Here is a 113,749-nt window from a genome sequence, read left to right as displayed (position 1 = left end):
GATGAACTCCAGATCGACCAGCCCGCCCTTGCCGAGCTTGACGTCCCAGAAGCCGTGGCCGGGTTTCGCTGCATCGATATCGCCGCGCATCGCCAGCACGTCGGTGCGCAGCATGTCGCCGTCGCGCGGCGCCTGCAAAATCTCTGCAATCACCGCCTGCGCCGGCCCGGCATCGCCCAGCACGATGCGCGCGCGCGTCAGCGCCAGATGCTCCCACGTCCACGCCGCCTCGCGCTGGTAGCGCGCAAAACTGTCGAGGCTGACCGCGAGCAGCCCCTGCGACCCCGAAGGGCGCAGTCGCGTATCGACTTCATACAGCGCGCCTGCCGCGGTCGGCACCGACAGTGCCGCGGTCAGCCGCGTCGCCAGCCGGTTGAAATAGCTCGTCGCCGCCAGCGGCTTGGCGCCGTCGGACATCGACTCATGACTGCCGCCGAACAGGAAAATCAGATCGAGGTCGGAGGCATGCGTCAGTGCCCGCCCACCGTAGCGCCCCATCGCCAGCACGATCAGCCCGGCGCCGGCGATACGCCCGTGCGTCGCGGCAAACTCGGCCTCGACGGCATCGCCGAGCACCTGCAGTGCCGCATCCGCCAAGTCGCTGAGCCCGGTCGCGGCCACCAGCGGATCGACGCGCGCTTCGATGAGCTGCGCACCGACCTGGAAACGATGCTCGCCGGTCCAGTTACGAACACGGTCGAGCGTCACCTCGAGATGTTTCGAACCGCGCACAAAGCTGCGCAAATTGGCGAGCAGCGCCGCACCGTCGGGCAAAGGCGCAAACGCTTCCGGCCCAAGCAGCACGTCGAGCAACGCCGGATCGCGCGCCAGTGCATTCGCCAGCACCGGCGTCACCCCGAGCAGCCGGCCGAGCAGCGGCATCAGCTTGGGATTGGCGCTCAACAACGCGAAAAACTGCAACCCCGCCGGTAGTTGCTCGAGGAAACTGTCGAAGCGCGCCGCCGCCTGCGCTGGGTCACCTGCCGCCGCCAGCGTCGCCAGCAGTTCGGGCAGGATTTCCTCGAACTCGTGGCGGCTCGCCTCGGCGCGCAGCGCGCGGTACTTTCCCTGCCGCCAGCGCTCGATCAGCGGCACGAACGCTGCCGGCTTGAGCCCCGCATCGGTGAGCCAGCGCCGCAGCGCCTTGGCCTCGGTCGGCACCTCGACGCCGCCGGCCTGCGCGATCAGCAAATCATACGCCGCCGCCACACCCGCCGTCTCGTCCTTCAACCGGCGTTCGAGTCCGCGCCAGTCGCCAAAGCCGCACAGCTGCGCCACCGCCTCGCGCTGCGCGGCATTGGTTGGCACCGCATGCGTCTGTTCGTCGGCGCGCATCTGCAGCCGGTGTTCGATGGTGCGCAGGAAGCGATAGGCGTGCGCCAGTTGTGTTGCCGTCACCGCGTCGATGCGCCCGGCGTCGGCCAGCGCCCGCAAGGCCTCCAAGGTCGGTGCCACGCGCAATCGCGCATCGCGGCCACCCCAGATCATCTGGTGGATCTGCGCGAAGAATTCGACTTCGCGGATGCCGCCACGCCCGCGCTTCAAGTCGAAGCCCGGCCCGACCGCCTGCCCTGCGTCATAATGGTCGCGGATGCGCAAGCTGACTGACTGGATATCGCGGATCGCGGTATAGTCGAGGCTGCGGCGCCACAGGAACGGCGCGATAGTGTCGAGGAATTCGTGCCCGCGCTGCATGTCACCGGCGCAGACACGGCAGCGGATGAACGCCACGCGCTCCCAGGTCAGCGCCTCCGACTGATAGTAATGCTCGGCCGCCGCAAAGGTCAACGCGATCGGCGTCGCTTCGGGTGACGGCCGCAGCCGCAGGTCGGTGCGGAAGACATAGCCACTGGCTGTCGGCGCATCCATGATCTGGACGATGCGCCGGCCGATGCGCACCGCTGCCTCGGCATGGTCCTCGCGCGGCCGCACCGGAATGACGTCGGGGTCATACAAAAAGATCAGGTCGACATCGCTTGAATAGTTGAGCTCATAACTGCCGAGTTTGCCCAGCCCGAGCACCGCGAACCCCGCGTCGGGCGCTTCGCGTTCGGCCAGCGCCGCCGCCACCGCGCGTTGCAGCGCCAGGTCGGCAAAGCGCGACAGCGCCATCGTCACCGTTTCCAGCGGCCAGGCGCCGCTGAGGTCGGCGAGCGCCACCAGCAGTGCGACATCGGCCTTGGCGGCACGTAGCAACTCGTCGATGTCTCCGGTGGCGGCAGCGGCTTGCGCCATCAGCGCTTCGAAGGCAGCGTCAAAGCCCGCTTCGGCAATCAGCGGCAGCACCGCCTTGCGCGTCCGCAACAGCCGTTTGAGATACGGCGACTGGCTGAAGGCATGCGCGACGGCCGTCGCCAGCGCCGCATCGACCGCCATACCGTCAAGCAAGCGCGCGGCATCCGCGGGCAGTGCAAGTGGGGCGAGAGCCTCGGTCATGCAGCCGTTGTGACAGCCGCAAATTGGCCGCGCAAGCCGGCAAGCGCAGCAGTTGCGGCGCAGTGCGCGTCGATCACGCGCCCAATAATCGCCGTAGCGCAAAGCAGTTTTGACAGCCGAAATGCAAGTTTAAGAACTTAATAGTAACTTGCAGAAACAAGCCAGTTACTTGGTACGAATTTGCTTGCGACATAAAATTACCGAAGTCTGCATTCACCGCAGTATTTCCGGCAGTCACCGTGCAAACACATGAATACTGTCGTGAAAACCTGTCGATTTACCGCATCCGGTGCGACATTTTGCCACTTGGAACACAATCGGGGTGGCGCACGTCCGGGCAATTTGACACACTTTGCTTCGGGTCCTCAGGCTTGATCCCGCTCGCCGGGCCCGAATACGAACCCGGCCACGACCGCCCCCCGTGCGTGGCCGGGTTCAAATTTTTTCTGGCCGGTAGTAGCTGCAACCGAAAAACCGCTCCATCTTGATCCTCCCCTTGCAGAGGAGGATCAGGAAAGGCACGCGCGGACGTTGTGCTGCGGGTTCAGCCCGCGGCCTCCGCCTTGGCGCGTTTGCGCTCGGTAAACCAGATAATCGCGATCGACGCCTCGTAAAGCAGGATCAGCGGGATCGCCAACATGCACTGCGACAGGATATCGGGCGGCGTCAGCACTGCGGCGATGATGAACGCCACAACGATGGCATAACGTCGCCCGGCAATCAGTTGCGCGCGGCTGACGATGCCGGCGCGTTCGAGCAGCAGCAGCAGCACCGGCAACAGGAACGCCACGCCGAACGCGATGATGAAGTGCATCACCAGCGACAGATATTCATCCATCGACGGCAGCGCCTGTTGCGCGATGCCCGAGCTGCCGCCGGCGTTCTGGAAGGTCAGGAAGAAGGTGAACGCGGTGGGCATCACGACATAGTAAGCCAGCGCGGCGCCCATGGTGAACAACACCGGCGTCGCAATCAGGAACGGCAGGAACGCGCGCTTTTCGGACTTGTACAGCCCCGGCGCGACGAACGCCCATAGCTGGTTGGCAATGATCGGGAACGCCAGCACGAACGCCGTGAACGCCGCGACCTTCACCTCGACGAAAAAGGCTTCGTACAGCTTGGTATAAATGAGCTTGCCGCCGGCACCGGGACCGAAGGCGTGGACCAGCGGCTGCACCAGGAAGGCGAAGACGCGCTCGGCCTGCGTATAGGCGACGCCGAATGCGACAAGCATCGCGACGACGCAGATCAGCAGCCGTTTGCGCAGTTCGATCAAGTGATCCATCAGCGGCGCGCGACTTTCGTCGATTTCGTCGCGTATCGGCCCACCATCAATCGGACTTTGTTCGTTCATGCGTCCGCAGCCTTGGCGCGGCGCTTGGGCGCGGGCTTCTTTGCGGCAGTCTCGGTCTGGGTCTTGGGCTTGGCCTTGGCGCGCGGCTTGGCGGCGGGCTTTGCCGTCACGTCGACAGCGGCTTCGGTCGCAACGGCAGCACGCGCGCTTTCGTCGGTGACCGAGAAGCTTTCGGCAACTGTGGTTTCAGCCGTCGCGGCTATAGCGGTATGAGATTCAGGGGCCGGCGTATCCGTCACCCCCATCCAGTCGCTGGTCGCCAGCGACGGCGTCGCGCGCATGATCTCTTCGTTTTGCTTGGCCCAGGCTTTCTGCATTTCCTCAAGCTCGGCTTCGCGCATCATCGTGTCGAAACCAGCGCGGACATGCCGCGTCATTGCGCGGCCCTTGCCGACCCAGCCGCCGACCATGCGCATGACGCGCGGCAGGTCCTTGGGGCCGATCACCACCAGGGCCACCACCGCAATCAGCAGCAGTTCGGAATAACCGATATCAAACAAGGGCTTTGCCCGACTTTTGAAGGACTAGGACCGCGGCACTTCTTCGCGGGCTGCCGTCGGGGCCGGCTGCGACGTAATCTGCGACGGCGGTGCCGGCGTGCCGGCGGGCGGCGCGTCGCCGTCGGCGAGGCCCTTCTTGAAGCTGTTGATGCCCTTGGCCACGTCACCCATCAGGTCCGAAATCTTGCCGCGGCCGAACAGCAACATGACGACGATGATGACGATAATCCAGTGGAACAGGCTGAACGAACCCATGACAATCTCCAGATGGCCGACCAAGCGGCACGCCCGATATGGGGCGGTTATGCGTCAGCTTCTACCCCAGCATCGGGTTCCGCGCCAGAATCTTCGGACTCGGTTTCCGCAGCCATCATTTCGCCGAACAATTCGGTCGGCGCGGTGCGGTCGAGCAGCCCGGCTGCCTTGAGATCGGCGAGCCCCGGCAGGTCGCGGCGGCTCTCCAGCCCGAAATGCACCAGAAAGTGCGGCGTCGTCGCATATTGCAGCGGCCGGCCCGGACTTTCGCGACGCCCGGCGGGGCGAACCCAGCCTGCCTCCATCAGCACGTCGACGGTGCCCGCCGACACGCCGACGCCGCGGATTTCCTCGATTTCGGGGCGCGTCACCGGCTGGTGATAGGCGATGATTGCCAGCGTCTCGACCGCGGCGCGCGACAGCTTACGCGGCGAATCGCGCGTCGGGCGGATGATATGGCCGAGGTCGGGTGCCGTCTGGAACAGCCAGCGCCCGCCGCGCTCGACCAGCACGATACCGCGCGGGCCGTAGCTTTCGGCGAGTTCTTCAAGCAGCGCCGTAACGTCGTCCGGGCTGACTTCACGGTCGCCGACCAGTCGCATGATATCGGCTACCGACAGCGGCGTTTCAGCCGCAAACAGCATCGCCTCAAGCTCGCGCAGCAACGGGTTCATGGTTTCCCCCTTACCATCAGCGCGCCGAATGCCTCGGTCTGGCTGAGATCGGCACGGCCCTGGCGCGTCAGCTCGAGCGCTGCGACAAAGGTGCTCGCCAACGCCGAGCGGCGGTATTCGCTGTCCTCGGATTCGGGCAAAAAACGCGCGATTTCGGTCCAGTCGACCGCGACGCCAAGCAAACGCTCCAGCCGCTCGATCGCCTCGTCGAGCGCCAAGACCGCACGGCGCTTGACGGCATAGACGCTGTGCGTGGCGCGCGCGCGGATGGCGCCATATGCCGACAGCAGGTCGAACAGGCTGCAATCCCACACCGGCTTGCCGGTGATACGCACGCCTTCGGGCTCGATCCGGCGAAAGGTGTCGCGCCCGAGCTGGTCGCGCGCCAGCAGCCGCGCACCGACGTCGCGCATCGCATCGAGCCGTTGCAGCTGGAATTGCAGCTGCAGCGCCAGCAATTGCGGATCGGGGTCGGCTTCGGGATCGGGCGGCAGCAGGAGGCAGGATTTGAGGTAGGCGAGCCACGCCGCCATCACCAAATAGTCCGCCGCCAGCTCGAGCCGCAGCGAGCGCGCATCGGCGATGAACACCAGATACTGGTCGACCAGCGCCAGGATCGAGATCTTCGACAGGTCGACCTTCTGCGCCCGCGCCAGCGCCAGCAGCACGTCGAGCGGGCCTTCCCAGCCGTCGAGGCTCAGTGTCAGCTCGTTCGGCGCGCTGCGGATCGGCAGGTCGAACTGGTCGCTCACGCGCGCCTCACGCCGCCAGCAGCTGGTCGCGCTGCGCCGTCAGCGCCGCGACATCGCCGCCCGCCGCCGCATCGGCCCAGGCTAAAGCGCGGTCCAGTCGCGCCGCGCCGGTGTCCGACATTTCGCCCACGGCATCCGCCAGCGCCGCCATTTGAACAAAGTCGCCTGAACAGTGCAGCGCGATATCACAGCCCGCCGCGAGCACGCTTTGCGCGCGCGCGACCATCGTGCCGCCGAGCGCCGCCATGCCGATATCATCGGACAGCAGTAGCCCGTCGAAACCGATGTCGCCGCGGATGATATCAGCGATGATCGTCGGCGATGTCGAGGCGCAGTTTTCGGCATCAAGCGCCAGGTAAAGCACATGCGCGGTCATCGCCATCGGTGCCGCCCTGAGCGCGCTGAACGGCGCGAAATCGGTCTCAAGTTCGGCGCGCGTGGCGCTTACGACCGGCAGTTCGAGGTGGCTGTCGGCGGCGGCGCGGCCATGGCCGGGGATATGCTTGATGACGCCGCAAACGCCGCCGTCGCGCAGGCCGTCGAGCGCCGCCTTGCCGAGTGCGGCGACCTGCATCGGGCTGTCGCCGTAGCTGCGGTCGCCGATGATCGCGTGGGTTTCGGGCTGCCCGACATCGAGCAACGGCAGGCAATCGACGTTGATGCCGAGGTCGCGCAGCAGCACCGCCAGCGCCCGGGCATTGGCGCGCGCCGCGGTGATCGCGGTGATCGGCGCCACCTGATAGCGCTCGGCAAACACTCTAGCTGCCGGAAATACCGGCCAGTGCGGCGGGCCGAGTCGTGCGACACGGCCACCTTCCTGATCGATCAGAATCGCGACGTCCCTGCCCGCCAGATCGCGCAAGGATGCGGTCAGCGCACGCAGCTGGTCGGGGTCGGCGCAGTTGCGCGCGAACAGGATATAGCCCGCCGGATCGGCGGCGCGGAACAATGCGGTTTCCTGCGGCGACAGGGCGGTGCCTGCCAGCCCCAGCACCAATGGCGTCACTTGACGACCGCGCAGGGTTCGCCCGCCACCTTGAGCATCGCGCAGGTGTGCGCGGCGGCGGCTGCATCGGGACTGCCACTGGCGCGCAGCCGGTACAGCGTGCCGGTGTCGCGCTCGACCGGCTCGATGCGCTTGCTGAGCGGTGCCAGATAGGCGAACCGCGTCGACAGCGATTTCCACGCCTGTTCGGCCTTGGCGGCACTCGAAAACGCCCCGAGCTGCAGCGTCGTGCCACCGCTTGCCGGCGTTGCAATCGGCGCAGGTGCCGGTTGCGGCGGCGCAGCGACCGGGGCCTTGACCAACGGCACCGTCGTCGAAGCACCGGGCTTGGGGTGCGGCGGTACGGTCGCCACCGGCGGCACGGCAACCGCCGGCTTCGGCGCGCTCACCACCGGTGCAGCGGGGACAGCCGGACGCGCAACCGGCGCGGCGGGCGGAATCGCGGGCAGTTCGTCACCCGGCGGCAACAGCTCGACAGGTGCCTCGCCCGGACGCGGCCCGGGCTCTTCGGGGACATTGGTGGAGAGACCGCGGGTTTCCGGGCAATTGCCTTCGCTAACACAGTGCAAAGTGCCATCCTCGGGGATTTTGAGCCCGCCGGGATCCGCCGGGAGAACCTTGTACGGGCCCGGGTCGGCAGTAATCAGCGGCGCATCCTCGGCGCGCTCGACTGGCGTGCCGGTGGCGCCGTCCTGCTTGGTCTGCGTGATGAAATAGATGCCGATGACCACCAGCAGCAGCAGCAGCACGAACAGCGTCACCCCGCCGATGAAGCGCCCGCGCGGCACCAATGTCGATGTGCGGCCGTCGCTTTCGACTTCGGCCAACCACGGCGCTTCGTCATCATCACGGCGTGCCATGTCAGTGCATTTCCTCCACCGGCTCGACACCCATGACGCCAAGGCCGTTGCGGATAATCTGCCCGATTCCGCGCGCCAGCGCCAGCCGTGCCGATGTCAGCGCCGGATTGTCGGCCAGCACGAAACGCCGCGATGCATCGTCGTTGCCGCGGTTCCACAACGCGTGAAAATTCGCCGCCAGATCGCCGAGGTAGAATGCAATCCGGTGCGGCTCGCGCGCTTCGGCCGCCGCCTCGACCGTGCGCGGCCAGGTCGCGGCAAACTTCACCAGCGCCAGTTCCTCGTCGTCGAGCAGCGACAGGTCGGCTTCGGGCAACACGATCCCGGCCTCCGCCGCGCGGCGCTGCAGCGAATGGATGCGCGCGTGCGCGTACTGGACATAGAAGACCGGATTGTCGCGCGACTGCTCGACCACCTTGGCGAAATCGAAATCGAGCTGCGAATCCGACCGCTTGGTCAGCATGATGAAGCGCACGACGTCCTTGCCGACCTCGTTCACCACATCGGCCAGCGTCACGAACGACCCCGAACGCTTCGACATCTTCACCGGCTCGCCGGCGCGCAGCAGCTTGACCATCTGCACCAGCTTGATGTCGAGCGGCACCTTGTTGTCCGACAGTGCCCGCACCGCCGCCTGCATGCGCTTGACGTAACCGCCATGGTCGGCGCCGAACATGTCGACCAATTGCGTGAAACCGCGCGTCAGCTTGTCATAGTGATACGCCACGTCGCCGGCGAAATAGGTCCAGCTGCCGTCGGACTTCTTGAGCGCGCGGTCGCTGTCGTCGCCGAACTGGCTCGCCTTGAACAGCGTCTGCGGCCGCGGCTCCCAATCGTCCGCCGCCTCGCCCTTCGGCGCCTCCAGCACGCCTTCGTAGATCAGGCCCTTGGCGGCCAGCGTGTCGAGCGCACCCTGCACCGCGCCGCGCGCATCGAGGCTGGCTTCGGAAAAATACACGTCCTGGCGGATGCCGAGCAGCGCCAGATCCTCGCGGATGCGCTCCATCATCAACGCGACGGCACGCTCCTTGAACAGCGAGAGCCACTGGCTTTCGGGCTTGCCGACAAAGCGGTCACCGAACTCCTTGGCCAGCGCCTCGCCCACCGGCACCAGATAGTCGCCGGGATAAAAGCCCTCGGGGATTTCCACCGTCTCGCCGAGCGCCTCGCGGTAGCGCAGGTGCACCGACCGCGCCAGCGTATCGACCTGGCCGCCGGCGTCGTTGATGTAATACTCGCGCGTCACCTTGAAGCCGGCATAGTCCATCAGGCTGGCGAGCGCGTCGCCGACCACCGCGCCGCGGCAATGCCCCATGTGCATCGGCCCCGTCGGGTTGGCGCTGACATACTCGACATTGACCGGCGCGCCGGCGCCCATCGTCGAGCGGCCATAGGCCGCGCCGTCACGCAGCATCGTCGCCAGCTCGGCCTGCCAGACGCCGGGCTTCAGCCGGATGTTGAGGAACCCCGGCCCCGCGACCTCGGCGGTCTCCACGTCAGGCAGCTGCGCCAGCGCCCAGGCGATGCCGGTGGCAATGTCGCGCGGCTTCTTGCCGGCGGGTTTCGCCAGCACCATCGCCGCGTTGGTCGCGAGGTCGCCATGCGTCGGATCGCGCGGCGCCTCGACCGTCACGCCGCGCGTATCGAGCCCGGCCGGCAGTTCGCCGCTGGCAACAAGCCCGGCAATGGCATCGGCAACATGCGCCGCATAAGCATGGTAAAGCGTGGTCAAAGTGATTTCCGAACAAGGTCAGTCAAGCAAACCCCGTCTCTAGCGCGCCCGGCGCCCGCCGTCACGGGGCAAGGTGAAGGGTGGCACAGAGCCTCCGGCGGGCAGGCGTGACGCCTGCACCCGATTGTTTGGCGCCTGCGCTTACCTCGCTCATCCCGAGCGAAGTCGGGGGAGACGCCCTCTTCACACCACCTTAGCCGCTCTTGAAGGAAATCGATCGCCGCGCGCCGTTGCAGCCGGTGGCGCTGCCGTCGAGCACCGGCGGCAGGTAGCGCAAGCGCTTGACCACCTTAGTCGCCGCAGCGTCGAAAATGAACGGCGGATAGGCGACAACCGCACGGACACCCGTCGTCCGCCCGTCGGCGCCGATGTCATAGGCCAGAAGCACATAGCCATCGAAACCCCAGCTCAACGCCTCTTCGGGGAAGTCGCTCGTGCCGCCGCCGCCAGCGGTGGAAACCGGCTGCAAGTCGAACAATGCGCATTGTTCGGCGCTGAGCCCGGCGTCCGTCACCAGACGCATGGCCGCCACGGTGTCGCCGGCGCGCTTGTGCAGCGCCGCAAGATGCACGGTCGCGACGCTGCGGATCAGGCTGGCTTCGGGAAGGTAGGTGACCGGCGTCGCCAGCACCATTTCGAGCTGCGTTTGCGCCGCGTTGAAGTCGCCGGCACTTTCGAGCGCCCGCGCATACGACAGCCGCAACCACGGTGTCCCCTCGCTGTTGGGCCAGCGTGCGGCAAATCCCGGCAGCGCGGCGGCAAGCCGGCTCGCCGCCGCGCCCGCACTGCTGCGGGTGCCGATCTCATGTGCCTGGAGCACATTGAACAGGATCAGCGCGCGCACATTCGCCGGTGCATTGGTAGCGTCGAGCGCCTTGTCGAGTCGCGCCCGGTCCGCGGCATTGAGCTTGGTATCGTCATTGCGACCCATCAACGCCGCAATCGCCCGCGCGTCGGTGCCGGCAAGATTGGCATCGAGCGGCGAACTGTCGCCATTCCACAGCTTGTGGAATTCGGCCGTTGTCAGCCCCTGCTCGTCAAACCATTTTCGCGTCTCGCGCTGGAAGCCGTCGTAAATGCTTTCCGGCGCCGGGCGCGTGATGCAGCGCAATTGCATCCGCACCAGCGCCCGCCAGAATGGATTGAGCTTGGCGACAGCCGATGGCCGCCAGCTCCAGTCGCGTACGGCGCGCGCGAAGCCGATGCCCATCGGTCCGGGGCGGCTGGCAAAGATCGTCATCGCATTGGTAACTTCACCGTCGGGCCCGATCGAAAATTCGACAACCGCAGTATCGTCGGGCTGAATGGCATCGGGGCCATCGTCGGGCTGGCCGCAAACCGGCGGCTGCAGGTTGCCGCGCGAAATATTGTCCCAATTGACATGGCCGGCGCCCGAAAAGGCCAGATACTTGCGGGCCGACTCGTCGTAACCGAGCATCTGGCTGGCAATGGCGGCATCACCGCGCAATGCCACCTGCACCATCGACACCTTGTTCGACGTCAAGCTGCCGCTGTCACGCACCGCAGCATCGAAGAAGCGGTTGGCGGCCCTGAAATCACCGCGGTTAAGCTCGGCGCGGCCCTGCAGCGCCTCGACCTGTGCGCGCCGTTCGTTCGACCAGCCGGCCATCAGCTTCGGGTCGGCGACCAGTGTAGCCAGCGCCGCGGCGGCGGTGTCGGGGGCATAGACGCTGGCGGACTGTGCCAACCCGATCAGCGCGGCAGCGCGGGTCGCCGGCAGCGTGTTGCCGATTTTGGCCGCCTCACTGAATGCCGCGATGGCTTCGGGCATCATCAGGTCGAGCCGCGACGCATTGCCCAGCGTTATTAGCGCCTGCGCGCGTTCTTCGGGATTGTCCGCCAGTCCGGCGACCGCGCGTGTGGCATGGCCGCGCGCCGCCTCATACTGATCCTGCTTGAGCTCGGCCTCTGCGAGCCTCGCCGCGATGACCGCCGACGCGCCCTTGAGCGGTGCCGGTGGCGCGGGTAGCAATTGCGCGAAACCGGCGCTCGCCACAGGCCAGTCGAAACGGTCGAACGCCGTCTGCGCACGATCATAGATTTGCTGCTTGGTCTCGGCATGTATGCCGGTGGCCGCCAGCAGCAGCCCAAGACCGGCCAACCAGGCTCGCATCGCTTTCCCCCGTTGAATTCTGGCGCCAGACTAGCGACAGCCGATAAGCCTGCAAGCGCAGTCGGGTCCGGAATGGACGCATAGTCAAGGCGAGGATCAAATGATAATTGGATATTTCACTTGACATTATGAACCGAATCGGTTAGTAGGTCAATCAAGGCGGCGGGGAATGGGAGTTCCTCGTCCAACCTGTCCGGATCCATGATCGCCACTTGCTTGGCCGGACGTGACGTCTCACCGCCGCGCTTTTCAGCCCCGCGCTCTGTTAGATCGGGAACTTCAGCTCCAAGTGTTCCAAGGAGGGCACTTACGTCTGCACTAAATGCGTCCTCAATAACGCGTGAACTACAGCGTAATATACGCGTTCGGCCTTGGAAGCCGTCGCCCTCCGCTACCGGCTATCCCGATCAACGTCACAAAGCCTGCCTCTTCCCGATGACCAAGCAACCCTCCCAAGGACGCCTTCATCGGGAAGAGGATTACATCTCCACCGTGGCGGTGGGGGTCAGTACTAGGACGATGGACCGGGGCGGGGATATCCGCTGGCCGGAAATTCGTCGTGCCTATTGCGGCAGCGTATAGTCGAGCGTGTAGAAGTGCCCGCCATCCTTGATGATGATGTTCAGGCTGCCGGTTATGCCCGCTAGTGCGCCGGTCCCCGATTCGGGGACGATGGTGATGACCAGGCTCTGCGCGCCATTGTCCATCACGCCCTTGTGCGCCAATGCGAAGCTGCCGGATTTGCCCGCCAGCGCGCCGGTGACACGCTCGACCGCGACATAGACGCCGTTGCCCTGCCCGCTGCCCATCGCGGTCAGCATCGTGCCGGTGGCATGCGCTTCAAGGTCGCCGTGGTAGGTCTTGTCGATGTCCATCCGGCCCAAAGTCGAGTCTGTGGTCGGCGACTGCGGGATGATCTTGACCTCGAAGCTGCCCTTGGCGTGCTGCGTCATGACTGTCGCTCCCCCTGCTTGAGCGGCGAGCGACGCTGCCGCAATCAGCAACGCCGCCCGCCAGCGCATCAGCCCTGCACCTTCCAGATTTCCATCGCCAGCATGAAGGCGCGCAAATCGCCCACCGTCGTCGGCGCCATCTTGTTCATCACGAACGACATGGTGGTGCGGGCGTCATAGTCGATGACCGCGAGGCTGCCGCCATAGCCGCCCCAGAACGCCGTGTTGGGGTGCGGCCACGGCACCGTCGGCGTCGGCAGCCCGAAGCCCAGCCCGTAGCGGACCGGCATGTTGAGCACGAGATCGGTGCCTTCGATCTGCTGTTCGAGCGCGCGGCGGCTGCCGGCTTCGGACATGAAGCGCTTGCCCTTGGCGACGCCGCCATTGGCCAGCATCGCATGGATTTCGGCGACCGAGCGCGCATTGCCCTGGCCGTTGGCGGCGGGGATTTCGGCGGCGCGCCACGCCCGCGTCCGCGTATCGAGCGGGCTGATCGGCGGGTTCGCCATGACGCTGGTCGCCAGCGGATTGTCGGTCGGCATGCCGAGCGAACCGCCCGGCGGTGGCGGGATCAGATCGGCGACGCGGCTGTCTTCGCTGGCCGGCAACCCGATGTGGAAATCGGCACCCAAAGGCTCGGCGATCTCCTCGCGGAACACCGTGCCCAATGACTTGCCGGCAATGCGGCGCACGACTTCACCGACCAGATAGCCCTGCGTCAGCGCGTGATAGCCGGGCTGCGTGCCGGGTTCCCAGAACGGCGCCTGCGCCGCCAGCAGCGCGCAGGCCTTGTCCCAGTCATAGAGCATTTCCTTTTCGGCGGGCTCCTTCCAGCCCGACACGCCGGCCGAATGCGACATCAGGTGGCTGACCTTGACGCCTTCCTTGCCGTTGGCCGCGAACTCGGGCCAGTAGTGCGCGACGGGCTTGTCGAAATCGAGCTCGCCGCGGTCGGCGAGCAGCAGCGCGGTCAGCGCGCACATCGTCTTGGTCGTCGAATAGACGTTGATGATGGTGTCCTTTTCCCAGGGGCGGGTTTTCTCCGCATCGGCGTGGCCGCCCCAGATATCGACGACGGTCTTGCCGTCGATCGTCACCGCAAAGCTGCCGCCGACATCGTCACCGCGGTCGATGCTGCCCGCCAGCACGTCGCGGACGCCGGCGAAGCGGTCTTCGCAAAAGCCATGAATCTCGGTCATTCTTCTCTCCCCAGTTTAGATATTGATGTCGGTCGGCAGCGGCGACGGGCCGATCACTTCGCCGTAGCAGCGCAAGGCATAGCGGTCGGTCATCCCTGCCAGAAAGTCGGCAATGTGCCGCGCCCGCGCCGGCTCGGCAAGCGGCGCGGCCGCGGCCCATTCGGGTGGCAGCAAGGCGGTGTCGGCGTGGTAGGCGGCGAACAGCCGCGTCACCACCAACTGCGACGGATCGCGCAGCGCGCTGACCAGCGGGTGCGAATACATGCGGCTGCGCAGGAACGCCTTGAGCTGGCTCGACACCGCGGCCATTGCCGGTGAAAAGCCGACTAGGCTGCGCCCGGCAGCGCGCACATCATTGACCGATTGCGGTGCGGCTGCGGCGAGGCGCGCGCGGGTTTCGGTGAGCAGGTCATCGACCATCCGGCCGATCGCTTCGCGTACCAGCTCGGGCACCAGCCGGCGTCGCGCGCTGACGTTCGGGAAGCGCGCCTTGACCGTCGCCCAGCAGTCCGCCGTGAACGCCACGCTGCAGGCGTCTTCGATGGTGAACAGCCCGGCGCGCAGCCCGTCGTCAAGGTCGTGGTTGTCATAGGCGATGTCGTCGGCGAGTGCCGCGACCTGAGCTTCGAGGCTGGCCCAGGTGCCGAGTTCGAGATGGTGTTCGGCGTCAACCTCGGCGAGCGCCCAGCCCGGCGCAGTGACCGGACCGTTGTGTTTGGCGAGGCCTTCCAACGTCTCCCAGCACAGGTTGAGCCCGTCGAACCCCGGATAGCGATGTTCGAGTTTGGTTACGACGCGCAACGTCTGGGCGTTGTGGTCGAAGCCGCCATAGGGTGCCATGGCTTCCTCGAGCGCGTCCTCGCCCGAATGGCCGAACGGCGGGTGGCCGAGGTCGTGTGCCAGTGCCAATGCTTCGGCGAGATCCTCGTTGAGCCCGAGCGCCCGCGCCAAGGTCCGGGCGATCTGCGCGACCTCGAGGCTGTGCGTCAGCCGGACGCGGAAATGGTCGCCGTCGGGCGCGACGAAGACCTGGGTCTTGTAGCGCAGGCGGCGGAAGGCGCTGCAATGGATGATGCGGTCGCGGTCGCGCTGGAACGCGTCGCGGCTGGTGCTCGGCGCCTGCGCAAAGCGCCGGCCGCGCGAAGCGGCCGGGTCGCAGGCATAAGGTTTCAGATCAGGCAATCGCGATCAGGCAATCGCGCCGGCGGCACGCAGGCTGGCGACGGTCGCGGCATCGACGCCGAAGTCGGCGAGCACGGCATCGGTCGAGGTGGCGCGCGTCATCACCGGCGTGTCGGTCACCGTCGCCGAATAGCGCGGCGCCGGCGCCGGCTGGATGACGCCGTCGATATCGAGGAAGGTGCGGCGTTCGACGTTGTGCGGGTGCAGCGGTGCCTCGGCCATGCTCAGCACGGGGGCGAAGCAGACGTCGGTCATTTCCATCAGCGCACACCATTCATCGCGGGTCTTGGTCAGGAACAGCGCAGTCAGCTTGTCCTTCAGCGGCCCCCACGCCTTGCGGTCCATCTGCGCGTCGAAGTCCTTGTCGTCAGCCAGCCCGGCGCGTTGGCGCAGCTCGGCGTAGAATTGGGGCTCGATCGAACCGAGCGAGATCCACTTGCCGTCGCTGGTTTCATAGGTGTCATAAAAGTGCGTGCCGGTGTCGAGCATGTTGGTGCCGCGATCGTCCGACCAGATGCCATTAGCCCGGAAGCCCCAGATCATCGCGTTCAATGCGGCGGCGCCGTCGGTCATCGCGGCGTCGATGATCTGGCCCTGCCCGGTTTTCGCGGCATGCAGCAGCGCCGAAACCATGCCGAACGCCAGCATCATGCCGCCGCCGCCAAAGTCGCCGATCATGTTGATCGGCGGCGTCGGCTTCTCGCCGGCGCGGCCATAGGTGTGCAGCGCGCCCGACAGCGCGATGTAGTTGATGTCATGGCCGGCGGCCTGTGAATACGGCCCGAACTGACCCCAGCCGGTCATGCGGCCATAGACCAGCTTCGGGTTGGCGGCGCACAGCACCTCGGGCCCGAGGCCGAGGCGTTCGGTGACGCCGGGGCGATAGCCTTCGATCAGCCCGTCGGCGCCGGCGACCAGCTTGCGCACCAGTTCAATGCCTTCGGGGCTCTTGAGGTTGACGTTGATCAGGCGGCGCGAACGCGTCAGCGGGTCGCGCGGATCGATACGCGCGCCGGGGCGGTCGACGCGAATGACCTCGGCGCCATGGTCGGCGAGCATCATCGCGGCGAACGGCCCCGGGCCGATGCCGGCGAGTTCGACGATACGCAATCCTGCGAGCGGTCCGGCCATGTTTATCTCCCCAAAATGGTGCGGCGTCTAACTGCCACGTCCAGTTTGTGGGTCAAGCGCTATCGTGTCTGCCGAAGTGAATCTGGTCAGTCTTTACGGGTCCAGGGGGTTTAATGCGCTTGCTGCTCCCCTCCTGGATCGGGAGGGGTCGGGGGTGGGTATGTCGCCACCTTGTCTGCGCCTCCAACCTCGCCAAGTGTCCAGTCTTGACATATAGTTCGATATCGAACTATATAGTTTGATGTCAAACTAAAGGTGCAGACTCGATGGATCGCAGGACACTCATTCTCGGCGCCGGGGGCGCGGTGGCGCTGGTCGCGGTGGGCGGAATTTGGCGCGTCACGCGCATGCCGCAGACCGCGATGTCGCCGTGGGATCTGCCGCCGCCGCCGCCCGCCGATGTCCGGCTTGATGCGTTGCGCCATGCCATCCTTGCGCCCAACCCGCACAACCGCCAGCCTTGGCTGCTGCGGCTTGATGGGAACGACGGCGTGATGGTGACTTGCGACCTCGACAAGCGGCTGCCGATGACCGACCCTTATGACCGGCAGATCACCGTCGGCTTCGGCACGTTCATCGAACTGGCGCAGATTGCGGCGAGCGCGCGGGGCTATCGCATCGAGGTCACGCCCTTCCCCGCCGGCGCACCCGAAATGCCGGCGCGGCTCGATGCGCGGCCGGTCGCCTATCTGCGCTTTATCGCCGACCCGTCAGTAACGCGCGACCCGCTGCTCGGCGCCATTCAGACGCGTCGCACGACGCGCGAGATCTTCGACGCCGCGCCGACCGCAGCGCAAGTCGCGGCGCTGTCCGAACCGCTGCCCGGCGTGTTGCGCAGCGCGACCGCCGACCCTGCCAAGCTCGCCGCCATCCGCGGCGTCACCGTGGCGGCGACGATGGTCGAGAACACCACGCAGCGCACCTGGATGGAAAGCGTCGATTTGATGCGCATCGGTGCGGCCGAAATCGACGCGCAGCCCGACGGGCTGTTCCTTGCCGGGCCGATGGCGGAGGCCGGCAGCGCCGTAGGTGTGCTGACGCGCAGCGCGCTCGCCGACCAGAACAGCAGCATCTACAAGACCGGGCTCGACCAGCAGCGGGCACTGTCCGAATCGCTACCCGGTGCGGTGTGGATCATCACGCCCGCCAACACCCGCGCCGATCATCTGCGCGCCGGTTCGGCCTACATGCGCACGACGCTCGCGGCGCAGGCGCTGGGGCTCAAGATGCACCCGCAAAGCCAGGCACTGCAGGAGTATCCCGAAATGGCCGAGCACTATTCGGCGATCCAGGCATTGCTCGGCGCCGGTGGCGCGGCCAGGGTGCAGATGCTGGCACGGCTCGGCACCGGGCCGGTCGTCGGTCCTGCCCCGCGCTGGCCGCTCGCAAAACACCTCCTCAACGCGTGAGCCTCGCCATGTTGGACCCCCGCCCCGCCGCCGCCTTTGCGGTGTTCACCGAAATCGGCATCATCAACCAGCTGGCGACGCGCAGCTTCGAACAGCTGCTGCCGTCCGGCCTGAGCTTGCCGCAGTTCGCCGTGCTCGATCACCTGATGCGCCTCGACGGCGACTGGTCCCCCGCGCGGCTGGCGAACGCGTTCCAGGTGCCGCGCCCGACGATGACCAACACGCTGCAACGCCTCCACGCCGCCGGGCTGGTCGACTATGCCCCCGACCCGCGCGACCGCCGCGGCAAGCTGGTGGTCATCACCAAAAAGGGCCGCGTGGTGCGCGATCGCAGCCGTGCGGCGGTCGAACCCATGCTGAAGCAGATCGGCAAGGCGCTGCCGGCGAGCCTGTTCGGGACGTTGCTCAGCGAATTGATCAAGCTGCGCGAGTGGCTCGACGCAGCACGCGACTGATTTTTCCGGCCTTGAAGCCCCCGCCGGTCACCGCGTAGAATTCCATACGGAAACCGACAACGCGAGGCTTGGATGTCGATGCCGAATTCGCCCACACCGGCCATTCTGACGGAGCGCTTCGTCGCGTTTCCCTATGAAGTTGGCTACGTCCGCGGCGCCAACAAGGAGCGGTATTTCTATCTCGCGATCGCCAACCCGCATCCCGTCGACTTGCCGGTACTGGTGCGGCTGGTCAACTGGACGGGCGACGAGTTGGTCAGTCCAGCCTCCTACAATAACGCCTATGAATTTACCGGACCTTGGCCATTTCGCTATACGCTGCATCCGGGCCAGTCGGTGCTGCTCAAGCCCGTAGTCCCGAACACCGAGATGATGGGCTGGGTCGACATCTGGAGCAGCGCCAAGCCGCTGCTGCACGCGTGGACGACTATGGCCATGTTTGGTGCCACTTTGGATATTGCGGCGGTCGAACGTGATATTCCCATTCGCAACATGAACGTGTCTGCCATGGAACCGTCGCCGTCTATCCCGACCACACCCGGGTCACCACCGCCGGCGCGTTCTGGCCCTGCGCCAACGCCCGGGTCGCCGCCACCGGCCGGGACCAGCAGTGATCCCGCACAACCGGGTGGGCCGGGCAGCTTCCCGCCCTATTCGCCCAAGGCGGGCACTGACAAGCGCGCTAAATAGGCGCCTAGCCCCGCGATTTCCGCCGGGTTATCCCAGCAACGCCCCGAACGAGTCGATGTCGATGACCTGCGCACAGGCACCGCGTGCCATGGCGAGAAACATCGCGTCGCCTCGCTCGGTGCGGGCGGTGGCGGCCGAGGCGAAGATGGCAGTCGACACGCCCTGGAACGCGGTGACGCGGTAGTCGTGCCACAGCGCGTCCCAGCCATAATCGCGGACGCCGTAGCGGCGCAGTTCTTCGAGGTAGAGGCCGAGCAGGTCGCGTTCGTGCTGGCGGCGTTCGTCGCGGGTTATACCGGCGCCGAGGAAGTAGGAGATGTCGAGCATCCCCGCCGTCACCGAAACCGATTGCCAGTCGAGCACCGCCAGCGGCACGCTGCCGCCGCGCGCGTCGAACAGCATGTTGTCGAGCCGGAAATCGACATGGCCGAGCGTCAGCGGTGCATAGTCGCGCCCGAGGAACGCCAGCGCATTGGCGGCGTAGCGGTCGGCGACGGCCATGAACTCGGGCTCGAGGATGTCGTCGTAGCGCCGGTGGAACTCGGCGATAAATCCCGGCATGCCGTCGACGACGGCGCTTCCTGTGCCGGCGCGGCTGGCGATCCACGGGATGTCGCGCAACCCCGCCTCGCCCCAGCGCGGGCCGTGCAGCGCGGCGCCCTGGATCATCGCCTGCTCGGCATCGGCGAGCGAGCAGCCGGTCAGCTGGTTGCCCTGCCGTGCCGGGCCGAGGTCTTCGAGGATGACCGCGAAGTCGCCGGTCGCCGGGTTGATATCGGCGTAGTAGCAATGCGGCGCGCGTACCGCGACGGTCGCGGCGATTTCCTGATAGAAGCGCACTTCGGTCTGATAGAGGCCGAAATCGATGCCGGTGGCGCGGCTGACGGCATCGCGCGCCGGGAACTTGCCGACCACCGACGCCGGCGCGCCGTCTTCGTCGCGGTCATAGCGCAGGTCGAAACGGATGCTGTCGCCGAGCATGCCGGCGCCGACGTTCTTCCAGGTCAGGTCGGTGACGCGCGCCGATTGCAGCGCGCCCGACCGGCGCAGCACATCGGTCAGCCACGCCGGATCGACGGTTTCGGAGGTCGAGCGCAGGTCGCCGGATGCAATCAAGCGGCAGTCGCCGGCGCGACGAGTTCATGGACATAGACCTCATTGAGCGCGATTCTATCGCCGCGCAGGATGACGAGGTCGAAGCCGCGTAGGATGGGCACGTCGCTGGCGGCATCCACGGCGCAATACCAGCGGCCGCAATAGCCACCGGCCATCGGCCAGGTCTCGTCGGGTGTATAGGTCATCGGCGGCGTCGCGCCGAACAGCCCGGTCAGATAGGCGCGCAACGCGGCATGGCCGGTGATGCCGGCAGCGGTCTGCGGGTCGCGGTAGACGCAATCTTCGGTGTAAAAGGTCAGCAGGCGCTCGACATCCTTCGCCGACCATGCGGCGAGCCAATCGGCGTTGAAGGCTTCGATGTCCATCTCAGGCTCCCAGCACGCGGGCAACGTGCGCCGCGCCGAAAAATTCGGCCGGCACAGATTCAGGGCCCGCCATCACCGCGAAGCCATACATCCCGATCGTCGGATCGGCGGCGCTGGCTTCGTGATAGCGGCGGCGGCGTTCGCGGGGGCCTTCGCCGAACTCCATGTCGAGCCGGGCCTGCGTGTCGGCGACCATCTGCAGCCGCCGCATGCGCTCGACGCGCTCTTCGGCATAGGGCCGGAAATCGGGTGCCATGCCTGCTGCCGTGGTCTTGAGGATTTCGCTGACCAGCCGCACGTCGCGATGGGTGATCGACAGCCCGAGTCCGATGATCGGATCGTTCCAGCCCGCCGCGTCGCCGATCAGCACCGCGCCCTGGGCATGAGGCGTGGCGACGACGCTGCTGTTGTTGAAATAGGCGTAGAGCGGCCCCGCCGGCGTGCCATCGGCGAGCGCATCGTTGCGCGGTGCCGAGCGCATGCGGAAGGCATCGAGGAAGCGGCGCGCGCCATCGGCCCCGGCAAAGCGCGACTTCTGGTCGAGCGCCCAGCCGCCATAGACGCGCACCTGCGACCCGCTCTGCGGGAACGCCAGGAAGGCGAAATCATCCTCGGTGCCGATCGCCTGCACTGTCGAGTCCCAGCCCTGCACGTCGTCCACAAGCAGCCCGGCGAACCAGTGGTGCGGCTTGTCCTGCACGAGCTTGAGCCCGGCGCGTTCGCGGATTTCCGACTGGCGGCCTTCCGCACCGACAACCAGCGGCGCGCGCGCGACGTGTTCGACGCCGTCCTGCATGAACGTCACCGACGGTGCGGCGCCGAGCGTAACAGCGCGCACGGTGACACCGCGCCGCGCATCGGCACCTGCGACGACTGCCGCATCAAATAGCGCCTGGCTCTGCACCGGGTGACGGATGCACAGCGGCCCGGCAATGCCTTCGGCGAACATGCCGAGCGGCAACGGCGCGGCTTCGGCCGCCGCCGGGTCGCGGGTTTCGTCATAGGTGACATGGCTGGTCAGATGGTGGCCACCGGCAGCGACGAGCGTGTCATAGAGCCCGGTGCGTTTGGTTTCGACGACGCCCCAGGGCGCGATCCATTCGCCGCGCACGCGGTCTTCGAAGACGGTCGACTTTTCAAGCACCAGCACGCTCTTGCCGTCGCGGGCCATGACGGTGGCGAGCGCCGAACCGGCGATGCCGCCGCCGATGATGATCAGGTCGTAGGTCATGCTGCACCTGTCGCAAATTGCGCCCGCAACGCCTTTTTGTCGGGCTTGCCGACGGCAGTCTGCGGGATGGCGTCGATGAATTCAATGCGCTTGGGCGCCTGCACCGAGCCCTTGTGCGTCTTGACCAGCGCGGTGAGGTCAGCCGGGTCGGCCTTGGCGCCGGGACGCAACACGACCGCGGCGCACACCGCTTCGCCCCATTTTTCGTCGGCGATGCCGAACACCGCGACTTGGGCCACGGCGGGGTGCGTGGCGATGACGTTTTCGACTTCGCTGGGGAACACGTTGAAGCCGCCGGTAACGATCATGTCCTTCTTACGGTCGACGATGCGCAGGAAGCCATCGGGATCCTTGACCGCAACGTCGCCGGTGTGCAGCCAGCCCGCCGCCAGTGCCTCGGCATTTTGGTCGGCGCGGTCGAGATAGCCGTCCATGACCAGCGGCCCGCGTACGCAGATTTCGCCGGGCTCACCGTCGGGCACCGGCAGGTTGTCGTCGCCGAGCAGCGCGACATCGACATAGGGCACCGGCCGGCCGCACGAGGCGAGGCGGTTGGGGTTGTTCGCGTCATGCTCCGAACGGCGCATCACGCACACCGTCATCGGCGCTTCGGCCTGGCCGTAGAATTGGTAGAACACCGGCCCGATGCGTTCGAGGCCTTCCTTGAGCCGCACCGGCGACATCAGCGACGCGCCGTAGAAGATCGTCTCAAGGCTCGACAGGTCGTATTTGTCGAAATCGGGATGGTCGAGCAGCGCGTAGATCATTGTCGGCACCAGCATCGTGCAGGTGATCCGGTATTTCTCGATTGCGGCCAACACCGCGCCGGGGTCGAACGCCGGCAGCACGACCATCGTGCCATGCTTGAGCAGCATCGGGCCGAACAGCGAGCCGCCGGCATGGCTCAACGGCACGACCGCGAGGATGCGCGGCTCGATCGGCCATTCCCATTCGCTCATCATGATCTGCAGCGCCGCCGCACCGGTGCGCGGGTTGCCGGGAATCGCCTTGGGCTTGCCCGTCGTGCCGCCCGAGTACGACAGCCGCGTCACCGTGCCCGGATCGAGCACCGGCGCGGTCAACGGCGCGAGGTCGAAGGTATCGGCGAGCGCCAGCAGGTCATCGCCGACTTCACCGGCGCCAAGCGACAGCACGGTCTTGAGCCGGTTGGTGCGGGCGCGCAGTTCGCCGGCTCGCTTGGAAAACTTCGCCGGATCATACAGCAGCACTTCGACACCGGCGTCCTCGATGGCGAACAGATGGTCGTCGGCTGACCCCATTGGGTGCATCGCGACGAGGCAGCCGCCGGCAAAGGCGATGGCGTTGTGGAGCAGCAGCACCTCGACCGAGTTGCCGGCAAGCAGCGCGACGCGCGCGCCGTTGACCACGCCGCGCGCCTGCAGCGCCTGCGTCAAACGGCTGGTCGCGGCCAGCATTTCGCCGCCGGTCCACGCCTTGCCGCCGGCCACTTCGACGATCGGCCGGTCGCGGTCGCGGATCAGCGCGTTGATGATCGGCGACGGGACATAGGTCGAAGGGTGGCGTGCGGCAGTGTCGGTCATGGTGCAGGAACCCCTAATTGCTGTCGCTGCTGCTGAGCAGGCCGGTGAAGCCAAGCGCGGCTTGCGCGATCACCGCATGGTGGATTTCGGTCGAGCCTTCGGCGACCATCTTGGCGCGGGCATCGCGGAAGTAGCGGTTGACCCCGGTCGAATTCATGATGCCGCTGCCGCCCCACATCTGCAGCAATTGGCTGCAGCAATCGAACGCGGTGTCGCCGATATAGGCCTTGCACGCACTCCCCAGTGGCAGTGCCAAAGTGCCTTCGTCGATCTGGCGCGCGGCGTTGTAGAGCATGGCGCGGCAGGCTTCGATCTTCGTCCAGATCTGCGCCAGCCGGTCGGTGATCGGCGACAGCTTCCACATCGGCGCGCCGTAGAGCTGGCGCTCCTTGACCTGCGTGACGGTCAAGTCGAACAGCCCCTCGACGCAGCCGAGCGACGTCGCGGCATGGCCGAGGAAGCTCGCCTGATTGGCGGGCGCATGGTCGGCGTTGCCGGTCAGCAGATCGCCGAGCACGTCATCGGGCGCGATATGCACATTGTTGAAGGCAATCGGCCCGGTGTTGGTGCCGCGCCAGCCGAGCTTTTCCTCATACTTCTGGACCTGAAAGCCTTCGTCCTCGGCTTCGACGATGACGCAGCCATAGCCATCGACACCGTCGCGCTTGGTGCGCGGCATGACGAGGTAGGTCTTCGCCGCGCCCTGCGTGCAGAACAATTTGTGGCCGTCGAGCCGATAGCCGTTGCCGTCGGGGGTCAGCTTGGTCTGGTGATAGGCGATGTTGCCGACACCCGCGGGCTCGGTCTGCGAATAGGCCATCAGCCGCTCGCCGCTCGCCGACTTGGGCAGCAGCCGGGCCTTTTGCTCGGGCGTGCCGAGCACATTGACGGTTTCGGGGCACAGGATCATCTGCACCGACAGCAGCCCGGCAAACGCCGGACTCGCCTTGGCAATTTCCTCGAGCACCACGCACGCCGTCACCAGCCCGGCGCCGATGCCGCCATATTCCTCGGCGATATAGATGCCATAGAAACCCAGTTCGGCGCAGCGCTTGACGACCCAGTCGGGGGTGCTTTCGCTGGCGTCGATTTCGTTGGCGATCGGCATCAGCTCGTTGACCGCGAACTTTGCCGCGACGTCGCGGATCGCCTTCTGGTCGTCGTTGAGGAAGTGCGACATGCGGGTTTCCGTTTCAGCTGGAGGTCAAAGCGTGGAAAGCGTCTCGAGGAAGGCGTCGACGAACGGCGGATAGGCATTGGTGCCGCTGGCGCGGCCGGTGGCGACGGCGGTCGCGAACGTCCGGCTGCCCTCGTCGTCGAACGCCGGCAGCACGTACAAATCATCCGCCGCAATCGCCGCGAACACCTGGTCAGCGAGCGCTTCGGCCGACAGCCCGCCGGCGACGCCGGCCTGCATCAGCGTCTCGAGCGCCTTGAGCACCGGATTGCCGAGCCGTTCGCCGACTTCGCCCTTGAGCGCCGACGGCGTGGTCTTTTCGGGCGACATGATCCCCGATTGCGTCATGCCGGGCATGGCGATGGTGACGCCGATGTTGGGGACTTTCTGTGCGCGCAGGTCGAGCCACAGCGCCTCGGTCAGCGCCAGCACCGCGTGCTTGGTCATCGAATAGGTGGCGAACCCCGGATTGACCGTCAGCCCGGCACCCGATGAAATCGTCACGACATGGCAGGGATCGCCCTGCGCGATCATCCGCGGCACGAAGCTGCGGATGCCACTCGCCACCGAACGCTGGTTGACGCCAATGACCCAGTCATATTCGTCGGCGCTGGTTTCCCAGCTCAGGCTTGAAGCGAAGATGCCGGCGTTGTTGAATAGCAGATTGACCTTGCCGAACTTCGCGACTGCAGCGGCGGCAAGCGCCTCGACTTCGTCGGCTTGCGACACATCGGTCTTGACCGCCAGCACTTCGCCATTCGCGCCGAGCGCCTTGGCGGCCGCCGCCAGTGCGTCCTCGCGAATGTCGGCGATGACCAGCTTGCAGCCGCGTGCCTGTGCGGCTTTAGCGAGTGCCAGCCCGAGCCCGCTGGCGCCGCCGGTGATGACGGCAACGCTGCCCTTGAAGTCCTTCATGGCTCAGACCTTTTCGAGCACGTGGATCGCACACGCGGTGCCCATGCCGGGGCCGCCGCCGACGACATGCGTCAGCCCGATGCGCGCGCCTTCGACCTGGCGCTCGCCGGCCTTGCCGCGAAGGTGCGTCGAGACTTCGTAGATGTTGGCGATCCCGGTGGCGCCGAGCGGGTGGCCCTTCGACAGCAGCCCGCCCGAGACGTTGACCGGCACGCGGCCGCCGAGCGCAGTGGTGCCGTCATCGATCAGCTTCCCGGCGTCACCAAAGGCGCATAGCCCGAGGTTTTCGTAATGCACCAGTTCGGCGGTGGCGAAGCAGTCGTGGAGCTCGACGAGGTTGACCTCTTCGGGGCCGATGCCGGCCTGTTCGTAGGCGTTCGCCGCCGCCACGCGCGTCGCGCCGCTGAAATCGGGCATCGCCATCTGGCGGTCCTCGAACGGATTGCTGCTCATTTCGGACGCGCGGATACGCACCGCCCGGTCCATCAAGCCACGTTCGCGAACCTTCTTTTCGGACATCAGCACGGCCGCCGCCGAGCCGTCGACGTTGACCGAGCACATCAGCTTGGTCAGCGGCCAGGCGATCATTTCGGCGCCCATGACTTCCTTAAGCGGCGTCTCGACGCGGTACATCGACTTGGGGTTGAGCGTGCTGTGGTGATGGTTCTTGACCGACACCTGCGCGAATTGCGCGAACGTCGTGCCGTAGCGCTTGCTGTGCTCCATGCCGATATGCGCGAACATGGCCGGCATCGTGTAAGAGCCAACAAGACCTTCGGGCGACACGCCGCCACCGCCGCCGAGCAGGCCCTTGCCCATCTGTTCGACGCCGACCGCGAGCACGGTGTCATAGACGCCGGCCTTGATCGTCATCCAGGCGTCGCGGAACGCGGTGGCACCGGTGGCACAGGCATTGGCGACGTTGGTGACAGGAATGCCGGTCTGGCCGATTTCGGCAAGCATGCGCTGCCCGACCATGCCCGACGCCTGGCCGAGGTTGCCGCAGAACAGCGCCTGCATGTCGCGGATGGTCAGCCCCGCGTCATCGAGCGCCAGCAGCGCGGCTTCGGCGGCGAGGCCCGGCACGGTCTTTTCGGGATAGCGCCCGAAGCGGATCATATCGATCCCGACGATATAGACGTCGCTCATGACTTGGCTCCTTCTGCAGGGACGAAGACAAAGGTCAGATACGGGCGGTCGGCGCCCGCCGGCACCGCTTCCCGAAACTCGACCGTGACCGGCATGCCGAACTGAATCGTCGCGGGGTCGGGATCGACGCCCATCAACGTGCCCTTCAGATGCGCGCCGTCATCGAGATCGACGATGGCATCGATGAACGGCACTTTGACGCCGGGGAAGCTGCGATAGACGACGGTGAAGTCATACAGCTTGCCGGTCTGTGCGAGGTGCACCGGCGCCATTTGGTCGCGCGCGGTGCATTTGGCGCAAGTGGCGCGTGTCCCGACGAAGACTTCGCCGCACGCACCACAGCGCGAGCCGGCAAGATAGGGCGCGCCGTCGCCGGCCTTGACGAACGGCAGGATGGTGTCGGTCATGCGGGTTGCTCCGGGGTGACTTCGGCGACCGCGGCCGCCATCGCGACGTGCAGCGGCAGCACTGCTTCGGGGTTCCACGAAATGCGCTGGCCGACGGTGATGCCGCCATCGACGATCAGATGCGTGCCGGTGACGAACGCCGCATCGTTGCTGGCAAGGTAGAGCACCGCACCGGCAATGTCGTTCGGGTCACCGGCGCGGCGTAGCGGCTGCATTTGGCCCGATGCCTCGACAAGCGCTGCCGCCATCTGGTCGGCGGCGGGCCGGTCGAGCCCAGCGGCAATGCCGAAGATCGGCGTGACGATGACGCCGGGGCACACCGCGTTGACGCGGATGTTGTGCACCGCGAGTTCGGCCGCCGCGAGCTTCGACAGATGGATGACGCCGCCCTTGGCGACGCCGTAAGCGAGGCCCCAGCCGGCTTCGAGCCCGGCGATTGAGGCGATATTGACGACGGCCCCGCCACCGCGCGCGATCATCAGCGGCGCAGCATGCTTCATGCCGAGCATCGGGCCGCGCAGCAGCAGTGCGAAGGTCGAATCCCAGCCTTCGCAGGTCATGTCGAAGACGCCGAGCGGCGTGCCGCCGGTGCCGGCGTTGTTGACCAATATGTCGAGCCCACCGAAGCTGTCGGCAGCGGCCTGCACAGTGGCGGCGATATCGGCTTCCTGCGTGACGTCACAGTGGCGGTAGGCGACCTTGCCCGCAAAGCGGCGTTCAAGCATCGCGCCCTTTTCGTCCTGCATGTCGGCGACGACCACCCGCACGCCTTCGGCGACAAAGCGCTCGACCGTCGCCAGCCCGATCCCCGAACAACCGCCGGTGACCAGCGCGACCTTGCCGTCGAAGCGCCCGCTCACCGGACTTGCCGCGACAGATAGGCGGCTTCGTGGATGGCGTTGCCGTACGAGCGCGGGGTGCGCGCATCGCCGACGACGTGCACGGTGACCGATGCTGTAGCGAGCGCGGTTTCGAGTGCATTATCGGTGCGGCGGCCGGCGCAGATGATGACTGTGTCGGCCTCTGCAGTCTCGCTGCCGTCGGCGGTGCTGAATGTTGCGGTGCCGTTGCCGAGGCCGGTCAGCGTCTTGCCGGGTTCAGTGGCGAGGCCGAAGTGCGCCATCATCCCCATGATCGCCCAGACGCGCGACCCGATATAGTTCGCCGGCGCATAGGCCGGACCGGCATCGACGAGCCGCACGTCATGGCCGCGCAGCTTCAGGTCGAGCGCTAGTTCGGCACCTTCGGCGGCACCGTAAACGATGACGCGCTTGCCGACCGCAGCGGGCGCGTCGCGGCGCATGACTTCGTCGATGCGCACCGCCAGGCCTGCGGCGCGCGCGGCGTCGAGCCCGTCAACGGCGATTTCGACCGGCGCCGCGCCAACGGCGATGACGACGACGTCAGGCGCTTCGGCCATGATTTCGGCGACGCCGGCATTGACGCCGGTGCGCACATCGACACCGCTCTTGGAAATCATCTTGCGGTGATAGGCCGGCTGGTAGCGCAGCATTTCCATGTTGGGCAGCGCCGGATAGTTGCCGGCCCAGTCCATAGCGCCGCCGAGGCTGGCTTCGCGTTCGAACAGCACGACCTTGTGGCCGATTTCATCGGCCGTGAGCGCATATTCCATGCCGCCCGAGCCGCCGCCGACAACGACAATCTTGCGCGGGCGAATGGTCGGCACGATGCGGAATTCATCCTCACGCCCGAACACCGGGTTCTGCGCCGAACCGGCCCAGCCCTTGCCGAAGATGTTGCCCTGCAGCAGCGAAGCGCCGGTGTGCGTCGACAGGCGGATTTCATCCTCGCGGCCCTGGCGCATCTTTTCGGGGAAGTCAGGATCGTCGAGCGACAGGCGGCAGACGCCGGCAAAGTCGGCGCCGGCTTCATCGACCATCGTGCGCAGATGGTCGGGCGTGATGAGGTTCGCCGAGCCGATCAGCGGCATATCGATGCCGCGCTTCTGCAAGGCGGCACGCAGCGTCTGGATGTTCGACTTGTTGATGACCTTCGCCGAATAGAACGACGGGCCGATGAATTCGGTCGAATGCACATCGGCGCGGCGGCTCGGCGCACCGAGCATCGAGCCGAAGGTGCAGTCGAGCACCGCGATGCCGAGCGCGTGCAGGCGCGGCGCATAATGTTCGGCGAAATATTCGATGTCGTAGCCGCCTTCGAGGTTCTCATCGACACACAGCCGAGGCACGATCGGGAAATCCTTGCCGCAAAGTTCCTGCGTGCGCTTGATGATCGCCTCGCACATGTAGAAACGGTCAGCGTATTTGTCGGTGCGGCCCTGGTTCGACAGCAGCGACAGGTTGGTGTGCGGCAGCGAGCCGTGGCAGAAATGGAACGACAGGAAATCGAAGCCTGCTTCCTTGGCGCGACGGCCGGCCTGCGCGAAGCATTCGACGATATCGTCATATTCCTCGGTCGGCACGACGCCGCTCGATGCGTTGCCGATGACATAGGCGTTCGACGGGCCCCAGGCGACAGTACCGGGAATCCAGCCCTTGCCGGGTTCGAGCGGCACGGTGGTGCCGAGTCCCGGAATCAGCCCGCCGTAGAACAGCTGGATACCCGCCAGCGAGCCGTTGTTCTTGATTTCGGCAACGGTGTCGCGGAACTCGATGACATAGTCTTCGTCGTAAAGCCCGAGCATGCGTTCGTTGATCAGCCCGTCGCGGCGCACGCAGGTGGCGCCGACGATGACGGCGCCGTAGCCGCCCGCAGCCAGCGAGCCATAGGCCGCCGCCAGCCGCCGCGTCGCATAGCCTTGCGGGTCGGACATGTTGAGCGTCGTCGGCTCATGGATGATGCGGTTCTTGAAATGCAGGCCCTTGGCGTCGAAGGGCTCGAATAGCTTGCTCGTCATGCGCACTCCCCAATGTCGCCGTGGCACCTCTCCGGGCGCCGCGTGTCGACAGTTTTAAGTCATTTGACCTAATTCGACCTGAGTCGTACGGGTGAGTCAGATGCAAGTCAATCCGCAACCCGAACTGCCTGCTGCGAACGACAGCGACACACGCCGCCGGCTCAAGCGCGTCGCGCGCCAGCTGTTTGCCGAGCGCGGCATCCGAGACGTCACGGTGCGCGAAATCGCGCGCGAGGCCGGGCAGCGCAACCAGGGTGCCGTCGCCTATCATTTCGGCACCAAGGAAGCGCTGCTCACCGAGCTGCTGATCGACGGCGCCGAGCGCATCGAGGCACGGCGGCGGGTCTTCCTCGATGACATCGAAGCGCGCGGCACGCCGGTTTCGGTGCGCGATGCGGTGGCGGCGATCGTCATTCCGTCGGCGGAATTTTCAGACGAGGATGCCGAATATGGTGCGCACTTCAACCGCTTCCTGCTCCAGCTCAGCGCCGTCGATTCGCAGTTCGTCGACCGCACGCTCGAAGGCCGCTGGAACGAGGGCTACCAGCGCTGCCTGACGCACCTGCGCAAGGCGATGCCCGACTGCCCGCCGCGCGTGCAAAGCCGCCGCTTCCTGTTCCTCGGCAACTATATCTCGAGCCTGCTGGCGCAGCGCGAAGCCAAGATGGTCGACGGCCTGCGCCATCCAACCTGGCGCGCCCGCGAAACGCTCGATGATATTGTGTTGACCGCCGCCGCACTGATCGAGGCGCGCTGATACCAGATCGACCAGAGGCTCTTGAATCCCCTGCGATGAATCTTGTCACAACTTCACATGCCGCAGCCGCAGCGCGTTGGTGATGACGCTGAACGACGACAGCGCCATCGCCCCTGCGGCTATCGCCGGTGACAGCAAAGTGCCGGTCCACGGGTAGAGCACACCCGCGGCAATCGGAATGCCGGCGACGTTGTAAACGAACGCAAACAGCAGATTCTGGCGGATATTGCGCATGACGGCGCGCGACAGCGTGCGGGCGCGGACAATGCCCTGCAGATCGCCGCGCAGCAGCGTCACGCCGGCGCTTTCCTTGGCGACATCGGCGCCGGCGCCCATCGCGATGCCGACGTCGGCGGCGGCGAGTGCCGGCGCGTCGTTGACGCCGTCGCCCGCCATTGCAACGATGCGCCCTACGCCGCGCAGCCGGGCGACCACCGCGGCCTTGTCCCGCGGCAGCACATCGGCCTCGACGGTGTCGATGCCCAGCCGCCGCGCGACGGCCGTCGCCGTGACGCGGTTGTCGCCGGTCAGCATAACAACGTCGACGCCTTCGGCCTTGAGGCTGGCGATGGCTTCGACAGTGGTGGGTTTGACCGGGTCGGCGATGCCGATGATGCCGCCCAGTTCGCCGTCGATGCCGATCAGGATCGCAGTCGCCCCGTCAGCACGCAGGCTATCGGCTTGCGCGTCCATGCTAGCATCTTCGATGCCAAGTTCGCGCAGGAACTGACTGCTGCCGAGGGTGACCTTGCGCCCCTCGACCGTCCCCGTGACGCCCTTGCCGACCGGCGATTCAAAGTCGGCCGCTTCGACAATCGTCAGCTTGCGGTCGCCCGCGGCCCTCACGATGGCGTCGGCGAGCGGATGTTCGCTGCCGCGTTCAAGGCTGGCGGCGAGGCGCAACAGTTCGGTTTCGTCAAAGCCCGGCGCGGGCAGCACCGCAGTCACCGCGGGCTTGCCCTCGGTCAGCGTGCCGGTCTTGTCGACGATCAGCGTGTCGACTTTCTCGAAGGCTTCGAGCGCTTCGGCGTTCTTGATGAGCACACCGGCCTGCGCGCCGCGCCCGACTCCGACCATGATCGATATCGGCGTCGCCAGCCCCAGCGCGCACGGGCAGGCAATGATCAGCACCGACACCGCGACGATCAACGCATATGAAAAGCGCGGCTCGGGGCCGACTGCCCACCAGATGCCCCCAGCGATCAGCGCTGCAGCGATCACGGCTGGTACGAACCAGCCCGACACCTGATCTGCCAGCCGCTGGATAGGCGCGCGGCTGCGCTGCGCCGAAGCCACCATCGCGACGATTTGCGCAAGCAATGTATCGGCGCCGACTTTCTCTGCGCGCATCGTGAACGACGCGGTGGTGTTGATCGCGCCCGCGACCAGCTTGGCACCGACCTCCTTGGTCACCGGCATCGATTCGCCGGTGACCAGCGATTCGTCGACCATGCCGCGGCCTTCGGTCAGTTCGCCGTCGACCGGGATTTTCTCGCCGGGCCGGACACGCAGCCGGTCGCCGACAACAACCAGATCGAGCGTGACATCTTCGTCGCTGCCATCGGCGCGGATGCGCCGCGCCGTCTTGGGGGCGAGGTCGAGCAGCGCGCGGATGGCGCCCGATGTGCGTTCGCGCGCGCGCAGTTCAAGCACCTGCCCCATCAGCACGAGCACGGTAATCACCGCGGCCGCTTCGAAATAGACAGGTATGCCGCCATGCGCGTCGCGCACCGCTGGCGGGAAAAGCCCCGGCGCCAGCACCGCGAATACGCTGTAGGTCCATGCCACGCCGATACCCATCGCGATTAGCGTGAACATGTTGAGCTGACGGTTCCTCAGCGACGCCCAGCCGCGCACGAAGAACGGCCAGCCGGCCCACAGCACCACCGGCGTCGCCAGCGCGAACTGGATCCAGTTCGACATGGGGCGTGGCACCAATAACAGCCCGGTCAGATGCCCGCCCATTTCGAGGATGAACACCGGCAGCGCCAGCGCCAACCCGACCCGGAAGCGCCGCGTCATGTCGATCAGTTCATCATTGGGGCCGGCGTCGGCCAAGGGGGTTTCGGGCTCCAGCGCCATGCCGCAGATCGGGCAACTCCCCGGTCCCGGCTGGCGGATTTCCGGGTGCATCGGGCAGGTCCATATCGCGCCTTCGGCCGCGACCAGCGCGGCATCGGCTTCGGGTGCAAGATAGCGCGCCGGATCGGCGACGAATTTGGCGCGACAGCCGGCGCTGCAGAAATGATAGCTGTGGCCGGCGTGATCGGCATGATGTGCAGTCGTGTCGGGATCGACGCGCATGCCGCAGACCGGATCGGTAACTTGGCCCATTGCGCGGGAGTTGGGCGCATGCGCCGCATGGTCATGTGCGTTGACGGACGGGTGTCGGTTTTCGGCCATGGCTGCGGTCCTGCGGTGGCGCGACGACCAGTATAGTCCGCCAAAGCCCCGAACAGGTGAATCGTTTCCCGACCCGAATGGTTTCAATGCGGCACTAAAATTGGGCGCAGGGGTCACACCTGCCCGCCGGAGGCCCTTCGACTCAATTCCGGCGCACGATCAGCCCGGCCCCCCAGCCCGCCAGCAGCGCGGCAGCGACGGCGGCCAATCCGTAAGCCAGCGAATGGTTATGCGCGGCGACGAAGACCCAGCGTTCGAAGCCTGACTTGTCGATTTCGACGGGGCTGGTCGATTGCGCGATGACCTCGCCATTCTTGATCAGGAAGATTTGCGCGGTGTAGCTGCCGACCGGCACCGAGCTCGGGATGGCGATGCGCGCGCGGTAGAGGATGTTCTGGCTGATGCCAACAGCGCCTTCGTGCTCGGCGAACAGCCCGTTGCGGCGGCGCAGGTCGATCAGGCCGTGTTCGAATTCCTCGGTTTCGGCCGGCGTGGCGTTGCCGGTGGGCGAAAGCTGAAGGCTGTCGACACCGATTTCCCAGATTGTCGCAGTGCGCTGGTCGACGAGCTTGGCGATGGGCTTGGAAGTCGCCACCGCATAGAAACCCGGCGCACTTTCAAACCGCGCGCTGCGCGTATTGACCCAGATGCCGGCGACACGCGCTTTCTTGCGCACGGTGACCGGTTCGGCCGGGCCGCGCATCACCACCGCCAGCCCCGGCGGCTCGTCGGGGACCTGGCCATTGGCGTACTGGATGGCGCCGAAGACCAGCAACTCCGCACCCTTGAAGGTGTAGATGATGTCGATGCGGCTCTGGCTGATGTCGGTGATCAGCTTGACCGGTGCGGCGGCGGTGCACGCCAGCCAGATTGCGAACAAGGCGAGCAGCCGGCTCATCCGGCGTAGATCGTGAACAGTTCGGACGGCGCCACCGTCAGCCCGTAGGCGACGCGGAGTGCCACCGCGAGGACGATCAGCGCGAGGAACAGGCGCAGTCGCTCGGGTGGCAGTTTCTGCGCCGCCTGGACGCCGAACTGTGCGCCGATGACGCCGCCGGCCAGCAGCAGGATCGCCAGTACGATATCGACGGTCTGCGACTGCACCGAATGCAGCAGCGTGGTGACCGCGGTGACGAAGATGATCTGGAACAGGCTGGTGCCGACCACCATCTTCGCCGGCATGCCGAGCACGTAGATCAGCGCCGGCACGATTATGAAGCCGCCGCCGATGCCCATGATCGCGGTCAATATGCCCGTCGCAACGCCCAACAGCAGCGGCGCCAGCGGCGAGATGAATAGCCCCGAGTCGCTATAGCGCATCTTGAATGGCAGCGCGGTGACCAGCGGGTTGCGCGCGCGCATCCGCGTCGGCGCGACATGCCCGGCCTTTTGCGCGGCGAGCGCGGCCAGCGCCTCGCGCAGCATCAGTCCGCCGATGGTGCCGAGGAAGACGACGTAGATGATGTTGATCGACACATCGATCTGGCCAAGCGACTGCAGCAGCTTGAACAGCATCGACCCCAGTCCGGCCCCGACGATACCGCCCACGATGAGCACCGCGCCGATGCGGACATCGACGCCGCCGCGTTTCCAGTACGCCAGTGCGCCCGACACGCTCGAGCCGGTGATCTGCGTGGCGGCCGAGGCGACGGCGATGGCGGGCGGGATGCCGTAGAAAATCAGCAGCGGCGTCGTCAGGAAGCCGCCGCCGATGCCGAACATCCCCGACAGAAACCCGACAAGCGCGCCCAGCCCGATGATGACCAGGACGTTGACCGACATTTCGGCGATGGGCAGGTAGATGTTCATGATGCCTTGGTCAGCCTAGCCGCGCGCGCCGCCAAGCGCGAGGGGGTAAACCCCCTAGCTGCCCGGCTTTTCGATTTTGATCTTGTAGCCGTCGAGCAGCGCCTGATACGCCGCCGCCTCGGCACGGCGGCGATTATCGGCGCGCCAGTCATTTTCGACGCGCTGGCGCACCATCGCCAATGTCGGAGTCTGCCCGGGCGTGACCTTGCGCAGCCGCACCAGATGCCAGCCCAGCCCTGATTCGACCGGGCCCGACCATTGCCCGACCGGTAGCACCGCGACCGCATCGGCAAAGCCGTCGCCGAAGCTGCTGCCGATGGCTTCGGCATCTGCGCCGTCCATCGATGTCGGCAGTGTGCCATGCTCGCCGAGCATTGCCGGATCAGCACCGGCTCGCAATTTTGCGGTCAGCGCTGCCGCACCGTCACGTGCGCCACCAAGATAGACCTGGTCGAAGCTCAACAGCGCGGGCAGCCGGTAGCGCGCCGGGTCCTTGTCCATCCAGGCCTGGAGTTCGGCGTCGGTCGGCGCCCGCGCTTCGGCCTGCGAGGTGGCGATGAACTCCATGCTGTTGCGCATACGTTTGCGGACCACGTCATCGTCGCGCGCCAGCCCGAGCCGCACGGCTTCGCGGTAGTAGATTTCATCCTTGATATCGTCGCGGATCAGCGCGTCGATTTCGGCGGGCGTCGGCGGCCGCTGCCACGCCTCCGCCCAGTTCGCCGCGAGTGCCTCGACGCGCGGCGCGGTGACGGTGATTGTGCGGCTGTCATCATCGACCGGATTGCGCCAGCCATAGAGTGCAAAAATCGCCAGCCCGATCAGCGCGAAATGCAGCAAGGGTTCGCGCAACCAGCCGCGTGCACGATCGGCGATGGTCACGCGCGCTGCCGCTTATGCCTTGGGATCGTACCAGATCGGCGCCGAATAGGCGCGTTCCTGCGACTTCAGCTGCACCTCGGGGCCGACCTTGGCCTTGTAGCGCACGATGTCATAGGCGACCCAGCGCGGCGTCGGGATTTCGAGCACGCGGACGTAGTAGAATGCCTTTTGTGCTGGATCGAACGCCGGGTCGGTCCACACCGTCTGCAGCGTCGGCGCGCCGATGCTATTGGTGTAGGTCGCGGTCTTCAGATCGACAGTATCGCCGACCGGCGGCAGCTTGCCATTGGCCCCGGGCTTGCGCGTCGCCGGGGTGCTCCACACCACATCATAGACCTGCTCGTGCGTGGCGCCCTTGGCGTCGATCCAGCCCTTGACGATCTGGACGCGGTCGAGATTGGCGCCGATCGGATCCTTGAGCGCCGAGACGATGAATGTCGGCGCACCGGCCTTGCCGGCGGGTTTCAAGTCGCCGCCCATCGGCACGCCGCGCGCATAGCCCGCCTTCACCCAATCGCCCTGCAGATCGGCGGGAGCAAAATCCCACCCGCCGAACAAGCGCACCGTCATGCGCGGGCCGGTCGAAGCATAGACTTCGCGGCGCTTCATCGCGTCGAAGATTTCGGCACGGGTGTTGGCCTTCGCCCAGACCGCCGCATAGCCGCCCGCCAGATACTGCCAGCCGACGCGGCCGGCTTTGCCAAGCGACTGCGGCAACATTGCGCGCGTCGCGCTGGGTTCGACGCCGGCGTGCTTGCCGAAGAAGTTGTTCTCGTCCGCCGTCGACAGCGCGGTGTGTGAGTCGGTCGAGCCGATGACGCCGAACTTGTACGGGTTGACGCCGGTCTTGGCCTCGATCTCCAGCCCATGCTGGAGTGCGGCGCGGACATAGTTGCCGGTGTACATCGACGGCGTCGAGAGTTGCGTCATCGACAGGTTGCCGAGCTCCCAGCCGGCCTGGCCGAACCCGGCGAATTCGTCGTTGGGCGACAGGAACGGATGCGTTTCGCTGTCGCCCTTGATCTGGGTGATTTCGACGACCGGTTCATGCGCCGCGCGCCGCGCCGCATAGGCCGCAGTCATCGGCTTGCCGTCGGTCTGCGTCAGCTGGAACATCAGCCCGTTCGACACGTTGCTGTTGTGCGGAATCGCCAGAATCTGACCGCCGGTGGTCTTTTCATAGGTGTCCATATAGTCCCACAGCTGGTCGACCGAGGTGCCGACCGTCGAGGAGAATGGCACGACCTTGTCGGCTTGCGCCTTGCCGTCGCGCATGATGACGATGCGGTGCAGATTGTTGCCGTCGGGCATCAGCGTATATTCGAACCCGAAGAAGCTCGTGAACTTGCCGGGCTCGTTGTAGCGCTCGACAATGGCGTTCTGGTCGGTCCAGATCGTCTTGGTGCGCTCGGCGTTCTTGCTGGGATCCATCATCGATGCGGGCAGCGTCTTGTTGGCAAAGCCGGTGATCAGCTCGCCCGCCGCCTTTTGCATGCCGGCGGGGCCTTCGTGCATCATGTCGTGCCAGCGGCGTAGCGTCGGATCGCGCAGCATCAGTCGCGGCGCGTCATAGATCGCCTTGATTGCACCGAGCCCGTCAGAGTGGTCCGACACCACCAGGAAGTCGAGCGGCCGTTCGAGCTGCGCCTTGATGCCGGTGCTGGAGGTCACCGCCTCGCCGCGGGCAAAGCGCAGTGCATCCTCCGGCCCGAGCCGCGCGCCGAGCGCGAACGCATCGGACGAGTTGGCGGTGTGGAGGTGGGTGTCGCCCCAAAGGGGCTTGAGCGGATAGGGGCTGGCGGCTTCGGCCTTGGCGGTCACTTCGGCTTCGGCCTTGGCCTTGTCGGCGGCCTTGTCGCCGCAGCCCGCCAGCGTCAGCACCAGCGCCAGCAGCGGCAGCGCCGCGATTGCACCCTTGGTTGCCATGTCCGTTCTCCCCAAATATTGCCGGGGTGCGCCCCGCGCTCCGGCCCCGATTTATTGACACATTGATTGCCAGCAAGTCGGGCGGCTGACAACTGCGAAATGCGGCAGCTTGTCGCGGCTGGCGCGCACTCAGACCGTCGCGGCAATCAGTTCGAGGCGGTTGCCGAACGGATCATCGACATAGACATGGCCGGGGTCTTCGGCATCGATGGTGACCGCATGGCCAGTCGCGGCGAGCGCCGCGCACAGCGCGTCGAAATTGTCGACGAGTAGCCCAGGGTGCGCCTTGCGCGCCGGCCGGAAATCGGCATCGACCCCCAAGTGCACACGCAGCGGCGGCGCTTCGAACCAGCAGCCGCCGCGCGCCTGCAAATGGGACGGCTTTGGCACCTCGGGAATGCCGAGCAGCCCGGCATAGAAGCCGCATGCCGCCACCTCGCCGCCCGCTGGCATCGCCAGCTGGACATGATCGATCCCGACAACAGCCATAGCGTTCCAATCCCCGTGCAAAATCGCCGCGATTGCGGCATAGTCGCGTCATGCTGGAACTACGCCCCAATTGCGAAGAATGCGACTGCGACCTGCCACCCGACGCCGACGCGCGCATCTGCACGTTTGAATGCACCTTCTGCGCCACGTGTGCAGACAACGTCTTCGCCGGCACCTGCCCCAATTGTGGTGGCAACCTTGTAGTGCGCCCGGTGCGGCCGGCGGCGGCGCTGGCGAAGTATCCGCCATCAGCCGTGCGCGTGATCAAAGACCACCCACACCGAGCCTAGAATTCGGCGACAAAAAAGGGCGGCCCTTGCGGACCGCCCTTCGTTTGGTTTGTGTCGTTCGGGTTCAAGCAGCGACGGCGGCGCGGCGGCGCAGCGTTGCACCCACCATGCCGAAACCGACGATCATCAGCGCCCAGCTTGCCGGTTCGGGAACCGCGTTGCCGAGCTGGATGTCGGTGGCGCCGGTTGCCTCGGGGCCCGAATAGTTCACCGAGGTGAAATATTCGCCCGCACTCGCCTTGTAGCCCGCAAAAGTCAGCGTGCCGTTGTTGGCGTAGCTCAGCGTCGCGGGATTGAAGGAATAAGTGTTGAGGTTGGTCGTGATCGCGACCGTGGTGCCGCCAGCCGATAAAAAGTTGCCGAGATTGAACGCGAACAGGTCATAGGTTCCGGCGATGTTGATCGTCGTCCCCAGGATGTAGTTATCGGTGAACAGCGAACGCGCCATGCCGTAATCGGGGTTGCCGCCGATGAGGTTCTGACCGCCTTCGACAAACGTCAGCGCACCAACGGTGAAATTATTGCCGGGGGTGGTGAAGCCCGTGTAGCTGTCCCAATTCGTGTTCTGAGCGATTGGCCCCTCTGCCGAAAATGCCGCCTGCGACCCGATCACCGTGATCGATGCCTGCGCGGTCGTCGCAATCGACGTTGCGGCCAAAAGTGCCAGTGCAATCCGTGTTTTCATTTTCAAACCCCTGTTTTTCCGGAGGCGCTTTCCTCCGCGAAAACTATAAGCAATTGTCATGCCAAATGTTTAAGTGTTTGATAAATATCGTTTCGAGCTTTTCGACCATTTGAAAAGTGTAATATTTTGAGATGCGGCAGGGATCCCGAGCACGGCGTATCGTCACCTGCCGCTGTGCGAACCGGCCGTCTCGCGGCTATAGCTGGCGCAATGTCCGACCTGCCTCCACCCCTCGCCTGCTGGTTCGCGTCGCGCGGCTGGGCCTTGCGCGGGGCGCAGCGCGGCATGCTGGCCGCGTCGGCAGCCGGTGAACATGCGCTGCTGGTGGCGCCGACGGGGTCGGGGAAAACGCTCGCGGGGTTCCTGCCGACGCTGGCCGAACTCATCGACCATCCGACCGTAGGCCTGCACACGCTCTATGTGTCGCCGCTCAAGGCGCTGGCGGCGGACGTGGCGCGCAACCTGATCACGCCGATTGCCGAGATGGGGCTGAATATCCGCGTCGAAACGCGCACCGGCGACACCAGTTCGGAGCACAAGAAGCGCCAGCGTTATGACCCGCCGCAGATCTTGCTGACGACGCCCGAGTCGCTATCGCTGCTGCTGTCGTATCCCGATGCGGCGGCAATGCTGGCGGGGGTGCGCACCGTCATCGTCGACGAGATCCATGCCTTTGCCACCACCAAGCGCGGCGATTTGCTCAGCCTCGCGCTGGCGCGGATGCAAACATTGGCCCCCGCCATGCGCCGTGTCGGGCTGTCGGCGACGATTGCTGACCCCGAAGCCTATCAAGGCTGGCTGGCGCCCGACGCCGATGCTTCGGCAGTGCGATTGGTGCGCGGCGAGGCTGGTGCGCAGGCGCAGGTTCAAATCCTGCTGCCCGAAGACCGTGTACCCTGGGCCGGCCACACCGGACGCTATGCGGCAAAGCAGGTCTATCAGCTGATTGCCGCGCACCGGCTGACCATCGTTTTCGTCAACACCCGCGCGCAGGCCGAAATGACCTTCCGCGACCTGTGGAACGAGAATGAGGCGAGCCTGCCGATCGGCATCCACCACGGCAGTCTCGCCCCCGAAGCGCGCCACAAGGTCGAGGCCGCGATGGCGGAAGGCCGGTTGCGCGCTATCGTCGCGACCGCCAGCCTCGACCTCGGTATCGACTGGGGCGATGTCGATCTGGTCGTGCAGATGGGCGCGCCGAAGGGCGCGTCGCGGTTGCTGCAGCGCGTCGGCCGCGCCAACCACCGGCTCGATGAACCCTCGCAGGCCGTGATCGTGCCGGGCAATCGCTTCGAATATCTGGAGGCGCTCGCCGCACGCGATGCAGTGGCCGCGGGAGAGCTCGATTCCGACGATTTCCGCCCCGGCGGGCTCGATGTGCTGGCGCAGCATCTGATGGGGCTGGCGTGCGCGGCGCCATTCGACGCCGATGCCGTCTATGCCGAAGTCCGCGGCGCCGCGCCCTATGCCGGGCTGCCGCGCGCCGAGTTCGACCGTGTGCTCGGCTTCATCGGCGACGGTGGCTACAGCTTGCGCGCCTATGACCGCTTCCGGCGGCTGGTGCGCGACGAAAATGGCTACCGGCTGAGCCACCCGCGGCTGGCTGCAGCGCACCGGCTCAATGCCGGCACCATCGTGGAGTCACCGACGCTTGCCATCCGCTTCGGCCGGCGCGGGCGCGCGCTCGGCCGCATCGAGGAATGGTTCGGCGCGCAGCTGCGCGTCGGCGACAGCTTCCTGTTCGCCGGCCAGACGCTCGAAGTCATCGGTTTCGACGAATCCGACATCATCGTCACCACCGGACGCGGCAACCCGCGCGTGCCGAGCTATGCCGGCGGTAAATTGCCGCTGACCACCAACCTCGCGACGCGCGTGCGCGGGCTGCTCAACACCCCCGAGCGCTGGACCGAAATGCCCGCCGATGTGCGCGAATGGCTCGATTATCAGCGCCAGCGCTCGGTTCTGCCGGGCATCGACGACCTACTCATCGAAACCTTCCCCGAAGCCGGGCGCGAATTCATGGTGGCCTATGGATTCGAAGGCCGCAACGCCCACCAGACGCTCGGCATGCTGCTGACGCAGCGCATGGAGGTGGCGGGGCTGCAGCCGCTTGGGTTTGTCGCGAACGACTATATGGTCGCGGTGTGGAGCCTGGCGCGCGTGACCGACCCCGCCCCGCTGTTTTCGCCGGAAGTGCTTGAAGACGAGCTCGCGGTGTGGATGGCGAACTCGCCGTTCCTGCGCCGCGCGTTCCGCGAAGTCGCGGTGATTGCGGGGCTGATTGAACGCACCCAGCCGGGACGCCCGCGCACCGGCAAGTCGGTGACCTTCTCCGCCGACCTGATCTACGACGTGCTGCAGCGCCATGAGCCCGACCATTTGCTGCTCACCGCCGCCTGGGCCGATGCACGCGCCAAACTTACCGACATCGCGCGGCTGGTGGCGCTGCTCGAACGCGCGCAGGCGAAACTGGTGCTGCGCCAACTCGACCGCGTTTCGCCGCTGAGCATCCCGGTGCTGCTCGAACTCGGCCGCGAGGCGGTCTATGGCAGCGCCGACGAAGCGCTGCTGCTCGAAGCCGATGCGCTGGCGGCGGTGGCGATGTCATAGCGGCGTTTGCGTCACCGGCGCGATGCTGCCACGATGCCGCAGAGCGGGGGCCAAACATGACATCAGACAGCGGCGCAGCGGCGCCCAGCGACCTTGGCGCCGATGATCGCGCCTTCCTCGGCCACCCCCGCGGGCTGGCATTCCTGGCGTTCACGCAAGCCTGGGAGCGCTTCTCCTTCTACGGCATGCAGGCGCTGCTCGCGCTCTACATGATCCACCAGCTACTGCTGCCCGGCCATGTCGAGAATGTGCTCGGCTTCGGCGGCTTCCGCGCCGGTATCGAGGGCATCTTCGGGCCACTGACGACGCTGGCGCTCGCGTCGCAGATTTTCGGCATCTACACCGGCGTCGTCTATCTGACGCCGCTGCTCGGTGCGTGGCTCGGCGACCGCGTACTCGGCCAGCGCATGACCACGATCCTCGGGCTGGTGCTGATGGCGCTGGGGCATTTCCTGATGGCGTTCGAGGCCTCGTTCCTGTTCGCGCTGGCGTCGCTGACCACCGGCGCCGGTTTCATGAAGGGCAACATGTACGCGCAGGTCGGCAACCTCTACGGCGCCGGCGACAGCCGCCGCACGCGCGCTTACGGCATCTTCCTGATCGGCCTAAACGTCGGGGCGTTCGCGGCGCCACTGGTGTGTGGCACGCTCGGCGAAATCTATGGCTGGCACTGGGGCTTTGGCGCGGCGGGGTTCGGCATGTTGATCGGGCTCGGCACCTACCTCGCCGGCTGGCGCTACCTGCCGCCCGACCGCCGTCGCCGCGACGCACCCGTCGTCAAGCTGGGCCGCGCCGACTGGCGCTCGGTCGCTGCAGTCATGCTGATGCTGCTGCCGACGGTGCCGCTCTATACCGCGACCAACCAGGCGTATAACCTCGTGATCGTCTGGGCCGAAAAGCACATGGACCGCTCTGTCGCTGGGCTGACAATGCCGGTGACCTGGTTGCTGACCTTTGACGGGCTGATGACGATCACCGGCATCGGGCTGACCATCCCGATCTGGCGCTGGCTGTCGGCACGAAACCGCGAGCCCGACACGATGCACAAGTTCGCGATTGCCGGTGTGCTGGTGACGCTGGCCTATGCGGTGCTCGCCGCCGGTGGTGCGCTGGCGCCGTTGGCGCCGGCGGCGATTGTGCTGCTGTATTTCGTGCTGTTCGATATCAGCTTCGCGTGGATCGACCCGCCGACCAACGCGTTCGTGTCGCGCTTCGCGCCGGTGTCGGTGGTGACGATGCTGATGAGCATCAATTTGATGTTCACCGGCGGCGTGCCCAACCTGATGGTCGGCTGGATCGGCCGTTACTATGAACCGCTCGGCCCAACCAACTTCTGGTGGCTGCATGCTGCGATTGCCGCCGGCGGTGCCGCGCTGGCGCTGGCGCTGCGGCCGCTGATCAAGCGGCTGCTGGCGGGACATGCCGAGGGGAGGATCTAGGCCGCGCCCTTTTCCGGAAACTTGAAACCGAGATAGGTGCCGCTGCTGATGCCCATCAGCAGCAGCAGATTGGTATCGAAGTCGGGGAAGGCGAAGCTGGTCAGCACCGTCCAGACGAAGATCATACCGAGGATCAGCGTCCACGCCAGCATCTGCAGCCGGTGCACCGCAACGGTGCGTGTCGCGCCATAGCCTTCGGAAACGATGTCGCGCCAGAATCCCGCCGATTGCGCGGTGGCGGGTGTCGGGTTGGCGACATCGATCATCCGCGCCGCCAGCCCGCTCATCCCCGAAATGCCGAGCAGGGTCAGCAGCCCCGGCGTAATCAACCCGCTGCGCGCGCCGGTGATCAGCCAGATCGCCAGATAGCCGCCGACGCTGAGCACCAGCCACACCGCCATCTGCACGCGGCCGAGGCTGAACGGCGGCTTGTCAGCCGGATCGGGCAGCGGCGTGCGGTCGCGCAGCAGCCCGGTATCCCAGCACGCCATGACGATGCCGGTGGCAATCGCGATGATGCCGAACGCGCCAAGCGCGGTCAGCCACGGCGCGAACACTTCGAGCACCGGTTTGGTCGTGGCACGCACGCGCGGCAGCGGCGCATCGGCTTCAGCGGGCTTGTTGGCAACCCCGATGCTGACCGCACGCAGCGGCGCGATGCCGTCTTCGGTCAGTAGCGCGCGCCATTTCCTGCCTTCCGTCGAATCGGCGGTCGTCGCCGGGCGCAGCGGTACCAGCGTCCATTGCCAGCCGACCCAGGGCTTTGCGGCATTGCCCGCCGCGTCGATATCGAGCGTCAACGTCGCCGGCGTGGCGTGGCGGTCGAAGAAGATTTGCAGCGTCGCGGTGCGCGGAGCGGTGCCGGTGCGCGGTGCGGCGCGCTCGCTGGCGAAATAGGCTGGCAGATTTACGCCGATGCACAGCCCCTGCCCGAGCCTGAAATCCTTGTGCGCCACCGCCAGCACCGCGCCGTCTGCAGGCCCAGCGGCGGGCGGCGCGCAACCACGCGCGTCGGCGTTCGCGATCTGGCGCGCGGTCAGGCCCAGCGTGGCGCCGAGCGCCAGCACCCCGATGACCAGTATAGCCAGCCAGAGTTGCCCGCGCGATTTGCCGCCTTCCGGTGTTGCGTCAACCATGGCTTTGCTCCCCCAATGGCCGTGGGCCGATAACGTCTACAGCATACGCTGCAGCGGCACCGCTCAACAAGGCACGCAGTTGGTGAGTCTGGCCACCATCTTGCGGCGCAACCTGCGCGGTGGCATGGCACGCGGATGCCCGATGTTTCTCTTTCGTTCGCAGGCGCGACGCTGCGTCCGCACCCTAGCGGTGCGCTGCACTGGCCCGAGCACGACGCGCTGCTGGTCGCCGATCTGCACCTCGAAAAGGCCAGCTTTTTTGCGACGCACGGCCGGATGCTGCCACCGTACGACAGCCACGACACGCTGGCGGCGCTGATCGACGCGGTCGAGGCGACCGGGGCGCGGCGGGTGTTCGCGCTCGGTGACAGTTTCCATGACGGTGCTGGCGTCGCACGGCTGCCCGCCAACGCCCGCACTGCGCTGGCGGCGCTAACGCGCGACCTCGACTGGTGCTGGATCACCGGCAACCATGACGGCAGCGCGGCGGCGGCGATCGGCGGGCGTGTCGCGGGCGAGCTTGAACTCGGCGGCGTGTGGCTGCGCCATGAGGCCGAGCCGCACGACGCCGCGCCAGAAATCAGCGGGCATTTTCATCCGAAAGTCAGCGTCACCGTGCGTGGCCGGCGTATTGTCCGGCGCTGCTTCGCGCTGACGCCGTCGAAGCTGGTGCTGCCGGCGTTTGGCGCGCTGACCGGCGGGCTCGATATCGGCGACGCGGCGATGGCCAGGGTACTCGGCCGGCCGCTGACCGCGCTGGTCGCAACGCCCGAACGGCTGCTGCGCTTTCCGGTTGCGGGCTAGGCGGCGGCGTCCGATACTCGGGCCTCCAAGGGGGACCGCCATGACCGATTTCACCACCAGCCGCCGCGCCTTGCTTGCCGGTGCGGCCGCGCTTGCGGCGCTGCCGGCGCGTGCCGCCACGATTGCCGCGCCCGCCGTCTCCGCAACTGCGCGTGACACCTATGAGCGCACCATCGTAATCGATTCGCTTGGTGGTCCCGGCAGCCAGTCGGATCAACCCGACCATGGCTACTCGACGCGCTCGCTCAACGATGCGCATGCCAGCGGCATCACCGCGTGCAACGTCACCGTCAGCCTGGTCGGCAACGGCCCCGAAACGTTCGAGGGCACCATCGCCAACATCGCCGCCTACAACCTCGAAATCGCGCAACACCCCGATGTATTCATGGCGATCCGCAACGCCGCCGACCTTAAAACCGCCAAGGCGACCGGCCGCCTCGGATTGATTTTCGGGCTACAAGACAGTGCGCTGCTCGGCAACAGCTTCGACCGGCTCGACACGCTCGATGCGCTCGGCGTGCGGATCGCGCAGCCGACCTATAACCTGCGCAACCTCGCGGGCGACGGCGCCACTGAACCCGCCAACGGCGGCCTGAGCAAATTCGGCTACGCCTATCTCGCCGAACTCAACAAGCGGCGCATTGTCGTCGACCTGTCGCACGCCGGCCAGCGGACGATTGCCGAGGGCATCGCCGCATCGAAAGCCCCGCCGGCGATCACTCACACCGGATGCCGCGCACTGGTCGATCACCCGCGCAACACCGCCGACGCCGAATTGAAGGCGTTGGCAAACAAGGGCGGCGTCGCCGGCATCTATTTCATGCCGTACCTGCGCGTGAAGGGCCAGCAAATGGCCGCCGACGTCATCGCGCATATCGAACATGCGGTACAGGTGATGGGCGAAGACCATGTCGGGCTCGGCACCGACGGACAGATTTCGGCGATCGACCTGACAGCCGAATATCGCCAGAAATATGCCGCCGACAACGCGCTGCGCAAATCATCGGGCATCGCGGCGCCCAACGAGAACGACGACGTCTACACCTTCGCCCCCGACCTGAACGGCCCGCGCAAATTCGAAACGCTTGCCGACGAGTTGCTGCGCCGCGGCTGGTCAACGACGCGGGTCGAGAAGATCCTGGGCGGGAATTTTGCGCGACTGTTTGGGGAGGTTTGGGGCTAGAAGAGCCTCCGGCGGGCAGGGTCTAGGCCCTGCACCCAACTTAGTCACTGCTCTGCCAAGCGAACCACTTAAAACGAAAAGGCCGCAATCAATCGGGCGCAGGGCTCAGCCCTGCCCGCCGGAGGCTCTTCGCCTATTCTTCTCCGAATTTAGCTTCGATCAGCCCGACCAGCGCCGCGAGTGCTTCGTCGGCCTGCGTCCCCTCGGCGGAAACCTCGACGTGGTCGCCGGGTGCGGCGGCGAGCATCATCAGGCCCATAATCGATGTGCCGGTGACCGAATGACCGTCTTTGATCACCGTCACCACCGCGTCATAGCCGCTGGCCATAGTCACGAAGCGGGCGCTGGCGCGGGCGTGGAGGCCGCGGCGGTTGCGGATTTCGACGGTGACGGGGCCGGCCATCAAGCCGCCTCGCCCAGGATCTGCGATGCGACCGAGATGTATTTGCGCCCCGCGGCGGCGGCGGCCTCGACGGCGTTGGCGACGTTCATCGTCTTGCGGACGCTTGCCAGCCGGATCAGCATCGGCAGGTTGATGCCGGCGATGACTTCGACCTGGCCGCTGCCCATCAGCGAAATCGCCAGGTTCGACGGCGTACCGCCGAACATGTCGGTGAGCAGGATGACGCCCTGCCCCGACTCGACGCGGCCGACTGCCGCCTCGATATCGGCGCGGCGAGCTTCCATGTCATCTTCGGGGCCGATGCACACCGTTTCGAGCTGCGCCTGCGGCCCGACGATGTGTTCCATCGCGGCGGCAAATTCGGTCGCCAGCTTGCCGTGCGTTACCAGTACCAGTCCGATCATAAACCAGCTTTATCCTCTAAACGGCCTACGCCGCCGTCAAATCGAACCCGCGTTACACCTGAACTAGCGCGGCGTCACTATCGACATCGCCGTGGCGGTCGCGGTGCACCACGGTCGCGTCATAGCCCGCCGCCGCGAGCCGCGCCGCCATCGTCCGCGCCACATAGACCGACCGGTGCCGCCCGCCGGTGCAGCCGAATGCCACCGTCAAATAGGCCTTCCCTTCGCGCCCATAGCCCGGCAGCAAGGTCAGCAGCAGGTCGGCAATGCGTTCGAACGCCGGCTCGAACGCCGGGTCGGCGGCGACATAATCCCCCACCGCCTTGTCCTCGCCGGTCAGCGGTCGCAGCGCCGGTTCCCAATGCGGATTGGCCAGAAAACGCATGTCGAACACCAGGTCGGCATCGCGTGGCAGCCCTCGGGCAAAGCCGAACGACATGATCGTCAGCGTCAGTGCCTGCACACCGGGGCGGCCGAAGCGGTCGGCGAGCGCGCGACGCAGGCCCGGTGTTTCATAGTCGGTGGTATCGATGACGACATCGGCCCAGCGCCGCAGCGGTGCCAGCATCTCACGTTCGCGCGCGATGCCGTCGGCAGCCGGCCGGTCGAGCGCCAGCGGATGGCGGCGGCGGGTTTCGGAAAAGCGCTTGGTCAGCTCGCCGCCGGTGCAATCGAGGAACAGCATCTGCACATCGGTGCCGTCATGGCGCAGCGCGCGCAGCCGCTCGACGATGGTGTCGGCGTCAAAGCCGCGCGTACGTGAATCGATGCCGAAGGCCAGCGGCCGGTCGCTCTGCGCGCCCTCATGCGGTTCGAGCAGGCGGTCTAGCAGTCCGAGCGGCAGATTGTCGACCGCCTCATAGCCCATGTCTTCGAGCGCCTTGAGCGCCGTCGATTTGCCGGCGCCCGACATGCCGGTCACCAGCAGCACGCGGCCGGCGAGCGGCGAAGGGGGCGTTTCATCGGGCATGGCCGGCACTTCTACTGCCAATGCAGGGGCGATGCCAAGCGATGCACCGAGTGGCGGGCCAAAACGTCGCAGCGCCGCCTCGACCTTCAGCGGTGCCGACAGTTCGAACGGATCGAGCGCGAGCAACGGCAGCGTCACCCCGGCAACGCCATGCGCCACCGGATCCGGCAGGCGCTCGGGACGTGCGGCCAGATCGAACGCCATCGCCACCGGGGCCGCGCCATGCGCCACCGCGGCAATCCCAAGCCCGCGCACTTCGATCAGTCCGGCGATGGCCGCAGGCGCCGACGCGTGGAGCACACCATCGATTTCGGTCAGCGCGACCTGGTCATCAGCAATCAGCAACGCGCCGCGGTCGATCAGCCGCAACGCCAGATCGGACTTGCCGCTGCCAGGCGGGCCGATCAGCAGCACCGCCTGCCCGTCGATAGATACGGCGGTGGCGTGGAGAAGAGTCACAAGGGCCTCCGGCGGGCAGGGCCTTGGGCCCTGCACCCGAAAATTGCGCCAGTGCTGTGGAACGCGACCGTAGCGTTTGATGGGCCGCCAAAAATTCGGGTGCAGGGCCCAAGGCCCTGCCCGCCGGAGGCTCTTTCTACCCCCCTCATGCCGGCGGCAAAGTCACGGTAAACCGCGCGCCATCGACCTTGCTGTCGACGATGCGGTTTTCCACCGCGATGCCGCCGTCGTGCGCTTCGGCGATGGTGCGGGCGATGGCGAGGCCGAGGCCTGAGTGGCGGCCGAAGTCCTCGCCTTCGGGGCGTTCGGAATAGAAGCGGCGGAAGATGTCTTCCTGGTTTTCGGGCGGGACGCCGGGGCCGTGGTCATCGACGGTGAGGACGATATTGCGGTCGCGGGCGCGTGCTACGGATACAGTGACGACCCCGCCGGCGGGCGAGAAGGACACGGCGTTGTCGATGAGGTTGCGGACGACTTGCGCCAGCCGCGCCGGCTCGCCGTTGATCCAATAGGGCGCGCCTTCGACCGCAGCCGCAAGTTGCACGCCGCGCGGCAGGCCGGCGGTCTGGTGCAGGCGCACCAGCGTCGTCGCCAACGCGCCGAGATCGAGGCGTTCGAAGCGGCTGCGCGACAGTTCGGCGTCGAGCCGCGAGGCATCGGCGATGTCGGTGATCAGCCGGTCAATGCGGCCGACGTCGTCGCGCACGACTTCGAGCAGCTGGCGCTTCAGATCAGGGTTGTCGACGACTTCGAAGGTATCGACGGCGCTGCGCAGGCTGGCGAGCGGGTTTTTGAGTTCGTGTGCGACGTCCGCCGCAAAGGCTTCGGTGGCGTCGATGCGGTCGCGCAGCGCCAGCGTCATGTCCGACAACGCGCGCGCCAGCTGGCCGATTTCGTCGCGGCGCGTGGCAAAGCGCGGCACGGTGACATCGCGCGACCGGCCGAGCCGGACGCGCTGTGCCGCCACCGCGAGCCGGCGCAGCGGCCGGACGATGGTGCTGGCAAGGAAGCTCGACAGCATCAGACTGAGTGCCAGTACGCCGAGGAAAATCAGGAATGACGTCAGCCGTTCCTCGCGCACGCCGTCGGTGATGTCGCGGGTGTCGGCGGTCAGTTGCAGCGCCGCGAACGGTGCCGTTGTGGCATCGGTACGGATGGGCGCGGCGGTGCTGATGATGACGGTGCGGTCGGGGGCGCGGCGCAGCGCGTCGGCCGGTGTGCCCTGCGACGCCGTGATGACTTCTTTCCACGCCGCGCGGTCGTCGATTTTGGGCGGCACATAGGGCGGCATCGGTTTGGCCGAGCCGAACTTTTCGACTCCGCGGTCGAGGAAGCGCGCGATGTCGCGGCGGAATGGCTCGGTGGCCGGATCGCGCAGCTTGAAGCTCGGCGGGTTGTGCGTCCAACTGTCGGCAATAAGCTGCCCGCCGCGGTCATAGACTTTGAGCCGCGCGCTCCTCATTGCGCCGTAGCGCGTCACCAGTTCGGGTATGCGCGCAGGCTCGGTTTCGGCGAGAAAGCTGGCGACAAGTTGCGCCTGCAGCTGCAGCTCGCCGCGACGCTGGTCGATCAGCCGCTCGCGGAACGAATCGAGGTAAAGAATGCCGCCCGCCAGTACGAGCAGCGCGAAGACGTTGACCGCCAGAATGCGCGGCACCAGGCTATAGCGGGTGCTCCAGGCGCGCGGGTTGCTCATCGCTGGCGGTAATGATGGCGGAAAGGGATTGCGGAGCAAGTCACCGTCATTCCTCGTTGAAACGGTAGCCGACGCCGTAGAGCGTTTCGATGGCCTTGAACTCGGGGTCGACAACGCGGAACTTCTTGCGCAGCCGCTTGATGTGACTGTCGATGGTGCGGTCATCGACGTAGACATCGTCCTGATATGCCGTGTCCATCAGCTGATCGCGCGACTTGACGAAGCCGGGGCGCTGCGCCAGCGCCTCCAGAATCAGGAACTCGGTCACCGTCAACGCGACATCGTTGCTGCTGCCCGGCCCGCGCGCGCCGGGCTCGCCCCAGGTGACGCGGTGACGCGCGGTGTCCATCGTCAGCCGGCCGCGCGTGAAGGCCGCGGCCGCGACCGCCTCCTCGCCTGGCTCGGGATCGGGGGCGCGACGGTTGGCCGCACGGCGCAGCACAGCGCGGATGCGTTCGATCAGCAACCGCTGCGAAAATGGCTTGCCGATATAGTCATCGGCACCCATCGCGAGGCCCAACGCCTCGTCGATCTCGGTGTCTTTCGAGGTCAGAAAAATCACCGGCAGCTCGGTTTTTTCGCGCAAGCGGCGCAGCAGTTCGATGCCGTCCATGCGCGGCATCTTGATATCGAGCACCGCAAGGTCCGGCGGATTTTCTGTGAGCGCTTTCAGCGCGGTGGCGCCATCGGCATACATCCGCACGGTGAAGCCTTCATTTTGCAGCGCAATCGAAACCGACGTCAGAATATTGCGATCATCATCGACCAGTGCGATCGTAGCGGACATGCCCGGACCCTCGGTTGAAGTGCGGGGATTGACCTAGCCTATCGACCGGCCGCCTGCAAATCAGTCGACCAATTCGCGACAAACGCTTTACCTGACCCCCTTGCGCCGTGTATGCGGCGCCGGATTGGCGCGCAGCAATGCGTTGCCGGCGGCGCGAGGAACGGACGTGTCGTGCATACGTATTCACGATCAGGATTCAGGAGACCAGACGGTGACCAACGCTTCGACCAGCACACTTGTTCGTCAATCGCGCCACGGCCTTGACGTGCAGGGCTTCGCGACCAAGGCCGAACTGCACTGGAACCTTGGTACCGCACCGCTGATCGGACGCGCTGTCGAAGCCGGCGAAGGCCTGCTCAGCGAAGACGGCGCCTTTGTCGTCGAAACCGGCAAGCACACCGGTCGTTCGGCGAACGACAAGTTCATCGTCAAGGACGACGTCACCGCGCCCGCGATCTGGTGGGGCAAGACCAACAAGGCGATCACCCCGGCGCAGTTCGCCAATGTGAAGGCCGATTTTGCTGCAGCGCTGGCTGCAAAGAAGACGCTTTATGTGCAGGACCTGTTCGGCGGCTCGCAGCCCGAACATCGCGTCCAGGTCCGCGTCATTACCGAACTCGCCTGGCACTCGCTGTTCATCCGCACGCTGCTGGTGCGCCCCGAGGCTGAAGCGCTCGCTGACTTCCTGCCTGAGTTCACCATCGTCGATCTGCCGAGCTTCAAGGCCGATCCCGAACGTCATGGCTGCCGCAGCGAAACGATCGTCGCGGTCGATTTCGAAGGCAAGACGATCCTCATCGGCGGCACCAAGTACGCCGGCGAAATGAAGAAGTCGGTGTTCTCGATTTTGAACTACCTGCTGCCCTTGAAGGGCGTCATGCCGATGCATTGCTCGGCGAACATCGGCCCCAAGGGCGATACCGCGGTGTTCTTCGGCCTGTCGGGCACCGGCAAGACGACGCTGTCGGCGGACGCCTCGCGCACGCTGATCGGTGACGACGAACATGGCTGGTCGGATACCGCCGTGTTCAACTTCGAAGGCGGTTGCTACGCCAAGGTCATCCGCCTGTCGGAAGAAGCCGAGCCCGAAATTTTCGCGACCACCAAGCGCTTCGGCACAGTGCTCGAGAACGTCGTGATCGATCCGGTCACCCGCAAGATTGACCTCGATGATGCGAGCCTCGCCGAAAACAGCCGCGCGTCGTACCCGATCCACTTCATCCCCAACGCCAGCGATGACAACCTCGGCCCGGTTCCGAAGAACATCATCATGCTGACCGCCGACGCGTTCGGCATCCTGCCCCCGATCGCCAAGCTGACGCCCGACCAGGCGATGTACCACTTCCTCAGCGGCTACACCGCGCGCGTCGCCGGCACCGAAATCGGCGTCACCGAGCCCGATGCGACGTTCTCGACCTGCTTCGGCGCACCGTTCATGCCGCGCCACCCGTCGGTTTACGGCAACCTGCTCAAGGAGCGCATTGCCAAGGGCGGCGTCGATGTCTGGCTCGTCAACACCGGCTGGACCGGCGGCATCTACGGCGTCGGCAAGCGCATGCCGATCCGCGTGACGCGCGCGCTGCTGTCGGCCGCACTCGACGGGTCGCTCAACAATGCACCGTTCCGCACCGATCCGTTCTTCGGCTTCCAGGTGCCGATCACCGTGCCGAACGTCGACATGCAGATCCTCAACCCGCGCGACACCTGGGCCGACAAGGATGCCTATGACGCCAAGGCCAAGGCGCTGGTGAACCTGTTCATCGCCAACTTCGAGCAGTTCGCCGACCATGTCGATGCCGGCGTGCGCGACGCTGCCCCGAAGGCCGCATGATACCTGACACACTCGTGCCCCGCGACCGCTGGCAAGCCATTGGTCGCGGGCTGCAGTGCCGCTGCCCGGCGTGCGGGCAAGGTAAGTTGTTCGGCAAGTTCCTCAAGCCGGTAGCGCAGTGCGCTGCCTGCGGCGAGGATTTCACCGCGCAGCGCGCCGATGACTTCCCGCCGTATCTGGTCATCCTGATTCTGGGCCATGTGCTGGCGCCGATCGCCGTCGCGGTCGAAATCAATTACCACCCGCCGATGTGGGCGTTCGCGCTCACCGCGTCGCTGATCGTCATCGTGCTGGCCCTTCTGATGCTGCAACCGGTCAAGGGCGGCGTGATCGGCCTGCAATGGGCCGGCCGCATGGGCGACTTCGCGGCCTAAAGCCCCAGCGCCCGCACCACCGCGCCCTGGTCGAAATACGGGCGCTCGCAGATAATCTTGGCGGTGCCGGGTGCGAACTCGAAGCTCGCGGCCATGCGGACGCGGAAGCTTTTGCCGGTGGCCTCGACCGTGCGGCCCGGCAGCCGTAGCGGCCCGAGATGCGTGCCGGTCAGCCAGAATTCGACGAGAACTGAATCGCCGTCTGCGGCAATCGCGATGATGTCGTTGCCCTGGTCGGGAAACGGCGTGCGGGATGCGGCGAAATAGCCGCGCACTGCGGCTTCGCCGTCGAACACCGCGCCGCCACCGTGCATTTCGTAGCGCGGGTGCGCGAAGGTGGCGATGACGCCGTCCCAGTCGTGGACGACTTCGAGCGCCATGTGGTCACGCACGGTCTGGATGCGGGCGGCGGCGAGGTCGGGCATGTGGACTCCTCCGGATGGGCTGCGCGCGTCGTGGCAAAGCCACGCCGTCGGACGGGTTCGTCGGCTTGGCGCCTTCGCCCCGCCGGCCGGCCTTGCGCGAGTCCGCGCCGAAGGCAAAATTCGCTGCGCAAATTTCGACTTCGGCGCCGGCCGCGCTAGCGGCTAAAATACCGCGCATAAGCCGGCAACGTCAAAAACGGCGCCAGTTCATCCGCCAGTGTCAACGTCGTAAACACGTCGGCGGCTTCCTTGAACTTGCCAGCTTCGAAGAAGTTGCCGCCGACTTCGGCCTTGAGGACCTCCATCTGCTCGTCAACGACGCGTTCAATCAGCGCGTCATCGACGGTTTCGCCGGAGTCGAGCTTCGCGCCGACCTTGCGCCACTGCCACAGCTGCGTGCGGCTGATTTCGGCGGTGGCGGCGTCCTCCATCATGTTGTGCAGCGGCGCAGCGCCGACGCCGCGCAGCCAGCTGGCGATATAGGCGATGCCGACATTGACGTTCATCGACAGCCCGGCGAGCGTCTTGGGGCCTTCGGGGGCCGTCGTCAGTTCCTCGGCCGTAACGCTGCCGGCCGGAATCTTCGACAGCTGGTTCGGGCCGGGCATGACGCGGTCGAAAACTTCCATCGCGACGCCGACGAGGCCGGGGTGCGCGACCCAGGTGCCGTCGCAGCCGTCGGTGGCTTCGCGTTCCTTGTCGGCGCGGACCGCGGCATAGGCCTTTTCATTCGCGGCTTCGTCGTTCTTGACCGGGATGAACGCGCTCATCCCGCCCATCGCATGCGCGCCGCGCTTGTGGCAGGTGCGGATGACGTGCAGCGCATAGGCGCGCATGAACGGCACCGTCATGTTGACCGCGGCGCGGTCGGGCAGGACGTGGCTGGCGTCGTTGCGGAAGGTCTTGATGTAGCTGAAGATATAATCCCAGCGGCCGCAGTTGAGTGCGGCGATATGGTCGCGCAGTTCGAACAGGATTTCGTCCGCCATGAACGCGCCGGGCAGCGTTTCGATAAGCACCGTCGCCTTGATGCTGCCGAGCGGCAGGCCGAGCGCCGACTGCGCGAACACGAAGACGTTGTTCCACAGCCGCGCTTCGAGATAATGCTCGATCTTGGGCAGATAGAAATACGGGCCCGACCCCTTGGCGATCAGCGCCTTGGCGTTGTGGAAGAAATACAGCCCGAAATCGAACAACGAGCCCGATACCTGCTGGCCGTCGACGACCATATGCGCTTCGGGCAGGTGCCAGCCGCGCGGGCGGGCGATCAGCGTCGCGGTGGTGTCGTTGAGCTTGTAGGTCTTGCCCTTGTCTTCGAGGCTGATCGTGCCGGCGCAGGCATCGCGCAGGTTGATCTGACCTTCGACCATGATGTCCCACGCCGGGGTCGAAGCATCCTCGAAGCACGCCATATAGCATTTGGCGCCCGAATTGAGCGCGTTGATGACCATCTTGCGATCGACCGGTCCGGTGATTTCGACGCGGCGGTCCTGCAGGTCGGCAGGTGAACCCGCGACCTTCCAGTCGCCGAGCCGCACCGCCAGTGTTTCGGGGGCGAAATCGATCGGGTTGCCGGCATCGAACCACTTCTGGCGATTCTCGCGCGCGCCGAGCAGCGCCTGGCGCGTCGGCTCGTACATGCGGTGCAGGTTGGCGACGAACGTCAGTGCGTCGTCGGTCAGAATCGTTTCATAGCCCGGCTTCATCACGCCGGTAATCGTCACGCCTGCAACTGCCACAAGTGTCTCCTTCAACCTTCAAACCGAAACGGGGTCACCCCGCGCGAACGTTCATCGAACCGCAACCGCGTGCCCGCCGGGGCAATGCTGCGCTGCCGGCAACCGGTGCGCGCACACGCCGCGCACCCAAGACCGATCGGCACAGCCGGCGTGGTATCGAGTTCAAGCCCGTGCGCATAGACCAGCGCGCGCGCATGCGCCAGTTCACATCCGAGCGCGATGACAAATTCCGGCCGCGTCGACCCGAACGGCATCGCGAAAGTCCGCACGGTGCGGGCGATGGTCAGGAAACGGCCGCCGTCTTCGGTTTCGACAACCTGGCGAACGATGGCGCCGGGCCGGTCGAACGCCGTGTGCACCGCCCATAACGGGCAGCCGCCGCCGTGCTGCGCCAGCGGCGTGTTGAACGCCGACAGCCGCTTCGAGACATTGCCGGCGCGGTCGAGCCGCATCAGGAAGAACGGCACGCCGCGCGCGCCCGGGCGCTGCAACGTCGTCAGCCGGTGCGCGACCTGTTCGAACCCCGCGCCGAATCGCGCCTGCAGCAGCTCGACGTCATAGCCCAGCGCCTCGCAACTGCCGACGAAGCGGCCATACGGCATCATGATCGCTGCGGCGGCATAGTTCGCCAGCACCTGCACGCCGATGCGCGCGCCGGCGCGGTCTTCGGCACCGTCGCTAAGGTCGGCACCGACCAGCGCGGCATCGATGACAGGGCGCAATTCGCTCAGCGCCAGCTGGCAGGCGATGTGAAAGCGCCGCGACGACGCATCGAGGCCTTCAGACAGTTGCAGCTGCCGCGCATGCAGATCGAGCCGACGCAGATGGTCAGGCATGACGTCAACGGGCAGCACACGCACGGTCAGCCCGTGCCGGACGCGGAGCCGGTCGGTCATCGCGGCGCTGAGATCGGCCGACGCCAGCCGCAGGTCATCGGCAAGTGCCTCGCAGGCTGCGTCAAGTTCGGGGAAGTGATTGCGGCGGTCGCGAAGCAACTGTTCGACGCGTTCGACAGGGCCGGCCGTGGTTGGCGCCGCACTTTGCTGCTTGGTCACGCCACTGACGTGCAGGGCATGCAGCCGCAGCAACGCCGCCGCGACTCCCGGCGCCGAGGCGGCGACTTCAGCGAGTTCGGTGCGGCCGGCGCTGATGCCGGTGAGTGCCGGGTCGGCGAGCACGCGCGCCAGTTCGGCGGCCACCGCGTCGCTGTCATCGCCGGTCAGTTCGCGCAGGTCGAAATTATAGACGCTGGCGAGCTTGAGCAGGAACGCCGCGGTCAGCGGCCGCTGGTTTCGCTCGATGAGATTGAGGTAGCTGACCGATACGCCGAGATCTTCGGCCATGCGGGTTTGCGTCAGCGCCTGTTGCAGGCGTAAACGCCGCAGCCGCGCGCCGGCGAACAGCTTGCGATCCTGCGGACTCACGCTGCTGTCGCGCGGTTGCCCAGCGCCTTTTGTAAATATTTTGACAAAAAAACAACTCGGAGCGTTTGCGGTTGGACAAATCGACACGATTTCGACATCATCGTGATTGACCTCGCCGTAACGCATCGGCAAAGGACTGACAAGCGCAGCAAACGACGGCGCGGCAACGGGAATTTGTCCCGCCACCGTGACGGTTTTGTAAAGCGCTGGTAAAAGAATTCCGTGCCGCCGGTGAAATTATCCACCGATACGCACAACCGATCTACTCTGGGGAGGGTAGCCAACGCCCGCCGGATCGCAACAGCGAACGGCGGGCGTTTCCTTGTCTGCTATGTGGCTGTCGGGGCTACGGCCGCAGCGCGCGGTTTAGCGGCGCTTTTCCTGGACGCGCAGGCTGGCGCCGTCGGGCAGCCGCACCAGCACATGGTCGCTGAAACGATTAATGACGGGGGCCTCGACATCGCGGCTGGTCACGCAGCCGGTGCGATAGTCGGTTTCGCGAAACTTGACGACGCGGAAGTCGGCGGCACGCACATCGGGGGTATCGAGGTTGATTTCGGTTGCGCCGGAACCGTCGGCAGCACGCTGGCTCGAACTGGTCATCGGGCGAACTCCTGAATTTCAAAGTTGTTCCGGGGCTTTTGGGCCCCGGAACTTCTGTTCGTCAGCGACGGAAGAAGCGACGCTGGTTCATCGGCGGATTGACGGTCTTCTCGCGGAAGACGATGCGCCCCTTGTCGAGGTCATACGGCGTCATTTCGACGTGCACGCGGTCACCGACAATCGAGCGGATGCGGTTTTTGCGCATCTTGCCGGCCGTATAGGCGATGATCTCGTGTTCGTTTTCGAGGCGGACGCGGAACCGGCCATCAGGCAGGATTTCCGAGATGACACCTTCGATTTTAATCGCTTCTTCTTTTGCCATAAGGCTTAGACCAGCGCGAGGTTGACCGCCGAGCTGCGACCCTGACGGTCGTTCTCGACATCGAAGCTGACCTTCTGACCTTCGTTGAGGCCATTGAGGCCCGAGCGTTCGACCGCCGAAACGTGGACGAAAACGTCCTTCGATGCGCCGTCCGGAGCGATGAAGCCATAGCCCTTGGCGCTGTTGAAAAATTTGACGGTACCGATCGCCATGTAGAAACGTCCTTAGATAGTTTTAACGGCCCACACGCCAAATGCGCGCAGACACCGACTGCTGAGTAAACGAAAGAGGTGCGCGAACGCCGCCTGACGAAAGCCTGCAACTTCGGCTGCGGGCCATATGCGCCTTTCGGGGGCCAATTGCAAGCAAGCCCCCCGGATGGCGCGGCGTTACTGGCAATATTGCAGCTATTTTGCCGCCGTTCACGATTGGTTCGGCGAATATGTCGCATGTGATGGATACCAACCTGCTAGCGTGCGTTGGAGGGCTCAAGGACTCCATCATGGCAACTACGCGCAAGGCATCCATTCGCACGACCGTCGCTGCCCGAACCAAGGCGGCGGCGCTGGGCGGCGGTCTAGCCAATGCGCTCGACGGCGAGCATTTCAAGCAGTTCCTCGACCAGATGCCGTTTGCGGTCGCCGTTTCGCAGCTCAAGCCCGCCGAACGCATCATCTACGTAAACCACGAGTTCGAGCGGTTGACCGGCCACGGTCCGATCGACCTCGCCGGCAAGCCGTGGATTGCGCTTGCCGGTGAAGCCAGTGGCGAAGATGACAAGCGCAAGCTCGGCAAGGCCGTCACCGCCGAGCAGGATTATATCGGGACGTTCGATATCGCGGTCGAAGGCGCCAAATCCAGCGTCGATGTCTGGTCGAACATCATCGAGGATGACGGCGGCACCGCAACCTTCCGGCTGATTGCGCTCGCCGATGCCGGGCCGCGTGACGGTGCCGAGCGCGCCGCGCTCGAACAGGCCGTCCAGGACAAGGACCTGCTGCTCAACGAGCTCCAGCACCGCGTCAAAAACAACTTGCAGATGATCACCGCGCTGATCCGGCTCGAAGCCCGTAACATCCCGCAGGACGCCAGCGACACGCGCTTCGACCGGCTGGCGGGGCGCGTCGAAGCGCTCGGTCTGCTGTATCGCTCGCTATCGCAGGAAGACGCCGGCGACACCATCGACCTCGGCACCTACCTCAGCGAAATCGCTGCGGCGGTGATGCGCGCGCACGCAGTCGAGGGTATCCACCTCGAGCTCAAGGTGGACAGCTGGCCGGTCACCATCAACGTCGCGATGCCGACCGGGCTGGTCGTCAACGAGCTGTTGACCAACGCGCTCAAGCACGCATTTCCCGCCGGCCGTGAAGGCACGATCACGTTGCAGTGTCTTGTCGACAAGCGCGGTTGCGAAATCATCGTCGCCGATGACGGCATCGGACTGCCCGTCGACGCGGTATGGCCGAAACGCGGCAAACTCAGCGCGATGATCGTCCAGTCGTTGCGCCAGAACGCCAAAGCCCAGATCGACGTCGAATCGCACAAAGGCAAAGGCACGCGCGCCACCATTATGTTCACCCGCGCCGATGGCGAGGCGAAGGCTTAGCCGGTCGCCGACCAGCTTTGCTGGCGCAGGACGACATCGGTCTGCTTGCGCGCCGCGAGGCGCGGACCGAGGAAGCTGTAGAAGAACCAGTCCTTCAGCGCGAACGGCGTGGCGTGGTAGACGATGCGTTCGAACAGCGTCCAGCGCACGCCCTTGCGATCGGCGCGGCGCAGGCTCGGCACGCACCAATGGTCGGGCGCATAGGCGATCTTGCCCTGCCCCAGCACGCGGTGCGCGAGTTCATGGTCCTTGACGACATAGGGCCAGATCGCCGCGTCATAGCCGCCCGCAGCGTTCAGCGCGGCGGTGCGGTAGCAATGTGCGTAGCCGCCGGCATGCGCCTGGCCGCTGAGCAAATAGGGAATAATGTTCGAATAGAGCCAGCGCCGCGCCCGTGCCGGCAGCGTCGCTTCGGCGCCGGCGACTGCGTCATGCGCCAGCACTGCCACTGTTCCCGTTCCGCGCGCATCGAACAGCGCAGCCGCACGCGCCAGATAGGCGGGCGGATATTCGGTGTCGGCATCGCACACCGCGACGAGCTCGGACGTGACCGCCAGCAAGCCGGCGCGCAGCGCGCGGACCTGCCCAGGCCGCGGTTCGTCGAGCAATCGCACATCGATATGCGGGTGGGTATCGGCAAACGCACGCACCACCGCTGCCGAGCCATCGGTCGAGCCATTGTCGACGACGATCAGCGCAAAGCGTTCGGTCTGCGCTGCCAGCGAGGCCAGCGTCGCGCCGATGAACGCCTCCTCGTTGTAGCACGGGATCACCACCGTCCAGCGCGGGTGTGCGGCTGTTGCGTCCGCCATTACGTTCAACTGTCGCTGCCCCTTGTTCGATTTCTATTGACCCGGTCGCGCCACGCTCTGCATGGCAACGGCGCGTGTCATCGCCCTGCCCCGCCACTGTCCTGAAGGTGCCACCCGTGCGTCCTGTCGTCAAATTGCTACGTGCCGCCGAATGGGCAAGCTTCGAGGCCTCGGGCAACTTCGCCGGCTCCGCCGACGACGCGCGCGACGGCTTCATTCACCTGTCAACGCCCGAGCAGGCCGTTGTCACGCGCGAGAAGTATTTTGCCGGCGAGTCGGGTCTGGTCGAAGTGACCTGTAATGCCGATGCGCTTGGCGATGCGCTGCGCTGGGAGCCGTCACGCGGCGGCGCACTGTTCCCGCATTTGTACCGCCCACTGCTGCTCGACGACGTAACGGCCACACGCCACCTGTAACCGGGTGCAGGGGCAAGCCCCTGCCCGCCGGAGGCCCCTTCAAGCCGCCGGAATTGCTGACGCCCCACGCTGCGCCGCTTTGGCACCAACAAACCCGGGCGCGGACTTCAATCGCTGCCAATAGTCCTGCACCACCGGCGCGAGCTCATCGCCCAGGCCCAGCGTGTTCGCCAGCAGCAGCGCATAGCCGACCGAGATATCGGCGGCGGTGAAACGACCGGCGCAAAGCCAGTCTTTGCCGCCGGCCAGCGCGTTTTCGACTGCGACGGTGCGCTTGACGAACCAGCGCGCATAGTCGGCGGCGACCTTGGGCTGGCGGCGTTCTTCGGGTTCGAGGCGCGTATAGCGCAGCACCAATGTCTGTGGGAAGGTCAGCGTCGCTTCGCCGTAGTGAAGCCAGTTCAGCCAGGCGCCATAGTCAGGGCCGGCGACATCGACAGCGAGGTCGACTGAGCCCTGCCCGCGGTAACGCGTCGCCAGATATTCGACGATCGCCGCCGATTCGGTCATGTGCGTCGCGCCGTCCTCGAAGAACGGAATGGTGCCGAGCGGGTTGGTCTGCAGATAGTCGGGTTTGAGGAAGCGCGGCGGAAACGGCAGCAGCTCGAGCTCATAGGTCAGCCCCAGCGCCTCGAGCGCCCACAAGGGCCGGAACGACCGTGCATCGGCGCAGTGCCAAAGTTTCATGTGACGAATTCCCCGGATATGCTGCTATTCAGCCTCGCTTCAGCATTGCCGGTCAACAAACGGCACCGCAAGCGCATAAAGTTGAACGGGAACTGCCGCATGACCACTACACCCGCAAAACCGATGACTGCCACGCGTGCGCTGCTGCTCGGCGCGCTGGGCGCGACTGCCGCGGTGGCGTTGTTTGTCGGGCTCGACCTACACCCCGCCGCCACCGACGCCCAGACTGCGGCGCCGCTGACCGCGCGCATGGCGCCGGTCGATCCGACGCAAGTCCAGCTTTCATACGCCCCCGTCGTCAAGCGCGCCGCGCCCGCCGTGGTCAACATCTTCGCCGCCAAGCTTGTCGCCACCGGCCCACGGACGATGGAAGAATATCTGCGCCAGCAGTTTTCGGGCGTTGCGCCGCCGCCGCGTGTCGCGCGCTCGCTCGGGTCAGGCGTCATTGTCGATGCCGACGGGCTGATTGTCACCAACAGCCATGTCGTGGGTGACGCCACCGACATCCTGGTGTCGCTCGCCGACCGCCGCGAATATCCGGCGAAGATCGTGTTTTCGGACCCGCGCACCGATCTGGCGGTGCTGCGCATCGACACCAAGGGCGTACCGCTGCCCACCGTCGAACTCGCCGATTCGGACGCGGTTGAAGTCGGTGACATCGTGCTCGCCATCGGCGACCCGTTCGGCATCGGCCAGACTGTCACGCATGGCATTATCTCGGCGCTCGCGCGCAACGGCCTGGGCGCATCCGACCGGCAATTCTTCCTGCAGACCGACGCCGCGATCAACCCCGGCAACTCGGGCGGCGCGCTGCTCGACATGCGCGGCCGGCTGATTGGCATCAACACGATGATCGCAAGCCAGACCGGCAATTCGGTCGGCATCGGCTTTGCCATCCCCTCGAACATGGTGCGCGTGTTCCTCAAGGCCGCGCCGTCGGGCAAGCTCGTCACCGGCTGGATCGGCGCCGAAGGCGAAGGCGTGACCCCCGACACGGCGCGCGCGCTCGGCTTTGCAACACCGCGCGGCGTACTGCTGACCAATGTCGCGCCCGGTTCACCTGCGGCCGATGCCGGCCTGAAAGAAGGCGATGTGCTGGTGTCGGTCAACGGCAGCGACGTCGCCAATGCCGGCATGCTGCGCTACAAAATCGCCACCGAGGCCGTCGGCAGCACCGCCAGCATTGGCATCATCCGCAACGGCAAGCCGATGACCATACCGGTCAAGCTGGAGAAGCCGCCCGAAAGCCCGCCGCGCGACATCACCGTCATCACCGGCAACAACATTCTCAACGGCAGCAAGATCGCCAACCTGTCGCCGGCCTATGCGCAGGAACTCGGGCTCGGGTTCCCCGAAAAGGGCGTCGTCGTCATCGAGATTTCAACCTCGGCACCGGCACTGAGGCTTATCAACCTGCGCCCCGGCGACCTGATCGAAACGGTCAATGGCAAGGCCGTGCGCTCGGTCGCCGACGTCAAACTGGCGGTGCAGTCGGGCCCGCCGGCGCTGCGCTACCGCCGCGCCAGCCAAACGTTCGATTGCGCGCAGGCGGGCAACCGCTTCACCTGCGAGACGGGCGGCACGCCGCCATCGCCTCGTTAAGGGCCTCCGGCGGGCAGGGCCTTAGGCCCTGCACCCAAATGAATTCCGTGCGACATAACGCGACGTTGGGGGCTGCGGCGCTGACCCAATATCCGGGTGCAGGGGCAAGCCCCTGCCCGCCGGAGGCTCTTAGACTTCAAATTCCAGAATCACTGCATCCACCGCAAGGCTCTCGCCGACGCTGGCGCGAACTTCCTTGATCGTGCCCGACTTCTCGGCGCGCAGGATGTTTTCCATCTTCATGGCTTCGACGGTGGCGAGTGCCTGGCCGGCTTCGACCTTGTCGCCTGCCTTGACGCCGAGTGCCATGACGAGGCCGGGCATCGGGCATAGCAGGTAGCGCGACATGTCGGGGGCGATTTTGGGGATCATGTAGGCGGCGAGTGCGGCGCTGCGCGGCGTGAGCACGCGTGCGATGTGGCTGGCGCCGCGCGTCGTCAGCCGGAAGCCGGCGGCGAGGCGGTCGATGGCGATGACGACGGTGCGGCGGTTGCCGTCTTCGTCTTCGAGGCGCGCTTCGAACAGCGGCTCGCCGACGCGCCATTCGGTGGTCAGCCGCAGCGTCACGCCGCCGAGTGCGACATCGTAGGAGTCACCGGCGGCCAGCACCGAAACCGCGTGGTTTTCGCCGCCGAGTTGGACGACCCAGTCCTCGCCATATTGCGCGCCGTAGCCGTTCAATTGCCCGTCGATGAGCTGCGCGCGTTCAGTATCGACGGCGTTGATGACGGCAGCGGCGGCGACAAGGCCCTGGATGGTTTCCGGCGTCGCGGGGGCGCCGTGGAAGCCGTCGGGATATTCTTCGGCAATGAACGCGGTGGTGACCTGCTCGCCGGCCTGGAAGCGCGGGTGCTGCATGACCGCCGAGACGAAATCGATGTTGTTGCCGACGCCGCGGACGAGGTAGCGGTCGAGCGCGATCGTCTGCTTTTCGATGGCTTCGGCGCGGGTAGCGCCGTGGGTGATCAGCTTGGCGATCATCGGGTCGTAGAACATGCTGATTTCAGCGCCTTCGACGACACCGGTATCGACGCGGACGCCGTCACCTTCAGCCGGCGGCGCGCACCGCGACAGGCGGCCGATCGACGGCAGGAAACCGCGGTACGGGTCTTCGGCATAGACGCGCGTTTCGATCGCCCAGCCGTCGAGCTTGACGTCCTTCTGTGTAAAGCCGAGCGGTTCGCCGGCGGCGACGCGGATCATGCATTCGACCAAGTCGAGCCCGGTGATGCATTCGGTGACCGGGTGCTCGACCTGCAGCCGCGTGTTCATTTCGAGGAAGTAGAAGCTGCGGTCGGCGCCGGCGATGAACTCGACGGTACCGGCGCTGAAATAGCCGACGCCGTTCGCCAGCGCGACGGCCTGCTCGCCCATCGCCTTGCGCATTTCGGGTGTCACGAACGGGCTCGGGGCTTCCTCGACGACCTTCTGGTGGCGGCGCTGGATCGAGCAATCGCGCTCGTTCAAATAGACGGTATTGCCGTGCTGGTCGCCGATCAGCTGTATTTCGATGTGGCGCGGCTGTTCGACGAACTTTTCGATGAAGACGCGGTCGTCGCCGAAGCTCGCCTTGCCTTCGTTGCGCGTCGACTGGAAGCCATCGCGGACGTCGCGCTCGCTCCATGCCAGTCGCATGCCCTTGCCGCCGCCGCCGGCCGAAGCCTTCATCATCACGGGGTAGCCGATTTCGTTGGCGATGCGGACCGCATGCTCGGTGTCGTTGATTTCACCGATGAAGCCCGGGACGACCGACACGCCGGCGGCTTGTGCGAGCTTCTTCGATTCGATCTTGTCGCCCATCGCGGCAATGGCCTTGGGCGGCGGGCCGATGAACGCGATATTCTCCTTGGCGAGCGCGCTGGCGAACCATTCGCGTTCGGACAGGAACCCATAGCCCGGATGCACCGCCTGCGCGCCGGTCTTCAGGCAGGCCTGCACAATGGCATCACCCAGCAAGTACGATTCGGCAGCCGGCGGCGGTCCGAGGCGCACCGCTTCATCGGCCATTTCGACATGCAGCGCGGCGGCGTCGGCGTCGGAATAAACCGCGACGGTCTTGATGCCCATCTTGCGCGCGGTCTTGATGACGCGGCAGGCAATTTCACCACGGTTGGCGATGAGGATCTTGTCGAACACTGGGCAGGCTCCTTTTGCGCGCCCTTCAAAGCCGCTCATGACGTTCGCGTCAACCTGTGAGTGCGACGCGCTGCACGGCGCGCATGAAAAAGGCGCGGACGCTGTTACCGCGTCCGCGCCGATTTCAATCGATTGGCTTCAGGCGGCGACGCTAGCGCGTCGGCGGCTACGCAGCGTGCCGCCGACCATGCCGAAGCCGGCAATCATCAGCGCCCAGCTGGCGGGCTCGGGAACGGCACCACTGGTGCGGCCATCGAACGTCACTTCGCCGACGAATTCCCATTGGCGATAATACTGCTGCAGTTCGAGCGTGTGGCTGGTGCCCGTCAGGTTGAGGCCGGTGAAATTGATCCAGCCGATGCTGCCATAGCCTGGCTGGCTGAACGCGGTGTTGACGCCATCGATCAGGATCGCGGCCGGCGCATAGACGCCGCCATAGGTCGTGTTGTCGACGAAGACACTCAGGCCAGTCACCGTCGTCCCCGCCGCAAAATGGAAGGTAATGACCGGGTTGTTCTCGACCAAAGAAAGCCAGCCGACATAGGGACCGGTGCCCGCCAGGTTTTCATACGAATACCAAGGCAAAGCCGGCACGACGCCATCGGTCAGGTCGCCGCTGCCACCCGACAGATAGGCACCGTCGCAGCTGGTGCAACCGCTGCCGGTGTAGTTTACATCCCAATAGTTCAAGCCGCCACCTGACGCGGTACCGCCGCCGTTGACCATATCATAGCTGGTCGAAAAGACCTGCACCGCGCTTGCCGGCAGCGCCGTGAGCGCGATCGCGGCTGCCGTGATCGCCAATGAAAATTTCATGTTTTGCCACCCCGTACGTGTTGAACGTCCTAGACCGGTAACATGTGGTTAGGGCAATTCAAATGGTGAAAATTGATTAATGGTGACAAAATGCTAGGCGGTGCGGGCGTCGTGGCAAAGCCACGCCGTCGGACGGGTTCGAGCGGCAAATGCGCCGCCCGCCCCGCCGGCCGGGCACTGCGCCGAGTCCGCGGCTAACGCGGCAATTGGAAGGGCAATTGCCGCGTTAGCCGCGGCCGGCTTGGCCTAGAGCGGAATATTATCGTGCTTCTTCCACGGATTTTCGAGCTTCTTCGTCCGCAGCTTGCGCAGCCCCACCGCAATCCGGCGGCGCGTCGAATGCGGCATGATCACTTCATCGATGAAGCCCATCGACGCCGCCACAAACGGGTTGGCGAAGCGCGCTTCATATTCCTTGGTGCGTTCGGCAATGGCTTCCTTGTCGCCGATATCCGAGCGGAAGATGATCTCGACCGCACCCTTGGCGCCCATCACGGCGATTTCGGCGGTCGGCCAGGCGTAGTTCAAATCGCCGCGCAGATGCTTCGACGCCATGACGTCATAGGCGCCACCATACGCCTTGCGGGTAATGACGGTGATCTTCGGCACCGTCGCTTCGGCATAGGCGAACAGCAGCTTGGCGCCGTTCTTGATGATGCCGTTATGCTCCTGCGCGGTGCCGGGCAGGAAGCCGGGGACATCGACGAAGGTGACGATCGGAATGTTGAACGCGTCGCAGAAACGCACGAAGCGCCCGGCCTTTTTCGATGCGGCGATGTCGAGGCAGCCGGCCAGCACCGTCGGCTGGTTGGCGACGATGCCGACTGTCGAGCCTTCGACGCGCGCGAAACCGACGATGATGTTCGCCGCATGGGCCGGCTGGATTTCGAAGAACTCGCCCTCGTCCGCGACCTTGCGGATCAGTTCGTGCATATCATAGGGCTTCGCCGCCGACGCCGGCACGAGCGTATCGAGACTCATTTCGAGACGCTCGGGGTCGTCGCTGCTCGGCCGGTAAGGCACGCCGACACGGTTGTTCAAAGGCAGGAAATCGAAGAACGCGCGGGTGCGCAGCAGCGCATCGACATCATCCTCGCACGCCAGATCGGCAACGCCTGACTTGGTGGTGTGGGTGATGGCGCCGCCGAGTTCGTCCTGCGTCACGACTTCGTTGGTGACGGTCTTGACCACGTCGGGGCCGGTGACAAACATGTAGCTCGAATCCTTCACCATGAAGATGAAGTCGGTCATCGCGGGCGAGTAGACCGCACCACCGGCACAAGGCCCCATGATCAGCGAAATCTGCGGGATGACGCCTGACGCCAGCACGTTGCGCTGAAACACTTCGGCATAGCCGCCGAGCGATGCGACGCCTTCCTGGATGCGAGCGCCGCCGCTGTCGTTGAGCCCGATGACCGGCGCGCCGACCTTCATGGCATTGTCCATGATCTTGCAGATCTTCTGCGCGTGGCGTTCCGACAGCGACCCGCCGAACACGGTGAAATCCTGGCTGAACACATAGACGAGCCGGCCGTTGATCGTGCCCGATCCGGTGACGACGCCGTCGCCGGGGATCTTGGTCGCTTCCATGCCGAATTCGACGCAATTATGTTCGACATACATGTCGAGCTCTTCGAAACTGCCCGGATCGAGCAGGATATCGAGCCGCTCGCGTGCCGTCAGCCGGCCCTTCTTGTGCTGCGCGTCGATACGCACCTGTCCGCCACCCATGCGTGCCGCTTCGCGCCGGCGTTCGAGCTCGACCAGTGTCTGCAACATGTAACCCAAATCCCCATCACTGCGATTCGCCCATGCGACTAGCGCCTTGCGCAGGGCCTGTCACTTATCAATGCCAGCCTTGCGTGTTAGAATCACAGCATCGCCGACGCCAACGCCGGCGCAACACGGGGAGGATGGACCATGCTACGTGTCCTGACCGGCAGCCTGATTGCTGCCATCGTGATGTTCCTGATCGGCTTTCTGGCGTACGGCACCCCACTGATGCGGCTGGGCTACGGGCAGGCCACCGATGCGGTGCAGCTCGACGTGCAGACCGCGCTCAAGGCGCTGCCCGGCACCGGCACCTATGTCATCCCGTCAGGCGACAGTGCCGCGACGACAGCGGCATTCGCCAACGGCCCGGTCGCCACGATCAACTACAACGCCGGCGGTTTCGCGATGGTCGATCCGCAAGTCATGCTGACCGGCTTCATCCATATGTTCGTCACGGCGCTGCTGCTCGGCATGACGCTGTGGGGGGTGCGCGGCCGCGTCCCCGATTTCCCGTCGCGCGTGCGTCTGGTCATCGGCATCGCACTGGTCGCGGTGGTGTTCATCAACCTGTCCGAGCCGATCTGGTTCCACCATGACTGGCGCAACGCGCTGTATGTCGGTGCGATCAACTTCATCTCGCTGTGCGCGGCGGGGCACATATTGGCGCGCTGGTTCGTACCGGCGCGGTAGTCAAGGGCCTCCGGCGGACAGGCCTGAGGCCTGCACCCATTTGTATGGCCTCTTCAATTGGGTGCAGGCGTCACGCCTGCCCGCCGGAGGCTCTTATGCCAACAAACTCAATAGTCGTTCGGCCGCCGCCAATGACCGCTGCCGCGCTTCACGTGCCGGAATCGCCAGCGGATCGAGGCCCCATTGTTCGGCCTGCCAGATTTCTTCGAGTTCGCCGGCCTGCCACAGCGTATCGGCATCGATGGCGCGCGCACCGAACGCCAGCCCGAGGATTGCCGAGCCGGCAATGGTCACCGCCGCACTCAGCGCCGCCAGCGTGAAGGCATCGAAGCCGGCATAGGCGGCGGCGATGCGCGCGCAGGTCGCGGGCGGCTGCGGCGTGTGGATGATGCCCGCGGTGACGGTGAAGGCCACGTCATAGCGCGCCGTCGCCCAGGCCAGCCATGGGTTCCATTTTTCCGCCTGCAGCGCCACCAGCGCCGGCGGCGCTTCGGCGCGGTAACACAGCAAATCGGATTCGGCGTAGGCGGCGAGGCCCTGCGCATAGTCGGCGCGCGCCGGTTCGATGCGGTCGATCGCGGCATTCGCCAGCCCGGTCAGCACCATCGCTTCGGGTTTGATTTCCGTCTCTTGCGCGTCCCATTCGGCGGCAACTGCATCGGCGAGCGCGCGCGTCGGCAGCCGAAGTTCGACACGTGCGGGCGTGCGCACCGGCTTGCCGTCGAGCGTGATGCCCAGCGTATCAGTGACCGCGACAACCTTGTAGAAACGCTTCACAAACGCTCCTTGAGCCAGCGCAGCCGCAACCAGCGCGCTAGCACCAGCGACCCGACCAATCCGACCGCAATGACCAGCGCACCACCGACGGGTGACGGCGCCCCGAAACGGTCAGTCGCCGCCCAGACCAGTCCGGCGAACGCCACGGCGATGCCCGCCAGCCGCAGCAGCATCAGTTGATACAGTTTCGCCTTGAATGGATCGGGTTCGGTCACTCGGCCTCCAGTGCAGCAATCAGCGCGCTCACATCGGTCACGACGCTATGTGCGCCTGCCGCCAGCAACTCGTCGGGGTGGTGATAGCCCCAATCGACACCGATCGGCCGGACGCGGGCGTTGACCGCCATTTCGATGTCGAAGTGGGTGTCGCCGATCATCGCTGTAGATTCGGGCGCGGCACCGGCATCACGCATTGCGGTGTGGATCATCGACGGGTGCGGTTTTGACGGGTGGCGGTCGGCGGTCTGCAACGTGACGAAATGCCCCGCCAGCCCGTGATGGTCGAGGATTAGCGCGAGCCCGCGGTCGGACTTGCCCGTGGCGACACCCAGCAGCCAGCCGCGCGCTTCGAGTTCGAGCAGGCAGTCGGCAATGCCCGGGTACAGCGGCTCGGGCGCCAGCCCGCCCGACCCGCGCAGCCGGTGGAAGGCGTACTTGTAGTCGTTCGCCAGCGTCACATGGAACGCCGCGTCAGCGTCGGGCAGCAGCACCTGCATGCCCTCGATCAGGCTCAGCCCGACGATGCGTCGCGTATTGTGCGGGTCGGGCGGCACCAGGCCGTTGCGGTCAAAGGCATCGCCCATCGCCGCAATGATGTTGGCCTGGCTATCGACCAGCGTGCCGTCGCAATCGAAGATGGCGAGGCGGGGAAAAGCGTTTGCGGACATTGCCGCTGCTGTACCCCACCCCGCACGCCGGGGGAAGCGGCGCTCAGCCCGCCAAGGCGCGCCGGCGCGTCCGCAAGCTACCGCCGATCATGCCGAAGCCCGTAATCATCATCGCCCAACTTGCCGGTTCGGGAACCGATTGCAGCGCAATCCGGTAGCCGACGGGGTCGCTCCCATCGAACTGGTTGTCAAAATATCCGTTTACGTAACGGTACCATTCTTCAAAAGTTGTGACATTGCCCCAGCGATCAACCGACCTGCTGTAGGAATTTTTGCCGGTGGTGAACGTCCCGGAAACACTGTCAGTATTCAATGCCCCGACGTTGTAATAGAGGTCATAGTCATCACCGCCACACCAACCGGTTCGGTATTCGCAATATAGAAAACTCAGGTTTTCGATATAGCTGACATTGAAGAAAATCGCCGGTCGCGAAAATTGAATCGACACGCGATACTTCGTGCCCTGCGCCAGCCCGCCCGACGGCCACGGCAAAGGCAGATTGGCGCCACCCGAATAGGGGTCGATCATCGCCACACCGGTCTGCACGATCTTGAGCGCGTGCGCCGGAGCCGCCGTCAGCGCCATGGCAGCCGCCGCAATCGCCAGGACATTTTTCATGGAGTCGCACCCCTTCAAAATCAGCCCCTGCCAAGACAGCGATACAATCCATATCGATGTTAATCAATGTTTAGTATTTGTTAACGTCAGAGTGGGTTGCGCGTTGCCCGCACCACCGCCGCCACATCGTCGCGGCCCAACGCTTCAAGCGCCGACGTCAATCCTGCAACATCCGCGTCAGGCTTGTTCTGGCTGAGCTTGCGCGTCGCGCGCAGTGTATCAATCGTCAGTTCAAAGCCGGTGATGCCGCCGCACATCGCCTCGAACCGCGCCGGCGTCATCTTGGCGCGCGTCCAACCTTCACCGACACGCGGCTCGAACGTGGCGGCGCTGGCATCGAGAAGCGCCACCAACTCATCGGGGTCAAGGCGCCGCAACGGCCCCGCCAGTTCGACCGCAACATAGTTCCACGTCGGCACCTGATCGGCGGCGGCGTACCAGTTCGGGCTGACATAATGGTCGTGCGCGGCAAGGCTCGCGGTCGCGTGGCCGCCGCCGAGATGCGGCGTCAGCGCGTTGCCGTTCGACAGATGGAAGCGCGCACGCCCGTCAGCAATCAGCAACGGCGCATGCGCAACGCGCGGGCCGTCGGGCGTCAGTGCAAAGATGTGCGCGAACGCGACATCAGCCGCAAACGCCAGCGCCGCCGCACCATCCCAGCTGAACGCCGCTGCCGGGTGCAACGCTGCTCAGCCCCGGCCGCGGCCGCGCGGTGCGCCGCCGGAAGGGCGCGGCGCCTTGACGGGAGCGCGCGGCGCTTCTTCGGCGCCGCGGCCGCGGCGTTCGCCCTTGCGCGACTTTCGGCGTGCCTTGGCTTCGGCAGCTTCGGCCTTGCGCTTTCCTTCGGGGGTGTCGAGGTAATGCACCTCGTCGAGCGGCAGATCGCCGTTCGCGAGATCAAAGCCGAGCAGGTTGAAGCTTTCGCTCATGTGGTTGGGTAGGTCGGCAATGATGTCGAGGCTGCCGCCATCGGGATGGTCGATCAGCAGGCGGCGCGCGTGCAGGTGCAGCTTGCGCGACACGCCGCCGGTCAGGAACGCTTCCTTGCCGCCGTATTTGGCATCGCCGACAATCGGATGGCCCAGCGCCGCGGCATGCACGCGGATCTGGTGCGTGCGGCCCGTCAGCGGCTGGAACTCGACCCAGGCGGCTTGCAGCGCGGCATGGTCGAGCACGCGGTAGCGCGTCTTGGCGTTCAAGCCGACTTCGGTATCGACATGCATCTTCTCGCCGCCGGTGCCGGGCTGTTTCGCCAGAGGCGCATCTATCTCGCCGGCTTCGGGCTCAGGCATGCCGACCGTCAGCGCCCAATAGACCTTGCGCGCGGTTCGGCCCGAAAACGCCTTCGAAAAGAACGCCGCCGCGCGTGCCGTGCGCGCCAGCAGCAGCACCCCCGAGGTATCCTTGTCGAGCCGGTGCACCAGCTTCGGCCGGTTGGGCAGCGTGTACTGCAGCGCGTCGAGCAGCCCGTCGACATGCGTCGTTGTGCCGGTGCCGCCCTGCGTCGCCAGCCCTGCGGGCTTGTTGATGACGATCGCCTGCGCGTCCTTGTGGATGACCAGCGACTGCGCATAGTCGATTTCGGCCTGGCTCAACACGCGGCGCGTTTCAGTCGGCGCCATCGTCGCACCAGGTAACGCGGCATCGGCCGGCGGGACGCGCAGCACTTGGCCCGCCAAGATACGGTCGCCCGGCGTCGCCTTCTTGCCGTCGATGCGCAGTTGGCCGGTCCGCGCCCAGCGCGACACGGTGTTGAAGCTGACTTCGACCATATGGCGCTTGAACCAGCGGTCCAACCGGATGCCGTCATCGTCAGGTTCGACGGTGAAGCTCCGGAAATTGTCCGGCACCGGCTTGATTTCGTTACTCATGCTGCACCCAATCCGCGCACTATCCACAACCCGATGAACAGCGCCGCCATGCTGCCGATCACCGAGGCGGCGGCATAGGCGACCGCGAGGCCGGGTTGGTTGCGCGTTACCATATTGACCATTTCGAGGCTGAACGCCGAAAATGTCGTAAATCCGCCGAGCACGCCGACGCCGAGCAGCAACCGCAAATGCTCGCCGCCCTCATTGACGCGCGCCAGCATGCCGACCACCAGCCCCATCGCCAGCCCGCCGAGCAAATTGACCGCGAGCGTGCCGATCGGGAACCCCGGGCCGAACGCCGCAAGCGCCCAGCGCCCGACCAGATAGCGCAACATCGCACCGGTGCCACCACCGATGGCGACCAGCAGCAGCGGCGGCAAAGCAGAAATCATGTTCATTATCGCGTCTCTCTAGCGCGAAAGCCCAAATCAAGCCACCCCGCCAGAATCTTAGGCCACCCCAAACGTCCAGCCCTCGGTCTGCGCCACCACCGCAAGCCCGGCGGGTGCCCACCAGTGCGGCTGTGCATGGATGGCGCGCAGGCCGGCGGCCGTCACCAGCGCGTCGCCGACATGGTCGGGGAATGTCGCATCGAACCCCGCCGGCATCGCCGCGCTGCCATGCGCCGCGAGAACGCGGTCGAGCGTCGCGCTGTCGCGAATCTTGCCACGCACCCCGCCCATCCGCGCGAACGCCTGCGCGTAGATTTCAACCAGCAACGGCCCCGTGTCAGGCACCACATCGAACGGCCACACCGGATGCGGCAGCCGGTGCAGCAACCGCATCGCCGACAGCGTCGCCTTGCCGACCTGCGCCGCGCCGAGCAGCACGAAGTTCGACGTCGGTTGCCCGAGCTTCGACGCCGCATAGGCCGCTTCGGTGGCGCGCAGATGCGCGCGCAAATGGCGTGGGCCGTCAGCCGCCCCCAGCCAGAACGCATCGCGGCGGTGGTCGACATAGGCATGGCCACCTAGATCGGGTTCAGCCGCGCACACCGCATCGATGTCCGCCCACAACGCCCGTGCCGGCCCTTCGAACCCCGGCACCGCGGCGAAGCCAAACCCCGCGTCCATGCCGATCAGCACGTCGCCGTCCAAAGCGGCGAGCCAGTCAAGCACGCCTTGGCGCGACCAGACACCGCTCGCTGGCAGTACCAGACGCGGCGCGGTATCGCCGGATTCGGCGATGGCCACTTGCACCGACTTGTGCCGCGCGCCGCGCGCGCCTGACCAGTCGATGCCGACAAAGGCTTCGAAGGGCCTCCGGCGGGCAGGCGTGACGCCTGCACCCGATTGTTGGGTGCAGGGGTCACGCCTGCCCGCCGGAGGCCCTTTCACTTGGCTCTTTCGGCCCGACGCTCGGCCCACCACGCCATGCGTTCGGCGATGCGCTTTTCGTGGCCACGTTCGGTGGGCGTGTAGAAGCTTTGCGGCGCCATTTCGTCGGGCCAGTAGTTGGCGCCCGAAAAGCCGCCCTCGACGTCATGGTCATAGGCATAGCCTTTGCCGTAGCCGAGGTTCTTCATCAGCTTGGTCGGCGCGTTGAGGATGTTTTGCGGCGGCGTCAGCGAGCCGGTTTCCTTCGCGGCGCGCATTGCGGCTTTGGCGGCGGCATAGGCGCGGTTCGATTTGGGCGCGGTAGCGAGGTAGAGGCAGGCGTGGACGATCGCCAGCTCGCCTTCGGGGGAGCCCAGGAAATCATAGGCATCCTTGGCGGCGAGGCAGACCTGCAACGCGTTCGAATCGGCGAGCCCGATGTCCTCGCTGGCAAAGCGCACCAGCCGGCGCAGCAGGTAGAGCGGCTCCTCGCCCGCGACCAGCATCCGCGCCAGCCAATATAGCGCCGCATCGGGGTCCGAGCCGCGCAGCGATTTGTGCAGCGCCGAGATCAGATTGTAGTGGCCCTCGCGGTCCTTGTCATAGACCGGCATGCGGCGGTGGAGCAGCTCGCCCAGCGCCGCGGGTTCCAGAGGCGCTTCGAGCGCCAGCGAAAACAGCGTCTCGGCCTGGTTGAGCAGGAAGCGCCCGTCACCATCCGCCGACGCGATCAGCGCCTCGCGCGCCTCCACCGTCAGCGGCAGCGTCCGGCCTTCGAGCGTTTCGGCGCGCACCAGCAATGCATCGAGCGCCGCTGCATCGAGCCGGCGCACGATCAGCACCTGCGCGCGGCTGAGAATAGCGGCGTTGAGTTCAAAGCTCGGGTTCTCGGTCGTCGCGCCGACCAGCACCACCGTGCCGTCCTCGACAACGCTCAAGAATCCATCCTGCTGCGCGCGGTTGAAGCGGTGGATCTCATCCACGAACAGCAATGTCGGCACCGATGCCGCACGCGCCTCGGCAAACAGCTTCTTGAGGTCGGCCACCCCCGAAAACACCGCCGACACCCCGACAAACCGCATGCCCACTGCGTCAGCGAGCAGCCGCGCAATCGTCGTCTTGCCGGTGCCGGGCGGCCCCCACAGCACCATGCTGGCGAGCTTGCCCGCTGCCACCATGCGCCCGATCGCGCCGGCCGGCCCGGTAAGATGCTCCTGGCCGACAACCTCGGCGAGCGACGCCGGCCGCAAGCGCTCGGCAAGCGGCGCGACGGGCGGCGTGGAAGGGAACAGGTCGGACATGGCGCGTTGATAGCGCAGGTCTGGATAAGTTGCAGTTGAATTGAAGAGCCTCCGGCGGGCAGGCCTGAGGCTTGCACCCGATTGAAGAGCGCCAAACAAATGGGTGCAGGCCTCAGGCCTGCCCGCCGGAGGCTCTAGCCACTTGACCTAGCTTCAAATTCGTCTGATTCTTGCAGCCATTATATTCGGTCGGGGGACGGACTATATGGCGACACTGGCACCGCGTATCGGCGTGCGCAGCGATCAATGGTTTTATGTCGGCATGGCAGTGCTGTTCGCGGTGATCGCGTTCGGCGGCTTCATTCCGACTTATTGGGCCAAGCTGGCGACCGGCAGCTTTACCGGCAATCCGGTGATGCATGTCCATGGGTTGTTCTTCTTCAGCTGGACGATGCTGTATTTCACCCAGACGTTGCTGGTGGCGACGCGCCGCGTGCCGCTGCATCGCAGCCTGGGGCTGCTCGGCATCGCGCTGGTGTCGGGGATGGCATTCACCGTGGTGTTGGCATCAATCAACGAGATCAAGGTGGCTGACGCCATCGGCATGGGTGATGCGGCGCGGCGCTTTGTCGTGGTGCCGCTGCTGGCGCTGCCGCTTTTCACCGGCTTTTTCGCACTGGCGATTGCCAATGTCCGGCGCCCCGAAATGCACAAGCGGCTGATGATCCTGACGATGATTCCGCTGATGCACGCGGCAATCGCGCGGGTGTTCATGCTGCTGTTCGCACCGCCGGGCGCCGTCGGGCCGCCGCCGGTGATGGTGGCGGTGCCGCCGGGGTTTGCCGCGCTGGCGCTGCTGGCGATCCCGATGGTGCATGACTGGCGCCGGCTCGGGCATGTGCCGCGCGTCTATGTCATCGGCGCCGCGCTGATTCTAGCGTACACACTGCTGCTGGTGCCGGTCGGCAACAGCGCGCCATGGATGTCGTTTGCGCATTCGGTGGAGTCACTGGCCGGCTAGTCAGCCTGTGGTGATCTTTTCTGCGGTGGTTTGCAGTTCGCGCGCGAATTGACTGCACTGTTGCCGAAACGACACGCCATTCTTGCGCTGGATCAATGTTGCAATCGGGTTGCGGCAGTACTCGCTGTGTGTGTTCACACAGGAGGCTGACATGAAGACCAAATTGTTCATCACCGCGGCAATCGCAGCATTGGCGCTGACTGCTCCGGCGCACGCCGAAACCGGTATCGCAAAGGGCGACTGGCTCGTCCGTCTGCGCGGCATCCTGATCGCGCCGACCGGCTCGTCGGGCGGCATCAATCCGATGTTCCCGGCTTCGACGGTCGATATCAACACGAAGTTCGTGCCTGAACTCGACTTTACCTACATGTTCACCGACAACATCGGTGCCGAACTGATCCTCGCCACGTCGAAGCATTCGGCAACGGGCGCTTCGGGCGCGCTGGCCGGCCAGCCGCTGCTCAGCGCCTGGGTGCTGCCCCCGACGCTGACGCTGCAATATCACTTCATGCCGAAGTCGGCCGTGCGTCCGTATGTCGGTGCCGGCATCAACTACACGATCTACTATTCTGAAAGCGCCAGCTCGTTCGTCAATTCGGCGCTCGGTGCGACCGATGTCTCGATGAGCAGCAGCTTCGGCTGGGCAGCCCAGGCCGGCTTCGATGTCGATGTCAGCCCGAAGGTCTTCCTCAACTTCGACGTCAAGTACATCGATATGGGAACGACGGCGACACTGACGACCGGCGCTGTCGTCAACAAGGTTGATGTCAACATCAACCCGATCGTCGCGGGTGTCGGTCTGGGCATGCGCTTCTAAACCAGCTCCGCCAACTACGACAAAGCGGCCGCGCATCGCAAAATGCGCGGCCGTTTTCGATTCGAGTGCCTGTGGCGGGCAGGCCCTTCAACCACCTGCAAACTATAAAAAAATGCCGGTGCGGTCGAAACCGCACCGGCATTTTTCAATGCGTATGCCGCAAAGACTAGCCTTCGGCGGTGTCTTCTTCGACGATTTCGGCGGCGACGACTTCGTCGGTCGCGAGGCCGGGTTCGGCGTTCGGATCATAGTCTTCGGTGAAGCCAGCGTTGTCGCGTTCGAACATGTCGGCGGTGACATCGACACCCTTGGCCTGCAGTTCGGCCTCTTCGGGCGAACGTGCGATGTTGACCTTGATGGTCACCGACACTTCCGGGTGCAGCGCGACGCGGACTTCGTACAGCCCCAGTGCCTTGATCGGACGATCAAGGATGATCTGGTTGCGGCTGACCTTGGCGCCGTCTTCGGTCAGGGCTTCGGCGAGGTCGCGGGTGGCGACCGAACCGTAGAGCTGGCCGGTGTTCGATGCCTGGCGGATCAGAATGACCGACTTGCCTTCGACTGCCTTCGAATCTTCGATGGCGTGGTCGCGCTTCATCGCGTTTTCGGCCTCGATATGGGCACGATTGGCTTCAAAGCGCTTCTTGTTGGCTTCCGAAGCGCGCAACGCCTTGTTGCGCGGCAGCAGGAAGTTGCGTGCGAAGCCGGGCTTGACCGAAACGATCTCGCCGATGTTGCCGAGCTTTTCGACGCGTTCGAGCAGAATGACATCCATTGCTACTCTCCTTACTTGACGAGGAAGGGCAGCAGGCCGAGGTGGCGGGCGCGCTTGATCGCCTGTGCCAGCTCACGCTGCTTTTTGCCCGAAACGGCGGTGATGCGCGACGGGACGATCTTGCCGCGCTCGGAGACGAAGCCCTGAAGCAGGCGGACGTCCTTGTAATCGATCTTGGGCGCATCGGCACCCGAGAACGGGCAGCTCTTGCGACGACGGAAAAACGGGCGACCCATGTTTAAGGTCCTTTCTTAAGCGGCGCGCGGGCGGAAACCGCCACGCTCGCCGTCTGCACGGGGGGCACGTTCGGGACGATCGCCACGTTCGGGACGGTCACCGCCGAAGCCGCGACCTTCGCGTTCGCCGCCGAAGCCGCCGCGTTCGCCACGGTCACCGCCACGGGCGCCATCGCGCTCGCTGCGTTCCGAACGGCGCATCATCGCCGACGGGCCGGCTTCGAGTTCATCGACACGGACGGTCATGTAGCGCAGGACGTCTTCGCTGAGGCCGATCTGGCGCTCGAGTTCGGCGATTGCCGTTGCCGGCGCGTCGATGTCGAGCTGCACATAGTGCGCCTTGCGGTTCTTCTTGATGCGATAGGCGATCGAGCGCAGGCCCCAATATTCGTTCTTGGCGACGCGGCCATTGCCATCGGTAATGATTTTGCTGAAGCCTTCCGTCAACGCTTCGACCTGAGCAGTTGCCAAGTCCTGACGCGCAAGGAAGACATGCTCGTAAAACGGCATGAAATACTCTCCTTTGGCCGATCGCTGACGTCGGACAATCCGACGCCCCTCCGGCTTTCGAAATTTCGCAACCAGCTTGCACCGGAATGCGAAAAACAACGGCGGAGCCAAGGCCCCGCCGTCGTCGCGATGCTCTTTGTCAGAACCGCGCCCGAAACGCAAGTGGTCTCGGGCACGGGTTCGGCAGGCTTAGCCCTTGGTCGAAACGTACAGCGCCCAAAGGTCGGCGATATCCTTCATGTAGCTCTTGGGGTCGACCGCGGCGAACTGCGCCTTGGCAGCGCCCAGGTTGCCGGCCTTGACCAGCGCAATGCCGCCATAGACGCGGGCCTGGTCGGCTGTCGCGCCACCGGCCTTGACCGCCGTTGCATAAGCTGCGGCGGCCTGCGGATACTGGCCAGCACCGAGGAAGGCGTTGCCTGCCTGCAGCGCGGTAGCCGGGTTGGCGGCCTGCTTGGGCGCGGCGGCGAGTGCCGGCGCGGCGCGCGAGCTGGCGGCGGTCATCAGCTTGGCGCTCATCGGGTCGCCGCTGAGGTCGCCGGCCTTGGGCAGCACCGCAACTGCGGTGCCGGGCTGGTTGTTGACGATCGCCAGTTTGCCGAAATCGAGCCAGTCGACCGGACGGTCGATCGCGCCGGTCTGCTGCATCAGGTAGAAGCTCGCGAGGCGCGCTTCGGGGCGCATCGAGGTCTGCATGAAGTTGGTGAGCAGCGCCTTCCAGCGCTCGGGGCTCGAATCGACCTTGATGAGCTTGGTCGTCGTGGCGAGATAGCCCGCCTTGTCGCCGGCCTTGTACTGCGCCGACGCCAGGCTCGACAGATACGCCGGCTTGGGTCCATTGGCCTTGATCAGGTTCTGGTAGGCGACGACCGCATCCTTGGCGCGCCCGGTGTGCAGATACGACTGCGCGATGATGATCTGCATGCCTTCGCCGCCGCCGGCACGCTTGGCGGTGGCAATTGCCTTGTCGTACTGGCCGGCCTGGTAATAGAGCGGCGCCAGCTGCGTCGCGGGCGCGCCGATGCTTTCGAGCTCGGCGGCCGCCTTACCGTACTGGCCGGCGCGCGTGTAGACATAGCCCGCCATCTCGGCGACCTTCTTGCGTTCTTCATCGGTCTTGGCGGCAGCGCGGGCCTGATCGACGGCCTTGATCGCGGCGCCGGTGTTGCCGGCCTTGGCGGCAGCGGCGGCCGACTGCAACGGCTTGCCGACCGCCGACGAAACGGCAGCGGCACCCGGGGCGGCGACGACCAGCGCGGCGAGCACGCCGGCGAGCGAGGCCCGGGCAGCGATACGTTGCATGACTGACTTCATGATGTTCCTCTTGGGTTTGAAAAAGACAAATCGACTCTACCCGCCCGCGTGTGGCCGGTTGATGAACGGGGCGACATTATCGAATCATTCGTCGCGCGCAAACCCAAATGGCAGAAAGCCGGCGCGCGGGTTAAAGGAACAATGTTGCCGATAGCGGACGATTGTTGCCAGCGGCGGGCCGATTGCCTTATCGCCCGCAGCGTGAACCGAAGAGATGGCGCCGGCACAACCGGCCCCAAGGGGAGTGAGTGATGCGCAGGGCTTTTGTGTTTCCAGGGCAAGGCAGCCAGGTCGTCGGCATGGGCAAGGCGCTCGCCGCCGCCAGCCCGGTGGCGCGCGCGACGTTCGAGGAAGTCGATGACGCGCTGAACCAGAAGCTGTCGGCGTTGATGTTCGATGGCCCCGAGGATGCGCTGCAGCTGACCGCCAACGCCCAGCCCGCGATCATGGCGCTGAGCATCGCGGTGCTGCGCGTGCTCGAAAGCGACGGGTTCCGGCTCGCCGACAAGGCGGCTTATGTCGCCGGTCACAGCCTCGGCGAATATAGCGCGCTGTGCGCGGCGGGCGCGCTCAGCCTCGCCGACACGGCGCGGCTGCTCAAGCTGCGCGGCACCGCGATGCAGGCCGCCGTCCCCGTCGGTGTCGGCGCGATGGCGGCATTGCTCGGCGCCAGCCTCGAACAGGCCGAAGCCGCGTCGCGCGACGCCGCGCAGGGCGAAACCTGCACCGTCGCCAACGACAACGCCCCCGGCCAGGTTGTGATTTCGGGCCATAAGGCCGCCGTCGAACGCGCTATCGAGATCGCCAAGACCTTGGGCGTCAAGCGCGGCATGCTGCTGCCGGTTTCGGCGCCGTTCCATTGCGCGCTGATGCAGCCCGCCGCCGATGCGATGGCGACGGCGCTCGCCACCGCCGCCTTGAACGGCCCGTTCGTGCCGCTTGTCGCCAATGTCACCGCCGCACCGGTCAGCGACCCCGACACCATCCGCGGGCTGCTGGTCGAGCAGGTCACCGGCATGGTGCGCTGGCGCGAATCGGTGCTGGCGATGGCCGAACTCGGCACCGAATGCTTCGTCGAACTCGGCGGCAAGGTCGTCGGCCCGATGATCAAGCGCATCACCCCCGAGCTGCAAGTCGAACACGCCGGCGACATGGACAGCATCGAAGCTCTCGCGAAAGGACTATGACCATGTTCGATTTGACCGGCATGACCGCACTCGTCACCGGCGCCAGCGGCGGGCTGGGTTCCGCCATCGCGCGCGGCCTCGCCGCCCAGGGCGCGCGCGTCGCGCTGTCGGGGACGCGCGTCGCACCGCTCGAGGCGCTCGCCGCCGAGCTGCCGGGGTCGGTGGTGCTCGCCTGCGACCTGTCCGACGCGGCGGCGGTGGATGCGCTCGTCGGTCGCGCGGTCGAAGCGCTCGGGTCGCTTGACATTCTCGTCAACAATGCCGGCGTAACGCGCGACAACCTCGCGATGCGCATGAAGGACGAGGAATGGGACACCGTCATCCGCGTCAATCTTGAAGCCGCCTTCCGCCTTGCCCGCGCCGCGCTGCGCCCGATGATGAAGGCGCGCCACGGCCGCATCATCTCGGTGACTTCGGTCGTCGGAGTCACCGGCAATCCGGGGCAGGTCAATTATGCCGCGTCGAAGGCTGGCCTCATCGGCATGTCAAAGGCGCTGGCGCAGGAAGTCGCCAGCCGCAACGTCACCGTCAATTGCGTCGCGCCCGGCTTCATCACTTCGCCGATGACCGACGTGCTGCCCGAAGCGCAGAAGGAAGCCCTGACGACACGGATTCCCGCCGGCCGGCTCGGCGAAGGTGCCGATATCGCCGCTGCCGTGGTCTATCTGGCGTCGCGCGAGGCGGCGTATGTCACCGGCCAGACGCTACACGTCAACGGCGGGATGGCGATGATTTAGCAAGGGGTGAAAGCCCGCGCGCCGCGCCCAACCACTTGCCACGACGCGCTAGCGCGGCTATCGGCTAGGGGGACACAAAACAGGGGCACCGCGGCGCCAGCCAAGGTCAGCCAATTTCGGAAGGAACGAGCATGAGCGACATCGCAGACCGCGTTAAGAAGATTGTCGTCGAGCACCTCGGCGTCGAAGCCGACAAGGTCACGACCGAATCGAGCTTCATCGACGATCTCGGTGCCGACAGCCTCGACACTGTCGAGCTGGTGATGGCGTTCGAAGAAGAATTCGGCGTCGAAATCCCCGACGATGCAGCCGAGAAGATCCTGACCGTCAAGGACGCGATCGGCTTCATCGAGGCAAACGCCGCGGCCTGAGCCGCGCGCGCCGGGAAGATCAGCTTGATCATCGACCTGCCAAGACGGCTCTCCGCACACGCCGGGGAGCCGTTTTGTTTGGCACCGGCTCCGAAACGGTTTTCTTTGGCGCTTGTCCGCAAGCGCTGGCAGTATGAATTATGGGCCAGACAGCGCCCGCTGGCGGCAGGGTTTGCCGCCACCAACGAAAGGAAGCGCCAATGCGCCGCGTCGTCGTAACCGGACTGGGCATGGTCACACCGCTGGGGGCCAGCGTCGAGCGCACCTGGGCGAACATCCTCGCCTCCAAGTCCGGCGCGCGCCAGATCACCCGCTTCGACGCCAGCGACTATGCCTGCACGATTGCCTGCGAAGTGCTGCGCGGTGATGGGAGCGGCGAAACCTTCGACGCCGACCTCCGCGTCGATCACAAGGTCCAGCGCCAGGTCGATCCGTTCATCATCTACGGCATCGACGCCGCCAGCCAGGCGCTCGAAGATGCCGGGCTGACCGACATGAGCGAGGAAGAACGCTACCGCGCCGGTGTGCTGATGGGTTCGGGCATCGGCGGCCTGCCCGGTATCGAAAAGGAATCGATCGTGCTGTTCGAACGCGGCCCGCGCCGCGTTAGCCCACACTTCGTCCACGGCCGGCTGATCAACCTGATTTCGGGTCAGGTTTCGATCAAATATGGCCTGATGGGGCCCAACCATGCCGTCGTCACCGCCTGCTCGACCGGCGCGCATGCCATCGGCGATGCCGCACGGCTGATCGCCATGGATGACGCCGATGTCATGGTCGCCGGCGGCGCCGAAGGTGCGATCTGCCCGATCGGCATCGCCGGTTTCGCACAGGCACGCGCGCTGTCCACCGGCTTCAACGCCACCCCCGAAAAGGCCTCGCGCCCGTACGACAAGGACCGCGACGGCTTCGTCATGGGCGAAGGCGCCGGCATGGTGGTGCTCGAGGAATATGAACGCGCCAAGGCGCGCGGCGCCAAGATCTACGGCGAAGTCATCGGCTACGGCCTGACCGGCGACGCCTATCACGTCACCGCGCCGCACCCCGAAGGCTCGGGCGCATTCCGTTCGATGCAGATGGCGCTGCGCAAGGCCGGGCTCGACCCGTCGGACATCGACTATATCAACGCGCACGGCACCTCGACACCGATGGGCGACGAGCTCGAACTCGGCGCGGTGCGCCGGCTGTTCGGCTCGGCGATCGAAACCGTGTCGATGTCGTCGACCAAGTCCGCCATCGGCCATTTGCTTGGTGGCGCCGGCGCTGTCGAAAGCATCTTCTGCCTGCTGGCACTGCGCGACCAGGTCGCACCGCCGACGCTCAACCTCGACAATCCGTCGGACGGTTGCATTGGCGTCGACCTCGTCCCGCATGTCGCCAAGACGCGCAAGATCAAGGCCGTGCTCAACAACAGCTTCGGCTTCGGCGGCACCAACGCGACGCTGGTGATGCGCGCGGTCTAGGGATGGGGAAAGAGCCTCCGGCGGGCAGGGCCTTGGCCCTGCACCCATTAGTTTCGATGCGCTCGATACGCACCCACAGGGCTATGCCCAACATTCGGGTGCAGGGCTTGCGGCCCTGCCCGCCGGAGGCCCTTCGCTTCCCTCCGTCTTGCTGTAACTAGCAATGGTCGCGCCCGGAAAACCGAAGCGCTCGCCACTGGCATGGTGGGCGCTGATTGCGGCGCTGCTGCTGGTCATCGGTGCCGGTTTCGCCGCGCAACGCTGGTCAGCGCGCTCGCCAGCGGGGGCGCCGCTGGTGACAGTCGAGGTGCCGGCGGGCGCGAGTTTGCGGCAGGCCGCCGCACAGCTTGAGGACGCGGGACTGGTCGAGCAACCCGCGCTGTTCGTGGCGATGGCGCGGGCGGTCGGCGGCGGCCGCGGCGTGCAGGCCGGCAGCTACGCAATCCCCAAGGGGCTGGGCTATGGCGGCATTTTGTCGATGCTGCAGTCGGGGCGGGTGGCGACAACGCGCGTGACAATTCCCGAAGGCTGGCCGTCGGTGATGGTCGCCGAACGGCTGCGTGGTAACGAAGACCTGACCGGCGATATCGCGGTGCCAGCCGAAGGCTCGGTACTGCCTGACACCTATCATTTCGCCAACGGCAGTCCGCGCGCCGATGCGGTCACGACGATGCAGGCGGCAATGAAGCGCACGCTCGCTGAACTCTGGCCCAAGCGCACCGCATTGAGCGTCGTCAAGACGCCCGAGGAGGCGGTGATTCTGGCATCGATCGTCGAGAAGGAAACCGGCAAGGCGAGCGAGCGCCGGATGATCGCCGGCGTCTATTCGAACCGGCTGCGGATTGGCATGAAGCTGGATGCCGACCCGACGGTCATCTACCCGATCACCCAGGGCAAGCCGCTCGGCCGCCGCATCAAGCGCTCCGAGCTCGATGCCGATAATGGCTACAACACCTATGCGCGCGCCGGGCTGCCGAAGGGGCCAATTGCCAATCCGGGGCGTGCATCGATTGCCGCGGTGCTCGATCCCGAACCGACCAAGGCGCTGTATTTCGTCGCCGATGGCAGCGGCGGCCATGTGTTTGCGACCACGCTCGCCGAACACAATGCCAATGTCGCGAAATGGTATGTGCTGCGCCGGTCGCGGGGTGAAATGTGAGCACCACCGGACTGTTGGTGCGCGCCGGTGCCGTCGCGACGCTGGCGTGGCTGACGGGGTTCGTGTTGTTCACCGCGACGCTTCCCGAAGCAACGCCGCTGGCGGTCGCGACCGATGCCGTGGTCGTACTGACCGGCGGGCCGGGCCGTCTGGCACGCGGCGTCGCGGTCATGCAGGCCGGCTCGGCCAAGCGCATGCTGGTGTCGGGGGTAGGCGAGGCGGTGACGCGCGCCGAGCTCGCGGCGACGCTCGACTCCGATATCGATGGCCACAGCCTCGATGCGGCAGCGCGCATCGCCAACCGTCGGCTGCTCGCCAGCCACGTCGACCTTGGCTACAGCGCCGTCGACACGCGCTCGAACGCCGCGGAGACCACCGACTGGATCGCCGCGAACGATTTCCATTCGCTGCGGCTGGTGACCAGCGCCTGGCACATGCGCCGCGCCGAACTCGAACTGCGCGCGCAACTGCCCGCCAATATTGTCATCGTGACTGATGCTGTGCCCAATGAACCGGCTGCCGCCCGCGTCGCGCGCGAGTATAACAAGCTGCTGTTGCGCTGGGTCGTGCTCAAGCTGGGAATTGCCCGATGAACTGGTTACGGTCGCTGCTGTTCACCATCGTCTTCTACATCGGCTCGGTGCCGACGGTGCTGGCGGCTGCCGCCGGTGCGCTGATTTCGCCTGCGGCGCTGGTCTGGGGCTCGAAATTCTGGTCGCGCTGGTTCTACTGGTGCGCGACCAACCTGATGGGTATCAAGCTGATCGTCGAGGGCGAGGTGCCGCAGAACGGCGTCATCGTCGCGATGAAGCACCAGGCCGGGTTCGAGGCGATCCTGACGCTGTGGCTGTTCGACAACCCGGCCGTAGTGATGAAGGCCGAGCTCCACAAGATCCCGTTCTGGGGCTTTGTCGCGGCCAAGCACGGCACCATCCCGGTCGACCGCGCCGGGTCGGCATCCGCCTTGCGCGCGATGATGGCGGCGGCGCGCAGTGCGTTGGCGCAGGACCGGCCGATCGTGATTTTCCCCGAAGGCACGCGCACTGCTGTCGGTGACCAGCCCAAGCTCCAATCCGGGTTCGCCGGGCTCTACAAGATGCTCAAGGTGCCGGTGGTGCCGGTGGCGCTCGATTCGGGAAAGTGCTGGCCAAAGGGGTTGGTCAAGCACCCCGGCACGATCACCATCCGCTTCCTGCCGGCCATCGCGCCAGGCCTGAAGCGCGAGGATATCGAGGCGCAGATCCACGCCGCGATCAACCAGCTCAACTGATGAATACGCCTACTAAACGTCGTTTCCCGTTGTGGCTGACGCTGGTGCCGCTGGTGCTTGGCATTGGCGCCTATTGGTTGATGTGGAGCGGCTTCCGCGACCGTTTCGCCGATGACATTCGTGCGGTGATGCCCGATGCGACCACCGAGGTCAGCGGCTTTCCCTACCGCCTCGAAGACCAGATCAAGGCACCAGCGCTGCGCCACGACAGCCCCGGCTTGCGCGCCACTGCCAGTGCCGAGGTGGCGGTACTCAACCGCGGTCCATGGCAGCCCGATCTGACGGTGCTGGCGTTCAAGCAACCACGCTTTGCCGTCGCGGTGCCACCGCTCGCCGACGCCAGCATCGCGCTGTCGGCCCCGCTCGGCAGTGCCAGCCTGCGACTTGACGGCAAGCGGCTGGCACGGCTCTCGACGCACTTCGATAACGCAACGCTCACCATCGGCCTGCTGCCTGTACCGCTGACTGCCGACAGCTTCGAGCTCCACCTACGCGAGATGACCCCCGCCAAAACCGAGGGCGCCGCCCCCACCGCCGCCCCCGTCGCGCAATTCGTGCTCAAGGGCGCGGGCGCCAAACTCGGCGGCGGCGACCCGCTGACCTTGACCGCCGACTTCAATGCCACCGGCAGCGCGCTGGTCCGCAGCTATGCCGGCTGGGCGCAACGCGGCACGGTCGAACTGACCGCATTGACGCTGACCGACGCCACCGGAGAAGTGCTCAGCGCCAGCGGCAGCGCGGTGCCGCAGGGCGGCCGGCTGGCGATTGCCGGCACGGTGACGACGGTTTGCCCGCATATGCTGCGTGCCGCGTTCGCCGGCACCCCCGCCCCGCCCGAAAAGCGCCTGCGTGTCGCGGTGCGGATGCCGGTGACGGTGCAGGGCGGCGTGGTGACGCTGGGCGAACCGCCGGCGGGCTGGGAGACACGCCCTGTACGCGGCCAGCAACCGCCGTGCCCGGTGTTGCGGCGCTAGCGCGCCGCCTCAACTCCCGTGCGGGCGGCCGAAGTCGTCGGCGTCGGTGTCTTGCCCGGCATCGATGATGGTGCGGCGCACCGCACGGGTGCGCGTGAACAGCGCCTCCAGGAACTCACCGTCGCCCCAGCGGATGGCGCGTTGCAGTGCGGTCAAATCCTCGCTGAAGCGTTGCAGCACGTCGAGCACCGCGTCCTTGTTGGTCAGGAACACGTCGCGCCACATCACCGGGTCGCTCGCCGCGATGCGGGTGAAGTCGCGGAAGCCGCCCGCGGAATATTTGATGACTTCGGAGCTTGTCACGCCCTCCAGATCCGACGCGGTGCCGACGATCGAATAGGCGATCAGATGCGGCAAATGGCTGGTCACCGCGAGCACCATGTCATGGTGCGCCGGCGTCATTGTTTCGACATTGGCGCCGAGCCGCGTCCAGAACGCATCGACGCGCGCCACCGCCGCAGGATCGGCGTCGGGCCCCGGCGTCAGGATGCACCAGCGGTTGGCGAACAGCGTCGCAAAGCCTGCGTCAGGCCCCGATTTTTCGGTGCCCGCGACCGGATGCGCCGGCACCAGCGCGACACCCTTGGGCAGCACCGCGCCAAGGTCGGTCAGCACCTGGCCCTTGACCGAACCGACGTCGGACACCACCGCGCCGGGGCTCAAATCCGCAGCGAAGCTTTCGGCAATCGCCCGCATCGCGCGCACCGGCACGCATAGCACCACCAGGTCGGCATCGACCACTGCTGCCGCCGCTGTATCGGTAACATCGTCAGCCAGATCGAGCGCCAGCACGCGCGCGCGCACATCAGCATCGGCGTCATGCACCGTCAGGCGCACCGTCGGCATCAGCGCCCGCACCGCGCGCGCCAGCGACGAGCCGATCAGCCCCATGCCGATAATGGCGACGCGTTCGAAGGGCAGCACCTACGCGGCGCCCTCGACATAGGCGCGCAGCGCGGCGGCAACACCGCGCGTTTCGGCCTCGGTGCCGATCGAAATGCGCAGGCAGCGGCCCAACCCCTGCCCCGGCAACCAGCGCACCAGATAGCCCGCCGCCATCAACGCGGTGTTGGCGCCGTCGGCGGTCACCGGCCCTGATTCCGGGAATTCGATCATAATGAAATTGCCCGCCGACGGAATGGCGCGCAGCCCGGCGTTGCCCATGCTGGCAATTTCACCCGCCAGCCACGTCCGCCACTGCGCGTTGTGCGTGCGGCACTTGGCGATCCAGTCCTGGTCGGCAATCGCCGCCAGCGCGCCTGCACCACCGGCGCTGGGCACGTTGAACGGGCCACGGATGCGGTTGACCGCATCGATGATGCCCGGCGCGCCATAGCCCCAGCCGATGCGTTCGGCGGCCAGCCCGTAGATCTTCGAAAACGTCCGCGTGACGATGACATTGTCATGGTCGCGCGCCAGTTCGAACCCTGTCTCATACGCCGGATCGTCGATGTATTCGGCGTACGCCGCGTCATAGACAAACACGATATCGCTGCGCAGCCCGGCGTGCAGCCGCCGCACTTCGGCGCCCGAAATCAGCGTGCCGGTCGGGTTGTTGGGGTTGGCGAGATAGACAATGCGGGTGCGCGGCGTAACGGCAGCGAGCAGCGCATCGACGTCGGCCGCATAGTCATTGTCGGCCGCCTCGACCGGCGTTGCACCGGCGCGACGCGCGGCAATCGGATAGACCATGAAGCTGTTGCGCGCGAACAGCACTTCGTCGCCGACGCCGGCATAGGCGAGCGCCAGCAGTTGCAAAATCTCGTCCGACCCGGTGCCGCAGACAATACGGTCGGCCTCCAGCCCGTGCAGTCCGGCAATCGCCTCGCGCAGCGCCACCGAGGCGCCGTCGGGGTAGCGATGCGCCTGGCCGGCAATCGCGCCCATCGCGGCAATCGCCTTGGGACTCGGCCCAAGCGGGTTCTCGTTCGACGACAGTTTGACGGGCTCGGCGATACCGTCGAGCTTCGACTTGCCGGGTGTATAGGCGTGAATCGCATCGATCCACGGCTTCATCTTCGGGGTGCTGGTCATGGCCGCGGCTTTAGCCGCGTTGCGGCGCGCTGCGCAAGGGGCGCGGCGATGAGGTGACAGGGCCTCCGGCGGGCAGGGGCTTGCCCCTGCACCCGAAATTCAGGCCGGTGCCTCACCCGTAGCGCCAGCCGCAATGGCTCCGCCGCAATCTTATGGGTGCAGGGGCAAGCCCCTGCCCGCCGGAGGCTCTTCCCTGCCCTACTCGGCCGCCATCGCCAGTTCAGCCGACTGCGGCCCACGGATGACGCGGCCCGGGCGCGCCGCTTGCACCACGCCATCGCGGAAGGTGACTTCGCCCGACTTGACCGTCACGACATAGCCCTCGGCCTTTTGCAGCAGTCGCTTGCCGCCGGCGGGCAGGTCGAACGCCAGCCACGGCTTGCCGAGCTTGATACGGTCCATGTCGATGACGTTGACGTCGGCGAGATAGCCCGGTGCGAGCAGCCCGCGGTCTTCGAGGCCGTAGAGCAATGCGGTGTCGCGGCACTGGCGCTTGATGGCATTTTCCAGCGTGATGCGCCCCTGCTTGCGGTCGCGCACCCAATATTCGAGCATGAACGTCGGCGAGGCAGCGTCGCAGATCGTGCCGCAATGCGCGCCGCCGTCGGACAACGAGTTGACGCAATCGTCGCTGGTCTGGAGCGATTCGAGGAAGTTGAGATTGCCGTCGGCGTAGTTCAGGACCGGGAAATAGATGAACCCGGCGCCGTCGTTGCGCATCAGCAGGTCGTAGGCATATTCGGCGCCCGACACTCCCGCGGCAGCAGCGCGCGCCATGATCGATTCAGATTGCGTCGGCTCATAGTTGAAGCCTTCGTCCATTTCATACTGGGTGAACCAGCCGCCGGTGACGACCTGCAGCAGCGGCAGCACATCGGTTTCGGGATAGACCGATTCCTCGGCAATCATCCGCGCGCGGAACGCCGGGTCCTGCAGCTTGGCGTATTGCGCGGCCCACGGCAGTTCGGCGATTTCGGCCCAGGCGGGCTTCAGGCGGAACGGGTGTACGGTGCCGCGCCACGCCATGACGATGCCGTTACCGCGCAGCGCGATCTGCGCGACGATATTCGCGCCCTTCGCATTCTGCGCGCGCATTTCGGAAATCTGCTCGTCGAGCGGCAGTTCCTTGGCGATCGACTGCAGCGCCGCGAAGGTGACGGGCATGCCGGTTTCGCGGCTGAGGTCGCCCATCCATTCGAATTCGTTCCATTCGCGCTTGAGGTCGCTCGCCATTTCGAACACGCCGTGGCCGGCGCGGCCCATGGCGCGGCCGATGCCGAGCAGTTCTTCCTTGGTCGCGGTGGTGCCGGGCACCAGCACGCCGTCGACCGACTTGTGCAGGATGGTGCGCGACGTCGAGAACCCCAGCGCGCCGGCGCGCAGGCCTTCCTCGACGATCTTCGACATTTGCGCGATGTCGGTTTCGGTCGGCGCTTCGTTGTTGGCGCCGCGCTCACCCATGACATAGGCGCGCACCGCACCGTGCGGGACGTGGGTGCCGACATCGACAGTGCGCGGCAGCTTTTCGAGCGCGTCCATATACTGCGGGAAGGTCTCCCAGTCCCAGGTCATGCCTTCGGCGAGCGCAGTGCCGGGGATGTCCTCGACGCCTTCCATCAGCCCGATCAGCCATTCATGCTTGTCAGGCTTGGCGGGTGCGAAGCCGACGCCGCAATTGCCCATGACGACGGTGGTGACGCCGTGCCACGACGACGGGCCCATTTCGGAATCCCAGGTCGCCTGGCCGTCATAATGCGTGTGGATATCGACAAAGCCGGGGGTGACGATCTTGCCGGTGGCATCGATTTCCTCACGGCCCTTGGCGGTCACCGTGCCGACCAGGCTGATGCGGTTGCCGTCGATGGCGACATCGCCGGTGTACGGCTTGCCGCCGCTGCCATCGACAATCGTGCCGCCGCGAATGACCAGATCATGCATTTCGACTCTCCCCAGAGCTTGTCTCGTTTTCGCCAGCGTATCACAGATTGACGTTGACGGAAGCGCGTTGCGCGACGCTTGCACTCGTCGGTCGCAGCCCGTAACCGCTTGGGCGATGAACGCACATGACCAACGCTTCGGGCTCGACCGGCGGGTGACGCTGGCGCTGCCGCTCGCGCTCGATTCGGGCGCGGCGCTGGCCCATGTCGAAATCGCCTATGAAAGCTACGGCACCCTCAACGCCGATGCGTCGAACGCCATTCTGATCTGCCACGCATTGACTGGTGACCAGCATGTCGCGGCCAACCATCCGCGCACCGGCAAACCGGGCTGGTGGACCCGGCTGGTGGGCGAAGGCAAACCCATCGATCCGGCACGCCACTTCATCGTCTGCGCCAATGTCCTCGGCGGCTGCATGGGCAGCACCGGGCCGGGCAGCACAGATCCGGCAACAGGGAAGCCCTACGCGATGGCGTTCCCGGTCATCACCATCCGCGACATGGTGCGCGCACAGGCGGCATTGCTCGATCACCTCGGCGTCGGCACGTTGCTGGCGGTCGTCGGCGGCTCGATGGGCGGCATGCAGGCGCTCGAATGGGCCGCGACCTATCCGACGCGCGTGCGCTCGGTGGTCGGGATTGCCACCGCCGCACGTCATTCGGCTCAGAATATCGCGTTCCACGAAGTCGGGCGCCAGGCGATCATGGCCGACCCCAACTGGGCCGGGGGCAACTACTACGGCGTCGGTGCCCCGACGGCGGGTCTGGCGGTGGCACGCATGGCCGCGCACATCACCTATCTGTCGGAGGAAGGCCTGACCGCGAAGTTCGGCCGCCGGCTGCAGTCGCGCGACGCGCTCAGCTTCGGCTTCGACGCCGACTTCCAGGTCGAATCCTATCTGCGCCACCAGGGCCTGAGCTTCGTCGAACGCTTCGACGCCAACTCCTACCTCTACATCACCCGCGCCATGGACTATTTCGACATGGCCGAGGCGCACGGCGGCCGGCTGGCGAACGCCTTCACCAACACCGCGACACGCTTCGCGCTGGTGTCGTTCACCTCCGACTGGCTATATCCGACGAGCGAATCGCGCCGCATTGTCCGCGCGCTCAATGCCGCCAATGCGCATGTCAGCTTCGTCGAACTCGAAAGCCCGCACGGCCATGACGCGTTCCTGCTCGACGCGCCCGAAATGAACCGCGTCGTCGATGGCTTCCTGCGTGCGGTGGAAACCCTATGAGCCTGCGCCCCGACCTTGCGGCGATTGCCGCCGTCGTGCCGCAGGGCGCGCGTGTGCTCGATATCGGCTGCGGTGACGGGGCGCTGCTCGCCGAGCTGCGCGCCACCGCGGCAATCGACGGCCGCGGCATCGAACTCGACGCGGCGGATGTCGCGAGTGCGGTCGGGCGCGGCTTGTCGGTCGTGCAGGGCGACGCCGACACCGACCTTGTGGACTACCCCGCCGACGGCTTCGACGTGGTCATCCTGTCGAACACGCTGCAGGCGATGCGCGCACCCGCCGCGGTGCTCGGCGAAATGCTGCGCATCGGCCGGCGCGCGGTAGTCAGCTTCCCCAACTTCGGCCATTGGCGCGTGCGGCTGGCGCTGCTGTTCGGCGGCCGCATGCCGGTGACGCGGACGCTGCCGGTGTCGTGGCACGAAACCCCCAACATCCATTTGTGTACGATTGACGACTTCCGCGCGACGGTCGCCGCGCACGGCTTCGTCATCGAAAGCGCGGCATTCCTGTCGGGCGGCCAGCAGCGCGGCGGCGCGTTCGCCAATCTGCTCGCCGAGCAGGCTGTGTTCGTGCTGCGGCGCGCCTAACCGTTCGGCGTCACCACCGCGCGCCCGGCGATCTGGCCGTGGTGCAGCTTGTCATACGCCGCCACCGCCTGATCGAGGCTGAAGCGCTGCGTCGTCAGCTTGATCTTGCCGGCCTGCGCCAGCGCCACGACTTCGGCGAGCTCACCGGCGCTGCCCCAGTACGGCGAGCACACCGAACATTCGTGCGGCACCGTGTAGAAATTGACCGGCAGCGCCCCGCCCGCCAGCCCGACGATGGTAATATGGCCGAGCGTCCGGCCCATCGCGGCCGCCATCGCCAAGGTCGCATCGGCGCCAACGACATCGAGCACTAGCTGCGCGCCCTGCCCGTTGGTCGCGGCCTTGACGCGTGCAATCGCGGCGTCGCCGGGCTCAAGCGCTTCGTCGGCGCCCATCGCGAGCGCTGCGGCGCGCTTGTCGGCGGCGCTGTCGATGGCGATCACGCGGGTCTTCGGGCTCAGCGCCTTGACGCACTGCACCGCCATCTGCCCCAGCCCGCCGATGCCGATGACCACAGCGGTACTGTCATCGCCCAGCAAGTGCACCGAGCGCTTGACGGCGTGGTAGCTGGTCAGCGCCGCATCGGTCAGCGGCGCCGCGTCGCGCGGATCGAGCTTGCCCAGCGGCACCAGATGCCGCGTCGACGGCACCAGCAGATACGGCGCCATGCCACCGTTGCGCCCGAGCCCGCCACCCTGCGTCGCGCCGACGCTGTTCTCGCAATAATTGTCCATGCCAGCCTTGCAGTTGCGGCACGTGCCGCAGCCCCAGGGGCCATAGATGATGACCGCGTCGCCGACCGCAAAGCCTGTCGCGCCGGGGCCGAGCTTCTCGACCCAGCCGGCGTTTTCATGCCCCAGCGTGAACGGCAGCGCCCAGCCGATCGCCTCGCCCGGCGTTTCCATGATGTGCAGGTCCGAATGGCACAGGCCCGCACCGCCGACCTTGATCAGCACCTCGCCGGGGCCGGGCTCGGGAATGGGAATCGTCCGCAGCTCGGGCGGCTGCTGCCAGGCCACCATTTGCAAGGCCTGCATCGTCGCGGTCATCGTCATCTCCCCAGAATATTTTGGGGCAAGTTAGACGGCTGGAACTTTAAGGCAAGCTTGAAGGGCCGCCGGCGGGCAGGGCCTCAGGCCCTGCACCCAATTGTTATGCGCGCTTCAAATGGGTGCAGGCCTCAGGCCTGCCCGCCGGAGGCCCTTAGTCCTTCGGCAACCCGTTATTGCGGATCTCGACCGGAATCGAATCGAACAGCACCGGCGGCGTCAGCCCCAGCCGCGCGCGCAGCGGTTCGAGCTGTTCGCCCAGCATCGCTTCATAGTCCTCGGCGAGCAGCCATTTGGCCGACTTGCCGCGCTGATAGCCTTCCCAGATGGCGCGGGCGTAGGGCGCGCTGGGGTTGCGGACGCCGCGCAGTGCGGCGCCGGTGGCGATCACGGCCCAGCCCATTGCGCGGGTCTGTGCGTAGGAGAAGGCGACGAGGCAGGCTTCGCCGAGGCCGGTCAGGTCATAGCCGGTCAGGATATGCCAGAAGTCATGGACGTCGCGGGTGCGGCGGCCGAACCAGGCGTAGGGGTGTGCGAGATCGACGCCGCTGTCGCGTTCGACCTGGCGGCTGACATCGGCGAGGCCCTGCGCATCGATCTGGCCCTTTGCGGTGAACGCCAGATAGTGCGCGGCCAGGCTGCCGGCGGGGTATTTCGCCAGCGCTTCGCGGTCCATCAGGACGGCCGACAGCTCGCGGCGTTCATACGCCATGCGACCGCCACCGAGCGTGCCGAGCAGCTTGTCATAGCCGTCGCGGGTGGCGCGGCCGTTGAGCGCACGCATGATTTCGAAAACCTGGACGGTGTCGTCCTTGTCGCCGAGCAGCTTGCGCAGCGCCTTGAGTGCGGTCGGCCAGTCGCGCTTGAGCGGCTGGAGTTTGGTGTCGGGCTTAAAAGCCGCGGGAGGGGTCATGGCGTTCATGCGGAGTATTACTACGCACTTTTGCGCGAGTCGGCAAGAGCGCTTGTTGCAGCGAGCACGCCACTTTCCCTCCCCCCCCTTGCGGGGAGGGCGACTCGTGGCGCTTGCCACGAGCGGGGTGGGGGTAGGTCAATGCCGCTATGCCCAACAGCCCATGCGGGACGCGGCGGTTCTGCACTAACAACCGCAGCACCCCCACCCCGCTCGCCAACTGGCGAGTCGCCCTCCCCGCAAGGGGGAGGGAGGTCAGTGCGTCGCGGCGTCTTCGATGCTGAGCAGGCTGGCGTTACCGCCGGCGCTGGTGGTGTCGATCGACACGGTGCGTTCGGTGGCAAAGCGCAGCAGGTAATGCGGCCCGCCGGCCTTGAAGCCGGTGCCCGACAGCCCCTCGCCGCCGAACGGCTGCGAGCCGACAACAGCGCCGATCATCGAGCGGTTGATGTAGAGATTGCCGACGCGCGCCAGCGATTGTACGCGCTCCGAAGTCGAGGCGATGCGGCTGTGCAGGCCCATCGTCAGCCCGTAGCCGCTGGCGTTGATCGCGGCGATGGTGGCGTCGAGCGTCCCGGCCTTCCACGTCACCACATGCAACAACGGCCCGAACCATTCCGATGTCATGTCCGAAATCTTGTCGAGGCGGATTGCGGTCGGCGCGACGAAATTGCCTTCTGGGGGCACTGAAGTCGTGTGGATCCAGCGCGACTTCATCGACTGGCGATAGGCTTCCAACTTGTCATGCGCCGCCTTGTCGATCACCGGCCCGACATCGGTGCGCGGGTCGCCGGGTGCGCCGACGGTAAGCGTGTCCATCGCGCCGGCGAGCATTTCGAGTGTCTTGTCGGCAATGTCTTCCTGTAGCAGCAGCAAGCGCAGCGCCGAGCAGCGCTGCCCGGCCGAGCGGAACGCGCTGGTCACGACATCGACGACCACCTGTTCGGGCAGCGCGGTCGAATCGACAATCATCGCGTTGAGTCCGCCGGTTTCGGCAATCAACGGCACCAGCGGGCGGGTTTCATCGTCGAGCAGGCTGCGCGCAATCGCCCGTGCAGTACCGGTCGAGCCGGTGAACGCCACGCCCATGACGCGCGCATCACCGGTCAGCGCAGCGCCGGCTTCGGCACCGCCGATGACGAGTTGCAGCGCGCCGTCGGGAATGCCCGCCTGTTTCGCCAGCGCCACAGCATAGGCTGCCACGCGCGGCGTCTGCGGCGCCGGCTTGGCGACGACGGTGTTGCCCGCGACCAGCGCCGCAACGACCTGCCCGACGAAAATCGCCAGCGGGAAGTTCCACGGCGCGATGCACGCGAACACACCGCGGCCGGCCAGATGTAGTTCGTTGCGTTCGCCCGTCGGCCCGGGCAGCGCGATGGTCGCGAAATCGACCCGCGCCCGCGCCGCATAGTAGCGGCAGAAATCGACCGCCTCGCGCACCTCGGCAATCGAATCGGGGATGGTCTTCTTGGCCTCGTCGACACACAGCGCCATCAGCTCGTCGCGTTGCGCTTCCATGAGGTCGGCGAGCCGGTCGAGGCAGGCGGCGCGTTCGGCGACCGGCGTTGCGTCCCAGGCCGGGAAGGCGGCGTGCGCGACGCCGATGGCTTTGGCGACCGCTGCGGGATTGCTGGCCGGCGGCAGCTTGACGCTGGGAACCTTGGTCATGGCGTGGACGATTGCCTCCAGTTGCTGGGCGTCGGCGAGATCGAGGCCGGCGGAATTGATGCGTTCCTCACCATACAAATTGGCGGGCAGCGGGATCGACGGATGCGGGGTGACGCCGACCGACAAGATCTTCATCGCCGGGTCGGCGAGCAGGTCGGCGTCGGAGACATTAGCGTCGGCGAGCTGATGCACGAAGCTGCTGTTGGCGCCGTTTTCGAGCAGCCGGCGCACCAGATATGCCAGCAGGTCGCGGTGGCCGCCGACGGGGGCGTAGCTGCGGCAATGATAGCCCTGCTCGCGCACCATGCGCTCGTACAGCCCCTCGCCCATGCCGTGCAGCCGCTGGAACTCGAAGTCGCGGCGGTCACCCGCCCATTCGGCGAGCGTCGCCACCGTCAGCGCGTTATGCGTCGCAAACGCCGGATAGAGGTTCGGGCTGGCCAGCATCTTCTTCGCGCACGCCAGATAGCTGACATCGGTCGCCGATTTGCGCGTGAATAGCGGATAATCGGGCAGCCCCTCGACCTGCGTGCGCTTGATCTCGCTGTCCCAATAGGCGCCCTTGACCAGCCGGACGGTGAGTTTGCGTTTGGTGTCGGCACCAAGCGCCTGCGCCCAGTCGATGACCGCGCTGGCGCGCTTGCCATAGGCCTGCGCCGCCATGCCGAAGCCGTCCCAGCCCGCCAGTTCGGGGGCGCGTGCGGCGGCACCAATGATGTCGAGCGACATGTCGAGGCGTTCGGTTTCCTCGGCATCGACCGTCAGCCCGATGCCGAGCCCGGCGGCCTGGCGGGCCAGTGCCACGACCATCCCGGTCAGTTCGGGGACGCATTTGGCGGCGTGTGCGGTTTCATAGCGCGGGTGCAGCGCCGACAGCTTGACCGAAATCGAATGGCCGATGCGGTTGCTGTGCTTGCCGGTGGCGGCAATCGCGGCGACATAGCTGTCATAATAGCGTGCGCCATCGGCATAGGTCCGTGCCGCTTCGCCGAGCATATCGAAGCTCGCGGTGAAGCCGCGGTTTTCGGCGTCATCGGCGCGTGCGAGCGCTTCGTCGATGGTGCGGCCCATGACGAAAATCTGCCCCATCATCCGCATCGCGGCGCCAACCGCCTGCCGCACGAACGGTTCGCCCGAGCGGGCAATCAGGTTCTTGAGCACCGACGCGCGGCCACCAGCATTGTCACCGACCACCGCGCGCGTCAGCACCAGCCCCCACGTCGCCGAGTTGACCAGCAGCGAATCCGACTGGCCGGTGTGCGCGCCCCAGTCGGCGCCACCGATCTTGTCGCGGATCAACAGATCGGCGGTATCGGCATCGGGGACGCGCAGAAACGCCTCCGCCAATGACAGCAGCGCAATCCCCTCCTGCGTGTTGAGGCGATATTGCTGCAGGAAGCGGTTCACCCAGCCCGAGCCTTGCGCCGCACGCAGGTCGGCAATCAGCCCCAGCGCACGGGAATTGATGCGGTCACGGCTGGCGCTGTCGAGCCGCGCGGCAGGCAGCAGCGCGTTCAGCACCTGGGTTTCGGGGGCACGGTGAAGGGCACGCATCGCGGCGCGGGCAGCAGTCTGGCTCGTCATGACGCTGTCATACGACGGGCGCATGTCCAGAGCATAGTTGACGCTTACGTTACCTGCGCCGATAAGGCTGCGCTTCGGGCCGCAACGAGCCTGAGTCTTTTTTGGGGAAGATTATATGGCACGCAATGCACTCAGCCTGGCTGAATATCAGGCGCTCGTCGGCACCGAAGTCGGCGTTTCCGACTGGATTGAAGTCGATCAGGCGAAGATCAACGCCTTTGCCGATTCGACCGGCGACCACCAGTTCATCCACGTCGACCCCGAACGCGCCAAGGCGACACCGTTCGGCACCACCATCGCGCACGGCTATCTGACGCTGTCGCTGCTGCCGGTGATGTCCTACGGCGCGCTGCCCGGCCTCGCGGGCACCAAGATGGGGGTTAATTACGGCCATAACAAAGTGCGCTTCATGGCGCCGGTGAAATCAGGCAGCAAGGTCCGCGGCCGCTTCAAGCTCGCCAATGTCGAAGTTCGCAAGGACGGCTCGGTGCAGACGACGACCGAAGTCTCGGTTGAAATCGAAGGCAGCGACAAGCCCGCGCTCGTCGCCGAATGGCTGACGCTGGCGTACATCTAAGGAGAATTCACATGGCCCGCATCGAACTGCTCACCAAGCCCTATCCGCCTGAATTTGCCGCCGTTGCGGAGAAGATCACTGCCCCCGGCGCCGAGCCGCTGGCGCTGTTCACCTTGCTCGGCAAGTCGATGCGCGCGCTCGAAAAGTTCATGGGCGGCTCGATGGCCGGCCGTGGGCCGCTCGGCATGCGCGACAAGGAAATCGTTATCGATCGCACCGTCGCCAAATGCGGTAACAGCTACGAATGGGGCCTGCACATCAAGCATTTCGCCGCCAAGGCCGAACTGACCGATGCACAGGTCAAGTCGCTGGCATTGGGCCACGGTGATGACGGCAGCTGGAACACCGCCGAGGCGACACTGATCGCCACCGTCGATGCGCTGCTCGCCAACAAGAAGCTGTCGGACGCCGAATATGCGCGGCTGTCGGCGTCGTTCGACGAATCCCAGCGCTTCGAAATCGTCCAGCTGGTCGGCTTTTATCATTCGGTGTCGTTGCTGTGCGGTGCGTTCGCGCTGCCCAACGAAGCCGGCACCGCGACCATTCCGACCGCCTGAACCAAGATTTTTGAAGGATTATTTCCATGCGTGAAGCCGTCATCGTTTCCACCGCGCGTACCCCGATCGGCAAGGCCCATCGCGGCGCGTTCAACGCCACCCCGTCGCCGACGCTTGCCGGCCACTCGATCGCCCACGCCGTCAAGCGTGCCGGCATCGAAGGTGCCGAAGTCGATGACGTGGTCTTCGGTGCCGCGCTTCAGCAGGGCGTCCAGGGCGGCAACATCGCCCGCCTGGCGCTGCTTCGCGCCGGCCTGCCGGTTTCGGTGGCCGGCCAGTCGCTCGACCGCCAGTGCGCTTCGGGGCTGATGGCGATTGCCACGGCGGCCAAGCAGATCATCGTCGACGGCATGCAGATCTGCGTCGGCGGCGGCGTCGATTCGATCTCGATGATCATGAACGCCCGCATGAACAACGGCGCCGACCCCGAGCTGGTGGCGATGCACCCCGCCATCCACATGCCGATGCTGCAGACCGCCGAAATCGTCGCCAAGCGCTACAACGTCAGCCGCGACCGCCAGGATGAATACAGCTTCGAATCGCAGATGCGCACCGCTGCCGCGCAGCAGGCCGGCAAGTTCGACGATGAAATCGTGCCGCTGCCGAGCAAGATGGCGATGACCAACAAGGAGACCAAGGAAGTCACCTATCACGACGTCACGCTGACCAAGGACGAAGGCAACCGCCCCGAAACCACGCTGGCCGGCCTCAAGGGCCTGTCGCCGGTCATCGAAGGCGGCTGCATCACGGCCGGCAATGCCAGCCAGCTGTCGGACGCATCGAGCGCCTGCGTGCTGATGGAAGCCGGCGAAGCTGCCCGTCGCGGCCTGCAGCCGCTCGGCGCCTATCGCGGCATGGCGGTCGCCGGTCTCGAACCCGACGAAATGGGCATCGGCCCGGTCTATGCCATTCCGAAGCTTTTGAAGCAGTACGGCCTCAAGATCGATGACATCGGGCTTTGGGAGCTCAACGAAGCCTTCGCCGTGCAGGTCCTCTACTGCGCCGACAAGCTCGGCATCGACCACGCCAAGCTCAACGTCAACGGCGGCGGCATCTCGATCGGCCACCCGTTCGGCATGAGCGGCTCGCGCCTCACTGGCCATGCGCTGATCGAAGGCAAGCGCCGTGGGGTGAAGTATGTCGTCGTCACCATGTGTGTTGGTGGCGGTATGGGTGCGGCGGGACTCTTCGAGGTCTTGTAAGCGGCCAGCGCCTAATCGGGGATTGCCCTTCGCAATCGCAGATGAGGCGCGGACTCGCGTCAAGCCCGGCCGGCGGGGCGGCGGGTAAATCCCGCCGAACGCGTCCCACGGCGTGGCTTTGCCACGACGCCCTTACTTACTCCCCCTCCCCCTTGCGGGGAGGGCGACTCAGCGCAGCTGAGCGGGGTGGGGGTACCCAAGGTCAGCGCACCGCACGCCTTCACCATCCGCACCCCCACCCCGCTCGGCGAGGACGCCGAGTCGCCCTCCCCCCAAAGGGGAGGAATCTCCAACACATCTTGCGCCAAACGGTGCATCCCGCTAGGGCAATCCGCGTCCGGGGGCGGCACACAACCAGACCAGGCACCCTTGGGCCCGCAGCACCTCCGCTGCACGCCAATCCAAAGGGAAGCCCCTCGATGCAAATCAAGCTCATCGCCGCAGCACTGCTCGCCGCCACCACGTTGACCTTCGCCCCGGTCAGCGCCCAGACCGCCGCACCGACGACCACCGCTGCCGCCAGCGCCGACGCGCCGCTCACCGCCGCCGACCTCGAAGGCCTGCGCACCGAACTGCGTTCGACCCGCAAGCAAATGGTTGCCGAAACGCTCGTGCTGACCGACGCCGAAGCTACCAAGTTCTGGCCGATCTATGACAAGTATGTCGCCGAACTCACCGTCATCAACGACGAAAAGTACGCGCTGATCGCCGAATATGTGAACACCTTCGGCAAGTATGACGACAAGGGCGCCACCAGCTTCATCACGCGCTGGCTCGCTGTCGACGTCAAGGTGACGTCGCTGCGTGCCAAGTATGTGCCGATCGTCGGCAAGGTGCTGCCGGGCGTCAAGACCGCCACCTTCTTCCAGATCGACCGTCGCCTGCAGATGCTGATCGACCTCAAGCTCGCTTCGGGCCTGCCGATCCTGCAGCTCCAGTCGCAAGCTGCGGCGCTGGCGAAGTAAGCCTTAACCCCACAATTCGCGTTCGGGCGGCGACATCTCGCCGCCCGAAAACGCGATGCCCGCCGGCCGGTCCTCGATCAGCAGCGGCCCGTCGAGATCGACGAACTGGCTCTGCATCCCGACATAGAATGCCGGCGCGACGCCGAGCGACGTCGACAGCATGCACCCCGTCATGATGCCAATCCCGCGCAGTTTCGCGGCGTGCGCCAGCGCATGGCCCTCGGTCAGCCCGCCGGCCTTGTCGAGCTTGATGTTGATGAAGCGGTAGCGGCCGATAACGACGTCGAGACTGGCGCGGTCATGGACGCTTTCGTCGGCGCACAGCGGCACCGCCGACTTCACCCCGTCGAGCAAGGCATCCTGCCCATGCGGCACCGGCTGCTCGATCAGCTCGACGCGCAAGCCCGCCATCGTGTGCGACAGCGCCTCGATATCCTGATCGCCCCAGGCCTCATTGGCATCGACGACCAGCCGCGCATGCGGTGCGCCGCGCCGGACGGCAGCGACGCGCTCGACATCGCCCTCCCCCGACAGTTTCAGCTTGAGCAGTTCATAACCGCCCGCCGCCCGCGCCGCCGCCTCCATGACGCCGGGCTCGCCAAGGCTGATCGTGTAGGCGGTGAGCAGCGGCCGCGGCTGCGGCAACCCCAGCGTCTGCCACACCGGCAGCCCCGACGCCTTCGCCTCCAGATCCCACAGCGCCGCATCGACGGCGTTGCGCGCCGCGCCCGGCGGCATCAACGTCAGCAGGTCAGCCCGCGACGCACCGCCGGCCACCGCATCGGCCTGCGCCGCGACCGCCGCCGCCACGCTCTCGGCCGTCTCGCCGCGGTAATAGATCGCGGTGGCCTCGCCGCGCCCGCGCAACGCCCCGTCATCGATTTCCGCCACCACGACATCGACATGTGTCTTGGCACCGCGCGAAATGGTGAAAGCACCGCGCACCGGAAAGCGTTCGATGCGCACGGAAAGCTGTATGGTCATGGCAAACGTCTATCGGGCCGCCCGCGCCTGCGCTAGACTGCGCTCACCAAATCCGGAGGCAGCCATGGAAGAAGACGAAGAAATCCAGCTCGATCCGGTCGCCACCGTCGCGCGCATCACCGCGCTCGAAATCCTGGTGCGCCAGATGATGATCATCCAGCTGCGCATCCTCCACGAAATGAAGCAGATCGACCTGACCCCCGCCTATGTCGAAACGCTCGCCGGGCTCTACACCGAAAAGGTCGATGAATCGAAAATCATCGACTCGTCATCGCCGGAGGTGAACTACGAGTTCAAGGTCAACGTCATCCACAACCTCGAACGCTTCTTCGACGAAATCGCCGACCATCTGCGGGCGAATCCCTGAAGAGCCTCCGGCGGGCAGGCCTGAGGCCTGCACCCGATTGTTTTGGAATGACTGGAATGGGGTGGCTAGCTGACAGGCAGCTTTCAAAGCAAAAATGCTCGATGCAGACATTGAACGATTGCGCCCATCAAGGTAAATTCGTTTGTGCACTATTTGGATAGAAGGCCTGAAATTGAACCGCGAGATATGGTTTGAGAAAGTTCTATGGTCTTATATGCCATGCCACTGGAAAGGGTTCGCACTGATAGCGACCTTTGCTCTCGGTACAGTCGGCGCGATTATTTTTGGGCAGATGATCCTCAAATCTATGGGCATATCAGATGCTAACGAATGGCCACTTCTGATCATGTTGCCCGCAATTGCTTGGGTTTTGGCAATTGCAAAGCGCCATACCTAGACGGCAGCTTACACATTTGGTCAGTCATTTACGAATGACGACTACGGGGTGACCCGGCCTAACCAAGTGAACATTATGGTGGTATATCTGCAATATGGACCGTTCTGTAGTGCCTAATTGGGTAACGTTGGTCAGCCTCGGGCTATTTGCTATCGCGATACTGATCGGGTGGCATGCGGTCCAGTTTACATCCGGGCCGCATACTCTCAACCCACCTTGCCCGATAAACTTTGTTACCATCGAGGTGAAAGGTATCACCTACTGCGCGACAGCCACCCAAAAGCTGATGAACTACTGGGAGTCTCGGTTCAGTTGGGTGCTGCTGGCCCTCTCTCTGATACTCGAACCAGTCTTCAGAGCTTGGAGATGGCTGATCGGATATTTTCACGCACGTAAATAGGCTCATCATTGTACGCGATATGTCCGCAATGGGGTCGCTAGCTGACAGGCAGCTATGCAGCGACACCCCTAAAAAATCGGGTGCAGGGCCAAGGCCCTGCCCGCCGGAGGCCCTTGAAAAATCTAGTGAATCTCGGCGTGTAGCACCGGCCCGTGACCGGCGAACGCGATATCGAGGTCGGGGCCGCCGTGGCCGTGGGGTTTGATGACGACGCTGCTGTGGCGCGGGCGCGGGACGCCGTCGACGATCAGGTGATCGTCTTCGAGGGCGAACAGCAGTTGCGTCTTGTCGGTGCGGCCGAAGCGCGTTTCGGGCGAGCAGGTCTTGCGGCTGAGCGAATGCTTGACGCCGCGCCGGCTCATCAGATTGAAAACCAGCACCGGCTTGTCGGCGACGGCCATTTCGACGTCGTCCTCACCCGCGAAGGTGAACGGCGGCGAGTGCGGCGTCATCGCGACGCCGACGCGGTTGTGGACCATCGACACGCCGCCGTCACCGAGCAGCGCGAGGCTGCGGTCGACACCGGGGTATTCGGAAAACGGCATATCGACATCGACAACGGCGATGCTGGCGCGCCAGTCGAAATCATGATCGTCATGCGTGCTGGGTGCCGCATGGATTTCATGCGTCACGCCGCCGCCATTGCGCCAGGGCATGGGGCGATATTCATGGGGATGTAACAATTGCACCATCTTATTCAATCCATAATGGATGGAAGGTCAAGCCCCTGTGCCTTGGCACAATCGACCGCCTGTGCATAACCCGCGTCGGCGTGGCGCATGACGCCGGTGGCCGGGTCGTTCCACAGCACGCGGCCCAGTCGCCGCGCCGCGTCATCGCTGCCGTCGGCCACGATGACCATGCCCGAATGTTGCGAGAAGCCCATGCCGACGCCGCCGCCGTGGTGCAGCGACACCCAGGTTGCGCCGCTCGCGGTGTTGAGCAGCGCGTTTAGCAGCGGCCAGTCGCTGACTGCGTCGGAACCGTCGCGCATCGCTTCGGTTTCACGGTTGGGCGACGCGACCGAGCCCGAATCGAGGTGGTCGCGGCCGATGACGATCGGCGCTTTCAACTCCCCCGACTTGACCATTTCGTTGAACGCGAGGCCCAGCCGGTGGCGGTCGCCCAAGCCCACCCAGCAGATGCGCGCCGGCAGGCCCTGGAAGTGGATGCGCTCACGCGCCATGTCGAGCCAGCGGTGCAGGTCTGGCGCGTCGGGCATCAGTTCCTTGACCTTGGCATCGGTCTTGTAAATGTCCTGTGGGTCGCCCGACAGCGCCACCCAGCGGAACGGCCCGATGCCGCGGCAGAACAATGGGCGGATGTAGGCGGGCACGAAGCCGGGGAAATCGAAAGCGTTTTTGACGCCATGGTCGAACGCCACCTGGCGGATGTTGTTGCCATAATCGAATGTCGGGATGCCCATTTTGGCGAAGTCGAGCATCGCCTGCACGTGCACCGCCATCGACGCCGAGGCAGCGGCAATCACCGCCGCCGGATCGGCTTCGCGCGCGGCCGCCCATTGGTCGAGCGTCCAGCCGCGCGGCAGATAGCCGTTCAGCGGATCATGCGCCGAGGTCTGGTCGGTGACCGCGTCGGGGCGGATGCCGCGTTCGACCATTTCGGGGAACACGTCCGCGGCGTTGCCGAGCAGCCCGACCGATACCGCGCGGCCTTCGGCATGCGCCTTGGCAATGATGTCGAGCGCGTCGTCGAGGCTGTCGGCGCGCACGTCGAGATAGCCCGTCGCCAGCCGCATTTCGATGCGGCTCGGCTGGCACTCGACGGCGAGGCACGACGCGCCGGCCATCGTCGCCGCCAGCGGCTGCGCGCCACCCATGCCGCCAAGGCCGGCGGTCAAAATCCAGCGGCCCTTGAGGTTGCCGGCATAATGCTGGCGCCCCATTTCGACGAAGGTTTCGTAGGTGCCCTGCACGATGCCCTGCGAGCCGATGTAGATCCAGCTGCCCGCGGTCATCTGGCCGTACATCATCAACCCGGCCTTATCGAGTTCGTGGAAATGGTCCCAGGTCGCCCAGTGCGGGACGAGGTTCGAGTTGGCGATGAGCACGCGCGGCGCGTCCTTGTGCGTCTGGAACACGCCGACGGGCTTGCCCGACTGCACCAGCAAGGTCTGGCCATCCTCGAGCCGGCGCAGCGTCGCGACGATGCGGTCATAGCTTTCCCAGTCGCGCGCGGCGCGGCCGATGCCGCCGTAAACCACCAGCTCCTCGGGCCGTTCGGCGACCTGCGCATCGAGGTTATTCATCAGCATGCGCAGCGGCGCTTCGGTCAGCCAGCTCTTGGCGGTGAGCGTGGTGCCGTGCGCGGCCTTGATGTGGCGGCTGTTGTCGATACGGGTCATGACGGCTCCTTGGTAGCCCAGTCGAGGCAGGCGGTGAGAATGGTCTTGAGCGTCGCCACCATCGGCTCGGCGCGCGCCGCGTCGTAAGCGGGCGGCCAGTTGTCGGCGTCAGGCGTGGCGGGTTCATCGAGGTAGCCGCGCATCGCGAGTTCCATCTGCACGGCGTGGACGCCGGCGCCGGGATTGCCATGGTGGCGCGTCGTGTAGCCGCCCTTGAAGCGGCCGTTGATGATCGGGCTCGGGCCCGACGCGGCGGCAACCGCGGCGGTCAGGCCGGGGTCGCAGCTGGCGCCGCTGTTGGTGCCGATGTTGAATTGCGGCAGTTCGCCGTCGAACAGGCGCGGCACGCGCGAGCGGATCGAGTGCGCGTCATACAGCACGACGCGCGGGTGGCGGGCGCGCAGTCGTGCCAGTTCTTCGGTCAGCGCGGCGTGATATGGCGCGTGCCAGCGGATGCGCCGGCGCTCGATTTCAGCGGCGTCGGGGTCGAGGCCGGGGCGATAGAGCGCCTCGCCGTCAAAGGTTTCGGTCGGGCACAGGCCCGTCGTCACCTGCCCCGGGTACAGCGACACGCCCGACGGATCGCGGTTGGCATCGATGACGCTTCGCGAAATCGCGGTATGCACCACCGTCGCGCCCATCGCTGCGGCAAAACCGTAGAGCCGGTCGATCCACCAGTCGGCATCGCGGCGCGCCAGCCACGGCGACACGAACTGCGGCAGCAGGTCGGCGGCAATCGCGGTGCCGGTGTGCGGCAGCCCGATGACCAGCGGCGCGTCACCGCGCGTGACCGAAAGCCAAGCAGTCGTCATGCCAGTACCGGTGCAGAAATGCCGGCTGCAACGACCAGCTTGGTGACGCTGCCGTCAGCGATCAGCGCGCTCGCGGCAGCGATGTCGGGGTGGAAGTAGCGGTCTTCGCCGAGCGTCGGCACTTTTGCCCGCAACGTGCCGCGCAAAGCTTCGAGCACGCCGCTGCTCGTCATCGGCGCGTGGAAATCGCAGCCTTGCGTCGCTGCCAGCCATTCGATCGCCAGCACGCCGCGCAAATTGTCGGCCATCGCCAGCAAGCGCCGCGCCCCGTGCGCCGCCATCGAGACATGGTCTTCCTGGTTCGCCGAGGTCGGGATGGAGTCCACGCTCGCGGGATAGGCGCGCTGCTTGTTCTCGCTGACCAGCGCGGCCGCCGTCACCTGCGGAATCATGAACCCCGAATTGAGGCCGGGCTTGGGCGTCAGGAACGCCGGCAGCCCCGACAGCGCCGGATCGACGAGCATCGCGACACGGCGTTCGGCGAGCGAGCCGATTTCGCACAGCGCCAGCGCCAGCATATCGGCGGCAAACGCCACCGGCTCGGCGTGGAAATTGCCGCCCGACAGCACGCTGTCATCCTCGGCGAACACCAGCGGATTGTCCGACACGCTATTGGCTTCGATGCCCAAGGTCGCCGCCGCCTGCCGCAACAGATCGAGCACCGCGCCCATCACCTGCGGCTGGCAGCGCAGGCAGTAAGGGTCCTGCACGCGTTCGTCGCCTTCGGCATGGCTGGCGCGAATTGCCGAGCCCGCCATCAGCGCGCGCAACGTCGCGGCGGTTTCGATCTGGCCGGCGTGGCCGCGCAAGGCGTGGATGCGCGGGTCGAACGGCGTGTCCGAGCCCTTGGCCGCCTCGGTCGACAGCGCGCCGGTGGCGAGCGCGGCGGTGAACAGCGCCTCAGCCTCGAACAGCCCGGCGAGTGCATAGGCGGTGCTGAACTGCGTGCCATTGAGCAGTGCGAGGCCTTCCTTCGGCCCAAGCGTCAGCGGTGCGAGGCCGGCAGCGGCCAGCGCCTTGTCGGCGGGCATGCGAACACCGCGCGCGAACACCTCACCGACGCCGAGCATCGCGGCGGCCATGTGCGACAGCGGCGCGAGATCACCCGACGCCCCGACCGACCCCTGCGCCGGCACCAGCGGCAAAATGTCGTGCGCCAGCAGCGCCTCGAGCAGCGCCAAGGTCGCGGGTTGGACGCCCGAGGCGCCGCGCGCCAGACTCGCCATCTTGAGCGCCAGCATCAGCCGCACGACGTCAGCAGGCATTGGGTCACCGACGCCGGCGGCATGGCTGAGCACGATGTTGCGCTGGAGCGTCGCGAGGTCATCGGCCTCGATGCGCACCGACGCCAGTTTGCCGAAGCCGGTGTTGACGCCGTAGACCGGCTCGCCCTTCGCAACGATGCGCGCGATGGTCGCCGCCGATGCCGCGACGCCCGCCTGATAGCCATCGGCCAGTCGCGCGGTTTCGCCGCGATAGATACGCCGCCAATCGGCAAGCGAGACTTTGCCCGGAACGAGGTCGATCATGCCGGCACTCCCTTGACGATACGCGCGTGCAGCGGGTTGAAGCCGAGCCGGTAAACCAGCTCGGCGGGGCGCTCGATGTCCCAGATTGCGAGGTCGCATTGCTGACCCGGCGCGACGCTGCCGATGTCATCGCGCCCCAGCGCCCGCGCGGCGTTGGCGGTGACGCCCATCAGGCATTCATCGACGGTCAGCCGGAACAGTGTCGCCGCCATGTTCATCGTCGCCAGCAGCGAGGTCAGCGGCGCGGTGCCAGGGTTGCAATCGGTGGCGATCGCCAGCGGCACGCCGGCTGCGCGCAGCGCGTCGATCGGCGGCAGCTTGGTCTCGCGCATGAAGTAGTAGGCGCCGGGCAGCAGCACCGCGACAGTACCGGCCTTCGCCATTGCCGAGACGCCCTCGGCGCTGGTGTGTTCGAGGTGATCGGCCGATAGCGCGCCGAAATGCGCCGCGAGTGCCGCACCTTCGAGGTTCGACAGCTGGTCGGCATGCAGTTTGACGCGCAGCCCGTGCAGCCCGGCGGCGGTGAACACCCGCGCCACCTGCTTCGGCGTGAAGCCGATGCCCTCGCAGAACGCATCGACGGCAGTCGCCAGCCCGGCGGCGGCAACCAGCGGGATGATCGCCTCGCAAACCAGGTCGATATAGGCATCGGCGCTGCGCGCTTCGGGCGGCAGTGCGTGCGCGCCGAGCAGGGTCGGCACGATGTTGACCGCACGCTGCACGCCGAGCTCGCGCGCTGCGCGCAGCTGCTTGCATTCATTGGCGAGGTCGAGCCCGTAGCCCGATTTGATTTCGATGGTGGTGACGCCTTCCGCCAGCAGTGTGTCGAGCCGCGGCAACGCCTGCGCCACCAGCTCGGCCTCGGTCGCGGCGCGCGTTGCGGCGACGGTCGAGACGATGCCGCCCCCGGCACGGGCGATCTCCTCGTAGCTCGCACCCGCCAGCCGCAATTCGAATTCGTGCGCGCGGTCGCCGCCATGGACGAGGTGCGTGTGGCAATCGATCAGCCCCGGCGTGACCCAGCGGCCGTCGCAGTCATGGACATCGAGCGCGTCGAGCCCCGCCGGCGCATCGGCAATCGCGCCGGCATAGAAAATGCGGCCATCAAGGCTGGCGACCAAGGCGTCGTCGATGGCGTCCGCGCCGGTACACGGCAGCAGGCGGGCCTTGGTCCAGATGCGGTCGACGAGCATGGCGGAACCTGAAAATTGTGGCGGCGCGGTTTATTTGTCTATACATATTCGCGCGGCGCATGCAATGTCCAGCGTGCGGCAAAGGGACGTCAGATGCAGAATTTCTGGTTCAGCGCAGCGCTGCTGCCCGAAGGATGGGCGAAATCGGTGCGCGTCGCAGTCGATGGCGCGGGGCTGATCGCCGCCATAACCGCCGACGCACCAGCGCAGCCCGACGATTCGCGCCACGGCGTGCTGCTGCCCGGCATGGGCAACCTTCACAGCCACGCCTTCCAGCGCGGCATGGCGGGGCTCGCCGAAGTGCGCGGCGACAGCACCGACAGCTTCTGGACCTGGCGCGACACGATGTACCGCTTCGTCGACCGGCTCGACCCCGATGCGCTCGCCGCCATCGCAGCGCTCGCCTATATCGAAATGCTCGAGGCCGGCTTCACCCGCGTCGGCGAGTTCCACTATCTGCACCATGACCTGACCGGCGCGCCCTATGCCGCGCGCGGCGCGATGGCAGCAGCGCTCGCCGCCGCCGCAGACGAATCCGGCATTGCGCTGACCTTGCTGCCGGTGTTCTACGCCACCGCCGACTTCGGCGGCGTGCCCGCCAATCCGGCGCAACGCCGCTTCATCAACAGCCTCGACAGCTACGCGGCGCTCCACGATGCCAGCCGCACTGGCATCGCTGGACTCGATGACAGCCGCATCGGCATCGCGCCGCACTCGCTACGCGCCGTCACTCCGGAACAGTTGCGCGCGCTGCTGCCGCTCGCCGCGCCGGTGCATATCCACATCGCCGAGCAGCAACGCGAGGTCGACGCCTGCCTCGCGTGGAGCGGCGCGCGCCCGGTCGAGTGGTTGCTCGCCAACGCGCCGGTCGATGCCGACTGGTGCCTCGTCCACGCCACGCATATCACGCCCGCCGAACGCATCGGCCTCATCGCCAGCGGCGCCGTCGCCGGCCTGTGTCCGGTCACCGAAGCCAACCTCGGCGACGGCATCTTCCCGGCGCGCGATTTCGTTGCCGAAGGTGGCCGCTGGGGCATCGGCTCGGACTCGAACGTCGCCATCGACATGGCCGAGGAACTGCGCACGCTCGAATACGGCCAGCGCCTGCTCCACCAGTCGCGCAACCTGCTCGGCGGCGCCCATGCCTCGACCGGCGCCGGCCTGTTCGCGGGTGCATTGGCGGGTGGGCAACAGGCGCTGCACGGTACAGGCTTCACCGTCGGCGCACCCGCCGACTTCGTCACGCTCGCCGCCGACCATCCGGCGTTCGTCGGCCGTGACGGCGATTCCTTGTTTGATGCGCTGGTGTTCAGCGGTCGCCGCGACCTGATCGACGGCGTCTGGCGCCGTGGCCGGCAGGTCGTCGCCGCCGGCCGTCACGTCGCGCGTGACAGCGTCACCGCGCGCTATCTGGCGGTCATGCGCAAGGTGCTCGCGGGATGAGGGCCGCCCCCCTGCACGTCCGCATCGGTGCCGATATCGCGGCGCAGATCATGTCGGGCGCGTGGAAGCCCGGCCACCGCATCCCCGCCGAACATGAACTGATGGCGCAGTACGACTGCGCGCGCATGACGGTCAGCAAGGCGCTTTCGCGACTGGCGGCCAGCGGCCTGATCGAGCGTCGCCGCCGCGCCGGAAGCTTTGTCGCCGCGCCGCCGCTGCACCATGCGGCGCTCAGCATCCCCGACATTCGCGCCGACATTCAGGCGCATGGCCGGCGCTACCGGCTCGACCTGCTGGCGCGCAGCGAACGCACCGCCAGCGCCGCCGACCGCGCCGCGCTGCAGATCAGGTCCGGCAAGGTGCTGGCGCTGCGCTGCCTGCATTCTGCCGACGACGCGCCCTATGCGCTGGAAGAGCGGCTGATCAACCTCGGCGTCGTGCCCGATGCCGCAGCGGTCGATTTCAGCGCCGAACCACCCGGCAGCTGGCTGCTCGGCCATGTGCCGTGGACCGAGGCCGAGCATAGTATCGCCGCCGTCGGTGCCGATGCCGACACTGCCACCGCGCTGAAGCTGGAGCGCGGCACTGCCTGCCTGCGCCTCGAACGCTGGACCTGGTACGACGCCGGCGACACCGGCGCGCCCGAACGCATCACCTGGGTGCGCCAGACCTTCCCCGGCACCGCCTTCATCCTGTCGGCGCATTTTTCGGCGCGCGGCACCGGCTGAACCGGCGCCCGGCCGGTTGACATTGCGGCGCATTTCGCTGCCAATGCACTGCCTCGGGGACGCGGGCCGGGACACAGGGATCAATGACCAAATACCTCGACGTCAACGTCGTCATCTCGCCCGGCGGGGACGATGTCTATAATGTGCGTCTGCAGTCGGACGCGGGCATCGGCAACGGGACGCTCAAGCTGCCGTTCACGCTTGCCGAACTGTCGGAAGCGGTATTCGGCGTCGCCGAAACGGCGCGCGGCATCGGCAAGGTGACCGCGGATGGGCAGGCAGCCCCGTCGCGCACCGCCGCCGACTACGGTGCCGACATGTACGCCGCGCTGTTCCAGGATCAGGTGGGTGAACGGCTCGCCGCCATCATGGACCGCGCCGAAAACCTGCCCGATACCGGCGTCCGTATCCGGCTGTCGATGGACCTGCGGCAGACCGGCATGGCCGAAGTGGCCAGCCTGCCGTGGGAACTGATGTGCAAGCGCGGCGAGCGCGCGCTGGTCGTGTCGAACCGCAGCGCCGTGGTCCGCGTCTTCGATTCGCCAAAGCCGCTCAACCCGCAACCATTCACCGCGCCGCTGCGCATTCTGGTCATCATGTCGAACCCCAACGGCACCACCGGGCTGGGGCTCGACGACGAACTGGCGCGGATCAAGGCGAGCTGGGCCAAGCTGCCGAGCGTCAGCGTTGATTACGCGCCGCCGGTGCGCCAGCAAATCCTCGACAAGCTGCGCGAGGCCGATTTCCACGTCCTCCACTACATGGGCCACGGCGACTATGCCGGTGATACCGGCGGCTGCCTTGTGCTCGAAACTGCCGAGGCCCAGCCCGACTTCGTCAGCGCCGATGATTTCGCGATGATGCTCGCCGACGAACCGCTGCGGCTGGTGTTCCTGAATGCCTGCAAGACCGGCACCACGGCCACCAAATCGGGCGCGCACCCCTATGCCGGCGTCGCCGCCGCACTGGTGCGCGAACGAATTCCGGCGGTGCTGGCGATGCAGTTCCCGATTTCGGACCGGGCCGCCATCGCGTTTGCCGAAACTTTCTATAAATGCATCGCCGCCGCCAGCCCGGTCGACTACGCCGTCGCCGAAGCGCGCAAGGCAATCTATTCGGGGGCGCAACCCGAATGGGCAACGCCGGTGCTCTACATGCGCTCCGACAGCGGCGACCTGTTTACGCCGGCCGATGCCGCGCCGGCAACGACCATCACCACCCCTGCCCCTGCGGCAGCGGTCCGTGCAACTGAAGCGGCCTCGGCCTGGGGTGCCGCCGGCAGCGACCGCCTCAAGCTCTATCTCGCCACGCCCGACCAGGACTGGGAAAAGAAGCACGAGGCGCTCGCCGCCGAACTCGGCGCCCGCGATGATTGCGCCGTCGTCGCCGAGGTCCCGCTCGATGACACAAACTACAGCGCCGGCGTCGATGCGCTGCTGCGCGAGGCCGATCTGTGCATCCATCTGCTCGGCGCCAATGCCGGCCGGCGCATCGATGTCGATGACGGCCAGCCGCTGCGCACCTATCCGCTGCAGCAGCTCGAAGCCGGGCTCAAGCTCGCCAAATCGCAGATCGTGCTGGTCACCGAAGCCGACAAGGCCAACATGGGCAAGGCCTATGCCGACCGCATCGCCGAGATCGAAGCGATGCCGCGCGACAAGGCACGCTTCGAATTCGTCGTCACCGACAAGAACCAGATGCTCGCCGCTATCGTCGCCAAGCTCGACGAAATCAAGCGCGCCCGCGCCGCTGCTGCCGCGCCTGCTGCCAGTGCCGGCGCCGCCGGTCATCGCGCCTATATCGACGCGCACGAAAAGGACGCCGAGCGCGCCATCGACCTGTTCGATTATCTGGCGACCAACCACGTCGAGGCCAACATTAACACCAGCAGCAGCGAAACGATCGACAATCTGCCGGCGCTCGACGAGGCCGTGCGCAGCACCGGGCTGTATGTCATCGTCGCCGGCGAGGTCGATCCGGCCTGGGTCGCCAACCGGCAGGTAGCCATCATGCGCTCGGCGGTCAAATCGCGCGCCAAGCTGGTCGTCGCCAAATACGCCGCTGCCGCCAATGTCACGGCACCGCCGATTTCGGCCGCCCGGCTCGCCATCAGCACGCTGCGCGACGGTGATCGCAGCTGGGTCGATGCGCTGTTTCCGGCCGACAAGCCGACCGAATGATGACCTTCAGCCCGCAGGCAAAATGCGATGAGTGACGAGGCGGTGCGCCGCAACCCCTATGTCGGGCTGCGGCCGTTCTTCAAGGCCGACAGCCTGTACTTCTTCGGGCGCGATGCACAGGTCGAGGAGCTGCTGGCGATCCTCGGCAACAACCGCTTCCTCGGCGTCGTCGGCAGTTCGGGCAGCGGCAAATCCTCTCTGGTGCGTGCCGGGCTGGTACCGGCACTGCTGGGCGGCTTTCTGGTCCACGACCGTGACCGCTGGCGCCGCGTCAGCATCAAGCCCGGCGACGCGCCGATGGCCAACCTCGCCGCCGGGCTCGTCGCGGCGATGTCGGACGATCCGGACGCCGAGGCCCATTCGGGCAGCCCCGCAGCGCAGTCGCTCGAAGCCGCGCTACGCGCCGGGCATACGCCGGCGGCGCTCGACTACATCCGGCCGCGACTGGAACCCAACGCCAACCTTTTCGTGCTCGTCGACCAGTTCGAGGAGCTTTTCGCGTTTCGCGGCGATGACGACAGCGACGACCAGCCCGATGCCGACCCCGAACGCCGCAAGGAGCGCGCGCGCCGCAAGGCCGAAG

At 66.0% G+C, this 113,749-nt stretch carries 109 protein-coding genes and 2 pseudogenes (2 of these 111 only partly in view); 36 read left to right on the top strand and 75 right to left on the bottom strand.

Translation table 11 applies throughout. The features are described from left to right. From EUV02_RS10285 to EUV02_RS10220, 14 genes are all read right to left on the bottom strand, one after another. Nucleotides 1-2,436: the 5' portion of a bifunctional [glutamine synthetase] adenylyltransferase/[glutamine synthetase]-adenylyl-L-tyrosine phosphorylase gene (locus tag EUV02_RS10285; RefSeq protein ID WP_135246133.1), read on the bottom strand. Its footprint begins 324 nt before the window's first position; 2,436 of the gene's 2,760 nt are visible here — the first part of the coding sequence; the start codon lies at nt 2,434-2,436; the stop codon falls past the left edge of the window. A 544-nt stretch (nt 2,437-2,980) separates the two neighbouring features. Continuing rightward, nucleotides 2,981-3,790, bottom strand: a complete 810-nt coding sequence (gene tatC, locus EUV02_RS10280; protein ID WP_207790155.1) for a twin-arginine translocase subunit TatC — start codon at nt 3,788-3,790, stop codon at nt 2,981-2,983. Further along, entirely contained in the window at nt 3,787-4,290 is a 504-nt protein-coding gene (gene tatB / locus EUV02_RS16055; RefSeq protein WP_135246132.1) for a Sec-independent protein translocase protein TatB, read from the bottom strand. The genes tatC and tatB overlap by 4 nt, the downstream gene beginning before the upstream one ends. A 24-nt stretch (nt 4,291-4,314) precedes the next feature. Next, nucleotides 4,315-4,545, bottom strand: coding sequence for a twin-arginine translocase TatA/TatE family subunit (locus EUV02_RS10270; RefSeq protein WP_135246131.1), 231 nt, complete (start codon nt 4,543-4,545; stop codon nt 4,315-4,317). A 47-nt stretch (nt 4,546-4,592) separates the two neighbouring features. Further along, a complete protein-coding gene (scpB, locus tag EUV02_RS10265; protein WP_135246130.1) occupies nt 4,593-5,219 on the bottom strand; it encodes an SMC-Scp complex subunit ScpB in 627 nt (208 codons plus the stop codon). After that, nucleotides 5,216-5,971 (bottom strand): segregation and condensation protein A, encoded by a 756-nt coding sequence (locus EUV02_RS10260; RefSeq protein ID WP_135246129.1) that lies wholly within the window; start codon nt 5,969-5,971, stop codon nt 5,216-5,218. Before EUV02_RS10260 ends, scpB begins: the two co-directional genes overlap by 4 nt. Nucleotides 5,972-5,978: 7 nt before the next feature. Next, nucleotides 5,979-6,977: a beta-N-acetylhexosaminidase gene (gene nagZ, locus EUV02_RS10255; protein ID WP_135246128.1), complete on the bottom strand. Its 999-nt coding sequence runs from the start codon at nt 6,975-6,977 to the stop codon at nt 5,979-5,981. After that, nucleotides 6,974-7,837 (bottom strand): SPOR domain-containing protein, encoded by an 864-nt coding sequence (locus tag EUV02_RS10250; RefSeq protein ID WP_135246127.1) that lies wholly within the window; start codon nt 7,835-7,837, stop codon nt 6,974-6,976. Before EUV02_RS10250 ends, nagZ begins: the two co-directional genes overlap by 4 nt. Nucleotide 7,838: 1 nt before the next feature. After that, on the bottom strand, nt 7,839-9,569 hold the full coding sequence (argS, locus tag EUV02_RS10245) for an arginine--tRNA ligase (RefSeq protein ID WP_135246126.1): 1,731 nt from the start codon (nt 9,567-9,569) through the stop codon (nt 7,839-7,841). Between the two features lie 193 nt (nt 9,570-9,762). After that, nucleotides 9,763-11,703, bottom strand: a complete 1,941-nt coding sequence (locus EUV02_RS10240) for an energy transducer TonB (protein ID WP_135246125.1) — start codon at nt 11,701-11,703, stop codon at nt 9,763-9,765. Nucleotides 11,704-12,266: 563 nt separating this feature from the next. Next, entirely contained in the window at nt 12,267-12,656 is a 390-nt protein-coding gene (locus EUV02_RS10235) for a DUF3224 domain-containing protein (protein WP_135246124.1), read from the bottom strand. 68 nt (nt 12,657-12,724) lie between these two features. Continuing rightward, a complete protein-coding gene (locus EUV02_RS10230) occupies nt 12,725-13,855 on the bottom strand; it encodes a serine hydrolase domain-containing protein (RefSeq protein WP_135246123.1) in 1,131 nt (376 codons plus the stop codon). Between the two features lie 15 nt (nt 13,856-13,870). After that, nucleotides 13,871-15,037, bottom strand: a complete 1,167-nt coding sequence (locus EUV02_RS10225; protein WP_135246122.1) for a deoxyguanosinetriphosphate triphosphohydrolase — start codon at nt 15,035-15,037, stop codon at nt 13,871-13,873. A 6-nt stretch (nt 15,038-15,043) separates the two neighbouring features. Then, entirely contained in the window at nt 15,044-16,168 is a 1,125-nt protein-coding gene (locus EUV02_RS10220; protein WP_135246121.1) for a CaiB/BaiF CoA transferase family protein, read from the bottom strand. A gap of 266 nt (nt 16,169-16,434) precedes the next feature. Here EUV02_RS10220 and EUV02_RS10215 point away from each other — a divergent pair, with 266 nt between their 5' ends. The 3 genes from EUV02_RS10215 to EUV02_RS10205 all read left to right on the top strand — a co-directional run bounded on the left by EUV02_RS10215 (nt 16,435) and on the right by EUV02_RS10205 (nt 18,722). Continuing rightward, the gene (locus tag EUV02_RS10215; RefSeq protein WP_135246120.1) at nt 16,435-17,577 is read left to right on the top strand and encodes an Acg family FMN-binding oxidoreductase; all 1,143 of its coding nucleotides are present in this window, start codon (nt 16,435-16,437) and stop codon (nt 17,575-17,577) included. A gap of 8 nt (nt 17,578-17,585) precedes the next feature. Beyond that, nucleotides 17,586-18,032, top strand: a complete 447-nt coding sequence (locus EUV02_RS10210) for a MarR family winged helix-turn-helix transcriptional regulator (RefSeq protein WP_135246119.1) — start codon at nt 17,586-17,588, stop codon at nt 18,030-18,032. Between the two features lie 72 nt (nt 18,033-18,104). Then, nucleotides 18,105-18,722: a hypothetical protein gene (locus tag EUV02_RS10205; RefSeq protein ID WP_135246118.1), complete on the top strand. Its 618-nt coding sequence runs from the start codon at nt 18,105-18,107 to the stop codon at nt 18,720-18,722. Between the two features lie 27 nt (nt 18,723-18,749). Here the strand turns inward: EUV02_RS10205 and EUV02_RS10200 are convergent, their stop codons facing one another. The 10 genes from EUV02_RS10200 to EUV02_RS10155 are packed head-to-tail and all read right to left on the bottom strand — an operon-like array spanning nt 18,750 to nt 29,522. Beyond that, nucleotides 18,750-19,838: an oxidoreductase family protein gene (locus EUV02_RS10200; RefSeq protein ID WP_207790154.1), complete on the bottom strand. Its 1,089-nt coding sequence runs from the start codon at nt 19,836-19,838 to the stop codon at nt 18,750-18,752. Then, a complete protein-coding gene (locus EUV02_RS10195; protein ID WP_135246117.1) occupies nt 19,835-20,203 on the bottom strand; it encodes a YybH family protein in 369 nt (122 codons plus the stop codon). Before EUV02_RS10195 ends, EUV02_RS10200 begins: the two co-directional genes overlap by 4 nt. Nucleotide 20,204: 1 nt before the next feature. Beyond that, the gene (locus tag EUV02_RS10190; protein WP_135246116.1) at nt 20,205-21,434 is read right to left on the bottom strand and encodes an FAD-dependent oxidoreductase; all 1,230 of its coding nucleotides are present in this window, start codon (nt 21,432-21,434) and stop codon (nt 20,205-20,207) included. Further along, entirely contained in the window at nt 21,431-22,996 is a 1,566-nt protein-coding gene (locus EUV02_RS10185) for an AMP-binding protein (protein ID WP_135246115.1), read from the bottom strand. Before EUV02_RS10185 ends, EUV02_RS10190 begins: the two co-directional genes overlap by 4 nt. A 13-nt stretch (nt 22,997-23,009) precedes the next feature. Then, a complete protein-coding gene (locus tag EUV02_RS10180; protein ID WP_135246114.1) occupies nt 23,010-24,176 on the bottom strand; it encodes an acyl-CoA dehydrogenase family protein in 1,167 nt (388 codons plus the stop codon). Nucleotides 24,177-24,200: 24 nt separating this feature from the next. After that, nucleotides 24,201-25,088, bottom strand: coding sequence for an SDR family NAD(P)-dependent oxidoreductase (locus EUV02_RS10175; RefSeq protein ID WP_135246113.1), 888 nt, complete (start codon nt 25,086-25,088; stop codon nt 24,201-24,203). A gap of 3 nt (nt 25,089-25,091) precedes the next feature. Next, a complete protein-coding gene (locus tag EUV02_RS10170) occupies nt 25,092-26,237 on the bottom strand; it encodes a thiolase family protein (RefSeq protein WP_135246112.1) in 1,146 nt (381 codons plus the stop codon). Next, nucleotides 26,234-26,644 carry a Zn-ribbon domain-containing OB-fold protein gene (locus EUV02_RS10165; RefSeq protein WP_135246111.1) on the bottom strand — a complete coding sequence of 137 codons (411 nt, stop codon included), beginning with the start codon at nt 26,642-26,644 and terminating at the stop codon, nt 26,234-26,236. Before EUV02_RS10165 ends, EUV02_RS10170 begins: the two co-directional genes overlap by 4 nt. Then, entirely contained in the window at nt 26,641-27,504 is an 864-nt protein-coding gene (locus EUV02_RS10160) for an SDR family NAD(P)-dependent oxidoreductase (protein WP_135246110.1), read from the bottom strand. Before EUV02_RS10160 ends, EUV02_RS10165 begins: the two co-directional genes overlap by 4 nt. Continuing rightward, nucleotides 27,501-29,522, bottom strand: a complete 2,022-nt coding sequence (locus tag EUV02_RS10155; RefSeq protein ID WP_135246109.1) for an oxidoreductase — start codon at nt 29,520-29,522, stop codon at nt 27,501-27,503. Before EUV02_RS10155 ends, EUV02_RS10160 begins: the two co-directional genes overlap by 4 nt. Nucleotides 29,523-29,622: 100 nt before the next feature. On the opposite strand from EUV02_RS10155, the gene EUV02_RS10150 reads away from it, so the two are divergent. Then, nucleotides 29,623-30,279 (top strand): TetR/AcrR family transcriptional regulator, encoded by a 657-nt coding sequence (locus EUV02_RS10150; protein WP_135246108.1) that lies wholly within the window; start codon nt 29,623-29,625, stop codon nt 30,277-30,279. 45 nt (nt 30,280-30,324) lie between these two features. Here the strand turns inward: EUV02_RS10150 and EUV02_RS10145 are convergent, their stop codons facing one another. From EUV02_RS10145 to EUV02_RS10120, 6 genes are all read right to left on the bottom strand, one after another. Next, nucleotides 30,325-32,613 (bottom strand): heavy metal translocating P-type ATPase, encoded by a 2,289-nt coding sequence (locus EUV02_RS10145; protein ID WP_243445854.1) that lies wholly within the window; start codon nt 32,611-32,613, stop codon nt 30,325-30,327. A gap of 211 nt (nt 32,614-32,824) precedes the next feature. Next, nucleotides 32,825-33,580, bottom strand: coding sequence for a TIGR02186 family protein (locus EUV02_RS10140; RefSeq protein WP_135246106.1), 756 nt, complete (start codon nt 33,578-33,580; stop codon nt 32,825-32,827). Beyond that, nucleotides 33,577-34,491 (bottom strand): sulfite exporter TauE/SafE family protein, encoded by a 915-nt coding sequence (locus tag EUV02_RS10135; protein ID WP_135246105.1) that lies wholly within the window; start codon nt 34,489-34,491, stop codon nt 33,577-33,579. Before EUV02_RS10135 ends, EUV02_RS10140 begins: the two co-directional genes overlap by 4 nt. Nucleotides 34,492-34,545: 54 nt before the next feature. Continuing rightward, on the bottom strand, nt 34,546-35,373 hold the full coding sequence (locus tag EUV02_RS10130; protein WP_135246104.1) for a peptidyl-prolyl cis-trans isomerase: 828 nt from the start codon (nt 35,371-35,373) through the stop codon (nt 34,546-34,548). Between the two features lie 12 nt (nt 35,374-35,385). Next, on the bottom strand, nt 35,386-37,299 hold the full coding sequence (locus EUV02_RS10125; protein WP_135246103.1) for a DUF3604 domain-containing protein: 1,914 nt from the start codon (nt 37,297-37,299) through the stop codon (nt 35,386-35,388). A 129-nt stretch (nt 37,300-37,428) separates the two neighbouring features. Further along, nucleotides 37,429-37,788: a VOC family protein gene (locus EUV02_RS10120; RefSeq protein WP_135246102.1), complete on the bottom strand. Its 360-nt coding sequence runs from the start codon at nt 37,786-37,788 to the stop codon at nt 37,429-37,431. A 50-nt stretch (nt 37,789-37,838) separates the two neighbouring features. On the opposite strand from EUV02_RS10120, the gene EUV02_RS10115 reads away from it, so the two are divergent. Further along, nucleotides 37,839-38,078 (top strand): DUF1272 domain-containing protein, encoded by a 240-nt coding sequence (locus EUV02_RS10115; protein ID WP_135246101.1) that lies wholly within the window; start codon nt 37,839-37,841, stop codon nt 38,076-38,078. Between the two features lie 64 nt (nt 38,079-38,142). Here EUV02_RS10115 and EUV02_RS15930 read toward each other — a convergent pair whose 3' ends face one another. Beyond that, on the bottom strand, nt 38,143-38,763 hold the full coding sequence (locus tag EUV02_RS15930; protein ID WP_166430591.1) for a PEPxxWA-CTERM sorting domain-containing protein: 621 nt from the start codon (nt 38,761-38,763) through the stop codon (nt 38,143-38,145). Nucleotides 38,764-38,973: 210 nt separating this feature from the next. Between EUV02_RS15930 and EUV02_RS10105 the strand changes: the two genes are divergently transcribed. Both EUV02_RS10105 and EUV02_RS10100 read left to right on the top strand, forming a co-directional pair. Continuing rightward, nucleotides 38,974-41,373 carry a ligase-associated DNA damage response DEXH box helicase gene (locus EUV02_RS10105; protein ID WP_135246099.1) on the top strand — a complete coding sequence of 800 codons (2,400 nt, stop codon included), beginning with the start codon at nt 38,974-38,976 and terminating at the stop codon, nt 41,371-41,373. 56 nt (nt 41,374-41,429) lie between these two features. Further along, entirely contained in the window at nt 41,430-42,812 is a 1,383-nt protein-coding gene (locus EUV02_RS10100) for a peptide MFS transporter (protein ID WP_135246098.1), read from the top strand. On the opposite strand, the gene EUV02_RS10095 is transcribed toward EUV02_RS10100, so the two are convergent. Next, on the bottom strand, nt 42,809-43,948 hold the full coding sequence (locus tag EUV02_RS10095) for a hypothetical protein (protein WP_135246097.1): 1,140 nt from the start codon (nt 43,946-43,948) through the stop codon (nt 42,809-42,811). The genes EUV02_RS10100 and EUV02_RS10095 overlap by 4 nt on opposite strands. A 135-nt stretch (nt 43,949-44,083) precedes the next feature. Here EUV02_RS10095 and pdeM point away from each other — a divergent pair, with 135 nt between their 5' ends. Next, nucleotides 44,084-44,752, top strand: a complete 669-nt coding sequence (pdeM, locus tag EUV02_RS10090) for a ligase-associated DNA damage response endonuclease PdeM (RefSeq protein WP_135246096.1) — start codon at nt 44,084-44,086, stop codon at nt 44,750-44,752. A gap of 40 nt (nt 44,753-44,792) precedes the next feature. Continuing rightward, a complete protein-coding gene (locus EUV02_RS10085; protein WP_135246095.1) occupies nt 44,793-45,935 on the top strand; it encodes a dipeptidase in 1,143 nt (380 codons plus the stop codon). Nucleotides 45,936-46,068: 133 nt separating this feature from the next. On the opposite strand, the gene EUV02_RS10080 is transcribed toward EUV02_RS10085, so the two are convergent. The 6 genes and pseudogenes from EUV02_RS10080 to EUV02_RS10060 all read right to left on the bottom strand — a co-directional run bounded on the left by EUV02_RS10080 (nt 46,069) and on the right by EUV02_RS10060 (nt 50,654). Continuing rightward, the gene (locus tag EUV02_RS10080) at nt 46,069-46,338 is read right to left on the bottom strand and encodes an HPr family phosphocarrier protein (RefSeq protein ID WP_135246094.1); all 270 of its coding nucleotides are present in this window, start codon (nt 46,336-46,338) and stop codon (nt 46,069-46,071) included. Further along, on the bottom strand, nt 46,338-46,742 hold the full coding sequence (locus EUV02_RS10075) for a PTS sugar transporter subunit IIA (protein ID WP_135246093.1): 405 nt from the start codon (nt 46,740-46,742) through the stop codon (nt 46,338-46,340). The genes EUV02_RS10080 and EUV02_RS10075 overlap by 1 nt, the downstream gene beginning before the upstream one ends. A gap of 52 nt (nt 46,743-46,794) precedes the next feature. Continuing rightward, complete coding sequence (gene rapZ / locus EUV02_RS10070) at nt 46,795-47,712, bottom strand: RNase adapter RapZ (protein WP_166430615.1); 918 nt, start codon at nt 47,710-47,712, stop codon at nt 46,795-46,797. A 237-nt stretch (nt 47,713-47,949) separates the two neighbouring features. Continuing rightward, nucleotides 47,950-48,171, bottom strand: a pseudogene (locus EUV02_RS16050) (HPr kinase/phosphorylase); the annotation flags it as partial. Nucleotides 48,172-48,316: 145 nt separating this feature from the next. Next, nucleotides 48,317-49,867 carry an ATP-binding protein gene (locus tag EUV02_RS10065; protein WP_135246091.1) on the bottom strand — a complete coding sequence of 517 codons (1,551 nt, stop codon included), beginning with the start codon at nt 49,865-49,867 and terminating at the stop codon, nt 48,317-48,319. Between the two features lie 46 nt (nt 49,868-49,913). Next, on the bottom strand, nt 49,914-50,654 hold the full coding sequence (locus tag EUV02_RS10060) for a response regulator transcription factor (protein ID WP_135246090.1): 741 nt from the start codon (nt 50,652-50,654) through the stop codon (nt 49,914-49,916). Between the two features lie 211 nt (nt 50,655-50,865). Here EUV02_RS10060 and EUV02_RS10055 point away from each other — a divergent pair, with 211 nt between their 5' ends. Next, a complete protein-coding gene (locus EUV02_RS10055; protein ID WP_135246089.1) occupies nt 50,866-52,485 on the top strand; it encodes a phosphoenolpyruvate carboxykinase in 1,620 nt (539 codons plus the stop codon). Beyond that, entirely contained in the window at nt 52,482-52,859 is a 378-nt protein-coding gene (locus tag EUV02_RS10050; RefSeq protein ID WP_135246088.1) for a DUF983 domain-containing protein, read from the top strand. Before EUV02_RS10055 ends, EUV02_RS10050 begins: the two co-directional genes overlap by 4 nt. Here EUV02_RS10050 and EUV02_RS10045 read toward each other — a convergent pair. The 6 genes from EUV02_RS10045 to EUV02_RS10020 form a co-directional block, all read right to left on the bottom strand. Further along, on the bottom strand, nt 52,856-53,284 hold the full coding sequence (locus EUV02_RS10045; protein WP_135246087.1) for an ester cyclase: 429 nt from the start codon (nt 53,282-53,284) through the stop codon (nt 52,856-52,858). The two genes, EUV02_RS10050 and EUV02_RS10045, sit on opposite strands and share 4 nt — an antisense overlap. A 155-nt stretch (nt 53,285-53,439) precedes the next feature. Further along, the gene (gene aceB, locus EUV02_RS10040) at nt 53,440-55,023 is read right to left on the bottom strand and encodes a malate synthase A (protein WP_243445853.1); all 1,584 of its coding nucleotides are present in this window, start codon (nt 55,021-55,023) and stop codon (nt 53,440-53,442) included. Between the two features lie 11 nt (nt 55,024-55,034). After that, nucleotides 55,035-56,447 carry a helix-turn-helix domain-containing protein gene (locus tag EUV02_RS10035; RefSeq protein WP_243445852.1) on the bottom strand — a complete coding sequence of 471 codons (1,413 nt, stop codon included), beginning with the start codon at nt 56,445-56,447 and terminating at the stop codon, nt 55,035-55,037. A gap of 366 nt (nt 56,448-56,813) precedes the next feature. Next, the gene (locus EUV02_RS10030; protein ID WP_135246086.1) at nt 56,814-57,050 is read right to left on the bottom strand and encodes a hypothetical protein; all 237 of its coding nucleotides are present in this window, start codon (nt 57,048-57,050) and stop codon (nt 56,814-56,816) included. Between the two features lie 61 nt (nt 57,051-57,111). After that, entirely contained in the window at nt 57,112-57,372 is a 261-nt protein-coding gene (infA, locus tag EUV02_RS10025; protein WP_135246085.1) for a translation initiation factor IF-1, read from the bottom strand. 5 nt (nt 57,373-57,377) lie between these two features. After that, the gene (locus tag EUV02_RS10020; RefSeq protein WP_135246084.1) at nt 57,378-57,584 is read right to left on the bottom strand and encodes a cold-shock protein; all 207 of its coding nucleotides are present in this window, start codon (nt 57,582-57,584) and stop codon (nt 57,378-57,380) included. 290 nt (nt 57,585-57,874) lie between these two features. Between EUV02_RS10020 and EUV02_RS10015 the strand changes: the two genes are divergently transcribed. Next, nucleotides 57,875-58,978: a sensor histidine kinase gene (locus EUV02_RS10015; protein ID WP_135246083.1), complete on the top strand. Its 1,104-nt coding sequence runs from the start codon at nt 57,875-57,877 to the stop codon at nt 58,976-58,978. Here the strand turns inward: EUV02_RS10015 and EUV02_RS10010 are convergent. After that, complete coding sequence (locus EUV02_RS10010) at nt 58,975-59,790, bottom strand: glycosyltransferase family 2 protein (protein ID WP_135246082.1); 816 nt, start codon at nt 59,788-59,790, stop codon at nt 58,975-58,977. The two genes, EUV02_RS10015 and EUV02_RS10010, sit on opposite strands and share 4 nt — an antisense overlap. 116 nt (nt 59,791-59,906) lie before the next feature. Between EUV02_RS10010 and EUV02_RS10005 the strand changes: the two genes are divergently transcribed. Next, a complete protein-coding gene (locus EUV02_RS10005; RefSeq protein ID WP_135246081.1) occupies nt 59,907-60,206 on the top strand; it encodes a DUF952 domain-containing protein in 300 nt (99 codons plus the stop codon). 39 nt (nt 60,207-60,245) lie between these two features. Here the strand turns inward: EUV02_RS10005 and EUV02_RS10000 are convergent, their stop codons facing one another. Next, complete coding sequence (locus EUV02_RS10000) at nt 60,246-60,893, bottom strand: glutathione S-transferase family protein (RefSeq protein WP_135246080.1); 648 nt, start codon at nt 60,891-60,893, stop codon at nt 60,246-60,248. 99 nt (nt 60,894-60,992) lie between these two features. Here EUV02_RS10000 and EUV02_RS09995 point away from each other — a divergent pair, with 99 nt between their 5' ends. Next, nucleotides 60,993-62,495 (top strand): Do family serine endopeptidase, encoded by a 1,503-nt coding sequence (locus tag EUV02_RS09995; protein WP_135246079.1) that lies wholly within the window; start codon nt 60,993-60,995, stop codon nt 62,493-62,495. 129 nt (nt 62,496-62,624) lie between these two features. Here the strand turns inward: EUV02_RS09995 and EUV02_RS09990 are convergent, their stop codons facing one another. The 3 genes from EUV02_RS09990 to EUV02_RS09980 form a co-directional block, all read right to left on the bottom strand. After that, entirely contained in the window at nt 62,625-64,631 is a 2,007-nt protein-coding gene (locus tag EUV02_RS09990) for an acetyl-CoA carboxylase biotin carboxylase subunit (RefSeq protein WP_135246078.1), read from the bottom strand. 138 nt (nt 64,632-64,769) lie between these two features. After that, nucleotides 64,770-65,447: a PEPxxWA-CTERM sorting domain-containing protein gene (locus tag EUV02_RS09985; RefSeq protein ID WP_243445851.1), complete on the bottom strand. Its 678-nt coding sequence runs from the start codon at nt 65,445-65,447 to the stop codon at nt 64,770-64,772. 246 nt (nt 65,448-65,693) lie between these two features. Next, complete coding sequence (locus EUV02_RS09980) at nt 65,694-67,226, bottom strand: acyl-CoA carboxylase subunit beta (protein WP_135246077.1); 1,533 nt, start codon at nt 67,224-67,226, stop codon at nt 65,694-65,696. 141 nt (nt 67,227-67,367) lie between these two features. Between EUV02_RS09980 and EUV02_RS09975 the strand changes: the two genes are divergently transcribed. Beyond that, nucleotides 67,368-67,910, top strand: coding sequence for a hypothetical protein (locus EUV02_RS09975; protein ID WP_135246076.1), 543 nt, complete (start codon nt 67,368-67,370; stop codon nt 67,908-67,910). A 93-nt stretch (nt 67,911-68,003) separates the two neighbouring features. Here EUV02_RS09975 and EUV02_RS09970 read toward each other — a convergent pair whose 3' ends face one another. From EUV02_RS09970 to EUV02_RS09930, 9 genes and pseudogenes are all read right to left on the bottom strand, one after another. Beyond that, the gene (locus EUV02_RS09970; protein WP_135246075.1) at nt 68,004-68,687 is read right to left on the bottom strand and encodes an ATP12 family chaperone protein; all 684 of its coding nucleotides are present in this window, start codon (nt 68,685-68,687) and stop codon (nt 68,004-68,006) included. Next, nucleotides 68,684-68,902, bottom strand: coding sequence for a hypothetical protein (locus EUV02_RS09965; RefSeq protein WP_135246074.1), 219 nt, complete (start codon nt 68,900-68,902; stop codon nt 68,684-68,686). Before EUV02_RS09965 ends, EUV02_RS09970 begins: the two co-directional genes overlap by 4 nt. Then, nucleotides 68,899-69,573: an HAD-IA family hydrolase gene (locus tag EUV02_RS09960; RefSeq protein ID WP_135246073.1), complete on the bottom strand. Its 675-nt coding sequence runs from the start codon at nt 69,571-69,573 to the stop codon at nt 68,899-68,901. The genes EUV02_RS09965 and EUV02_RS09960 overlap by 4 nt, the downstream gene beginning before the upstream one ends. 43 nt (nt 69,574-69,616) lie before the next feature. Then, nucleotides 69,617-69,712: pseudogene (locus tag EUV02_RS16115) on the bottom strand (PEPxxWA-CTERM sorting domain-containing protein); the annotation flags it as partial. A gap of 566 nt (nt 69,713-70,278) precedes the next feature. Further along, nucleotides 70,279-70,875, bottom strand: a complete 597-nt coding sequence (locus EUV02_RS09950; protein WP_135246072.1) for an FMN-binding negative transcriptional regulator — start codon at nt 70,873-70,875, stop codon at nt 70,279-70,281. 6 nt (nt 70,876-70,881) lie between these two features. Further along, a complete protein-coding gene (locus tag EUV02_RS09945; RefSeq protein ID WP_135246071.1) occupies nt 70,882-72,063 on the bottom strand; it encodes an RluA family pseudouridine synthase in 1,182 nt (393 codons plus the stop codon). Next, the gene (gene crcB / locus EUV02_RS09940; protein ID WP_135246070.1) at nt 72,060-72,461 is read right to left on the bottom strand and encodes a fluoride efflux transporter CrcB; all 402 of its coding nucleotides are present in this window, start codon (nt 72,459-72,461) and stop codon (nt 72,060-72,062) included. Before crcB ends, EUV02_RS09945 begins: the two co-directional genes overlap by 4 nt. A 51-nt stretch (nt 72,462-72,512) precedes the next feature. Continuing rightward, the gene (locus EUV02_RS09935) at nt 72,513-73,256 is read right to left on the bottom strand and encodes a hypothetical protein (protein WP_243445849.1); all 744 of its coding nucleotides are present in this window, start codon (nt 73,254-73,256) and stop codon (nt 72,513-72,515) included. A gap of 140 nt (nt 73,257-73,396) precedes the next feature. Then, the gene (locus tag EUV02_RS09930) at nt 73,397-74,680 is read right to left on the bottom strand and encodes a replication-associated recombination protein A (RefSeq protein ID WP_135246069.1); all 1,284 of its coding nucleotides are present in this window, start codon (nt 74,678-74,680) and stop codon (nt 73,397-73,399) included. A gap of 205 nt (nt 74,681-74,885) precedes the next feature. Here EUV02_RS09930 and EUV02_RS09925 point away from each other — a divergent pair, with 205 nt between their 5' ends. Further along, complete coding sequence (locus EUV02_RS09925) at nt 74,886-75,641, top strand: hypothetical protein (protein WP_135246068.1); 756 nt, start codon at nt 74,886-74,888, stop codon at nt 75,639-75,641. Here the strand turns inward: EUV02_RS09925 and EUV02_RS15660 are convergent, their stop codons facing one another. Then, the gene (locus tag EUV02_RS15660; RefSeq protein WP_166430590.1) at nt 75,642-75,812 is read right to left on the bottom strand and encodes a hypothetical protein; all 171 of its coding nucleotides are present in this window, start codon (nt 75,810-75,812) and stop codon (nt 75,642-75,644) included. Between EUV02_RS15660 and EUV02_RS09920 the strand changes: the two genes are divergently transcribed. Beyond that, entirely contained in the window at nt 75,793-76,458 is a 666-nt protein-coding gene (locus tag EUV02_RS09920; protein WP_135246067.1) for an OmpW/AlkL family protein, read from the top strand. The two genes, EUV02_RS15660 and EUV02_RS09920, sit on opposite strands and share 20 nt — an antisense overlap. 166 nt (nt 76,459-76,624) lie before the next feature. On the opposite strand, the gene rplI is transcribed toward EUV02_RS09920, so the two are convergent. The 4 genes from rplI to EUV02_RS09900 form a co-directional block, all read right to left on the bottom strand. Then, nucleotides 76,625-77,233: a 50S ribosomal protein L9 gene (gene rplI / locus EUV02_RS09915; protein ID WP_135246066.1), complete on the bottom strand. Its 609-nt coding sequence runs from the start codon at nt 77,231-77,233 to the stop codon at nt 76,625-76,627. Nucleotides 77,234-77,244: 11 nt separating this feature from the next. Further along, nucleotides 77,245-77,469 (bottom strand): 30S ribosomal protein S18, encoded by a 225-nt coding sequence (gene rpsR / locus EUV02_RS09910; protein WP_135246065.1) that lies wholly within the window; start codon nt 77,467-77,469, stop codon nt 77,245-77,247. 15 nt (nt 77,470-77,484) lie between these two features. Then, nucleotides 77,485-77,979, bottom strand: coding sequence for a 30S ribosomal protein S6 (rpsF, locus tag EUV02_RS09905; protein ID WP_135246064.1), 495 nt, complete (start codon nt 77,977-77,979; stop codon nt 77,485-77,487). A gap of 189 nt (nt 77,980-78,168) precedes the next feature. Further along, nucleotides 78,169-79,293, bottom strand: coding sequence for a tetratricopeptide repeat protein (locus tag EUV02_RS09900; RefSeq protein WP_135246063.1), 1,125 nt, complete (start codon nt 79,291-79,293; stop codon nt 78,169-78,171). Between the two features lie 251 nt (nt 79,294-79,544). Here EUV02_RS09900 and fabD point away from each other — a divergent pair, with 251 nt between their 5' ends. From fabD to EUV02_RS09860, 8 genes are all read left to right on the top strand, one after another. Beyond that, complete coding sequence (gene fabD, locus EUV02_RS09895) at nt 79,545-80,480, top strand: ACP S-malonyltransferase (RefSeq protein ID WP_135246062.1); 936 nt, start codon at nt 79,545-79,547, stop codon at nt 80,478-80,480. A gap of 2 nt (nt 80,481-80,482) precedes the next feature. Next, nucleotides 80,483-81,217 carry a 3-oxoacyl-[acyl-carrier-protein] reductase gene (gene fabG / locus EUV02_RS09890; protein WP_135246061.1) on the top strand — a complete coding sequence of 245 codons (735 nt, stop codon included), beginning with the start codon at nt 80,483-80,485 and terminating at the stop codon, nt 81,215-81,217. 131 nt (nt 81,218-81,348) lie between these two features. Beyond that, a complete protein-coding gene (locus tag EUV02_RS09885; RefSeq protein ID WP_135246060.1) occupies nt 81,349-81,588 on the top strand; it encodes an acyl carrier protein in 240 nt (79 codons plus the stop codon). 200 nt (nt 81,589-81,788) lie between these two features. Then, nucleotides 81,789-83,051: a beta-ketoacyl-ACP synthase II gene (gene fabF, locus EUV02_RS09880; RefSeq protein WP_135246059.1), complete on the top strand. Its 1,263-nt coding sequence runs from the start codon at nt 81,789-81,791 to the stop codon at nt 83,049-83,051. Between the two features lie 163 nt (nt 83,052-83,214). Beyond that, the gene (mltG, locus tag EUV02_RS09875) at nt 83,215-84,210 is read left to right on the top strand and encodes an endolytic transglycosylase MltG (RefSeq protein WP_135246058.1); all 996 of its coding nucleotides are present in this window, start codon (nt 83,215-83,217) and stop codon (nt 84,208-84,210) included. Next, nucleotides 84,207-84,803, top strand: a complete 597-nt coding sequence (locus EUV02_RS09870; protein ID WP_341533709.1) for a YdcF family protein — start codon at nt 84,207-84,209, stop codon at nt 84,801-84,803. The genes mltG and EUV02_RS09870 overlap by 4 nt, the downstream gene beginning before the upstream one ends. Further along, nucleotides 84,800-85,480: a lysophospholipid acyltransferase family protein gene (locus EUV02_RS09865; RefSeq protein ID WP_135246057.1), complete on the top strand. Its 681-nt coding sequence runs from the start codon at nt 84,800-84,802 to the stop codon at nt 85,478-85,480. Before EUV02_RS09870 ends, EUV02_RS09865 begins: the two co-directional genes overlap by 4 nt. After that, nucleotides 85,480-86,454: a DUF2125 domain-containing protein gene (locus tag EUV02_RS09860; protein WP_135246056.1), complete on the top strand. Its 975-nt coding sequence runs from the start codon at nt 85,480-85,482 to the stop codon at nt 86,452-86,454. Before EUV02_RS09865 ends, EUV02_RS09860 begins: the two co-directional genes overlap by 1 nt. Before the next feature lie 9 nt (nt 86,455-86,463). Here the strand turns inward: EUV02_RS09860 and EUV02_RS09855 are convergent, their stop codons facing one another. The 3 genes from EUV02_RS09855 to EUV02_RS09845 all read right to left on the bottom strand — a co-directional run bounded on the left by EUV02_RS09855 (nt 86,464) and on the right by EUV02_RS09845 (nt 90,426). Then, nucleotides 86,464-87,378 (bottom strand): prephenate/arogenate dehydrogenase family protein, encoded by a 915-nt coding sequence (locus EUV02_RS09855; RefSeq protein WP_135246055.1) that lies wholly within the window; start codon nt 87,376-87,378, stop codon nt 86,464-86,466. Beyond that, nucleotides 87,379-88,488: a histidinol-phosphate transaminase gene (gene hisC / locus EUV02_RS09850; RefSeq protein ID WP_135246054.1), complete on the bottom strand. Its 1,110-nt coding sequence runs from the start codon at nt 88,486-88,488 to the stop codon at nt 87,379-87,381. It abuts the gene before it with no gap. A 198-nt stretch (nt 88,489-88,686) separates the two neighbouring features. Then, complete coding sequence (locus tag EUV02_RS09845; protein ID WP_135246053.1) at nt 88,687-90,426, bottom strand: N-acyl-D-amino-acid deacylase family protein; 1,740 nt, start codon at nt 90,424-90,426, stop codon at nt 88,687-88,689. A 115-nt stretch (nt 90,427-90,541) separates the two neighbouring features. Between EUV02_RS09845 and metX the strand changes: the two genes are divergently transcribed. After that, nucleotides 90,542-91,666: a homoserine O-acetyltransferase MetX gene (gene metX, locus EUV02_RS09840; RefSeq protein ID WP_135246052.1), complete on the top strand. Its 1,125-nt coding sequence runs from the start codon at nt 90,542-90,544 to the stop codon at nt 91,664-91,666. Continuing rightward, nucleotides 91,663-92,253: a methionine biosynthesis protein MetW gene (metW, locus tag EUV02_RS09835; protein WP_135246051.1), complete on the top strand. Its 591-nt coding sequence runs from the start codon at nt 91,663-91,665 to the stop codon at nt 92,251-92,253. The genes metX and metW overlap by 4 nt, the downstream gene beginning before the upstream one ends. On the opposite strand, the gene EUV02_RS09830 is transcribed toward metW, so the two are convergent. The 3 genes from EUV02_RS09830 to EUV02_RS09820 form a co-directional block, all read right to left on the bottom strand. Continuing rightward, a complete protein-coding gene (locus EUV02_RS09830; protein WP_207790153.1) occupies nt 92,250-93,302 on the bottom strand; it encodes an NAD(P)-dependent alcohol dehydrogenase in 1,053 nt (350 codons plus the stop codon). The genes metW and EUV02_RS09830 overlap by 4 nt on opposite strands. Before the next feature lie 154 nt (nt 93,303-93,456). Then, nucleotides 93,457-94,224 carry a Coq4 family protein gene (locus EUV02_RS09825; protein ID WP_135246050.1) on the bottom strand — a complete coding sequence of 256 codons (768 nt, stop codon included), beginning with the start codon at nt 94,222-94,224 and terminating at the stop codon, nt 93,457-93,459. Between the two features lie 246 nt (nt 94,225-94,470). Beyond that, on the bottom strand, nt 94,471-97,467 hold the full coding sequence (locus EUV02_RS09820) for an L-glutamate gamma-semialdehyde dehydrogenase (RefSeq protein ID WP_166430589.1): 2,997 nt from the start codon (nt 97,465-97,467) through the stop codon (nt 94,471-94,473). A 115-nt stretch (nt 97,468-97,582) separates the two neighbouring features. On the opposite strand from EUV02_RS09820, the gene EUV02_RS09815 reads away from it, so the two are divergent. The 4 genes from EUV02_RS09815 to EUV02_RS09800 all read left to right on the top strand — a co-directional run bounded on the left by EUV02_RS09815 (nt 97,583) and on the right by EUV02_RS09800 (nt 100,768). Further along, nucleotides 97,583-98,044 carry a MaoC family dehydratase gene (locus tag EUV02_RS09815; RefSeq protein WP_135246049.1) on the top strand — a complete coding sequence of 154 codons (462 nt, stop codon included), beginning with the start codon at nt 97,583-97,585 and terminating at the stop codon, nt 98,042-98,044. 11 nt (nt 98,045-98,055) lie between these two features. After that, on the top strand, nt 98,056-98,601 hold the full coding sequence (locus EUV02_RS09810; RefSeq protein ID WP_166430588.1) for a carboxymuconolactone decarboxylase family protein: 546 nt from the start codon (nt 98,056-98,058) through the stop codon (nt 98,599-98,601). Nucleotides 98,602-98,627: 26 nt separating this feature from the next. Then, entirely contained in the window at nt 98,628-99,803 is a 1,176-nt protein-coding gene (locus tag EUV02_RS09805; protein ID WP_135246047.1) for an acetyl-CoA C-acyltransferase, read from the top strand. A gap of 419 nt (nt 99,804-100,222) precedes the next feature. After that, nucleotides 100,223-100,768 (top strand): hypothetical protein, encoded by a 546-nt coding sequence (locus EUV02_RS09800; protein WP_135246046.1) that lies wholly within the window; start codon nt 100,223-100,225, stop codon nt 100,766-100,768. 3 nt (nt 100,769-100,771) lie between these two features. On the opposite strand, the gene dgcA is transcribed toward EUV02_RS09800, so the two are convergent. After that, nucleotides 100,772-101,752: an N-acetyl-D-Glu racemase DgcA gene (gene dgcA, locus EUV02_RS09795; RefSeq protein WP_135246045.1), complete on the bottom strand. Its 981-nt coding sequence runs from the start codon at nt 101,750-101,752 to the stop codon at nt 100,772-100,774. Between the two features lie 64 nt (nt 101,753-101,816). Between dgcA and EUV02_RS09790 the strand changes: the two genes are divergently transcribed. Next, complete coding sequence (locus tag EUV02_RS09790; RefSeq protein ID WP_135246044.1) at nt 101,817-102,119, top strand: hypothetical protein; 303 nt, start codon at nt 101,817-101,819, stop codon at nt 102,117-102,119. Nucleotides 102,120-103,038: 919 nt separating this feature from the next. Here EUV02_RS09790 and EUV02_RS09780 read toward each other — a convergent pair. From EUV02_RS09780 to hutI, 5 genes are read right to left on the bottom strand one after another with little or no spacing between them, the layout of a single operon-like run. Beyond that, nucleotides 103,039-103,608 (bottom strand): HutD/Ves family protein, encoded by a 570-nt coding sequence (locus tag EUV02_RS09780; protein WP_135246042.1) that lies wholly within the window; start codon nt 103,606-103,608, stop codon nt 103,039-103,041. A gap of 5 nt (nt 103,609-103,613) precedes the next feature. Continuing rightward, nucleotides 103,614-105,281, bottom strand: a complete 1,668-nt coding sequence (gene hutU / locus EUV02_RS09775) for a urocanate hydratase (RefSeq protein WP_135246041.1) — start codon at nt 105,279-105,281, stop codon at nt 103,614-103,616. Then, nucleotides 105,278-106,093 (bottom strand): N-formylglutamate deformylase, encoded by an 816-nt coding sequence (hutG, locus tag EUV02_RS09770; protein WP_135246040.1) that lies wholly within the window; start codon nt 106,091-106,093, stop codon nt 105,278-105,280. The genes hutU and hutG overlap by 4 nt, the downstream gene beginning before the upstream one ends. Beyond that, a complete protein-coding gene (gene hutH, locus EUV02_RS09765) occupies nt 106,090-107,622 on the bottom strand; it encodes a histidine ammonia-lyase (RefSeq protein WP_135246039.1) in 1,533 nt (510 codons plus the stop codon). Before hutH ends, hutG begins: the two co-directional genes overlap by 4 nt. Next, nucleotides 107,619-108,815: an imidazolonepropionase gene (gene hutI / locus EUV02_RS09760; protein WP_135246038.1), complete on the bottom strand. Its 1,197-nt coding sequence runs from the start codon at nt 108,813-108,815 to the stop codon at nt 107,619-107,621. The genes hutH and hutI overlap by 4 nt, the downstream gene beginning before the upstream one ends. A 93-nt stretch (nt 108,816-108,908) precedes the next feature. Between hutI and EUV02_RS09755 the strand changes: the two genes are divergently transcribed. From EUV02_RS09755 to EUV02_RS09740, 4 genes are all read left to right on the top strand, one after another. Further along, entirely contained in the window at nt 108,909-110,258 is a 1,350-nt protein-coding gene (locus tag EUV02_RS09755) for a formimidoylglutamate deiminase (protein ID WP_135246037.1), read from the top strand. Beyond that, a complete protein-coding gene (locus EUV02_RS09750) occupies nt 110,255-110,986 on the top strand; it encodes a UTRA domain-containing protein (protein WP_135246036.1) in 732 nt (243 codons plus the stop codon). The genes EUV02_RS09755 and EUV02_RS09750 overlap by 4 nt, the downstream gene beginning before the upstream one ends. An 83-nt stretch (nt 110,987-111,069) precedes the next feature. Next, the gene (locus tag EUV02_RS09745) at nt 111,070-113,166 is read left to right on the top strand and encodes a CHAT domain-containing protein (RefSeq protein WP_135246035.1); all 2,097 of its coding nucleotides are present in this window, start codon (nt 111,070-111,072) and stop codon (nt 113,164-113,166) included. A 27-nt stretch (nt 113,167-113,193) separates the two neighbouring features. After that, nucleotides 113,194-113,749, top strand: the 5' end (the start) of a protein-coding gene (locus EUV02_RS09740) for an nSTAND1 domain-containing NTPase (protein ID WP_135246034.1). It continues 1,925 nt past the right edge of the window; only the first 556 of its 2,481 coding nucleotides appear in the window; it begins with the start codon at nt 113,194-113,196; its stop codon lies off the right edge, out of view.

It is taken from the genome of Glacieibacterium arshaanense, assembly GCF_004681125.1.
GTDB classification, from domain to species: domain Bacteria; phylum Pseudomonadota; class Alphaproteobacteria; order Sphingomonadales; family Sphingomonadaceae; genus Polymorphobacter_A; species Polymorphobacter_A arshaanense.
Note: the sequence above shows the minus strand (reverse complement) of the source record. Positions and strands in the feature narration are given on the sequence as shown.

Coding starts and splice junctions, on each gene's coding strand:
- tatC (WP_207790155.1), bottom strand. CDS start 3,790: ATGAACGAACAAAGTCCGATTGATGGTGGGCCGATACGCGACGAAATC.
- EUV02_RS10270 (WP_135246131.1), bottom strand. CDS start 4,545: ATGGGTTCGTTCAGCCTGTTCCACTGGATTATCGTCATCATCGTCGTC.
- scpB (WP_135246130.1), bottom strand. CDS start 5,219: ATGAACCCGTTGCTGCGCGAGCTTGAGGCGATGCTGTTTGCGGCTGAA.
- EUV02_RS10250 (WP_135246127.1), bottom strand. CDS start 7,837: ATGGCACGCCGTGATGATGACGAAGCGCCGTGGTTGGCCGAAGTCGAA.
- EUV02_RS10240 (WP_135246125.1), bottom strand. CDS start 11,703: ATGCGAGCCTGGTTGGCCGGTCTTGGGCTGCTGCTGGCGGCCACCGGC.
- EUV02_RS10235 (WP_135246124.1), bottom strand. CDS start 12,656: ATGACGCAGCACGCCAAGGGCAGCTTCGAGGTCAAGATCATCCCGCAG.
- EUV02_RS10230 (WP_135246123.1), bottom strand. CDS start 13,855: ATGACCGAGATTCATGGCTTTTGCGAAGACCGCTTCGCCGGCGTCCGC.
- EUV02_RS10220 (WP_135246121.1), bottom strand. CDS start 16,168: ATGGCCGGACCGCTCGCAGGATTGCGTATCGTCGAACTCGCCGGCATC.
- EUV02_RS10215 (WP_135246120.1), top strand. CDS start 16,435: ATGGATCGCAGGACACTCATTCTCGGCGCCGGGGGCGCGGTGGCGCTG.
- EUV02_RS10210 (WP_135246119.1), top strand. CDS start 17,586: ATGTTGGACCCCCGCCCCGCCGCCGCCTTTGCGGTGTTCACCGAAATC.
- EUV02_RS10205 (WP_135246118.1), top strand. CDS start 18,105: ATGTCGATGCCGAATTCGCCCACACCGGCCATTCTGACGGAGCGCTTC.
- EUV02_RS10195 (WP_135246117.1), bottom strand. CDS start 20,203: ATGGACATCGAAGCCTTCAACGCCGATTGGCTCGCCGCATGGTCGGCG.
- EUV02_RS10190 (WP_135246116.1), bottom strand. CDS start 21,434: ATGACCTACGACCTGATCATCATCGGCGGCGGCATCGCCGGTTCGGCG.
- EUV02_RS10185 (WP_135246115.1), bottom strand. CDS start 22,996: ATGACCGACACTGCCGCACGCCACCCTTCGACCTATGTCCCGTCGCCG.
- EUV02_RS10180 (WP_135246114.1), bottom strand. CDS start 24,176: ATGTCGCACTTCCTCAACGACGACCAGAAGGCGATCCGCGACGTCGCG.
- EUV02_RS10175 (WP_135246113.1), bottom strand. CDS start 25,088: ATGAAGGACTTCAAGGGCAGCGTTGCCGTCATCACCGGCGGCGCCAGC.
- EUV02_RS10170 (WP_135246112.1), bottom strand. CDS start 26,237: ATGAGCGACGTCTATATCGTCGGGATCGATATGATCCGCTTCGGGCGC.
- EUV02_RS10165 (WP_135246111.1), bottom strand. CDS start 26,644: ATGACCGACACCATCCTGCCGTTCGTCAAGGCCGGCGACGGCGCGCCC.
- EUV02_RS10155 (WP_135246109.1), bottom strand. CDS start 29,522: ATGACGAGCAAGCTATTCGAGCCCTTCGACGCCAAGGGCCTGCATTTC.
- EUV02_RS10150 (WP_135246108.1), top strand. CDS start 29,623: ATGCAAGTCAATCCGCAACCCGAACTGCCTGCTGCGAACGACAGCGAC.
- EUV02_RS10145 (WP_243445854.1), bottom strand. CDS start 32,613: ATGGGCCAAGTTACCGATCCGGTCTGCGGCATGCGCGTCGATCCCGAC.
- EUV02_RS10140 (WP_135246106.1), bottom strand. CDS start 33,580: ATGAGCCGGCTGCTCGCCTTGTTCGCAATCTGGCTGGCGTGCACCGCC.
- EUV02_RS10135 (WP_135246105.1), bottom strand. CDS start 34,491: ATGAACATCTACCTGCCCATCGCCGAAATGTCGGTCAACGTCCTGGTC.
- EUV02_RS10125 (WP_135246103.1), bottom strand. CDS start 37,299: ATGGCAACCAAGGGTGCAATCGCGGCGCTGCCGCTGCTGGCGCTGGTG.
- EUV02_RS10120 (WP_135246102.1), bottom strand. CDS start 37,788: ATGGCTGTTGTCGGGATCGATCATGTCCAGCTGGCGATGCCAGCGGGC.
- EUV02_RS10115 (WP_135246101.1), top strand. CDS start 37,839: ATGCTGGAACTACGCCCCAATTGCGAAGAATGCGACTGCGACCTGCCA.
- EUV02_RS15930 (WP_166430591.1), bottom strand. CDS start 38,763: ATGAAAACACGGATTGCACTGGCACTTTTGGCCGCAACGTCGATTGCG.
- EUV02_RS10105 (WP_135246099.1), top strand. CDS start 38,974: ATGTCCGACCTGCCTCCACCCCTCGCCTGCTGGTTCGCGTCGCGCGGC.
- EUV02_RS10100 (WP_135246098.1), top strand. CDS start 41,430: ATGACATCAGACAGCGGCGCAGCGGCGCCCAGCGACCTTGGCGCCGAT.
- EUV02_RS10095 (WP_135246097.1), bottom strand. CDS start 43,948: ATGGTTGACGCAACACCGGAAGGCGGCAAATCGCGCGGGCAACTCTGG.
- pdeM (WP_135246096.1), top strand. CDS start 44,084: ATGCCCGATGTTTCTCTTTCGTTCGCAGGCGCGACGCTGCGTCCGCAC.
- EUV02_RS10085 (WP_135246095.1), top strand. CDS start 44,793: ATGACCGATTTCACCACCAGCCGCCGCGCCTTGCTTGCCGGTGCGGCC.
- EUV02_RS10080 (WP_135246094.1), bottom strand. CDS start 46,338: ATGGCCGGCCCCGTCACCGTCGAAATCCGCAACCGCCGCGGCCTCCAC.
- EUV02_RS10075 (WP_135246093.1), bottom strand. CDS start 46,742: ATGATCGGACTGGTACTGGTAACGCACGGCAAGCTGGCGACCGAATTT.
- rapZ (WP_166430615.1), bottom strand. CDS start 47,712: ATGCCCGATGAAACGCCCCCTTCGCCGCTCGCCGGCCGCGTGCTGCTG.
- EUV02_RS10065 (WP_135246091.1), bottom strand. CDS start 49,867: ATGAGCAACCCGCGCGCCTGGAGCACCCGCTATAGCCTGGTGCCGCGC.
- EUV02_RS10060 (WP_135246090.1), bottom strand. CDS start 50,654: ATGTCCGCTACGATCGCACTGGTCGATGATGATCGCAATATTCTGACG.
- EUV02_RS10050 (WP_135246088.1), top strand. CDS start 52,482: ATGATACCTGACACACTCGTGCCCCGCGACCGCTGGCAAGCCATTGGT.
- EUV02_RS10045 (WP_135246087.1), bottom strand. CDS start 53,284: ATGCCCGACCTCGCCGCCGCCCGCATCCAGACCGTGCGTGACCACATG.
- EUV02_RS10030 (WP_135246086.1), bottom strand. CDS start 57,050: ATGACCAGTTCGAGCCAGCGTGCTGCCGACGGTTCCGGCGCAACCGAA.
- infA (WP_135246085.1), bottom strand. CDS start 57,372: ATGGCAAAAGAAGAAGCGATTAAAATCGAAGGTGTCATCTCGGAAATC.
- EUV02_RS10020 (WP_135246084.1), bottom strand. CDS start 57,584: ATGGCGATCGGTACCGTCAAATTTTTCAACAGCGCCAAGGGCTATGGC.
- EUV02_RS10015 (WP_135246083.1), top strand. CDS start 57,875: ATGGCAACTACGCGCAAGGCATCCATTCGCACGACCGTCGCTGCCCGA.
- EUV02_RS10010 (WP_135246082.1), bottom strand. CDS start 59,790: ATGGCGGACGCAACAGCCGCACACCCGCGCTGGACGGTGGTGATCCCG.
- EUV02_RS10000 (WP_135246080.1), bottom strand. CDS start 60,893: ATGAAACTTTGGCACTGCGCCGATGCACGGTCGTTCCGGCCCTTGTGG.
- EUV02_RS09995 (WP_135246079.1), top strand. CDS start 60,993: ATGACCACTACACCCGCAAAACCGATGACTGCCACGCGTGCGCTGCTG.
- EUV02_RS09985 (WP_243445851.1), bottom strand. CDS start 65,447: ATGAAATTTTCATTGGCGATCACGGCAGCCGCGATCGCGCTCACGGCG.
- EUV02_RS09980 (WP_135246077.1), bottom strand. CDS start 67,226: ATGTTGCAGACACTGGTCGAGCTCGAACGCCGGCGCGAAGCGGCACGC.
- EUV02_RS09975 (WP_135246076.1), top strand. CDS start 67,368: ATGCTACGTGTCCTGACCGGCAGCCTGATTGCTGCCATCGTGATGTTC.
- EUV02_RS09960 (WP_135246073.1), bottom strand. CDS start 69,573: ATGTCCGCAAACGCTTTTCCCCGCCTCGCCATCTTCGATTGCGACGGC.
- EUV02_RS09945 (WP_135246071.1), bottom strand. CDS start 72,063: ATGAGTAACGAAATCAAGCCGGTGCCGGACAATTTCCGGAGCTTCACC.
- crcB (WP_135246070.1), bottom strand. CDS start 72,461: ATGAACATGATTTCTGCTTTGCCGCCGCTGCTGCTGGTCGCCATCGGT.
- EUV02_RS09930 (WP_135246069.1), bottom strand. CDS start 74,680: ATGTCCGACCTGTTCCCTTCCACGCCGCCCGTCGCGCCGCTTGCCGAG.
- EUV02_RS09925 (WP_135246068.1), top strand. CDS start 74,886: ATGGCGACACTGGCACCGCGTATCGGCGTGCGCAGCGATCAATGGTTT.
- EUV02_RS09920 (WP_135246067.1), top strand. CDS start 75,793: ATGAAGACCAAATTGTTCATCACCGCGGCAATCGCAGCATTGGCGCTG.
- EUV02_RS15660 (WP_166430590.1), bottom strand. CDS start 75,812: ATGAACAATTTGGTCTTCATGTCAGCCTCCTGTGTGAACACACACAGC.
- rplI (WP_135246066.1), bottom strand. CDS start 77,233: ATGGATGTCATTCTGCTCGAACGCGTCGAAAAGCTCGGCAACATCGGC.
- rpsR (WP_135246065.1), bottom strand. CDS start 77,469: ATGGGTCGCCCGTTTTTCCGTCGTCGCAAGAGCTGCCCGTTCTCGGGT.
- rpsF (WP_135246064.1), bottom strand. CDS start 77,979: ATGCCGTTTTACGAGCATGTCTTCCTTGCGCGTCAGGACTTGGCAACT.
- EUV02_RS09900 (WP_135246063.1), bottom strand. CDS start 79,293: ATGAAGTCAGTCATGCAACGTATCGCTGCCCGGGCCTCGCTCGCCGGC.
- fabD (WP_135246062.1), top strand. CDS start 79,545: ATGCGCAGGGCTTTTGTGTTTCCAGGGCAAGGCAGCCAGGTCGTCGGC.
- fabG (WP_135246061.1), top strand. CDS start 80,483: ATGTTCGATTTGACCGGCATGACCGCACTCGTCACCGGCGCCAGCGGC.
- EUV02_RS09885 (WP_135246060.1), top strand. CDS start 81,349: ATGAGCGACATCGCAGACCGCGTTAAGAAGATTGTCGTCGAGCACCTC.
- fabF (WP_135246059.1), top strand. CDS start 81,789: ATGCGCCGCGTCGTCGTAACCGGACTGGGCATGGTCACACCGCTGGGG.
- mltG (WP_135246058.1), top strand. CDS start 83,215: ATGGTCGCGCCCGGAAAACCGAAGCGCTCGCCACTGGCATGGTGGGCG.
- EUV02_RS09865 (WP_135246057.1), top strand. CDS start 84,800: ATGAACTGGTTACGGTCGCTGCTGTTCACCATCGTCTTCTACATCGGC.
- EUV02_RS09860 (WP_135246056.1), top strand. CDS start 85,480: ATGAATACGCCTACTAAACGTCGTTTCCCGTTGTGGCTGACGCTGGTG.
- hisC (WP_135246054.1), bottom strand. CDS start 88,488: ATGACCAGCACCCCGAAGATGAAGCCGTGGATCGATGCGATTCACGCC.
- EUV02_RS09845 (WP_135246053.1), bottom strand. CDS start 90,426: ATGCATGATCTGGTCATTCGCGGCGGCACGATTGTCGATGGCAGCGGC.
- metX (WP_135246052.1), top strand. CDS start 90,542: ATGAACGCACATGACCAACGCTTCGGGCTCGACCGGCGGGTGACGCTG.
- metW (WP_135246051.1), top strand. CDS start 91,663: ATGAGCCTGCGCCCCGACCTTGCGGCGATTGCCGCCGTCGTGCCGCAG.
- EUV02_RS09830 (WP_207790153.1), bottom strand. CDS start 93,302: ATGACCGCGACGATGCAGGCCTTGCAAATGGTGGCCTGGCAGCAGCCG.
- EUV02_RS09825 (WP_135246050.1), bottom strand. CDS start 94,224: ATGAACGCCATGACCCCTCCCGCGGCTTTTAAGCCCGACACCAAACTC.
- EUV02_RS09820 (WP_166430589.1), bottom strand. CDS start 97,467: ATGACGAGCCAGACTGCTGCCCGCGCCGCGATGCGTGCCCTTCACCGT.
- EUV02_RS09815 (WP_135246049.1), top strand. CDS start 97,583: ATGGCACGCAATGCACTCAGCCTGGCTGAATATCAGGCGCTCGTCGGC.
- EUV02_RS09810 (WP_166430588.1), top strand. CDS start 98,056: ATGGCCCGCATCGAACTGCTCACCAAGCCCTATCCGCCTGAATTTGCC.
- EUV02_RS09805 (WP_135246047.1), top strand. CDS start 98,628: ATGCGTGAAGCCGTCATCGTTTCCACCGCGCGTACCCCGATCGGCAAG.
- EUV02_RS09800 (WP_135246046.1), top strand. CDS start 100,223: ATGCAAATCAAGCTCATCGCCGCAGCACTGCTCGCCGCCACCACGTTG.
- dgcA (WP_135246045.1), bottom strand. CDS start 101,752: ATGACCATACAGCTTTCCGTGCGCATCGAACGCTTTCCGGTGCGCGGT.
- EUV02_RS09790 (WP_135246044.1), top strand. CDS start 101,817: ATGGAAGAAGACGAAGAAATCCAGCTCGATCCGGTCGCCACCGTCGCG.
- EUV02_RS09780 (WP_135246042.1), bottom strand. CDS start 103,608: ATGGTGCAATTGTTACATCCCCATGAATATCGCCCCATGCCCTGGCGC.
- hutU (WP_135246041.1), bottom strand. CDS start 105,281: ATGACCCGTATCGACAACAGCCGCCACATCAAGGCCGCGCACGGCACC.
- hutG (WP_135246040.1), bottom strand. CDS start 106,093: ATGACGACTGCTTGGCTTTCGGTCACGCGCGGTGACGCGCCGCTGGTC.
- hutH (WP_135246039.1), bottom strand. CDS start 107,622: ATGATCGACCTCGTTCCGGGCAAAGTCTCGCTTGCCGATTGGCGGCGT.
- hutI (WP_135246038.1), bottom strand. CDS start 108,815: ATGCTCGTCGACCGCATCTGGACCAAGGCCCGCCTGCTGCCGTGTACC.
- EUV02_RS09755 (WP_135246037.1), top strand. CDS start 108,909: ATGCAGAATTTCTGGTTCAGCGCAGCGCTGCTGCCCGAAGGATGGGCG.
- EUV02_RS09750 (WP_135246036.1), top strand. CDS start 110,255: ATGAGGGCCGCCCCCCTGCACGTCCGCATCGGTGCCGATATCGCGGCG.
- EUV02_RS09745 (WP_135246035.1), top strand. CDS start 111,070: ATGACCAAATACCTCGACGTCAACGTCGTCATCTCGCCCGGCGGGGAC.